Here is a 114,571-nt window from a genome sequence, read left to right as displayed (position 1 = left end):
GCGTTCGCATCATCGGCGAGATGTGGCATGCCGACACGAGCCGGGTCGTGGGCAGCGCGACCACCGGGTCGAGCGAGTCGGCGCTGCTGGCAGGCGCGTCGTTGCTGCGCGGCTGGCAAGAACGCACCGGGGATGCGCTGTCCAGCCCGAACCTCGTGATGGGCGCTGGCGCGCACGCCTGCTGGAAGAGGTTCTGCAAGCACTGGGGTGTTGAACCGCGCGTCGCTCCGGCCAGCACCGAGGGAACGACGCTCGGTCCCGAATCAGTCGAAAAACTCTGCGACGAAAGGACCATCGGTGTAGTTGGCATTCTGGGGTCCACTCTCGACGGACGCTATGAGCCGATCGCGGAGATCGCGGAGGAGTTGGACAGGATCGAGCAGCGGTCCGGGATCGACGTGCCCCTGCACGTCGACGCGGCCTCCGGCGGGTTCATCGCACCGTTCCTGGATCCCGAGCGTCTCTGGGACTTCAGCGTTCCGCGGGTGGTGTCGATCAACGCCTCGGGGCACAAGTCGGGAATGGTGCCGCCGGGCCTGGGGTGGCTGCTGTGGCGCGATCGGAGCAGGCGTCGTCCCGAACTGGGGATCCGGGTCAACTACCTGGGTGGCGACGACGCCCACTACGAGCTGACGTTCTCCAGGTCGGCGGCGCCCGTGGTGCTCCAGTACTACAACTTCGTGCGCTTCGGGTTCACCGGTTTCCGCGCTGTGCACGCGCGCTGCCGATCGCTGGCCCGCGAGCTGGCCAGCCGGCTTCGGGCCACGGGGCGGCTGCGGTTGCTCGGAGACGGTAGCGACCTACCGGTCGTCGCGGTTACCGCACAACCGCCGATCGGTCTGCGGGACCTGGCCAAGCACCTGGCCGAGCGCGGCTGGTCCGCGCCGGTCTACGCGCTGCCTCCGCACCTCGAGGACGTCGAGGTGATGCGAATCGTCGTACGCAACGACCTCACGTCCGTCGACGTGGACGACATCGCGACCGCTGTCGAGGAATTCATCGCCAGTGCGAACTGATCGGAAGAAGGAGATATTCATGCGTCCAGTCCGAATCGTCAGCAGGTTGACCGACCGCGAACCACCGCGCGATGGAACCGGCGTGCGCATCGCGCTGTTCCAGGGCGAGAACCCGTCCGGCACGACGGACGCGGTGACCGACAACTTGGCCAGGCTGGAGGAGGTGATCGCGCTGGCCGCCAGCTACGGCTGTCAGCTGTGCGCGTTCCCGGAATGCTTCAACACCGGCTACGCGCTCGACCGCGAGCAGTGCGAACAGCTCGCCGAACCGTGCGATGGACCGACCGTGCAGCTGGCGCGGAAGTTGTCCACCCGGTACGAGCTCGCGATCGTGCTGCCCTACGTCGAGCGGGCCGCCGACGGCGCGCTGCACGACTCGGTCGCGCTGGCCGTCGAAGGCGAGTTGCTGGCCAACTACCGCAAGACGCACCTCTACGGCGAGGCCGAGCGGGAGAACTTCACTCCGGGGCACGAATTCCCGCCGGTGGTCGAGGTGAACGGTCTCCCGGTCGGGCTGCTCAACTGCTACGAGTGCGAGTTCCCGCCCCTCTACCAGAGCCTGGTGGAGCGCGGAGCGCGGCTCATCGTCGGGCCGACCGCCGCCGACCGGCACTTCACGCTGCGCACCGGCGCTCCGACGCTGGTGGCCTACCCCGATGCCACCGAGCACATCATTCCCGCGATGGCAGCGGTGTGGCGGGTCTTCGTCGCCTACGTCAACCGGCGCGGCTGGGAGGTCTCGGATCGCGGGCAGTGGGAATACCGGGGGAACTCGGGAATCTGGGCCCCGGACGGCACGTCGGTGGTCAGCGCCGGACCGGAGGAGCGAGCCGTGGACTCGCTGCTGCTGGGTGACTGCCTGCCGAGCGCGGTGCCGCCGTTCAGCCCGGAAGGCGACCACTTGAGCGATTCCCGCATCCCCGTTTCCGAGGTGCTGCTACCGGCGGGCTGATTCAGGGGAGGTCTCAGTTCGGGATTGGTGTGGCGGAGCCGCACGGGGTGCTACCCGCACCGCACGCGGCTCCGCCACATCGCTGCAAGGCCCTTAGGGGTCCTTTCAGGATGCGGCGGAGCCGCTGTTTCAGGTGCGGGGCTCAGCTTGCGCCGCCGCGGGTTCTGACGCGTGGTGTGGCGAGGACAGCCGCGACGCCGCGTAGGCCGCTGCTCAAGGAGCGGATCCCGCAGCCACACGGCGCGTCAGGTTCCGCCACCCGCACCGCCACGCACACGGCAAACTGAAATGTCTCCTTAACCCCGAGCGTCGGCGGCCTCGGCCATCGGAACGAGGCGGACACCCGCGGAGGCGAACCGCTCGCGGATCGCCTCCGCGATCTCCACCGCGTTCGGCCGGTCGCCGTGCAGGCAGATCGTATCGGCGTCGACCTGCACGGGATTGCCGTCCGCGGAGCGCACCTCGCCGCGCAACACCGCCTCGGCCTGGTCCGCGCAGACTTGCGGCGACTTGGCCGCGGGGTCGGGCTCGATGATGATGTGGCCTTCATCGTTGTAGTCGAGATCGGCGAAGGCCTCGCGCACCACGGGAAAGCCGCGTTGGGCCAGGCGTTCGGACACCGGCCCGGCCAGCAGCACCACCCGCACGCCCGGAACCGCTGTCGCGAACGCTTCCACGACGGCCTCCGCGACCGCTTCGTCCTTGAACGTCAGGCCGTACAGCGCGCCGTGCGGCTTGACGTGGGCGAGCTGCTGGCCGCCGTGGGCGGCGATGGTCTGCAGGGCGCCGAACTGGTAGAGGCATGCCTGGGCGGCTTCGGACGGGCTCAGCGCCATGGCGCGCCTGCCGAAACCGGCGAGGTCGGGCAATCCCGGGTGCGCACCGATGGAGGTCTGCCCCTCGCGAGCCAGTTCAACCGACCGGGCCATCGTCGCCGGGTCGCCGGCGTGCCAGCCGCAGGCGATGTTCGCCGAGGTAACGAGGGGCAGCAGGCGGGCGTCATCACCGAGCCGCCAGCGCCCGAAGCTCTCCCCGGCATCAGCGTTGAGATCGACGAGAGTGCGCACGGATCACCTCCAGGTCGGGCGTCCACCGTAATTTTCGGTGTTGCCGTCCGCAGATCACTGAGCCTGCCTTCTCACCCAAAGGTGGTCGATTGGTGACCGACGCGCTGCGTCGAGCCGTCCAGCGGCGCATTCTCAACGGGCACTCGTCGGGGTATGCGGAGGTGCGCCGTGACCGCAATGGAGCTTCAGCTACCGCCCGCGCGGTATGAGTTCGGTGGTGACGAGTTCGTCTTCGTCGAGATCGACCGGGAGATGAGCCTGCAGGCCAATCTCAAGGCGATGGCGATCACCGGTGCGCTTCGCCGCGAGAACATCGATGGCGTCATCGACATCTGCCCCTCGAACGCCTCCTACCTGGTGCGGCTCGACCCGGACCGCTTGCACCCGGCCGATCTGGTCGAGGAGCTGCGCAGGCTGGAGCGCACGGCAGGCGTACTCGACAACGACGACGCCGTGCAGACGCGCATCGTCGACGTGCCGGTGCTCTTCGACGACCCGTGGACCCGCGAAACGCTCATGCGCTTCCGCGACCGGCACCAGGACCCCGAGGTCACCGACCTCGAATACGGCGCTCGCATCAACGGTTTCCCCGATGTGGGATCGATGATCGAGTCGATCACGGCGGCCCCGTTCCTCGTCACCATGCTCGGATTCGTACCGGGACTGCCGTTCTGCTACCAGATGGTCCCGCGCGAGAGGCAGATCGAAGTCCCCAAGTACGTGCGGCCGCGCACCGATACCCCGGAGCGCGCCTTCGGCTACGGGGGCGCCTTCGCCGTGGTCTACCCGGTGCGCGGTGCGGGCGGTTACCAGCTGTTCGGCATCGCCCCCGCGCCCGTGTTCGATCTCGCGCAGCGGTTGCCCGACTTCGCCGATGACATCGCGTTCCCGCGCCCGAGCGACATCCTGCGGTACCGGGCCATCGACCGCGATGAGTACGAGCGCACCCGCGAGGAGGTCGAGGCCGGTCGGTTCCGCTACCGCATCCGCGAGGCGGAACTGGTGCCCGGTGAGCTGCTGGCCGATCCGGATGCGGTCAACGCCCGGCTGTTGGAGGTGCTGTACCGGTGAACACGCTGAACGTGCGCAAGAGCGGGCTGTCCACGACCGTTCAGGACTCCGGGCGGGATGGCCAGTACGCCATCGGGATGCCGCCCTCCGGCGCCATGGACCAGTACTCGTTGGCCGTCGGGAACATGCTGGTGGGCAACCCGGACGGCGCCGCGGCGCTGGAAGCCACCTACATCGGGCCGGAACTGGAGTTCACCGACTCGCGCAGCGTGGCGGTGACCGGTGCCGACGTCGGCGTGACCGTCAACGACGAACCTGCGCAGACCTGGCAGACGCTGCGCCTGTCGGCCGGTGACGTGCTGGCCGTGCAGCAGGTGCGGGCTGGAGCCCGGCCCTACATCGCCATCAGCGGTGGGGTGGACGTGCCGCTGTACCTCGGATCGCGTTCGACCTACATGCTCACTGGTATCGGCGGTTTCGAGGGGCGCGCCCTGGCCGACGGCGATCGCGTCCCGCTCGGCGCACCGGAGTCCGCGGTTCCGCCCGCGGGAACCGAGGTCCCGGCGGAGCTGCGTCCGGAACTGCCGGATTCGACCGTGCTGCGCCTGGTCGTCGGGCTGTGCGCCTACCGGCTGACCGAGCGCGCGTTGGAATCGTTCCTGGACACCGAGTGGAAGGTGACCAAGGACGCCGACCGGGTCGGTTACCGGTTGCGCGGCGGGTCGCTGGAGTTCGTCGAACGCGAGCAGCCCTTCGGCGCGGGAAGCGATCAGGCCAACGTCGTCGACCTCGGGTATCCCGTCGGTTCCGTGCAGGTCCCGGGTGGTGACGAGCCGATCGTGCTGCTCAACGACGCGGTCACCGGCGGCGGTTACGCGACGATCGGCACGGTGATCTCGGTGGACCGGGACCGGATGGCGCAGGCCAGGACCGGCGGCAGCGTGCACTTCGAGCAGGTGGAGATCAACGCCGCGGTGGTGGCCCGGCAGGAACGGCGTGCACGTCTGGAGAAGGCGCGGGCGGCGGTCGCGACCGCCTGAGAACAGGGGGAGAGCACATGTCCACAGTGGATGCGCAGATGCCCGGTGTGTTCTACCGGCGCCCATCGCCCGACGCGGACCCCTTCATCGAACCGGGCAGTGTCGTGCAGGCCGGGCAGACCATCGGTCTCATCGAGGTGATGAAGACCTTCAACGAGGTCAAGGCCGAGAGGGACTGCCGCGTCGGCAGGATCCTGCTCGACGACGGCGACGAGGTCGACGTCGGCCAGACGATGTTCGAGGTCGATGAGGCATGACCGGACTGCAGCGGGTGCTCGTGGCCAACCGCGGCGAGATCGCCGTCCGGGTCATCCGAGCCTGTCACGTCGCCGGTCTCGAAGCCGTCGCGGTCTATTCCGACGCCGATGAGCACGCGCGCTGGGTGCGGATGGCCGACGACGCCGTGCACATCGGCCGCTCCGCCGCGCAGAAGTCCTATTTGGATTCGGACGCGCTGCTCAAAGCCGCGCGCACCGCCGAGGCCGACGCGGTGCACCCGGGCTACGGCTTCCTGTCCGAGAACGGTGCGTTCGCCAGGGCCATCGACGAGGCGGGCCTGGTCTTCATCGGGCCGCGCCCGTCGGTCTTGGAGCAGATGGGCGACAAGGCGGCCGCGCGCAGTGCCGCGACCGCGGCCGGCGTGCCGGTCGTCCCCGGTACGGACCCGATCGACAATCCCGAGGACGTGGCCCGACTGGCTCCGGAGATCGGGTTCCCGCTGCTGCTCAAGGCCTCCGCGGGCGGTGGCGGGCGCGGTATCCGGCCGGTTCGGGACGTCGACGAGCTGCTCGAGGTGCTGCCGACCGCGCAGGCGGAGGCGCGCTCGGCGTTCGGGGACCCGGCGATCTACCTCGAACGGGCGGTACCGCAGGCCCGCCACGTCGAGGTGCAAGTCCTCGCCGACGACCACGGCCACGCAGTGCACCTCTTCGAGCGGGACTGCTCCGTGCAGCGGCGCAGGCAGAAGCTCATCGAGGAGGCGCCCGCACCGGGTCTGCGCGAGGAGACCCGGAAGGCGCTCGCATCGGCGGCGGTGCGGCTGGCCGAGCACGTCGGCTACCGCGGCGCGGGAACCGTCGAGTTCCTCGTCGACGCTGAGGGCAACTTCTACTTCATCGAGATGAACGCGCGGATCCAGGTGGAGCACCCGATCACCGAGATGATCACCGGTGTCGATCTCGTCGCCGAGCAGCTGAGCATCGCCGCGGGGCGGCCGTTGAGCCTGGCGCAGGAGTCGATCGAGCGCCGGGGCGTCGCCGTGGAGCTGCGGATCAACGCCGAAGACCCGGAACGCGATTTTGCCCCGACACCCGGCGAGATCAGCGAGCTGCGACTGCCCGGCGGGCCGGGCGTGCGGGTGGACACCGGCATCACGCAGGGAGATCGGATCAGCCCGTTCTACGACTCGCTGATCACCAAGCTGATCTGCTGGGGAGACGACCGCGACCAGGCCTACGCCCGGGCTCGCCAGGCCCTCGCGGAGTTCCACGTCGAAGGCGTGGCCAGCACGACGGGACTGCACCGCCGCCTCGTCACCGACCCGGAGCTCACCGCGGGCCCGGTCCACAGCACGTGGCTGGAGCAACGCCTCGGCTGAGGGAGGTTCGACGGAAGCTACGTCGATGGCCGAGCGCGTCAGCTGGAGCGAACGGCGCGCCCGCTCACCTGGGCGATGAGGTGCTGGAGGAGTTCATCGACGGCCGCGGGGTGTTCGAGCGGCACCATGTGGCCGGCGTCGGGGATCATCTCCAGCCGGGCGCCCGGGATCGCTCGGGCGATCGATGCGCTGTGCTCCGGTGCGATGGTCAGGTCGTGCGCGGCTCCGACCACGAGCGTGGCCACCTTGCCCAGCACGGGCAGGGCCGCGCGCTTGTCGAGCGTCAGGAACTGGGGGACGAGCGCGACCAACGCGTGGACGGGATTCGACCGCGTCAGCTGCAGGACGAAGTCGACCAGCGACGGCGGCACGCGGGAGGCGAACGCGAAGCCCCGGGCCACGACGAGGGCGGCGCTGCGAAGCACCCGGCAGGAGACCCGGGTCAGCCGCAGCCGGTCGATGGCCGCCAGCACCAGGTTGGCCACCTCGGGCGGTAGCACCGCCCGCCCGTTGACCGGCGCGGCCGCGGTCGTCACCAGCCCGACGCCGACGACCCGGTCGCCGAAGAGCTCGGGGTGCTGCTCCGCGAGCGCCATGATCGTCATACCGCCCATCGAGTGGCCCACCAGCACTACCGGCCCCTCCGGGACGGCCTGGTCGAGAACTGCGGCCAGGTCGTCGGCCAGCTGATCCAGGTCGAGCCCGTGGGTGCCGCTCAGCGCGGACCGGCCGTGCCCCCGGTGGTCGTAGGCGACCACCCGGGCGTGACGGGCGAGCGAAGAGCGCTGGAAGTGCCAGACGTTGTGGTCCGCGAGATACCCGTGGCACAGCACGGCGGTCACCGGCGCTACCGGATCGCCGTCGACCTCGACGTGCAGCGGCACTCCGTCGGAAGCGGTCACGGGCACGGCACCGGGGGAGGTCGCCGCAGCGCTGTCCGGGGTGGCCGCTCGCGCTGCTGCCGGCGTGGTCAACGTGAGCGCGGAAGCTCCGGCGGCGGCCTTCAGGACGAGTCCGGCAACCGAACGGCGCACGCGCCGAGCCGTCGTCCGGATTCGCGTGCCAGCGGCCACCTGGGGAGCTCGCAGCGAAGTGGTCACCATCGGCGCAGGCCCTTCGGCCCGGTTCCGCTGGCGCGAATCGCAGGCCGCCTGACCGGCGGTGCCGACATGGCAGGTCGGCTGCGCGTCGGATACCGGCCTCGGGGGCGGCGGCCTGCGCTGGGGGAATCGGCCACGTGCGCCTTTCGTGTCGGGGAATCTCCGGCCACGCCCCGGGGCGGGCGGCTGCCTGGAGGGTGCACCGTGATCAAATCGTGATGCACCTCCACGAAACTAACCGGCAGTCACGAATCCTTCAAGGCGAGATCCGCCGAACGGATGAATTCCCTTCAGGTTGAGTGGGGAGCAACTCCGATATGTGACATTCCGGCCGTATGTTGATTTACACGGTGGCATCAGTGATGAGTGAAATAAAACGTCTGTCGGCTCGCGTAGCGATCGCACGTCGAGGAGCGCTCTGATGCCGATCGGGCTGCCGAGCTCAGCTGAAGGTGCGGCGGTAGGTCTGCGGGCTGACGCCGGTGGTGCGCTTGAATCGGTCTCGGAAGGTGGTGGGCGAGCCGAACCCGACCTGGCTGCCGATGCGTTCGACCGAGTGATCGGTGGTTTCCAGCAGGTGCTGCGCCTGGCGGATGCGCGCGCGGTGCAGCCACTGCAGCGGGGTGGTGCCGGTCTGATCGCGGAACCGCCTGATGAGGGTCCGGGTGCTGGTCCCGGACTGGGCCGAGATGTCGGCGAGCGCGAGGTCGCGGCTCAGGTTGTCGCGGAGCCAGGTGAGCAGCTGCTCCAGGTCGGATCCCCGCGGCGCGGGGGCGTGGTCGGCGACGATGAACTGCGCCTGTCCGCCCTCCCTCTCCAGCGGCATCACCGAGAGGCGGGCGGCATCGGCGGCCACGGCTGAACCGTAATCGCGGCGGATCATGTGCAGGCACAGGTCCAGGCCTGCGGCGGCGCCGGCCGAGGTGAGGAACTGGCCGTTGTCGACGTAGAGGACGTCCGGGTCGACGTCGAGGCTCGGATGGTGTGCGGCCAGCAGCTCGGCCGCGCGCCAGTGGGTCGTGACGCGGAGCCCGTCGAGGAGTCCGGTGGCGGCCAGCGGGAAGGTGCCCACGCAGAGCGAAGCGATCCGCGTTCCCCCGGTGGCGGCCGCCCGCAACGCGTCCCGCGCGGCGGGCGGGAGCGGGGCGGTGAGGTCGTTGACGCCCGGCACGACGATCGTGTCCGCGTGTTCGAGCGCTTTCAAGCCCCAGGGAGCGCGCAAGGTGAAGGTACCCGCGTCGATCTCGTCGCGTTCGGCGCAGATTCGGACCTGGTAGCCGGGCCGCCCGTCGGGCAGGCGGGTCCGGTTGAAGACCTCGATCGGGGTGGACAGGTCGAACGGGATCACCTGGTCCAACGCGAGAACGGCGACGGTGTGCATGGCCAGAACGTACCTCCTCGCCGCGCGGCGGATCCGCGCGGATTTCCGGATAAGCCCATGTCACAGCCTTTCAGCGGCGGTGGGAAGCGGTTGGCAATTTCTCGTTGGAAACTGTCGCTCGTGCCACTGGGCGATCGGAGCGACGGCCGGTTGACTACTTGGTGCCGACGAGGAACCGACCCCGAGGAGCCGCATGAACGTCCAGATCGTCCTGTTCGACGGCTTCGATCCGCTCGACGCCATAGCTCCCTACGAGGTGCTCCACGCCGGCGGCATGGCATCGGACGGCGCGGTGACCGCGGAGCTGGTCTCCGCCGAGGGCTCGCGCAGCGTGGTGAGCGGAACCGGTGGTCTGGAGCTGCGCGCCACCGCCGCCCTCGATCCGGAACGGACGGACATGATCCTGATTCCCGGCGCCTCCGGCCGCGTCGGCGAACCCGGCGAGGTCCCGGAGGAGGAAGCGGGCGCGAGCGAGTGGAAGCAGGACGAGCTCATCCCGGTTCTGCTGGGGCGCACGCTGACCACCGAGCTGCCCGCCCTCCTGAAGCAGGCGATGAACGACCCGGGCGTGACAGTCGCCGCCGTCTGCGGTGGCTCGCTCGTCCTGGCCATGGCCGGTCTGCTCGAGGAGCGCAACGCCACCACCCACCACATGGGTCTTGACCTGCTGGACGCCACGGGCGCCCGCGCGGTCCCGGCCCGTCTGGTCGACGACGGCGACCTGATCACCGGCGCCGGTGTCACCTCCGGGATCGATCTGGGGCTCTACTTGCTGGAGCGCGAGGTGGGGCCGCGCATCGCCCACGCGGTCGAGGAGCTGTTCGCCCACGAGCGGCGCGGCACGGTCTGGCGCGCCCGCGGACCGGTTCCCACCGTCCTCTGAAAGCCCGGCCCCTGCTCGCGGGCCGTACCGCACGCACAGTCAGGAACAACCAGCATGACCGTTGAAGGCACCTGGGATCTGTCCATCGCCACCCCCATCGGAAAGATGGAGGTCGTGGTCGAACTCCGCCGGAGCGAGGGCGTTCTGGCCGGAACCGCGCACGGCGCCGGTGAGGAGGTGCCGCTGAACGACGTCGTTCACGACGGCGACCGGCTCACCTGGACGCAGGCCATCACCAAGCCCATGCGGCTCGACCTCGCCTTCGACCTGACCGTCGACGGCGACGCGCTCCGGGGGAATCTCCAGGGCTGGCAAGCTGCCGGCCTCGAAGGTCACCGGCCGGCGCCAGGCCATCCTGGGGAGCCAGGCGTGACCGAGCTCTTCCTGTCCCTGCACGTCCTGGCCGCACTCCTGGCCGTCGGTCCCGTCACCGTCGCGGCGAGCATGTTCCCCGCGACGCTGCGCCGCGTCCTCGCCGAGCCGGATGATGACGCCGCACTGACGACCCTGCGGACGCTGCACCGCATCTGCCGCGTCTACGCGGGTATCGGCGTTGCCGTTCCCCTCTTCGGCTTCGCCACGGCGAGCAGCCTCGGCGTTCTCGGTGACGCATGGCTGATCACCTCGATCCTGCTGACCGCGGCGGCCGCAGGACTGCTGGCGCTGCTGATCCTGCCGGCCCAGGACCGCGCGCTGGCCGCGATGGGCGGCAGTTCGGACTCGACCCCGCCACCCCTGTCACCGGCTCGCCTGGCCGGGTTCACCGGCATCTTCAATCTGCTGTGGGCCACGGTGACCGTCCTGATGATCATCGGTCCCGGCTCCACCACAGGGGTGTGACCTTGCAGCGCGACGCTCCCGCCAGCCTGCGCATCGCGGCCCGCTTCGAACTCGTCTCGCTGATCGTGCTGCTGGCCAATCTGCTCACCGTCCACTTCGAACCCGTCTCGTCGCTGATGGGGCCCGCGCACGGCTTCGCCTACCTGTTCGTCGTGATCGCGACCTGGCGCCTCGGCACAGCCACGATCGCAGCCAAAGCCCTGGCCGTCGTTCCCGGCGTCGGCGGACTGCTCGCCGTGCGACAAGTCGAGCGCGCGGCTCGCGCCCAGTTGGAACGGGTCGCCCGTTCATGACCGCCCTTTCGCCAGAGGAGGGGATCGGTCGGGGCGCCCGCCTCGGCCGTACAGTTTTGGGAGATGTTTCAGTATGCGGCGGATCCGCATGCGGGTGTGGGACTCAGCTCCCGGCACCGCCACGCAAACCACAAACTGAAATGTCTCCGCAGGCGGAACTGTCATCGCTCCACGAGGAGTGGAACCGATCCGGGCCGGGGTGCGCGACGGGGTTCTGGATGGCCGGTGAATACTGCGGTTCGTGCGGACTCCAGTGGGGATGGCCCTGGGTGCGGTGGTGTGCGTGGTGCTCGCGAGCTGGGTGGCGATGACAGCAGTCGGCCCGGACTCGTCGGGGGCTCTCGTGACGCGATGCGGGACGGCGCTCCAGCGTTCCGCGGAACTGGAGCAGCTGCTCGGCGTGGATCTGCCAAGGGGCTTCCGGCAGGTTCTGCTGTCGGAAGAGGAGCACCGCGCGATCGTGGAGTGCGACGAGGCGCGCGCCCGCCAGCAGGCGCTGGCAGGCGCGCTCGTGCTCGGCGGAATGGTGCTGGGCGGCATGTCAATCCTGACCCGGAAACGACGTGCGACCGGCGTGCGGAGCACGGAGGAATGATCCGGAACGGGCAGCACGCGCGGCGGGTCGTTCGGTGCGCGGTGTCGCGGCGCCCGCCGAGAAGTTCCCGGACGAGCGCGCGTCGCTCGATCAGCGAATCCCGCATCACGCGCTGCGCCGACCCGCGCGTTCCCGGGGGCGGCGCGAGGGCCGCACTCACAGGTCCACGGTCAGCCTCGGCGTGGCGGCGCGCGAAACGCAGGAATACATGCGGCCTTCCGGGGCGCCGATGTCGTCCCGGTGTTCGGGTTCGCCGTCGAGGACGGTGAGTTCGCAGCTGCCGCAGACGCCCTCGCGACAGCCGGAGGGCAGCGCGTAGCCGGCGTGGTTGAGCGCGTCCAGCACGGTGTCCTCGGGGCCGACTCGCACGGTGCGACCGGTTCGGGCGCAGTCCACCTCGAAGGCGGTGTTCGGCGGGAAGGTTCGCGCCGCGGGCTGGAACCGCTCGACGCGCAGGCGCCCGGCGGGGAAGGCGGACTCGGCCGCGGAGATCATCGATCCCGGGCCGCAGCAGTAGATCAACGCGTCCGGGCCGAGCCCGGCGGCGAGCTCGGCGAAGTCCGGCCTGCCGCGCCGCTCGGTGTCGAACACTCGAACCCGCTCGCCGTGCTCGGCGCGCAACTCCTCGGCGAAGGGCATGCTCGGCAGCGATCTGCCCACGTGGACCAGCGTGGCCGGTACGCCGCGGTCGACGGCCTCGCGCAGCATCGGGCGCAGCGGGGTGATGCCGATCCCGCCCGCGAGGAACAGGTACTCGGGCGCGTGCTGGAGCGCGAAGTGGTTGCGGGGCAGCGAAACCTCGAGCCCGCGGCCGGGATCGAGGAACCGGTGCACGTACTCCGAGCCGCCCCTGCTGAGCCGGTCGTGGCGCACGGCCACGCGGTAGCGCTCGGGGTCGGCGGGGTCACCGCACAGCGAGTACTGCCGGGTGAGCCAGTTGGGCAGCGCGAGATCGACGTGCGCACCGGGTGCCCACGGAGCCAGCGGGCCGGAGGCCCCGCGCAGCAGAAGCGAGACCACGTCGTCGGTGACCCGGTCGATGCTCTCGATGATCGTGTGTTGCATTGCGACGCGGGGCCTTTCAGTACAGGTGTCGGTAGCCGTCTTCGAGCTTGCGCTGCAGGACTTCGGGGTCCACGTCGACGCCCATCTGCGCGACGGCCATCTCGCCCGCGGTGGGCACCTCCTCGGCGAGCGCCTGGCTCGCCTGGTCCCACAACCGGGAACGCAGCAGCGCACGTCCGCAGTGGAAGAAGACCTCCTCGACCTCGATGAGGATCGCCAGTTCGGGTGCCTTGGCCTCGGTCCGCATCCGGGCGAGCACGTCGGGTTCGTCGGTGACGTAGGCGCTTCCGTTGAGGCGCAACATCTCCCGCATCCCGGGGATCAGGAAGAGCAGGCCGGCTCCGTCGTTCTCGGCGAGGTTGGCGAACGAGTCGGCGAGCTTGTTGCCCGGACGGTCCGGCATCGCGACCGCGCGTTCGTCGAGGACCTTGACGAAACCGGGGTAGTCGCCGCGCGGCGAGCAGTCGGCACGCCCTCGGGCATCGGAGGTGGCCAGCGCTGCGAAGGGGGAATGCGCGATGAACCGGCGCGCGAACTCGTCGACGTGGTCGCCGACCTTGGCCTTGATCATTTCCTCCGGCTCGCCCAGCCGGGCGCGGATCTCCTCGATCGAGACGCGCCGCGGACGGACGCTGCTATCGCCTTTTGTGCTGGTCATGACACTATTATGAGCAAAGGTTCAGTTCTTGCCTACTCGCTTTTCGCCGACGACCAGGAGGCGTCATGACGCACGGGAAGCAGCCGCTCCAGCCGCGCAAACAACCCCGGCAGGTGCGCGCCGAACTCACCCGGCAGCGCATCCTCACCGCGGCTGCTCACGTTTTCACCGAGCACGGCTACGCCGCGGGCACCACGAACCGCATCGCCGAGCGCGCGGGCGTCTCCATCGGATCGCTGTACCAGTACTACCCGAACAAGGACGCGCTGCTGGCCGAACTGCTGGTCAGGCACCTCGACATCGGCATCGCAGCGACCGAGGAGCACCGCTGGAAGGATCGGTCCGAGCCGGCCGAAGAACTCATCCGCGGCTTCGTGCGCACGACCATCGAGAGCCACCTGCACGACGATCCGCGGCTGCTGCGGATCATGCTGGAGCAGGCGCCGCTGTTGCCGGAACTCCTGGAGAAGGTCAACCACCACGAACGCGTCCTGCTGGAGACCACGAAGGACCTGCTCGACCAGCACCCGGACATCCGCGTGACCGATACCGACACGGCGTCCCGCCTGGTGGTGAACACCGTCGAGCTGGTCGTGCACCGGCTCATCGCCGAACCGGACCCGGTCGACGCGACCAGGCTCGAGAACGAACTCGTAGCCATGCTCACCCGCTATCTGACGTGCTAGGGGGACATTTCAGCTCGGGGTGCGCGTGGCGGCGCACGTGGCGGGACCTCGGACGCCACCGGGTTGCGGGATCCGCGACTCGAGCGGCCACCTGCGCGGCGCCGCTGCTGTCCTCGCCCGACGACGTCTGAGAACCCGCGCAGCCGTGCCGACGGAGATCGGCATTCCGCTGGTCTGCTGCCGGAATTCTGGATCTTCCACCGCTCGGTGCTGCTGGTGCTGAGTAGGCTACCGGTCGTGGTGGTGCGCGCTGCGATTGTCGTCAAGCGCCCCACCATTCGCAGGAACGCTCGGCCCATTTGCCGGGGAACGGAGTGAAGGAGCGATCATGAGGCCCAGTGCCGCGAGCCGGCCGCTCGACGAGACGACGCGACGGAAGATCGAAGCAGTGTTCCGTGGCCTGGAGGACGGGTTCCACCGACAAGACGCGGAGGTCTTCGACGGCCACTTCGCGCAAGACGCCGTCCAGGTCACCGCAGCCGGCCAACGGCTGAGCGGCTGGGACGCGATCCACCGCTACCACGAGGAGCGGTTGGGGGGACATGCGCGCGGATTCCGCGTCCGCATGAACGTCGAGGAATGCGGATTGCTCGCGCCCGATGTCGCAGTGGCTCACACGCTGCAGGAAACGACCACCCCGGATGGCGACGTGCGGCGCAACTCCGGGACGTGGACGCTCGTCGAACGCGACGGCGCCTGGTGGGTGTGCGCCGTTCAGCAGACGAACGTCGTCGACCTGCCACCGGACTGGAACGCGCACGGCGAGAACGGCTGACGCGAGCTCCATCCGGCGGATGGCCAGCAAAACGGCCAATTCGCCCGTTCGCTCCGGGACGCAACGGCAACACCGTTCGCGGGCCGGATAGCGCGTGGCGCGGGTGTCGATTCGCGAGTGGGGATGGCCGAGTAGCGATCGGCCGAAGCCCTACAGCTGCGGCGCAGGCGCAGCGCGTGACCACGGCGGGGGAGTCGCGACGGGAGGACGCCGAGAGCTGCGCCACGTCGCGGAGATCGCGGTCTGCGTCGCGGGGGCGATCTCGGCTATCTCACCGGCGTCGGCATCCTCCGCGATGGCGGGCCAAGGCGGCGATGAATGGCAAGAGCAAGCTCGCCATGGGCCGCGATTGCGGTGGCGAGCGGCGATGACAGGGGTGTTCGTCCACCCGGTTCCTCGTGCGCTCGTGGTTCGTCACGATCGGGAGCCGCGATCGGCGCAGGGGTGCCGGGTCTCGGCGTGTGGCGGCGGTGGGGTTCTGCTCGGGAGCCGTTGGGCCCAGATGGCGAGGTCGAGTGCGACCGAGAACATGACGGCGGCGGTGATGAGCAGGACCGTCCAGGTGGCGATCATGGTGGCTCCAATGCTCGACCGGTGTTGGTGCTTCCAGCCTGGGAGGAAGGAACGTTCAGGTCCATCTTTGATTCATGCACGAAATCGTGTACCCATGACTTCATGATTGACCTTCGGCGACTTCAGGTGCTTCGCGCGGTGGAGCGCTGCGGAACGGTGACGGCGGCGGCGAGGAGCCTGCACCTGACCCCGTCGGCGGTGTCGCAGCAGGTGCGGCAGCTGGGCAAGGAACTCGGGGTGACGCTGCTGGAGCCGCAGGGCCGCCGGGTGCGGTTGAGCGCGGCCGCCAGATCCCTGCTGGCGCACGCCGACGCCATCGAGGAGCGGTGGCGCCGAGCCGAGGCCGAGCTGCACGACGTCGGGGCGGACGGGCCGTCCGGGACGTTGCGGCTCGCGGGGTTCCCGACCGCCGTGTGCACGCTGCTCAGCCCCGCGGCGGTCCGGCTGCGCACCGAGGCGCCCCGGTTGACCGTCCGGTTGCGCGAGGCCGATCCGCTGGAGAGCTTCGACCTGATATTCGCAGGCGAAGCTGATGTCGCGGTCGTCGAGGCGACCCGGGACGCCCCGCCGCTGACCGACACGCGATTCGATCAGCGAGCACTGCTGGACGACCCGTTCGACCTGGTGGTCTCGACCGACCACGAGCTGGGCGCGGAGCCGGAAGCGTCCCTGCCCGACCTGGCCGCCGAGACGTGGATCCTGGGAATGCCCGGTTCGCCGTGCCGGGAACACGTGCTCACCGCGTGTTCCCGGGCGGGCTTCACCCCGGAGGTCACCCATCAGGCGCAGGATTGGAGCCTGGTGGGCGCCCTGGTCGGTGATGGCCACGGCATCGCCCTCGTCCCGCGCTCCGTGCGGCTGCCCGGGCAGGAGGGCATCGTTCGCGTCCGGCTCGCCGAGGCGCCGCCAGCGCGCCGGTTCCTCACCCTCACCGCCCGCGGCGCCCGCGAACACCCCGCGGTCCGAGCAGCCCTGACCGTCCTCGACGATCTCGCCGGCGCGAACGCCGCGACGGAGTGAAAGGTCTTGTGCGCAGCGGAGATGCCCGGTCCGGCCGGGATCACGGATGACTGCTCGCCGTGCTCCGGCTCGGATGAGAATCCCTTCACTCGATCTTCAGCACGGGCTCACGATCCATGCCGATGCTGGTTCTCATCCGGTCGAAGTCGGTGAGCGAGAGGTGAGAACGATGCAGATTCGGCACGGCAAGCGGACGTGGATCGCGGCGGCAGCGGCGGTCGCGGTGGTGGGGTTCGGCGGCACCGGAGTGGTGCTGGCGGCCGAACCGAACGCGGTCCCGTCCGGTCCCGGACAACCTGGCGTGCGACCGGTCCCGGAACAGGCCGGGTTGCTTCCCGAGCAACCGGCGCGGAACTGCATCGACGATGTTGCCGACCGCGTGGACGACCGGCGCGACACCGGCGATGACGCCGACGATCGGTGCGACGACGACCCGGCCGGTGCCGACGATCGGTTCGACGACGACCGCAACGGCGCCGACGACGGGATCGACGACGACGGGATCGACGACCGGGATGGTGGCATCGAGACCGATGGCCGGGCCGGGATGGACGACGGTGCCGACGACGGCCAGGACGACTGAACCAGCGGGATCGATCCGCCAACCGAGCAAGGGTTCGGATCCTCACCCGCCGAGTCGAGCCCCGCGAGGCAGACGTGGTCGGGCGGCGCGCGGGAAGCGACCTGCGCGTGCCGATGCGCCGGTGCGGATCCCGGCATTCGGCTCATCGCGGCCGTCCGGCGGAAGTGCTCGACCGGACTGACGGGCGGAGGTCACCGGCAACCGGCGCCCAGGCAGTCGGCGTGCAGGAACGTCCTGCCGTCGAGCCGGATGACGTAGTCCTCGCGTTGGGCCGGGGTGCCCGCTGCGGTGACCACGCCGTGCACGGTCACCGCGGCGCCGTCCGGCGTCGAAGCCGTGCACTCGATGGCGAAATCGGAACCCGGGTGGGCTTTCTCGGCACCGCTGGTGCGGCACGCCGGGCGGTCTCGTAGCAGAACACCGCGCTGCGCCAGCTCCGTTCGAGCGCCCAGGGACACGGCGTTGCGGTACCCGGCGGCCGAGATCGCCTTGGCCGGGTCCGCGCAGCCGGTGAGCAGCAGGGAGACCACTGCCAGTGCGAGCGCCAGTCCGGTCCTCATCGCAGGCTCTCCGTCGCGGCTTCGATGGTCTCCACCACCGCGTCCGGGTACTCCCATGCCAACTGGTGCCGGCTGTCGGGCAGCAGGCGGTGGCGACCTCCCAGGAGCCGTGCCAGGCGGGTGTGGCATCTCGTCCACCGCACGGCCGCGTTCGCGCGCATTCCCCCGATGGCGGTGAGGATCCAGACGGGTACGGGAGGAAACGTCGTGCGTTGCCGGAGCACGGCCAGGTCGCGCAGCATCGGTTCGAAAGCGAGGTATTCCTGCCATGCCGCGGTGATCGCGGCAGGCGAGCGGAATCGGGCCCGTCCGGCCGCGCGCACCGCTGGTGGCAGCGGTCGGGACGTTTGCGCACGCGCACCGGCCGCCCAGATGGCCGGACCGAGCGGTGCGACGCAGGTGGTCGCGTGGCGGCCCAGCGCTTCTGCGGCCGCCAGCGGCCACCGGGGGTGTGGTGGAGCGCCACCGCAGCTCGGGTCCAGCAGCACGAGCGCGCGCAGCGAGCGCGGATGCCGTCGACCCATCGCCTCGGCGTGCAGGGCCGAGACCGAATGCGCGACCACCACCGCACCGCCGTGCCGGTCCGCGGCGGCACCCAGCCGGTCGGCCTCGGCACGCAGGCTGGGCAGTCCCGGTCGAGGTGTGGACCCGTCGAGGCCGGGGCGTTCCAGCCGATGCACCCGATGCGGCGCCCGCAACCCGGGCATGACCGGTTCCCAGTCGTAGGCGGCACCGGCCATTCCCGAGGTCAGCAGGATCGTGGTCGACTCAGGCATCGCGACCACCTGCGGATCGCGGACGGGCACCGGTGACGGCCAATGCGATCAGCCAGGTCGCGATCAGGGCGAGCTGCGCTCGCTGCACCACCCCGGCTCCCGTGCCCAGCCACAGCGCTGCCAGCGTCACCGCCGTTGCCACTCCGGTCGCCGAGCACCACGCCCACCCCCAGCGCGCGGGCGGTCCGATGCCGGCCCGGGCCAGCCCGCCCATGGCCACGAGCGCCCCCAACGCCGCAACGGAACTGGTGATCTCGTGCAACGCGTGGGTGGCGGGGAGCGCTCCGACGAGCTCGCGCACCGCGCATCCCGTGTCGACGAAGCTCGCGCACGCCATCGGGGTCAGCGCTCCGTCCAGCCCGGTGGCGACGCCGAAGACCAGCAGACCGCTCCACCCGACGACCCCGCTGCGGCTGTACCGGAACCCGGCCACGGCAGCTGCGGCTGCCAGCAACCCGGCGAGTCCGTCGCCCACGCGGAAGAGCGGGCTCCCCGGCTGGTCGCGGGCGGCGTATTCGCTGACGTAGCCGTTGAGCGCATCCAGATCCGGATTGATCCACGGTCCCAGCACCCAGAGGCTGTAGAGCGCAGCGGCGCACGCGCAGCATCCCGCGAGTACACGTGCCTCCCACCGGGCCGCAACCCGGGCGTCGGAGTCGGCGCGCATGAACCGTCCTAGGGTCTGTGTGGTCAACATCGATCGTCCACCGCGTGCCAGCGTAAGTGGAGGAGGTACGGATGGGTCGGGCAGCATCGGAGGGCCGGTCGCGGAGCGGGTGGTTGCCCGCGACCGAGCCGGGCTGGACAGCTCGAGTCCCGCGGATCGTGGTCGGGACGCTGGTGTGCATCGCGGCCCTGTGCGCCTTGGCCGCGGTCGGAGCGGCATTCCGAAGCGGAATGCAGCCGGTGCGCGAGTTCACCGACCTGGTGCTGTTCCCCGCTCCCGCAAACCTCGGATATGCGGCCTTCCTGCTGGTGCTGGCGGGTGCGCTGGGGCGCCGCAAGCGCATCGCCTACTGGATCCTGCTGCTGGTGCTGGCATTGCAACTCCTCCTGTCGGGGCTGGTGCTGCTGCTCGTCCTGGCGATCCCGTGGGAGCCGGGTGTCGTCGAGCAGGTGCTGCCGAGCAGGTTGCGGTGGGCACTGGGAGCCAACGTGGTGCTCACCACAGCCGTGCTGGTGGTTCTGGGGTTGGCCTCGCGCCAGTTCTACGGCCGGGTGCAGCGCGCCAGCGTGCCCAAGGCGCTGGGCACGTTCGCCGGGCTGGTCGCGGCGTCCATCGCGCTGGGCTACGGGTTGGTCACGGTGTTCTCGGGCTCGTTGCACGACCCCGCTGACAGGGTCAGCTGGACGGTCGAACGAGTGCTGGGAGGTGCGGTGACCCTGGACATCACCCGCACCGGGCAGGCTCCGGGCTGGGTGAACCTCGTGCTCGGCACGTTCGGAATGGCCACGCTGTTCGCCACGCTGGCGGTGCTGTTCCGGTCCCAGCGCACCGCCTCGGTGCTGCCCGCGGACGACGAGCGCCGGGTGCGGGCGCTGCTGGCCGAGCACGGCGAGGTCGACTCGTTGAGCTACTTCGCCACGCGGCGGGACAAGGCGGTGCTCTTCTCGACCAGTGGCAAGGCCGCCATCAGCTATCGCGTGGTCGCGGGCGTCTGCTTGGCCAGCGGTGACCCGCTGGGCGACCCCGAAGCGTGGGGACCGGCGATCGAGCGATGGCTGCGAATGTGCCGGGATTACACCTGGCGTCCGGCGGTGATCGGCGCGGGCGAACGCGGCGCCCGCGCCTACGCGCGGGCCGGGTTGAAGGTCCTCAGGTTGGGCGATGAGGCGGTTCTGGACCTGTCCACCTTCAGCCTGGAAGGCCGCGAGATGCGGCCGGTGCGCCAGGCTGTCAACCGGTTGCACCGCTCCGGATACCGGGTGCGGATCCGCAGGCAGGAGGAGATCTCGGCGGAGGAGATGGCCGAGGTGGCCAGCCGTGCTGCTCGGTGGCGGGGAAGCGACACCGAACGCGGCTTCTCGATGGCCCTGGGCCGGTGGGGCGATCCGGCCGATGGCGGATGCGTGCTGGTCGAAGCCGTGAACGCCGACGATGAAGTGTGCGCGATGCTCTCGTTCGTGCCGTGGGGGCGCACCGGCCTGTCCTTGGAAGCCATGCGCCGAGCGCCCGAGAGCGACAACGGGCTCACGGAGCTGATGATCAGCTCCCTGGCGCGTTCGGGAGGGCACGTGCGGGGAGCGACGCCCGCGGGCGTGCAGCGGGTCTCGCTGAACTTCGCGGTGTTCCGAGAGGTGTTCGAGGAGGGTGCCCGGTTGGGCGCGGGTCCGGTGCTGCGGTCCTGGCGCGGGATCCTGCTGTTCTTCTCGCGCTGGTGGCAGTTGGAGTCGCTGTACCGCTCGAACGCCAAGTACCAGCCCGAGTGGGTTCCTCGGTTCATCGGTTTCGGCGATCGACGCGATCTGGCCCGAGTCGGGTTCGCCTCGGCGGCGGCCGAGGGATTCGTCCCCCTGTTCGGTTCGAGCGGCACCGCCACCGCCGCCACGACCGCACGAGGTGAGGACCGGATGCCGGTGACCGAGCCGCTCGAGCAGGAGTCCCGTCAGCGATCGATCCCCGAGCAGATGCGGGTTCGCCTGGACACGCTGGCCAAGATCCGGGAGGCCGGGGGTGATCCGTACCCGGCGCAGGTCTCGCGCACCGATTCCTGCGCGGACATCGCCGACCGATATGCCGGGACCGCACCTGATGTCCGCACCGGCGAACGCACCGCGGTCACCGGCCGAGTCGTGCTGCTGCGCGACCACGGGCGGTTGTGCTTCGCCACCTTGCGCGATTGGTCCGGGCAGCTGCAGGCCATGTTCACCACCTCCGAAACGGGGACAGATCGGTGGCGGGCCTGGAAGGACGAAATCGACATCGGCGACCTGGTCTCGGTGCAGGGCGAGGTCATCACCACTCGTCACGGCGAGACCACCGTGTTGGCCGATGATTGGACCTTGGCCTCGAAATGCCTGCGTCCGCTGCCCGACAAGCACGCCGGTCTCACCGACCCGGAGACCCGAGCCCGAGCGCGCTCGGTGGATCTCATCGTCGGCACCGATTCCCGGGAGATGCTGCGAGCCCGCTCGGCCGGTTTGCAGGCGTTGCGCTCGACGCTGACCGACCACCAGTTCCTGGAAGTCGAGACGCCGATTCTTCAGCCGGTGCACGGTGGTGCCTCGGCGCAGCCGTTCCGGACTCACATCAACGCCTACGACATGCCGCTGTACTTGCGCATCGCCCCGGAGCTCTACCTGAAGCGGCTGTGCGTGGGCGGGGTGGAACGAGTCTTCGAGCTCGGGCGCACGTTCCGCAACGAGGGGGTCTCGGCCCGGCACAACCCGGAATTCACGATGCTGGAGGCCTATCAGGCCCACGCCGACTACACGGTGATGCGGCAGCTGTGCGAGCAGCTGGTGCAGGCCGCGGCCACTGCTGTGCACGGGGAGCCGGTGGCTCGGCGGCGGGAGACCGGCGATCACTTCGAGGAGATCGACCTGTCCGGCAGCTGGCCGGTGATCACCGTGCACGAGGCGTTGTCGTCGGCGTTGGGCGAGGAGATCACCCCGGAAACTCCGCCGGAGCACTTGCGGTCGCTGTGCGAGCGGACGGACGTCTCCTGCGATCCGGACTGGCCACGTGGCGCGTTCGTGGTCGAGCTCTACGAGCGCTTGGTCGAGCGCCACACGACGCGCCCGACCTTCTACACCGATTTCCCCGTCGATGTCTCTCCGCTGACCCGCCCGCACCGCCACGACCCGAGGCTCGCCGAACGCTGGGACCTGGTCGCTTTCGGCGTGGAGATCGGTACCGCCTACTCCGAACTCGTCGATCCGATCGAGCAGCGCCGCCGGTTGACCGAGCAGTCGTTGCAAGCGGCCGGTGGTGATCCGGAGGCGATGGAGTTGGACGAGGACTTCCTGCGCTCGTTGGAATTCGCCATGCCGCCCACCGGCGGGCTCGGGCTGGGAGTGGACCGCTTGCTGATGCTGCTCACCGGTCGGCCGATTCGGGACACGTTGCCGTTCCCACTGGCCCGTCCCGCACGCGGCACGTGACCGTTCGGGAACGACAGGTGGCCGGAGCCGCGCTCCGGCGGTGTGGTGCGGAGAAGCGGGCGTCTTAAGAGATGTTTCAGCGTCCTCGCGCGCTCGGTTCGCCTCCCGGGTGGCTGCGGGGGACGGGGCACATCCCCCGCAGCCGGGTGGCGATCGGCGGGCTCAGCGCAGGAACGCGCCGACCACGCCGGAATCGACCGGGACGTGCAGCCCGGTGGTGTGGGTCAGGTCGCCACCGGTGAGCGCGAAGACGCCCGCTGCGACGTGTTCACGGCGCCGACGACGTCGGTCGTCGCGACGATCTGCGGCAGCAGCTCGATCCCCAGGCCGCGTCCCAGCAGCCGCTCGTCGAACGCGCCCGCCGCTTCGTCGAATCCCTGCATGAGCGACGCGGAGGAGTCGTCCAGCGCGGCGCGGCCGGTCAGCATTCCGGCGACGTAACCGTTGGCCGAGACGACGTGGCTGGCGCGCGCGGCGACGCTCGGCCGGTTGCGCAGCAGCCACGGCAGCTTCGCGGTGCCGAAGAACGGATCCGCCGTGCGGACGCGCGGCCGGCGCACCCAGCCGCGCGTCCGGTCGAGGCAGCAACACCAGGTGCGGACTCGCCGCTCCTGGGCAGTCCTTCCACCGGGGCGTGCCCGTTGCGTCAGAGGATTTCCAGCGGGACCGGGCGGTTCGGCGCAGGGAACGCCCGGTCCAGTTCGGCGAGGTCGTGCTCGGACAGCTGCAGGGCCAGGGCCTGCAGGTTCTGGTCGATGTGCGCGGTGGTGGCCGCCTTGGGGATCGCGCACACGCCCTCGCGGGTCAGCACCCACGCGAGCGCGATCTGCGCCGAGGTGGCTGCGTGGCGTTCCGCGATGAGGTGCAGCACTGGCTGGTCCAGCAGCCGGCCCTGCTCGATCGGGGAGTACGCCATGACGGGGAGATCCCGCTGCTGGCACCACGGCAGCAGGTCGAGTTCGATGCCGCGCCTGGTGAGGTTGTAGAGAACCTGGTCGGTGGCGCTCCGCCGGCCGAGCTCGTGCTCGAACAGCTCCGCCATGTCCTCGGGTGCGAAGTTGCTGACTCCGAAGTGGCGAATCTTGCCGCTGTCCTGCAGCTCCGCGAAGGCGTCCAGGGTCTCGGCCAGGGGTGCGCTTCCCCGCCAGTGCAGCAGGTACAAGTCGAGGTGATCGGTGTTCAGGCGGCGCAGGCTTTCCTCGCACGCGCGGATCGTCGACCGCCGACTGGCGTTGCTGGGCAACACCTTGCTGACCAGGAACGCGTCGTCGCGCCGACCGCGGATCGCCTCGCCAACGACCTCTTCGGCACCGCCGCTGCCGTACATCTCGGCGGTGTCGATCAGCGCGAGGCCGCGGTCCATCCCGTGCCGCAGCGCCGCGACCTCGGCTGCCCGCTGCGCTCGCCGCTCTCCCATGCCCCAGGTGCCCTGGCCCAGGGCGGGCAATCGGCCACCGTCGGGAAGTTGGAGCTCTCGCATGCGTCCTTCCATTCCGGTTAGATCACGCCAGCCGGGCGGCGCCTTCGTGGAACGGCCTCGTGGCCGCCGTTCGATCGGGGCGAGGTCGCCCCTGAGATCGATTCCGGTGGCCCGAGGACTTTGTCGACGTCGAGGGTACTGCGCCAGGCCCGCGGCGAGCAGCAACGTCGCGAGGTTCCACGCGCAGGCGCCAAGCGCGCACTGCGCTCGCGCCCCGGCGCGATGTGAACGCGCGCCGAAGGAAACTCGGGGTGGCCGTGTTGCCGACCGCCGAGTGGGGCGGGGAGTTCGGCCCGAGGAGGCCCGCGAGCAGGTGCCCGGAGCCGAGCGCGGCGGCGACGGCCAGAACGCTCGCCGCCACTGAGCGCCCGGCGCCGGGCCGGCCGGAGGAGTTGTGACCGGTCGTGCCGTGCCTTCGCGGCCGCGGCGCGCTTGCGATCGCCCGCACTTCAGCGCTTCTTCGGAGGCAGCGGGAAGAACCCGCTGGTGCGAGCGACGTAGTCGGCGTAGCCGGGGCGGTTGCCCGCCAGGTGTCGCTCGGTGATGGGTTTGCCGCTGCCTCTGGCGAGCAGCCAGGTCATCAGCAGCGGGGACAGCACGGCCAGCGCACCCGGCAAGTGCTGCGCCGCGATCAGGTACAGGCCCCACCACACGCAGGCGTCGCCGAAGTAGTTCGGGTGCCGGGTGTAGCGCCACAGCCCGGTGTCGAGCACCTCGCCCGCGTTCGCCGGATCGGCCTTGAATCGGCGCAGCTGCTCGTCACCGATGGCTTCGAACGCGAAGCCCACGCACCAGACCGCGACACCGAGAACCCCCAGCACGCCGAAGGAATCGGGCTGGTGCTGGGCCGCCACGACCGGCAACGACACGAACCACATCACGGCCGCCTGCGTGAGGTACACGCGCGCGAACATGCGCAGTTGGGGCCGGGAGCGCGCGCGGGCGTACATCTCGCGGTAGCGGCGGTCCTCGCCGTGCGCGGAGTTGCGCAGGTGGATGTGCGCCGACAGGCGCAGCCCCCACACCGCCGTCAGCACCGTGACGACCAGAGCGCTGCCGATGCCGCGCGGCTCGGTCGCGAAGCCGGTCACCGCGATGACCGCGAAGCCCGCGCCCCAGGCGCTGTCGATCGTGTCGTAGCGTCCGCGCCACCGGGCGATGCCGAAGGTCAGCACGATCACCGCGAAAGCCGCGGCCAGTGCGAGCGCGACCGAGGAACCGATGCCCATCAGAACCGCTCCCTAAGGAGATATTTCAGTGTGTGGCTTGCGTCGCGGCTGTCCTCGCCGCACGACGCGTCAGACCCCGCGGCGGTGCGAGTCGAGTCCCGCATCGCATGCGGCTTCGCCGCACACCGCAAGGGCCCTGAACATGCCGCTGTTGCCGTCGGCGTCCGGGCGCACCGCGAGGAACTGCTGCACGCCCATCCGGTTCTCCTCGAAGGCCAAGGTGCCACCGGCGAGGTAGAGCCGCCAGATCCGCACGCCCTCCTCCCCGATCAGCGCGGCTGCCTCGGCCCTCCGGTCCTCCAGGGTGCGCGACCACGCGCTCACCGTGCGCGCGTAGTGCTCACGCATCGCGTGCACGTCGCGGATCTCGAACCCGGCACGCTCCAAGTGCTGCGAGGTCCTGCTGACCGGGACCATGCTCATATCGGGAGCGATGTAGGACTCGATGAACGGCCCGCCTCCCGGAGCGTTCTCGCCGCGGGACATCTGCTGCAGCAGCAACCTGCCGCGTGGCCGCAGGTTCCGGTGCAGCACGGCGACGTACTCCGGGTAGTTGCGCTCGCCGACGTGCTCGCCCATCTCGATGGTCGCGATCGCGTCGAACGGAGCGTCGTCGAGATCCCGGTAGTCCTGCATGCGGACCTCGACCGCGTGGGTGAGGCCTTCTTCCGCGACCCGCTGGCGCACGTGCGCGTGCTGCTCCCTGGACAAGGTGATCCCGGTCGCCCGCACGCCGTGGTGCCGCGCTGCGTGCAGCAGCAGCGAACCCCAGCCGCAGCCGACGTCGAGCAGCCGCATTCCGGGCCGCAGGCCGAGCTTGGCGCAGATGAGCTCGAGCTTGTCGTGTTGCGCCTGCTCCAAGCCTCCGTCCTCGCGCTGCCAGTAGCCGCACGAGTACGCCATGCTCGGGTCCAGCAGCAGCCGGTAGAAGTCGTTGCCCGCGTCGTAGTGGTGAGCGATGGCGCTGCGGTCCCGACGCTTGCTGTGCAGCGCGCCGCGCACCCGAACCTCGCCCTCGGGCCGCCGCGGCGGCGGACCGAACGCACCGGTGCGCAGCGCCAGCCCGAGCAGTCCGGGCAACTCGCGAGGGCCGGGGCGCAGCGCGTTCAACCGGTGCTCGCGAGCCAGCCGCCAGCAGCGCCGGAGCGCTTCGGCCAGGTCCCCGTCCACCTCGATGTCACCGCGCACGTACGCCCGGGCGAGCCCCAGCTCGCCGGGACTCCACAGGAGGTGGCGAAGGGCCTTCCGGCTCGTCAGCGACACGGTGGGGCCACCGGCCGGACCGGCCTCGCTGCCGTCCCACGCGCGGAGGCCGACCGGCAGCGGGACGTCGAGCAAGCGGTGGACGAACCGTTCGATCCGGGGCGCGACCCCGGGTCCAGAGATGCGCATGCCCGTTATTCGCAGCCGCCTGCGTCCCGGATTGGCCCACCGCCCGAGTGTGATGGCCATCACGTCACCAATCCTCCCGGGGGCGCGCTCCGAATAAGAGGTATGAACTACGCAGAGCCCTCGCTGCGCGTGCTGCCCGCCAGCACGCGCGAGACCGGGGCGGTCGTGCTCGTCCTGCACGGCGGCCGGGCCCAGAGCACCGATCCGGTGCGCCCGGCGCAGCTCGCCTACCGCCGAATGCTCCCGTTCGCGCGCGCCGCGCATCGCGCGGTCGCCGTCGAGGGCGCGGCGGTGTGGTTGTTGTGCAACCGGGTGCGCGGGTGGAACGAGCCGGCGCTGGACGCGGTCGTCGACGCGAGCTGGGCGCTGCGGGAGGTGGAGCGCCGCCACCCCGGCGCGGGTGTCGTGCTGGTCGGGCACTCCATGGGCGGCCGGGCGGCCCTGCGGCTGGCCGGTAGCGGTCCGGTGCGCGCGGTGTGCGCGCTCGCGCCGTGGACCGAGCCGCGGGACCCGGTCGCGCAACTGGCGGGGCGCCAGGTGCTGCTGCTGCACGGCGACCGCGACCGGGTCACCTCCGCGCCCGCATCTGCCGAGTACGCCCGCCGCGCTGCGCGAGCCGGGGCAGAGGTCGAACACGTGGTGCTGCCGGGGACCGGGCACGCGATGCTGCGCCACGCCGCCGAGTGGCACGCCCGCACGCGCGATTTCGTCACCGCGGGGGTCCGCCTGATCGCCGAGGAGAACGAGCACAGGAGCGCGCCGTGAACGACCCGACCGTCGCGGTGATCGGTGCTGGCGTGTCCGGCCTTACCGCCGCCTACCTGCTGCGCCGCAACCACCGGGTACTGCTGTTCGACGCGGACGACCGGCTCGGCGGACACGCGCACACCCACGACGTGCGCACCGCGGACGGTCGCGAGATCGGGGTGGACAGCGGTTTCATCGTGTACAACGAGCGCACTTACCCGAACCTGCTCCGCCTGTTCGCCGAGCTCGGGGTGTCCACGCAGGACACCGAGATGTCGATGAGCGTGAGCTGCGCGGGATGCGGGCTGGAATACGCCGGGGCCAAGCGGCTCGGCGGCCTGTTCGCGCAGCCCGGGAATCTGCTGCGACCCGCCTACTTGCGGATGCTCGCGCAGGTGCGCGCCTTCCACCGGCACGCCCGGGAGGTGCTCGAAACCGGCGAGGACGACCAGCTGACGCTGGGGGAGTTCCTCGCCCGCGGCGGGTACTCCCGGTACTTCGTGGAGCACTTCGCGTTGCCCCTTGTCTCCGCGGTCTGGTCCTCCGGTCCGCAGCTGAGCGCGCGCTACCCGGCGCGCTACCTTTTCGAGTTCCTCCACAACCACGGGATGCTCTCGGTGACCGGTTCGCCGCCGTGGCGCACCGTCGTCGGCGGTTCCCGGGAGTACGTGGAACGGGTCGGCAAGCAGTTGCACGTGGTCCGCGTGGGCACGCCGGTGCGCGCGGTGCACCGGCGTCCCGACGGCGTCGAGGTGCGCGACGGCACCGGCGCGGTGCACCGAGCGGACCGCGCGGTGATCGCCACGCACGCCGACGAAGCGCTGCGCCTGCTCGCCGAACCGACTCGCGCCGAGCGGGAGCTGCTCGGCAGCTTCGAGTACTCGCGCAACGAGGCGGTGCTGCACACCGACCCGGCGGCGCTGCCCCGCAGCGCGGGAGCGCGGGCCTCGTGGAACTACCGGAAACCGGCGTGCGCGTCCGGACCGGGCGCGGTGGCGGTCAGCTACGACATGAACCGGCTGATGCGGCTGGCCGAGCCCGAGGACTACGTGGTCACCCTCGGCCACGATCGCATCGACCCACGGCGCGTGCTCGCCACCACGACCTACGAGCACCCGATCTACACGGCGGAGTCGGTGGCCGCCCAGCGCCGCTTCGGCGAGCTCGGCGACGGCCGGGTGCGGTTCGCGGGCGCCTACCACGGCTGGGGTTTCCACGAGGACGGTTGCGCCTCGGGTGTTCGCGCGGCCGAGGCGTTCGGCGCGGGGTGGGGGTCGGCATGACCGCTCCAGCGCTGTACGACGTCGTGGTGACGCACACCCGGCACGTGGACGTCGTGCGCACCTTCCGGAACCGGCTCTACACCTGGCTGGTCGACCTCGATGAACTCCCCGAACTGCCCCCTTGGCTGCGTCTCTTCGCCCGGTTCGACGCGCGCGACCACCTCGGCGCCAAAGGCGAATCGCTGCGACGCGACCTGGACCGCTGGCTGGCCGCGCACGACCAGCCGACCGGTGGCAAGATCCTGATGCTCGCGCAGGCGAGGGTCCTCGGGCACGTGTTCAACCCGATCACCGTGTACTGGTGCCACCGGCCGGACGGGCGGCAGGCCTGCGTGGTCGTCGAGGTGCACAACACCTACGGCGAAGCGCACCGCTACCTGCTGCACCCGGATGCCGACGCGGAGGCCGCGACCGACAAGCAGCTCTATGTCTCCCCCTTCCTGCCCGAGCACGGGCGCTACCGGTTGCGATTGGCCGCGCCCGGCGAGCGGCTCGCGCTGCGTGTGGAACTGCACGGCGCCGAGGGCAAGCTGCTCACCGCCACGATGAGCGGCGAGCGCGTGCCGGCCACCCATCGCGAGCTGGTGCGCATGCTGCTGCGCAGGCCGCTCGTACCGCACCGGGTCTCCGCCCTGATCCGCGCGCACGGCATCGCGCTGTGGCTGCGCCGGGTCCCGATCGTCCCTCGTAAGAAGCACGAACGACAGGAGTCACCATGACCAGCGCCGAGATCGAGCCACGCCCGACCGGCGGTGCGGTGGCCCCCGGGGCGCCGCCGCCCTGGGAACAACTCGGCCCGGCCCCGCACGCGCCGGTGCGAGCAGCGCTGGCGGAGCGGCTGTTCCGGCACGCCGTGCGCGAATTGCCGGTGCGCATCGCGCTGGCCGGTGGCGAGCGGCTCGGCAGCGGCGGCACCGGATCGCCGCTGATGCGCATCGAACGGCCGAGCGAGTTCTTCAACCGGCTCGGGCACGCCGGCAAGATCGGCTTCGGCGAGTCCTACATGGCAGGCGACTGGACCAGCCCGGAACCGGCCGAACTGCTCACCCCGTTCGCGGCTCGGCTCGCCGAACTGGTGCCCGGGCCGCTGCAGGCGTTTCGGCGCTGGGTGGACGCGCACCAGCCGGAGAGCGACCGCAACACGACTGCCGGATCGCGCAACAACATTCACCGGCACTACGACCTGTCCAACGACGTCTTCGCGCGGTTCCTCGACGAAACGATGACGTACTCCGGGGCACCGCTGTTGCCGGGCGGCGACCTGCGCGAAGCCCAGGTGTCCAAACTGGACTCCGCGCTGGACCTGGCCGGCGTGCGCTCCGGGACGCGGCTGCTCGAGATCGGCACCGGATGGGGTTCCCTGTCCGTCCGGGCCGCGCAGCGCGGCGCAGCGGTTACGACCGTGACGCTGTCCGAGCAGCAGCGGGCGCTGGCCGCCGACCGGATCGCGGCCGCCGGCCTGAGCGACCGGGTCGACGTTCGGCTGTGCGACTACCGGGAAGTGCAAGGCCGCTACGACGCGATCGTGAGCATCGAGATGATCGAGGCGGTCGGCGCGCAGTACTGGCCCACCTACTTCCGCGCGCTCGACCGCTTGCTGGTCGACGGCGGGAGCGCGGCGATCCAGGCGATCACCATGCCGCACGACCGGTTGCGGGCCACCAAGGACTCCTACACGTGGATCCACAAGTACGTCTTTCCCGGCGGCCTGTTGCCCTCGGTGGAGTTGATCGAGGGCAACGTCCGCGCCAACACGGGGATGGTGCTGGCCGAACGGCGCGCGTTCGGGGCCGGATACGCCGAGACGCTGCGCCAGTGGCGGGAGCGGTTCACCGCCAACTGGGGCGAGATCGCCGCCCTCGGGTTCGGCGACCTGCTGCACCGGATGTGGGAGTTCTACCTGGCCTACAGTGAAGCTGGCTTCCGATCCGGATACCTCGACGTCTGGCAGTTCGGCATGCGCAAGACCGCGCGATCTTGATTTCCGCTCCGGGCGTCGCCCGCGACGCCCGGCCTGACGAAAGGATCCGGTGTGGAGGAGAACACCCGTTCCGAGGGAACGCAGCCAGAGCCGGAGCGGGCGTCGGACCCCCGCACGTTGCTGGTCGAGGTGGCCAAGGGGAGCGAAGCCGCTTTCGAGCAGCTGTACGAGGTGATCAGCAGGCCGGTGTTCGGGCTCGTGCAACGCGTCGTGCGCGATGCCGCGCAGTCCGAGGAGGTCACCCAGGAGGTGCTGGTCGAGGTCTGGCGCAACGCCACGAGCTACCGGCCGGAGAAGGGCGGCGTGCTGTCCTGGGTGCTCACCATGGCGCACCGGCGCGCCGTGGACCGGGTGCGCTCGGAGCAAGCCGCCCATGACCGCGATGCGAAGGTCGGCGCGCGCTCCGGTTCCCCTGCCTTCGACGAGGTGAGCGAGTCCGCGCTAGCGCACCTGGAACACCGGCAGGTGTGGCGCTGCCTGTCCACGCTGACCGAGCTCCAGCGCGAATCGGTGCTGTTGACCTATTACCGCGGCTACACCTACCGCGAAGCGGCCGGCTTGCTGGAGTCACCGACCGCCACCGTCAAGACCCGCCTCCGGGACGGGTTGATCCGCCTGCGTGACTGCTTGGGGACGAGCCGATGAGCACCGAGATGTCGACCCTCACCGGGGCCTACGCCGTGGACGCGCTCTCCGGATCGGAGCGGTCCGAGTTCGAGCGCCACCTGGAGTCGTGCGAGGAGTGCGCGCAGGAGGTGCACGAACTGCGCGAGACTGCCTCCCGCCTCGGCGTCGCCGCAGCGGCGGAACCGCCGGAAGGCCTCAAGCGCCGAGTGCTGCGCGAAATCGCCCAAACGCGCCAGGAACCCCCGATCGCCGAACCGGTGCCGATCGGCTCGCGCGCGTCCCGAGCGCGACGCGGGCTGGGCCCCCGGCTCGCGGTCGCCGCATCGGTCGTCGCGATCGCGGCGGCGGGCGCGTTCGGCGGCATGGCCTGGCAATCCCAGCGGGAACTGGACCAGGCCGAACAGCGGCTGGAGCAGGCCGGTGCGCGCGGCGCCGAGATGGCCGCGGTGCTGCAAGCCGAGGACGCCCGGATCGTCCACGGCGCGCAAGGCGGCGCCGAAGCGACTGCCATCGTGTCGCGGCGGCTCGACAGGGCGATGTTCATGAGCGAGCGGATGCCCGATGCGCCCACCGGTCACGCGCACCAGCTGTGGGCGATCGGGCCCGACGGCGCCAGTTCCATGGGCGTGATGGAAGACGAGCGGTCTCCGATCGTGCACCAATTGCCGCAGGAAGCCACCAAGCTCGGCGTGACCGTCGAACCGGCGGGCGGTTCCGAGCAACCCACGACCGATCCGGTCATGCTCCTGTCGTTGCCCGGCTGATCCCGAGTGAGGTACTTCCCGCCGATGAACGTCGCCGTCGCCCTGTTCACCCGCGACCTGCGGGTGCACGACAACCCCGTCCTGCACGCCGCCGCTGGCTCGGCATCCCGGGTGATCCCGCTGTTCGTCCTGGACGACAGCATCCTCCGAAGCCAGTTCACCTCGCCCAACCGCGCGGAGTTCCTGACGCGCAGCCTGCGGGACCTGGATCGCGGACTGCGGCAGCTCGGTGCCCCGCTGGTGGTCAGGCGCGGGGATCCGCTGGCGGTGCTGCGCCGCCTCGCGGCGGAGCAGCCGATCGACGAGGTCCACCTCGCGGCCGACGTCAGCGGCTACGCGCAGCGCAGGCAGGAAACGCTCGTCGACGGGCTCCCCGTCCGTGTGCACGTGCACGAGGGCAGCGTCAACGCCGTCCCGCCAGGAGCCGTGACGCCGACCGGGGGCAACGACCACTTCGCCGTGTTCGGCCCGTACCTGCGGCGCTGGCTGGCGGTGGAGCGGAGGCGCCCGCTGGCGGCACCGAAGCGACTGGAGGCGTCGACCGTCGCTCCCGGGTCGCTCCCGGAGCGGGAGGAGATCTGCTCGGGGGAGGTCGCCCCGGAGCTCGCGGTCGGCGGTGAGCGCGCCGGGCGCGAGCTGTTGGACCGATGGGTCGGCGAGCTGGTCGACGACTACCCGGAGGGGCACGACGACCTCGCGGGCGACCGAACCTCCCGCTTGTCCCCGCACCTGCACTTCGGCACGCTGTCGCCGGTGGAGGTCGTGCACCGGGCGGGTTCGCGCACCCGGGGCGCGCAGGAGTTCGTCCGACAGGTGGCGTGGCGGGACTTCCACCACCAGGTGCTGGCCGCGCGCCCGCGAACCGCTGGCGAGGACTACCGGCCGCGCGGCGACGCCTGGCGGGAGGAACCCGAGGAGCTGCGCCGCTGGCAGGAGGGCCGAACCGGGTACCCGATCGTCGACGCCGGCATGCGCCAGCTCCTGCGGGAGGGGTGGATGCACAACCGCGCCCGGATGATCACCGCGAGCTTCCTCGTGAAAACGCTGCACCACGACTGGCGCTCCGGCGCCCGGCACTTCCTGCGGCACCTCGTCGACGGGGACGTGGCGAACAACCAGATGAACTGGCAGTGGACCGCGGGGACCGGCACCGACACACGGCCGAACCGGGTGCTCAACCCGCTGCGGCAGGCCCAGCGGTACGACCCCGGCGGCGACTACGTCCGCCGGTACCTCCCCGAGCTCCGGTCCGTTCCCGGGGCGGCGGTGCACGAACCGTGGAAGCTCGCGGTCGACCACCGCCGCTCGTTGAACTACCCCGACCCGATGGTCGACCTGGACGAAGGGCGGAGCCGCTTTCTGGAAGCGCGGCTCGGCCAGCGGTGACCGGACCCGCGCGGGCACGGCGCTCGCACGGCAGGTCGACATGGCCATGTTCACAGCAGAGCGGATGCCCGGTGTTCTCACCGGACGGGCGCGCCAGCTCTGGGCGAGAGGCCCGGACGGGCCAGCTCCACGGGCATTGGACCGGCAACGACCCATCGCGCACCGCTTTGCCCCGAACGTCACCACGCTCGGGGTGACGAGCGGCGGTGCGTCACCGGTGAGAACGCGAGTCCGCGTCCGCGTCAGGCGCGCCAGTCGGGTTTGGCCTACGGTGATTTGATGCGCAGTCGATTCGACTGGAATCACCGAGAGGTTTGAATTCGTGTTGTGCCTGGTGACCGGCGCTACCGGCTATATCGGAGGCCGCCTGGTGCCTCGACTGCTCGCCGAGGGGAATCGCGTTCGATGCCTGGTGCGCACGCCGGAGAAGCTCGCTGACGTGCCGTGGCGCGACGAGGTCGAGGTGGTGCGAGGTGATCTGCTCGACGAGGGAGACGTGCTTTCCGCGTGCGAGGGCGTCGACGCGCTGTACTACCTGGTCCACTCGCTGAACGTCGACGATTTCGCACGGTTGGACCGCCGAGCGGCGCTGATCACCGCGCAGGCCGCGCGCGAGGCGGGCGTCGGCCGGATCGTCTACCTCGGCGGCGTGCACCCGTCCACGGGAAGGCTCTCCGAGCACCTCGGTTCGCGTGCCGAGGTCGGTGAGATCCTGTTGCGCAGCGGTGTGCCGACGGTCGTGCTGCAGGCAGCGGTGATCATCGGGTCCGGCTCGGCCAGCTTCGAGATGCTGCGCTACCTCACCGAACGGTTGCCGGTGATGGTCACACCCCGGTGGGTGCGCAACCGGGTTCAGCCGATCGCTGTGCGCGACGTGCTGCACTACCTCGTCGGCGTGCTCTCCTTGCCGATCTCGGTCAACCGCACGTTCGACATCGGCGGCCCGGAGGTGCTCACCTACGCCGAGATGATGCACGGGTACGCGGTCGTCGCCGGTCTCCCGCGGCGGCGGATGTTGCCTGTCCGCGTGCTGACCCCGTGGCTGAGCTCGCACTGGATCAACATCGTCACCCCCGTCCCCAAGAACATCGGGGCGCCGCTGATCGAATCGCTGGTGCACGACGCGGTCTGCTCCGAGCACGACATCGACGAGTTCGTGCCCCTCCCCGACGGTGGCAAGACCGGTTACCAGCGGGCGCTCCGGCTGGCGCTCCGCAAGATCGCGCAGGCGGAGGTCGAGACCCGCTGGTCCGACGCGTCGGTCGTCCCGGCCGACCCGCTGCCTTCGGACCCCGAGTGGTCCGGGGGCAGCACCTACGTCGACGACCGGTCCCACGACACCTCCCTGCCGCCCGAGCGCGTGTGGGAGGTGGTGCGCGGAATCGGCGGCGAGAACGGTTGGTACTCGTTCCCGCTCGCCTGGTCCGCGCGCGGGTGGATCGATCGCATGGCGGGCGGCGTCGGTCTGCGGCGGGGACGCCGGCACCCGCACGAGTTGCGCACCGGCGAGGCCCTGGACTGGTGGCGGGTGGAGACGCTGGACGAAGGTAGGTTGTTGCGGCTGCGGGCCGAGATAAAACTTCCCGGCCGGGCGTGGCTGGAGTTCGCGGTGACCTCCGAGGGGGCCTTCGGCACGCGGATCTACCAGCGCGCCGTGTTCATCCCGCGCGGCCTCGCGGGTCAGCTCTACTGGTGGGCCGTCACACCCTTCCACGGCTTGGTCTTCGAAGGGATGGTCCGCAACATCGTCCGGAGAGCCGAGCAGCTGGCGTCGGCCGACTCCGCGGGGGAGCGGGCGCCATAGATCGTCGCGAGCAGCGCGTCTTCCAGGCGGCCGGAAGCCGGCGTCACGAGCAAGGTTGGCATCTGCGGTGATCGAGGCTCCCGGCTCGTCCTGCCCCTCGGTGCGGTCGGACTCGGCCGCTCGGCTTCCCGGTTCGACGTGCCGGGTGTGCGCAGGCAGGCCGCGAAGTGCGTGCGGCAGCGCGGAGATCGGGGCGCTTGGCAAGAAGTGCTCGCTCCGCTGCTCAAGAGCATCGAGGCGAACTGCGAGCAGCGAGCCGAGGATGTTGGCGTACCTGCCGGTGACGGAGGCCACCGCGGTCCGCTGCGCTGGGCACGGCATCGTGGCGCAATCCGCTGGGCGATCGGCGGCCGGCGGCGCGAACCTGGTTCGGTGGGATCGCTCTGTTCGTGGTCGTTCTGGTGTGAGACGTGAGGTGGAGTGATGACGACATCGAGTTCGGCGAGGCCGGTGCTTCGCGAGGTCGCCGGGGCCCTGGTGTTCGCCGGTTGCGTGACCGCGGTGGCCGTCGTCGGTGCGCTGGCGGCGGGCTCGGCCGGTCAGGAGTACCAGGCGTTGCGCACGCCGCCCTGGGCGCCACCGGCCTGGCTGTTCGGCCCGGTGTGGTCCGTGCTCTACGCGATGATCGCCGCCTCCGGGTGGCTGGTGTGGCGTCGAGCGGGCTCGTTGCGCGCGGCCATTACCCCGCTCGGGGTCTACGCCGCGCAGCTGCTGCTGAACATGGCTTGGACGCCGTTGTTCTTCGGGGCTGCCCGCTACGGAACGGCCCTGGTCGAGATCGTCGTGCTGCTGGCGGCGATTCTGGTCACGATCGTGCTGTTCAGCCGGATCCATCGGGTCGCCGCGCTGCTGCTGGTGCCCTACGCGGGCTGGACGTCGTTCGCCACCGCGCTCAACGGATCCATCTGGTTGCTCAACGCGTGAGCCCGGCCCGGATCGGGTGCGACTCGGCGCTGCCGAGGCAAATCGGGCCGCACTGGGCGGGTTTCATCTGGCCAGCTAGGTTTTAGTTGCTCGAATGGGTCGAGCGGGTTCGCGCGAGCGTTGCCGGTCGGGAAGCGGCGGGTTTCGTGACCGTGCTCATCGCCGGGTGCGGTGACCTCGGGACGGAGGCCGGATTGCGGATGGCCGCCTCCGGCCATCGTGTCGTGGGATCGCGGCGGAATTCTGATCGCACCCGGCGATCGAGGAGTGGGCGATCGACCTGGCGGTAGGGCGGCCCGACATCCCCGCGGACACCGAAGTCGTGATCCGCATCCTCGCCCCCGGATATCGGAGCGAAGAGGTCGACCAGCGGACGTTCGCTCGAGCTGCGCGCTCGCTCTCCCGGGCCGCGCAGCCGGCGTGTGCTGTGTTGACGGCCATCTCGTTGGCCGACAGCTGCCGGTGACGGTCGCCGGCCTCCGGGTCGCGCGGTGTGCCGCGCCTTCCCGGCGCGGCACACCCATACTGCAGAGCGGCGACCTCTCGTGAATCTGCGCGACGAGCAGTCTTCACCGAGAAGCTTCGGCGAGCCCGATCATTTCACCGGCGACGTGGTTCTCGTGCGTTCATGCGGCGTGGGCGGTGGCAGCGGACTTCTTCTGCCAGGGTGCCAGGTCGTCGTGCAGTTGCGCGATCTTGACTTGTAGCGGCTCGATGGCGTCCCGACCAAGGGGGAGGTGCGTGGGCAGTTCGTCCTGGCAGGTGATCTCGTAGATCAGGGCCGCGCCCTTGGCTGGGTCGCCGAACTGGGTGTGATTGGCCTCGCCGGCCCAGTCCAGGGTGGTGTGCGCGGGGGTGCCGTCGTAGGCGCTGATGCGGTTCTCCGGCAGCGACAGCGAGGTCTGGTCGAGGAAGTCGGTGGCGGAACGCGCCGGGCTCGACGACCATGCTCTGCACGCCGAACGGCGCCATCTCCTGCGACAGGGCCTCGCTGATGCCGGCGACGGCGAACTTCGACGCGTTGTACATGCTCACGCCGGGCTCGCCCTCGTACCCCGCTCGCGAACCGATGTGCACCAGCTTTCCGCTGCCCTGGGCCCGCATGACCGGCAAGACGGCGCGAGTGACGTTGATCAGGCCAAACACGTTGAGGTTGAACAGTGATCTCCTCCAATGCGCCGAGCAGGCCCCGGTGGGCCGGCTCGGGACAGGCATTTCTCACGCCGCGAGCAGGGGCATTCCCCAGGAAAGGGCCACCTCAGCGGTTCTGCCTGTTCGACCAGCACTTCTCGGCGAAGGCGCTGTACCTGCGGCACATCATCGAGTGAGGGGACCGACGCGCAGCCGAGATCGCAGCGGCTGACGATCGGTTCGCCGCGTGGACGCGTAGCAACCTCGCCTATGCCGACGGGTACTTAGGCGTCGAGCTCGATGCCGAACCCACCTTCGGATGGCGGCTGCGCTCAGTCGCCGCCGCCGTAAGAGGTTACGACGGGGACCCTTGTGGTTGCGGGTCGTCTCGGAGTTCCCGCAGTGGGCGAACGGCGAGTTCTGACCGGTTCGAAGCCAGCGCTTGGCTGCGTTCGGTCTCCAGCACCGACACGGTGAAAGCGTTGCTGACGTCCGTCTCATCGGTGTTGTTGACGCTGCCCCGGCCGCGCCTTCTGCGGCAGCTCGCTGTCGTTGGGAGGAGTTTAGAGGACTGGTTGGCGCTGCTCGTGGTTGTTGTCTTGCTGGAGATTGTTGGTGCACGTCAGGCGGGCGCGGATCTGTCGGCCCTGTTCCCGCGTGGCTCCGGTCGTGTCGAACGGTGTGGCTATGACCAGGGCTGCGGCTCCCTGGGTCCAGGTTTGGTCGTCCGATCGGTCGATTTCGACGGGGATGCTGTTGCGCACGGAGGGCAGGTGGGCGCGGAGGGCGGGTTCGAAGCCGGGGCGCCAGTGCTGCCATGCGGTGGTTCCCTCGCCGTAAATGGCGACGGTTTCCGGGTCAACGAGGTTGACGACGTGGGCGACCGATCGTCCGAGTATGTCTCCGGCGTTGCGAAGGATTTGCTGCGCGGCCTGGTCACCCCGGTCTGCGGCGGCATGGATGGCGGAGATGCCCTCGTTTGCGGCTAGGACACCGTCACGCTGGGCTGCTGCGACAAGGGCGCGGTCGCCGATGATCGCTTCGAGACAGCCGTAGTTACCGCATACGCACTGTGGGCCGTTCGGATCGACTGGTGTGTGTCCGAGTTCGCCGGCGTCGCCGTGTGCGCCTCGATACACCACATCGCTGGCCACGATTGCTGCTCCGATCCCGGCGCCGATCGTGACGATCAGGAAGTCGCGGTGCTGACGTCCTCTGCCGTACAGGCAGTCCGCTGCGGCCAGTGCGTTCACGTCGTTGTCGACCAGCACGGGCAGTCCGAGGTTGGACCGCAGTCGTCGTCCGAGGGGCACTCCGCGCCAACCCAGGATGTCTGCGTTCACGATGCCTTCGGCGGGATCGTGGACCCCGCCGGGTACGCCGAGCCCGATGCCCAGCAACGAACTGCCGTTCCCGTCGAGCCCGTCGATCACTTCTCTGAGCACGTCGGTGAGGTTTCCGAGTGCGTCTGCGGATGAGGGGTCGAAATCGTGCACCGAAGTATCGCGCACGGTCCCGTCGAGCTCCACGTCAGAAATAGCTAGGCGGTCCGGGGCTATCTTGACTCCCAGCGCGCGCCGCGGTGAACCGGCCAAACCCAGTATCTGGGCAGGTCGGCCGCCGCGAGATGGGGCCGAGGCGCGTTCTTCGAGCAGCCCGTCGGAGATCAACTCCTTGGTCACCTGAGTCACCGTCGCTGCGCTCAGGTCCAGCCGCTGCGAGATGTCGGTTCGGCTCAACGAACCGGACGTCCCTGCCAGTGCAAGGATGGCCGCGCGGTGGTCGGCAGTCGACTGTGAGGCCACCAAGCAACCCCTTTCGTTATAAGTAAAGGAAGTCTCAGCCTAGGTATCAGCCCTGGGGGCGTCAACCTGAGGCGGCCCAGCGTCGGACGTGGGGTATGACCTGCTCCTTAGTGCTCGTGCGAGTGGATGAGCTCAGCTCAGGCGGGGTCGCCCTCACCCCTTGACGTGGCTGCCGCCACAACTTACCTTCCTTCGTACTTAAATTAACTACGAAAAAACTAGCCAGGAGTGCGGGCGCATGTTCGCCTCAGCGCCACCCTCGCGGCCTCCTGGCTGGCTACGCAACTGCTCGACGACCTTGAGCTGAGTTGTGGGGGTGCGCCGATAGTGGCCAGCTGCTCCCGCCGACCGTCCGGGTAGCCACCGGCGGTGCGCATGAAGATCGTTTGATCTCGCACTGCGGCGCCCGGCGAGATGTCGACCAAAGGAGATCGACGTGAAGTTGAGACGTGCCACTACTGTATCGATTATGATCTCGTCGCTGCTGGTCGCGACTGCGTGCAGTAGCGGTTCCCAGAGCTCTGAGACCTCGGGCAAGCTGGAAGGCCGTGGTCCGATCACTTTCGCCACTGGCAAGGATGACGGCTCGGGGCTGAATCAGAAGATCGTCGACAAGTGGAACAAGGCGCATCCGCAGGAGCCGGTCAGGCTGATCGAGCTCCCTGCCTCCGGCGACGAACAGCGCCAGCAGATGATCCAGAACGCGCAGACGAAATCGGACGCCTTCACAGTCCTGGATCTCGATCACGTGTGGCTGCCGGAGTTCGCCGCCAATCGCTGGATCTCACGCTTGCCCGAGGAGCAGCTCGACAGCTCGAGGTTCTTGCAGCCGAATCTGGAGAGCGCGAAATATCGTGGCCGCCTGTTCGCCGTTCCGCACAGTTCGGACGGTGCGATGCTGTACTACCGCAAGGACCTCCTGGCCAAGGCCGGTGCTACCCCGCCAAAGACGTGGGAGGGCATGCAGAAGGTCTGCGAGAAGGTCCTCTCGCTTCCTGAGGCAGCTGGAATGTCGTGCTACACAGGACAGTTCGAGAAGTACGAGGGTCTGGTCGCGAACTTTGCCGAGGCCGTGCACAGCGCAGGCGGTGAGATCGTGGGCAAGGACGGCAAAGCGCGGGTCAACACGCCACAGGCCGAGCGCGGGCTGGAATTCCTGGTTGACGGATTCCGTTCGGGGATGATCGCGCGCGAGTCCATCGCGTTCAAGGAAGCTGAGTCGCGCAAGGCATTCCAGGACGGAAAGGTCGTCTTCAGCCGCTGGTGGCCTGCGCAGTGGTCGAGCCTGAGCAAGACCGATGGTTCCTCGTCCGTGGCCGGAAAATTCGATGTAACCAGGCTGCCGGGACTGACGGGCCCTGGTGTGTCAGCCCTCGGCGGCCACAACCTGGCGATCTCCGCCTATGGCGAGAACAAGGCCACAGCAATGGACTTCATCAAGTTCCGTACCAGCGAGCAGCAGCAGAAGTTCGCACTAGACGTGGCAGCGCTCGCGCCCTCGCTCAATTCGGTCTACGACGATCCGGCCTTGCAGGCGAAGTACCCCTATCTGCCGGTGTTGAGGAACTCGATCGCCAGTGCTCAGCCGCGGCCCCGCGTCATCAACTACGGCGAAGTGACGCAAGCGATCCAGGACGAGGTCTACGGCGCGTTGTCGGGCGACAAGAGCTCTCATGAGGCGCTCGCCGACCTGCAGCAGCGTCTCGAACGGCTGATCAAGGCATGACGCAGGGTTTCATGAGCGCACGATCGCGAGGGATGTCATGACGACGACCGATACCGTTGCGCACCCCGCGGACGACCTGAAGCAGGCGCACAAGACCAGAAAAGCGGGCAAGAGAAGGAAGGGCCGGAACGCTGCGACCAAGAGGCTCGCAGGCGTGCTGGTTTCGCCGACACTGCTGGTCCTCGGCTTGGTGGTGCTGTACCCGCTGCTGTCGACGTTGCGGCAGTCCTTCTACACCGAAGGCGAGACGCTCGACGCAGACGGATTCGTCATCAAGGGCGAACAGTTCGTGGGCCTGGCCAACTACGCCGACGCAATCGTGGGCGCGGGCGCGGGACGGTTCTGGAACGCGATGTTCAACACCACGTTCTTCACCGTCACCACGGTTATCCTGGAGACGGTACTGGGCATGGCGATGGCGCTGGTCATGCACCGCGCATTCCGCGGACGAGGTCTCGTTCGTGCCAGCGTGCTGGTTCCGTGGGCGATCCCGACTGCCGTTTCCGGCCTGTTGTGGCGGTGGATCTTCGCCCCAGACGGCGTCGCCAACGGCCTGCTGGGGCAACAGGTCCTGTGGAGCACCGATGGTCCGCAGGCCCAGCTCGCGGTCATCATCGCCGAAGTGTGGAAGACCGCGCCGTTCGTCGGCCTGCTGACGCTCGCGGGCCTCCAAATGATCCCCCAAGAGCTGTACGAGGCGGCCAAGGTCGACGGGGCCACCGCGTGGCGGCGCTTCTGGAGCATCACGCTGCCACTGGTCAAACCGGCGTTGTTGGTGGCGGTGCTGTTCCGGTTGCTGGATGCGTTGCGGATGTTCGACCTTCCGTTCGTGCTGATCGGTCAGCAGAAGTACTCGGTGGAGACTCTGTCCATGTTGGCCTGGCAGGAGGCCACCAATGTCAACTACGGGCCCGCGGCCGCCTACGCCACGATCATGTTCGGATATGTCGCCCTGGTCGCCCTTGCTTTCGTCAAATTGCTCGGTGCGGACATCATCGGCGAAGCCCACACCCGGCGTCGAGGGAAGCGTAAAGCCCGTTCCAAATCGGGAAAGGCGGTGATGGCGTGATCACCCGCGCACCATCGGTCCGTGCCAAGTCGCAGGAACCCGCCTGGAAGCGCTGGTTGCCCAACTTCGGGATCGCCGCGATCGTGGTGTTCTGCCTGGCGCCGTTCTACTGGATGCTGGTCACCGCGTTCCGTCGCCCGTCGGATCAGTACGACCTCCACCTGATGCCGAGAGTCTGGTCGGTGGACAACTTCCTGGCGGTCTTCGCCCCGGGAACCGGGTTCGGCTTCGCGCTGCTCAACAGCCTCATCGTGGCCGGTGTAACCACCATCCTCACGCTGATCGTGGGGATCTCGGCGGCGTACGCCTTGGCGCGGCTGCACTTCCGCGGCAAGACGCTGGTGCTGGCGTTGATCATCGCTTGCAGCATGTTCCCCGGCATTTCCCTGGTGGTGCCGCTTCTCAAGCTGTTCACGGACATCGGCTGGATCAACACCTACCAGGCGATGATCACACCGACCTTGTCGTTCGCGCTGCCGCTGGCGGTGTGGAACCTGACGGCGTTCTTCCGGCAGATGCCGGTGGAGCTGGAACAGGCGGCCATGATCGATGGCTGCACGCCGGGGCAGGCGTTTCGGAAGGTGATCCTTCCGTTGGCCGCGCCGGGTGTCTTCACCACCGCGATCCTGACGTTCATCATGGCGTGGAACGAATTCATCATCGCGCTGTCGATGGTGAACAAGAAGGAAATGCAGACCGTGACCGTCGCGATCTCGAAGTTCACGGGATCGCAGGGATTCGAGCAGCCTTTCGGTACCCAGATGGCGGCCGGCGTCGTCGTCACCATCCCGCTCGTCATCGCTGTGCTGATCTTCCAACGCCGCATCGTCGCCGGGCTCACCGCCGGCGGCGTCAAGTAAGCCCAATGACCTCCTGAGGAGAACTTCGTCCGATGACTGACCAGTACTTGATCGATTCGTCCGTGTCGCGGCCGTGGTGGCGCGACGCGGTGATCTACCAGGTCTACATCCGCAGCTTCGCCGACGGAAACGGCGACGGAATGGGCGACATCGCCGGAATCCGGTCGAAGTTGCCGTACTTGCGCGATCTCGGTGTTGACGCCATCTGGATCAACCCCTGGTACCCGTCCCCACAGGCCGATGCTGGCTATGACGTCGCCGATTTCCGCGACATCGACTCACGCTTCGGCACGCTCGACGATGCCGACAAGCTCATCGACGAAGCCCACCGGCACGGGATCCGCGTCATCCCGGACCTCGTGCCCAACCACACCTCGGACCAGCACGAGTGGTTTCAAGCCGCCCTGGCCGCCGGTCCGGGCAGTCCCGAACGTGCGCGCTACCTCTTTCGCCCAGGGAAGGGGGCCAACGGTGAAAAGCCGCCCAACAACTGGAATTCGTGCTTCGGCGGTCCGGCCTGGACCCGGGTGACCGAAGCTGACGGCAGCCCTGGCGAGTGGTACTTGCACCTGTTCGCCCCGGAACAGCCCGACCTGAACTGGGCGCACCCCGAGGTGCGGGATGAGTTCGAATCGATCCTGCGCTTCTGGTTCGACCGCGGCATCGACGGCTTCCGCATCGACGTCGCCCACGGGCTGATCAAGGACACCGATCTTCCGGACGTCGTCGCACCGCAGGGCTCCGGATACGTCTATCCCGAGGGCGAGCACCCGCACTGGGACCGCGACGAGGTGCACGAGATCTACCGGAGCTGGCGGCGCATCGCCGATGAATACCCGGGCGACCGGAAGTTCGTGGCCGAAGCATGGGCTGATACTCCGCGGCGCCTGGCGAACTACGTCCGCACCGATGGCCTGCACACCGCGTTCAACTTCGATTTCCTCCAAGCTCCCTGGAACGCCGAGCAGCTGCGCAAGGTCATCGACACCACGACGTCGACACTGGCCGCTGTCGGAGCCCCGGCCACGTGGGTGCTGTCCAACCACGACGTCCCTCGGCACCCGAGCCGCTACGGGCGCCCGGCCGTCAACTGGGTCCCTGGCCAGCACTACACCGCCGATGGGGACACGGACCTGGAGCTGGGAACTCGCCGGGCCCGAGCCGCAGCGTTGCTGATGCTCTCGCTGCCCGGCGGCGCCTACATCTATCAGGGCGAGGAGCTGGGGCTCCCCGAGGTCGAGGACCTTCCCGAGGCGCTGCTGCAGGACCCGGTGTGGGAGCGCTCCGGACACACCGAACGCGGCCGGGACGGTTGTCGGGTGCCAGTGCCATGGTCGGGCGACAAGGCACCGTTCGGGTTCAGCCCAGCCGGAGCCCTGGCTGATCCGTGGCTGCCGCAACCAGAGGCATGGAAGGACCTGACCGCCGAAGCCCAGACCGGCGACCCCCGGTCGATGCTCGAGCTCTACCGCGCGGCCCTGCGCATCCGCCGCGAACACCCGGCCCTCGGTGAAGGTGACCTGACCTGGAACCACGGCGGTGACGGTGTCCTGTCGTTCACCCGCGCACCCGGCTTCGCCTGCGTCGTCAATCTTTCAGCAGAGCCCTACCCGCTGCCTGACCACGATCACGCCCTGCTGGCCAGCGACCAGCTGAGCAGTGACGTCCTCCTGCCGGATACCGCCGTCTGGCTGTCGCTGTGAACGCCACGCCCGAGGAAAGAGGAAGCTGATGGCAGGCATCACCTATGACAAAGCCACCCGGCAGTACCCGGGCGCCGAGCGGCCCGCCGTGGACAGTTTCGAGCTGGATGTGACGGACGGCGAGTTCCTGGTCCTGGTCGGACCTTCTGGGTGCGGGAAGTCCACCAGCCTGCGGATGCTGGCAGGGTTGGAAGACGTGGACTCCGGTGCGATCCACATCGGCGACCGCGACGTGACGAACCTGTCACCCAAAGACCGGGACATCGCGATGGTGTTCCAGAACTACGCCCTGTACCCGCACATGACCGTGGCCCAGAACATGGGCTTCGCGCTGAAAATGGCCGGCGTGCCGAAGAGGGAAATCAACGAGAGCGTCGCCAGCGCGGCTGAACTGCTCGACTTGGAGCCATATCTCGATCGCAAGCCCAGGGCGCTCTCTGGTGGCCAGCGCCAGCGAGTTGGCCATGGGCCGGGCCATCGTGCGCGAACCCCAGGTATTCCTCATGGACGAGCCACTGTCCAACCTGGATGCCAAGCTTCGCGTGTCGACACGATCCCAAATCGCCGCGCTGCAACGACGGCTCGGCGTGACGACCGTGTACGTCACCCACGACCAAGTCGAAGCCATGACCATGGGCGATCGCGTTGCCGTGCTCAACAACGGCGTACTCCAGCAGTGCGCCAGCCCGCGCGCACTCTACGAGCAGCCCGCGAACGCCTTCGTGGCCGGTTTCATCGGCTCGCCAGCGATGAACCTCGCCACCGGCGACCTCGTGGACGGGGGAGTGCGACTGGGCGGCACCGTCCTCCCACTACCACGATCCACCGCGAACGCAGCCAGCGCCGACGGTGCCTCCACGGTGACGCTCGGTTTCCGGCCGGAAGCACTCGACATCGTCAGCGCCGGTCAGGACAGCATGATCGGCACAGTCACGCTCGTCGAGGAACTCGGCTCCGATGCCTACGCCTACTGCACGCTTACCGGAGGCGATCCCTCCCGCGGTGAATTGGACGTCGTCGCCCGGGTCGACCCCCGCACCTGTCCGGCCGCAGGTGAACAGGTTCACCTGCGGCCTAGGCCGGACGCAATTCACGCGTTCTCGGTGTCCACCGGCGAACGTCTGACCAAGTAGCCAAAGCCAAAGCCGGTGCGGGCGAACCGAAGCCCGCACCGGCTTTCTTCGCACTAGCTGTTGTGGCGCACGACGGTGTTGACGTTCGCCGGCGGTGTTCAGGCCCCGTGTCGGGCCGGGCCCACAGCCGAGTCGCGGAACCGGCTTGGAAGCTCGATGCGTAGCCGGCGCGGTGCGCTTTCCCGTCGGGAGATCCTCCAGAGCCCGCTCGCGACCCGAGGGGCCCGACTCCCTGGGAGGCACGGTCTGCTTGGAAGAAGCTCAGGAGCAGACTGCTCCAGTTGCCGCGGAGCCGACCAGCTTCGAGTACTTCGCCAGCACGCCCGTGCGGTGCTCCGGGGTGCGCGGGGTCCAGCCGTTCCGGCGCTTTTCCAGCTCTTCCGGCGGAACGTCGAGGTCGAGGGTCTTGGCGGCCATGTCGAGCACGATCGGGTCGCCGTCCTGCACCAGCGCGATGGGGCCGCCGTCGGTCGCTTCCGGAGCGACGTGCCCGATGCACAGGCCGGTCGTGGCCCCGGAGAACCGGCCGTCGGTAACCAGAAGCACCTCTTTGCCCAGTCCCGCTCCTTTGATCATCCCGGTTACGGCGAGCATCTCCCGCATTCCTGGTCCACCGCGCGGGCCCTCGTACCGGATCACCACGACGTCGCCGGCGACGACGGTCCCGTCGGTGACGGCGTCGAGGGCGCCTTGCTCGCCGTCGAACACCCTGGCGCGCCCGCGGAATTCGGCGGCGTCGAAGCCTGCGGACTTGACCACGGCACCGTCCGGGGCCAGCGAGCCGCGCAGGATGGTGATTCCGCCCGTCGGATGGATGGGGTCGTTCATCGCGTGGATCACGGTCCCGTCGAGGTCCGGCGGGTCGATCTCGGCGAGGTTCTCCGCGACGGTGCGGCCTGTGCAGGTGAGGGCGTCGCCGTGCAGGAGGCCGGCGTCGAGCAGGGCCTTCATCACCACGGGCACCCCGCCGACCTGGTCGACCGTGCTCATCACGTGCGCACCGAAGGGCTTGACGTCGGCGAGGTGCGGGACGCGGTCGCCGATGCGATTGAAGTCGTCGAGCGTCAGCGGCACCTCCGCCTCGGCGGCGATCGCGAGCAGGTGCAGCACGGCGTTGGTCGACCCGCCGAACGCCAGGACGACGGCGATCGCGTTCTCGAACGCCTTCCGGGTCAGGATCTGCCGGGCGGTGATCCCCTTTTCCAGCAGCCCGATCACCGCCTCGCCTGAGGCGCGAGCGATGCCGTCGCGTCGCCGGTCGACGGCGGGTGGGCTGGCCGAGCCCGGCAGGGCCATCCCCAGCGCCTCGGCCGCGCTGGCCATCGTGTTCGCCGTGTACATGCCGGCGCACGCGCCCTCGCCTGGGCAGATGGCGTGCTCGATCTCGGTGAGTTCCTCGCGGGTGATCAGTCCGCGGGCGCAGGCCCCGACGGCCTCGAACGCATCGGCGATGTTGACCTCGCGGCCGTCGATGTGCCCGGGCAGAATCGTCCCGGCGTAGACGAAGACCCCGGCCAGGTCGAGTCGGGCGGCGGCCATCAGCATGCCGGGCAGGGACTTGTCGCAGCCGGCGAGCAGGACGGTGCCGTCGAGCCGCTCGGCTTCGACGACGGTCTCCACCGAGTCGGCGATGATGTCGCGGCTGACCAGGGAGTAGTGCATACCGACGTGGCCCATGGAGATGCCGTCGGAGACCGAGATCGTGCCGAACTCCATGGGGTAGCCGCCCGCGTGGTGCACGCCCTCCTTCGCCGCCTGCGCCAAGCGCTGCAGGGACAGGTTGCAGGGGGTGATCTCGTTCCAGCTCGACGCGATGCCGATCTGCGGCTTGGCCAGGTCCGCATCGCGCATCCCGACGGCGCGGAGCATGCCGCGCGCAGCCGTGCGCTCGATGCCGTCGGTGACCTGGCGCGAGCGACGCTCGAGATTGGACATTATGCCTCCTCGGCAGGGAGAGGACGGACGACAAGGCTCACGATGGCAGTCCCCAGGCGCGGCGGGCACGCCCCCTCGCCGAGTTTCGCACCCGAGCGCCGGTCGAGCTCTTGGAACGGATCCTGGAGCCCGAGCGGAGACCGCACATCGGGCCGCGCTGACCACCAAGGTGGCAGCCCTGACCCGCGGTCTGGTGAGCGCAGGTCAGGGCGCGCACGCTACGTGCCGTAGGCGAGCAGGGTCTCGACGACCTGTTGCTGGACGGCCTGGCGCCCGGCACGCCACATCCCGACGGCGTCGGCGCCCTCAACGAGGTCGGGCAGGGCTGCCGCTGCCGCATCGAGGTAGGCGCGGCGAAGCTCGGCGTTCACATTGATCTTCGCAACACCGAGCTTGATCGCCTTCCGCACCTCCTCGGCGGGCAATCCGCTCGCCCCGTGCAGGACGAGCGGCACCGATACCGCTTGCCGAATTTCCGCCAGCCGCTCCAGATCGAGCCGGGCGTCGGGCGAGAAACCGTGGACATTGCCCACCGCAACGGCAAGTGCGTCGACCCCGGTGCGATCGACGAACTCGGCCGCTTGCTGGGGATCGGTCATCGCGCCCGTGCGAACACCGGTCGAGACGTCTTCATCGCCACCGACGGCGCCGAGCTCTCCCTCCACCCACACACCCCGGTCGTGAGCGATGCGGACCGCGTCCGCAGTTCCCGCCACGTTCTGCTCGAACGGGTCGTGCGAGCCGTCGTACATCACCGAGCTGTAGCCGGCCTCGACGCACCATCGCAGTTCGTCGAGATCGCGGCAGTGATCGAGGTGCACTCCGACCTCGGTGCGGGCGTGCTCGGCGGCGGTCAGCGCCAGCACCGCCAGCAGCCGTCGGTTCGCGTGACGGAAGTGGCTGGACCCGGCGAGCAGGAGAACCGGTAGTTCGGTCTGCTCGCCGGCGGCGACGACGGCCTCCACCTGTTCCAGGTTGTACGTGGCGAAAGCGCCGACGGCGCGACCGTCGACCGACGCGTTGCTGATGACGGCTGTGCCCTGGCTGAGCATGATCCTCGCTTTCGAGTGATGCGGTCGGGTGGGGTCATTCCTCGCGGAGGGCGCTGGTGTAGGTCGCAGCGGGATCGTTCGCGCCGTCGTCCTGCAAGGTGATGCGCGCCTGCTCGATCGCGCCGGTGAGGTGGAACGGACGCGGCAGGTCATCGCTGACCGGAGAACCGACATCGACCCCGCACCGCAGACCACCGGTGATCGCGTGGATACCCCGGCGGCTCGGCTGAGGCTCGTTCAGCGGTTCGGGTGGGGAGCGATCACGGTGATGACGCTGGAATCGTCGGAGGCGTCCTTGCCTTGAGCCGAGCCCAGGAGGAAGAGCTGCTCGGCTGCGGCAGCGACCGGAGCGGCCAGTCCCGTTGCGCGGGCGGCCGTGTTGACGATCGCCATGTCCTTGACGAAGATGTCGAGCCGACTGCGGACCTCGGTGTCGTTGTCGTAGGCGCGGATGGCTCGGGGGCCGCGGTCGCCGAGCATGAACGACTCCGCAGCGCCGGCCATCAAGGTCTCCAGGGCTGCCTGCTGGTCCAAGCCCAAAGCGTCGGCCAGTGCCAGCGCCTCAGCTGCGGCCGCGATGTGCACACCGCACAGCAGCTGGTTGACCGTCTTCATGGCCTGGCCGGCACCAGGCTCGGGCCCGATCCTGGTCAGCGTGCTCGCCAGTTCATCGAGAACCGGTTTGCTGAGCTGCCACGCTTCATCGGTCGCGCCGACGGTGATCAGCAGGTCGCCCTCGCCAGCTCGAGCCGGGCCGCCTGACACGGGCGCGTCGACGAGGTGCAGGTTTTGCTCCGCGAGGCGTGCGGCGACCGTCCGGACGGCGTCGACACCGATGGTCGAGGTGAGCACGACGGCCGCTCCGGGGGGTAGCACGTCCGCGACTCCGTCGGAGCCCCACAGCACCTGCTCGAGCTGGGCGCTGTCCCTCACCGCGACGATGACGGTGCTGGCGCCGCTCGCGGCCTCACGTGCGGAGCCGTACGGGGCGGCACCGTGTTCAGCGACGAGTTCGCGCCGGGCGGGATCGATGTCGTAGGCGTTCACGGTTCGGTGGCCGAGGGCCAACCGCGTGGCCATCGGCAGCCCCATTGCTCCGAGGCCCAGGACGGCGACGGTCGGGTTCTCGCTCATGGTGTTCTCCTCTGAATTGGTGGCTATCAGCGGGAAAGGGTCTCGACGACATCCGCGAGCGCTTCGGGACCGCCGACGTTGCCTGCGAAAACGACGTAGGGGACGCCCTTGACGGGCCCGCCCATCGGCTCCCACAGCGAGACGATTCCGGGCAGCATCGGGCCGCGGACGAAAGCGCGCTCAATGCCCAGCCCGTGCGCGGCGACGTCGGACGAGGTGATCCCGCCCTTGGCCACCACGAATCGCGGGGTGATGCTCTCGATCACCCGGTGGACCAGCTCGACGACGGCGGCGCTGACCGTGCGTGCGATGGCGAGGGAGTCGCGCGCGTCCGAGCCGGTGACCAGCGTCCGTGCGGTGCGGATGACGACGTTGCCGTGGGACAGCGCTGCGAGCGTGGTCCGCGCGAGTTCGCTGAGATGGTCTTCCCGGCGGCCGTCGCGCACCTGGTCGATGTCGATCTCCAACTCGACCGGGGCATGCCGCTCGCGCAGCGCGTCGAGCTGCCGCGTGGTGGACGAGACGTGCGACCCGACGACTACGAGTCCGCCCCGGGTGGCGGTGCGGGTCTCACCGTTGAGGGCGTTGAGCTCGGTCGCTCGCAGCGGCTGGCGGGGATCCTGTCCGATCAGCGCTCGGACGAAAGGAGGGCCGACCCGGTGGAGGAAACGCCGGCCCGCAGCTCTGGCCTCGTGGAGAGCGAGGACGAGTTGCCGCATGTCGGACTCGTCGACGATGTCGACGACGATCGGTTGCGCAGATGCGGCCTGCAGCAGGGTGGCGACGACGGACTCGCGGTCCGTTCGCAGCGTCGCCAGGTCGATCGTGAGGACCTCGGAGGCGGATGTCTCTCCGCCGGTCTTCTCCTCGACCCAGCTGCGCAGGTCTGAACTGCGATAGCCGAACGTCGCGTCCTGGGCGAACTCGGTGTCGCCGACCGGGGTGAACCCGTTGGCCGCGGAACCCGCGTAGTGGACCCCATCGACGGTGATTCGCCCGGCGTCCGGGAAGGCCGGAACGAGGATCACGCCGTCCACCGGAACGCCGGTGTGACGGTGGACCTGTTGGGCGAGCACCCGCGGTTCGAGCGGGAAGTGGCCGCGCAAGGTGGAGTCCGACCGCGAGACGAACTCGATCGTGCAGCCGACCCCCTCGGCGGCCTGGTAGGCGTTCGCTGCGACCTCGGCGTTCCGGCGTTCAGCTTCGGTGGGGTCCAACGAGCGTGAATTGGTCAGCACGTAGACGGCAGGTCGTCCCTGCTGCAGGCCCCAAGTCAACGCCTCGACGCTCCAACTGGTGAGGACCGGCAGGTCCGCGACCGATTGCGTGCCGGTGGGGTCGTCGTCCAGGACGACGAAGACGTGGTCCGGCGAGAGCCCTGCCGAGATGTCAGCGGAGTTCACCAGGGCTGCTGGCGGGGACTGGGCGACCAACTCTTCGAGCGAGCTCGGCAACAGTCTCTCCTTTGAGATCAGAGGTCTGATATCTGACGGAAGGTAGCATGGTGCCACCGGGAGCGGAAGTGATGCGCTGCCCGGCCGTTGTGGGAAGCGGATACTCTGTACGCCGGAAGCAGCCGGTGATGGGAGGCGGTCGTGGGGCGCACGAGTCTCGTCGAGGCGATCGCGTCGCGGCTCCTCGACGCCATCGCAGCTGGGGAGTTCGAGACAGATCGCCCGCTGCCGGGGCAGGCCGAGTTGGCCAAGCAGATGGACGTCAGCAGGCTCACCGTGCGCGAGGCGGTGAAGAACCTCGCTCAGCGAGGGATTCTCCGGGTGGAGCACGGTACCGGCACCTTCGTCAATCCGCGCACGAGCTGGGCGGACCTCGAGGCGCTGTCCCGCCTGACCGACGGCGATGGGCTCTTCCGTTCGCAGGCGCTCCTCGAAGTGCGGCGGATGCTCGAGACCGGCGCGGCCGAACTGTGCGCTGAGCGGTCCACTCCCGCACTGCTGCAGCAGCTCGACGACTCGCTGGTGGATATGCAACGTGCCGCCGACTCGCAAGAAGTCGACGCGTTCGTAGCTGCCGACATCGCATTCCACGACGCGATCTTGCAAGGGACCGGAAATCCGTTCGTTGCCGCCATCTTCGATCCCATGCGGCGCCAGCTCGAGCGGTCACGCACCGAAACGTCGAGCGTTCCCGAGATCCGGGAGCACGCCCTGCGCCACCACCGCGCCATTCGCGCAGCCATCGCCTCGGGCGATCGCCGCGCAGCCCGCGCAGCCATGGACGAGCACATGCAGCAGACCCTCGACGATCTCGAATCGTTCGTCGCCGGTACAACTCCGGCGAGGCAAGCTGATGAGTCCAACAGGGCGGCCAGCTGACCCGTCGCGGGCATCTCAAGGTCCGTAGCGCCTGTCACACGTCCAGCTCGGGTGTGGTCGCTGCGCGCGGAATACGGTGACCGCGTCACCTTCGTCATCCGCCGCTGCCGGGCCACCCCAACTCCGGGGGCGCCGCTCGGGTCGTGGAAGCCGCAGCTCAGCAAGCGAGGTGGCGAAGGAACGGTTGCAGCGTGCGGAGACTGACGAGGAGAACCTGAACCGGCTCTACGAGAAGTTTCGATTGGAGCTCAAATACAAACCACACGCGAGGATCGTGGAAGCCACGATCCTCGCGTGTGGTTAGCGTGCGTGTCGGAGGGGCGAGTTGCGCACTAACCACACGGCTCCGGCTGCCTGAGGCGAGCTGACCTCGCGTGCCGCGGGTGTCCCGAGTTGTCCCGACGCGCGGGTGTCGGGACAGTGCGGCGGGACATCGGCTGCAGGGCTAGTGACCAGCAATTTTGTGGGTTTCGTGGTCGGTGGGGCGCTGTTGGTTGTCTCGTCCTGCCCCGATCTGGTCACGGGTGCTGGTTGAGGGCTGCCGATCGTCCGGGACGTGCTGGTCTGTCCCGGACGATCGGCTGTTGATCGTGCGCGCTGTCTCCTGCGGCACGAGGCGTCTGACGTTGCTAAACCTGGACGGTCGTGGTTTCGGTGATGTCGAGGACGTTGGGCCCGACGTGCAGGACGTACTCGCCGGGTTCGAGGTGCCAGCCCTCGTCCCAGTGCGCGAGGTCGCGCTTCTGAACGGGAATCTCCACGCGCACCGACTCGCCGGCTTCGGCTCGGACGGTGGTAAAGCCGACTAGCCAGCGCACAGGGCGATCGATCGTGGAGCCGGGGCGGGAGGCGTAGACCTGCACGACGTGCTTGCCCGCGCGGGTTCCGGTGTTGCGCGCTGTCAGAGCGACCGTGGCAACGCCCGCGGTGAAGTCAGTGCTGGTCACCTCCGCGATTTCCCAGGTGGTGTAGCCGAGCCCGTAGCCGAACGGGTAAGCGGGCTCGGTTCCCGCGCGCAGCCATGCGCGGTAGCCGATGTGGATGCCCTCGTCGTAGCTGACGACGCCGTCGGTGGGGGAGACGTCGAGCACAGGTACGCCCTCCAGCGTGGCGGGCCAGGTGGTGGGCAGTCGGCCGCCGGGCTCGCGGGCGCCGGTGAGGACATCGCCGACGCCGGCCCCGTACTCCTGGCCGCCGAAGTAGTTGAGCATGATGGCAGCGGCGTCCTCCCGCCACGGCAGCAGGACTGGTGATCCGGAGTTGACCAGCACGATCGTGCGCGAGTTGGCCGCGAGCACGGCCCGCACCAGGTCGTCCTGGCGTCCCGGCAGCGCCAGGTCGGTGCGGTCGTAGCCCTCGGACTCGACCCGCGAGTTGGTGCCCACCACGACCACGGCGACCTCGGCCTCGGCAGCCGCCCGGGCGGCCCGCGCGATGAGCTCCTCGGCGTCGACCTCGGCCGGTTCGGTCCCGATGGTGATGCTCATGGCGTTGCCGAGCTCGTCGGACATGTGCTGCGGGGTGAACTCGACGCGGATCCGCACGGCGCGCGCGGCCTCGAGCTGGACCGGGACTGACACCGCGGGCGGGGACAGGAACGCCGCGCCCAAGTCGTCGCCGACGGCCTGGGAGGTCTGCTCGGTGAACAGCTCGTCGTCGACGAGGATGCGGCCGGTGCCCACCGAGGCGAACCCGATCCGTTGCGGGCCGGATTCAGCCGGCGTGTAGTCGGTTTCGAATACCACGCTGGTCATCTCGCCGATCGGCGCGTCGCCGCCGAAGTAGACCAGGCCGCTGGCCAACCGATCCTCGGAGAACAGCACGGCTCCGCCCGCGTCCAGCATCTCGACGCGGGCGCCGGGACCTCCGGTGGCGGGATTGCGCATCGCGTCGCGGTCCAGCTCGGCCAGGCCCTCCTGCACGATCGCGCCCAGCGAGTAGGACACCTCGGCGTTCGGGAACGCCGACCGGATGCCCTCCAGCGGCGAGACGACCCGCTCGGGCAGCACCGTGGCGCTGCCGCCGCCCTGGGTGCGCGCGTGCAGGGCGTTGTGGCCGATCACCGCCAGCCGGGACGGATCGGCCAGTGGCAGGACGCCGTCGTTCGCCAGCAGCACCGAGCCCTCGACGGCGGCCTCCCGGGCGAACGCCACGTCGTCATGGCGCGCCGGTCGCTCGCGCACGGGTTCGAAGCCCTCCAGCGCCCCCACGCGCGCGGCGAGCAGCAGGATGCGGCGCACCTTGCGGTCGATCACCGCTTCGTCGATCTCGCCGCGGCGCACGGCCTCGACCAGCGCGTTCCCCCAGGGTCCGTCCGGCCCGGGCATCACCAGGTCCTGCGCGTGCTCGGCGCTCTCCAGGCTGCGCACCGCGGTCCAGTCACTGATCACCACGCCGTCGAAGCCCCACTCGTCGTTCAGCGGCGTTTCCAGCAGCGGGTTCTCCGTGGCCGTGACGCCGTTGATCGAGTTGTAGGCGCTCATCACCAGCCACGCCCGCTCGTGCACGACCGCGTCTTCGAAGGCCCGCAAGTAGATCTCGCGGAGCGCGCGGTCGCTCACCCGCACGTCGACGGTGAACCGGTCGGTCTCGAAGTCGTTGGCCACGTAGTGCTTGGGCGTGGCTCCGACGCCGTTGTCCTGGAGACCGCGCACGTAGGCGGCGGCCAGGTGAGCGGTGAGGAGCGGGTCCTCGCTGAACGCCTCGAAGTGCCTGCCGCCGAGCGGGGATCGCTGCAGGTTGATCGTCGGACCCAGCACCACGTCGACGCCCTTGCGGCGCGCCTCCGCGGCGGCGACGGCGCCGTAGCGGGCAGCGATGCCGGTGTCCCAGGACGACGACAACGAGGTCGCGGAGGGTAGGTTCAGCGACGGCGAGCGCTCGTCCCACACCTCCCCGCGGACCCCGCTGGGGCCGTCCGAGACCAGCATCCGGCGCAGGCCGATCTTCTCGATCGGCCAGGTCGTCCAGAAGTTCCGCCCCGTCAGCACCCGGACCTTGTCCTCCAGGTTCAGCTCGTCGAGCAGCCCGTTCACCCGGGACAGCTCGTGCTCGTCGGTGGCAGTCATGCAGCGTCTCCCATCTGAGAAGTCAGCTCGTCGCACGGATGTTGGCGACGTACTCCTCGACCCTGGTCAGCAGTTCGGCGTCGTGCGGTCCCCATTCCGGGCGGGGAGTTCCGGGCCCGGCATAGGGCTCGTCGCGGTAGTGGCGCTGGTAGGCGGCCAGCTTCTCCTCGAGCTCGCGACGGATCTCGGCGTAGGCCGGGTCGTCGGCGAGGTTGTTGAGCTCGGCCGGGTCGTCGCGGAGGTCGTAGAGCTCCCACTCGGGCTCGAACACCCGCTCTGAGGCTCCGGGCACGCCCAAACCCGCGCCGTAGTAGTAGATGAGCTTGTGCTCGGCGGTCCGGATTCCGTAGTGCGCCGGTGCGTTGTGGATCGGGTCGTCGTGCTCCCAGTACCGGTAGTAGGCGGCGTCCGGCCAGTCCTCGACCCGCTCGCCGCGCAGCAGCGGCAGGAAGCTGCGGCCCTGCGAGGTCGGCAGCGCTTCGGCGGCCTCGACGCCGCAGGCCTCCAGGAAGGTCGCGGCGAAGTCGGCGTTGGTGATGATCGAGTCGCACCGGCTGCCGGCCTCGATCTGCTCGGGCCAGCGGATCAGCATCGGCATCTGCAGCGACTGGTCGAACATCAACCGCTTGTCGAACCAGCCGTGATCGCCCAGGAAGAAACCCTGGTCGGAGGTGTAGATGACGAGGGTGTTGTCGGTGAGTCCGCGCTCGTCGAGGCGGTCGAGCAGTCGTCCGACGTTGTCGTCGATCGACTGGATGCACTGCAGGTAATCGCGCATGTAGATCTGATACTTCCAGCGCATCCGCGCCTCGCGGTTCGCCGGCCCGCGTAGCCGTTCGGGGACCTCGGTTTTGAGGTCTTCGGCGCCCATGTCGTCGGCGATCGTCATGTGCACCCCGCGCACCGCCTTGCTTCGGGTGGCGTGGTCGTCGAAGAAGGTTTCCGGCTCCGGGATGTTCCCGTCGGCGTAGAGATGCCGGTGTTTCTCGTCGGGAACCCACGGCCGGTGCGGGGCCTTGTGGTGGACCATCATGCAGAACGGCTCGTCCTCGTCCCGCTCGTCGATCCAGTCGATGGCCAGATCGGTGACGATGTCGGTGGCGTATCCCGAGACCTCCGCCGAGCCGTTCTCGTCGATCATCTCCGGATCGACGTAGTCACCCTGGCCCGGGAAGATCTTCCAGGAGTCGAAACCGCGCGGCAGCGAAGCGCCGCCCTCGCCGAGGTGCCACTTGCCGAACATCGCCGTGGCGTAACCGCTCCCGCGCAGCGCGTCGATGAACGTCGGGACTCGGTAATCCATCTCGGTCCAGATCGACGAGACGCCGTTGACGTGGCTGTAGGTGCCCGTGAGGATCGTCGCGCGCGACGGGCTGCAGATCGCGTTGGTGCAGTACACCGCGTCCATCCGCGCGCCCTCGTCGGCGATCCGGTCCAGGTTCGGGGTCCGGTTGACCCGGCTCCCGTAGGCCGAGATCGCATGCGCCGCGTGGTCGTCGGACATGATGAAGATTACGTTCGTGCGTGCCACCATTCCTGCCTTCTGATGTTCGATGCCGTCGGAACGGCCGTATGTCAGGGGAAGTCCGGTTCGGGTTCGAGCACGAGGTGCTCGCGCGGACCGCCGTTGACCTCCTGCATCAGCAGCCGCGCGCTCTCCGCTCCGGCCTTCTGCAGCGGAAGCCGGGAGTAGACGAGGTTCGGCCAGATGCTCGGAGAGGGTGTCCCACCGGCCAGCGCCCCGACGAAGATGCCTCGCTCGCGGACCGGGCGAGCCGACATCACCGCTTCGACGTCGGCGCCCCAGGAGCACAGGACCGCGATATCCTCCGCGGGCACGCGCATGCCCGTGATTGCGCTGCCAACCCGCTGGGCGACCCCCCGTGCGTGATCGCCGGAGCGCGCGGGATCTGCCTCGAACTCCCGCAGCATGTCGTCGGTCAGACCCGTGGAGACCACGCTCAGGGACAACGAGGGATGCTCGGCCAACGCCCGCAGCACGGCCTGTTCGCGCTGCCGGTCGGCGCGCGAGGAGACCTCGGGCTGCACGTGCAGCACCAGGCGGAACCCGCGGCCGGCAATGTGTTCGATCATCTGCCACGCTCCGAGCGCGTAGTCGAAGTCCACTGTGGAAAAGGCGATCGTGTCCCCGGGCGGCCCGCAGTCCAACGCGACCAGGGGTAGTCCTTCCTCGTCGGCCGCCGTCACGAAGGGTGCCGGAACCGACTCGTCGTCGTGCCCCACGAACACCAGCCCGTCGAGGCGCCCGCTGCGGTAGTCCTCGAGATAGGCGCCGCCGAACGGGTCTGCCAGGATCGCGAGGTGTGTGCGCTGCGCGGCCAGAGCGGCGCTGGCGCCCTGCACGATCGCGGCGAAGCGGGGATTGGTCAGCGGCTTGGTCACCAGCATTCCGACGCTGCGACTGGTCCGCGAGCGCAGCGACTGGGCCACGCTGTTGGGGATGTAGCCCAGCTCCTTCGCGATCCGTCGCACCCGCGCGCGGGTATCGGCGGCGAGAGCGACGTTCGACGAGTCGTTGAGGGCGTAGGAGACCGTCGAGACCGAAACCCCGGCGCGCTCGGCGACGTTCTTGAGCGTGGGTCGCATCAGGCCTCCTCGGTGCGCCGGGCAGCCCGACGGGCCTCGAGCTCGGCGCCGTTGGAGAGCACCCGCCCGCGGTTGAGCGGGAACAGCACCAGGACGGTGGCCGCGGCGGCGAAGAGGGCTCCGGGCACCAGCGTGGACAGCGCGTAGATCCCGTCGACGGTCGTCTCGGACTGAGCGTTCTGCCCGGACTGGAACCCGACGAAGGCGAGCGCGTAACCGCCGAGACCGCCGGAGACGGCCTGGCCGACCTTGCGGGCCCAGGTGTTGATCGCGTAGACCGAGCCGTCGTCGCGCTCGCCGCTGCGAACTTCCTCGGCGTCGATCACGTCAGCGATCACCGCCCAGACGAGCAGGTTGTAGAACCCGATGCCGAAACCGCCCAGCAGGTTCAGCGCGATGTACATCCACGGGTCTGTGATCTGCAGCGCGTACAGCAGGAGATAGACAGCTGCGGCGCCGAACAGGGCCGTGATCAGTACTTCCTTCTTGCCGTACCTCGAGGCGACGCGGACCGCGATCGGCGCCAGCAGCAGCCCGGGCACGTACATCGCCAGCTGCGCGGGGCCCGACATCCCGCCATCGTTGAAGTGGTAGAGCCACAGGTAGGCGGCCATCGTCGAGACGAACAAGCTGGCCAGCATGATGACGATGTTCGCGACGACGACCACCAGCAGCGGCCGACTGCTGGCGAGCACCCGGAGCAGCCGGGCGAAGCTGCGCCGTTCGGTTGGCTCGGGTGCGGTGACCCGCTCCCGCACTCCGGCGAAGCACAGCAGGTAGGACGCGGCGGCCAGGACCGCGAACACCACCGCGGTCCCGAAGAACTGCGCGGGCATCGCCCGCGACTCGCCGTCGATCGTCGCGTAGATGAACAGCGGTGGTACGAGGGAGACGATCAACCCGGCACCGTTGGCGCCGAACCCGCGGAACACCGACAGCGATGCGCGGTGCTCGGGGTCATCGCTGATGACCGACACCATCGATCCGTAGGAGATGTTGGTCGTCGTGTAGCAGATCGACCCCCACAGCAGGTAGGTGATCACGGCGTAGCCGAGCTTTGCTGGGTAGGCCCACTCAGAGATGAACGGCGCGTACATCAGCGCGCTCGCCACGGCCACCGGAATTGCCATCCGACCGATCCACGGGCGGAAGCGGCCACCGCGCCCGGGCGCGTGCCGGTCGAGGAAACGCCCCCACCCGACGTCGGTGAACGCGTCGAGCAGCCGGGCGACGAGGAAGATGGTGCCCACGTGCGCGGCGTGGAGCCCGGCGACGTTGGTGTAGTACACGGTCAGGTAAGCCGAGGCGAAGATGAAGGTGAAGTCGTTGCCGAGATCGCCGAACATGTAGCCGAGGCGATCGCGCCACCCGAAGGCGCGCACCGGTGCGCTCTCCCGAGCGCTGCGCACGTTGGTCATCGTCGAAGCCCTCTCCGTTGAGTCAGCTCCCAAGAACGTAGGTCACTCAAACGTTTGAATCCAGATTTCAAACGTTTGAACACGCTTGCCGGTGCTCTCGCTCGTGCGCGGTTACGCAGGATGTGTGGCCGTACGCGCAACGTGTGCGGGGATGTTTCGCCCGTTCTCGGACGCGCGGATGATCGTCGAGGGCATCATCTACCGGTATCGGTGCGGGATCGCGTGGCGTGACCTGCCTCGGGAGTTCGGGCCGTGGCAGACCGTGTGGCGGTGGCATCGGAACCTCGCCGGCGACGGCACCTGGGATCAGATCCACCAGAGGCTGCTGGCCGCCGCCGACCGGGACGGGAAGATCGGCAGGGCGACGTAGACGAGGTCGACTGCAGCGACCAGCCCATGTTCTACGGCACCGTCCGGGCCCGAATCGCGCACCAAGCTCACGCCGCGGGCGAACTCAACGTCATGTCCACCACGTTCGATGCTGATGCCGGGACGGTATGGCATACGCACGATTCCGACCAGGTTCTTATCCTGATCAACGGCGCGGGGTCCTATGAAGACGGCGAAGGCGTTCACCCACTGCGCACGGGTGACGTCGTAACCATCCCGGGTGGCGGCAGACATCGGCACCTCGCTAGTGACGGATGCTCCATGACGCATCTGTCAATTACCGCGCACTGAGGCCATCACATCTGCTCAGCAGGCACCACGAGGTAGCCGCCATTGAGCTGCGGTTGCGAGCGTGTCGCGTGCGGTGTCGATCAGTGTGGTGCGCGGGTTGTGCACTGGCGGGAGATGACGGTGCCCCGGCCATGCGTGGGTACAGCTCGGTTTCGTGCACACCGGGCAGAGGCCGCAGCCGAAGCGCTCGGGCTGAAGGTCGACTGCGTGCCAAGCCGCCGCGCGGGAGTTAGCAGAGCCGGAATTCGGAGCGCGCCCCCGTCGATTCGCGCACCGGGCTTCCCATCGGCAACCGCGTCCCGCTGACGGGCTGCGCAAGTCCGTGGCCGACACGCTCACGCGAAGTCGCACCGAGACTCCCGAAGCCGCCACGTGAGTCGATGTGGACGCCACCGCTCTGCTCGAGATGCGGGCTTCGCTTGGCGAGCGGGGGAAGGTCCTGGGCATTCTGGCGATGGTCGCCACGTTCGTCGTTGCCGGCCTGGTCGTCGGTGAGGCCTGTCGCTGGCGTTGACCTGGTGTAGCAGTGGGTCGTATGGCTTCGTGCGGCGAGGTACGTGTCGTGGGTGCGGATTGGTGAACTCGTCGTCGAACCACGCCCGGCGCGGCGCCTGCACCAGCGACACCGCGCTACTGCCAGGGGGCGTTGCTGGTGAAGTGCCGACGGCTGTCGCCGCTGATCAGGCCCTCCCCGAATGTGACGACCGGGAGCGACGGCAAACCGATGGCCGGAGCGACCATGGTGTTGGAGTCGCTTTGCCGCGAGCTTGGGTTCAGGTGTCGCCGCGGAGGGAGAGGTCGAAGGAATAGCGCGAGGCTCGGTAGACGTGGGCGCCGTACTCGACGACCTTGCCCGCTTGGTCGTAGGTGGTGCGTTCCATGGTCAGCAGTGCTGCGCCGGTCGGTTCGTCGAGCAGGTCCGCCTCGGCTTCGGCGGCGACTCGGGCACCGATCGTCTGCTGCGCTGCGTGGAGTTGCACCCCGGCTGCGCGCAGCAGCTGGTAGAGGCCGTGTTCTTCGAGGAGTTCGTCGGTCGGTTCGATCAGCCCTGCAGGCAGGTAGTTCTGCAGCTGCGCGATCGGTTCGCCCCGAGCGGAGCGGACTCGCTTCAGGTGAAGCGCCTTGTCCCGCTCGGAGATCCCGAGGATGTGCGCGATCTCGGCGGACGGCGTGATCACCTCGTTGACCAGGACTCTGGTGCTCGGCTGCTGGTCGATCCGGGAGAGGTCGTCGAACAGGCTGCTCAGCTCGAGGGACCGCTTGACCCGGTTGAATACCACCTGGGTGCCCGCTCCGCGCTTGCGCACCACCAGGCCCTTGTCGACCAGGGAACCGATCGCCTGCCGGATCGTCGGCCGGGACAGGCCGAGCTGGGTGGCCAGGTCGACCTCGTTGTCCAGGCGCGCGCCGACGGGCAGCGCACCGGAGTCGATGGCTTCCTCGATCTGGCTGGCCACCTGGTAGTAGAGCGGCACCGGTGTGCGGTGGTCGACGGAGATCTGGGTGGCCGGGTCCCAGGGGGATCCTGCGGATCGGTGGTGCTTTGTCGTGGTCACGACCATACGGTATCAAGACCAACCAACCTTTTAAGGTAAGTATGTCAGGACAAAGTATTGACATCCATTCGCTCGGCGCAGTAGACAAGGGGTAACCCGGTGCTCCGGCCGTTCACCTCGGCCGACGCTCTCCATGGAGGTCTCCGCTATGAGTAATCAGTTCGACGTCATCACGATGGGCCGGATCGGGGTGGACATCTACCCGCTGCAGACCGGGGTGCCCTTGCCGCAGGTCGAATCGTTCGGCAAGTACCTCGGCGGCACCGCGACCAATGTGGCGGTCGCGGCCGCGCGGCTCGGACATCGCAGCGCCGTGATCAGCCGCACCGGCGCCGACCCCTTCGGCGAGTACGTTCACCAGGCGTTGCGAGGATTCGAGGTCGATGACCGGTGGGTCAGCGATGTCGAGCAGTACCCGACACCGGTGACCTTCTGCGAGCTGTTCCCGCCGGACGACTTCCCGCTCTACTTCTATCGCCGGCCGAAGGCACCGGATCTGGAGATCCATCCCGACGAACTGGACTACGACTCCATCGCCGCGGCGCGCATCTTCTGGATGACCGGCACCGGTCTGGCAGAGGAGCCCAGCCGGTCGGCGACGCTTGCCGCGCTGCGGCGCCGGGCCAAGCGCGGCACCACGGTGTTCGACTTGGACTGGCGGCCGATGTTCTGGCCGGACCACGAAGAGGCTCGCAGCTGGTACCGCGAGGCATTGCCGCACGTCACCGTCGCGGTCGGCAACCTCGACGAGGTCGAGCGCGCGGTTGGCAGCCGCGATCCGGAGAAGGCCGCGGAGCTGCTGCTGGAGGCGGGCGTCGAGCTCGCCGTCATCAAGCAAGGTCCGAAGGGCGTTCTCGCCCGGACTCGCGATGCCGAAGTCGTGGCGCCACCGGTGCCGGTCGATGTGGTCAACGGGTTGGGTGCGGGCGATGCGTTCGGCGGCGCGCTGTGCCACGGCCTGCTCAACGGTTGGGAACTGGAGCGGACCATGCGGTTCGCGAATGCGGCCGGAGCTCTGGTCGCCTCCCGGCTGGCGTGCTCATCGGCGATGCCCTACGAGCACGAAGTCGAGTCGGGACTCGCTTCCGCCGAGTCCTGAACGCGCCCGAGCTGCCTGAGAGTGAGAACAGTGACTGACTTGAGCATCACCGAACTGACCCGAGTGCGCGCGACGCGCCCCGAGGCGATCGCGGAAGCCGCTGCGGTGCGAACGCGGCGTCCCCTGCTCGGCGAATCCGGCCGCATGATGATCGTGGCTGCCGACCATCCTGCCCGCGGTGCGCTGGGCGCCGGCGGTAACCCGCTGGCGATGGCCAATCGCGCGGACCTGCTGGAGCGGCTATGCATCGCGCTGCAGCGTCCGGGGGTGGACGGTGTGCTCGGCACCGCCGACATCCTCGAGGACCTGCTGCTGCTCGGAGCGCTGGAGAACAAGGTCGTCGTCGGGTCGATGAACCGCGGCGGTCTGGCCGGCGCGTCCTTCGAGCTCGATGACCGGTTCACCGGACATCGCGCGGTGGACCTGGAGCGGTTGCGCTTCGACTCCGGCAAGCTGCTGCTGCGCCTGGACACGAACGATCCGGGTTCGCTGAACACCATGTGCGGTGCGGCGAACGCGGTCAACGACCTCGCCGACCGGGGGCTGATGGCGATGGTCGAGCCGTTCATCTCGCACCGCGTGAACGGCAAGGTGCGCAACGACCTCTCCGCGGACGCGGTGGCCCGCTCCATCGCGATCGCGTCCGGACTCGGTGGAACCTCGGCCTACACCTGGCTGAAAGTGCCGGTCGTCGACGACATGGACAACATCGGTCAAGCACTGGAAGCCAGCACGTTGCCCGCCGTCCTACTTGGCGGCGAGGTGTCGACCGACGCAGCGGCAACCCACGCGCGCTGGCACAAGGCTCTGCAACTGCCGAACGTGCGTGGTCTGGTCGTCGGACGGACATTGCTGTACCCGCACGACGACGATGTGGCAGGCGCCGTCGATACCGCCGTCGAGCTGCTGTGACCGCAACGGCGGACCGCGGTACCCCGATCCAGATCTTGGAGGACGAGCGTTGACCGAGAAGAGCTTCTACTACCCGGCGGGGAGCACCGCGCGTGATCGGTACTGCACGTACGTCGACCCCGAACAGGCGGGTTGGGGTTATTCCTCGTTGCGAGTGCTCGAACTCGCCGAGGGCGAGGAGCACCAGATGTCCACTGCGGACAGCGAGTGGATCGTGCTACCGCTTTCCGGTAGCTGCGCGGTGGAATGCGACGACGAGACATTCGAACTGGCCGGGCGCAAGAGCGTTTTCGAAGGAGTGACCGACTTCGCCTACGTGCCCAGGGACGCACAAGTGCGGATCAGCAGTGACACCGGAGGCCGGTTCGCGCTGACCGGCGCCCGCTGCGAGAACCGGCTGCCCGCCCGCTACGGCCCGGACTCCGGCGTGCCGGTCGAGCTGCGCGGGGCCGGACAGATGAGCAGGCAGGTCAACAACTTCGGCGCCGCGCACGTCTTCGAGGCCGACCGGCTCATCGCCGTCGAAGTGCTCACCCCGTCCGGCAACTGGTCGTCGTTCCCGCCGCACAAGCACGACGAGGACCGCGAGGGCGAGGCCGAGCTCGAGGAGATCTACTACTTCGAGATCGGCGACGGTGGCGGCAATCCCGGCGTGGGCTACCAGCGCGTCTACCCGTCCGGCCCGGACAGCGACACCGACGTCCTCGCCGAGGTGCGCAGCGGCGACGTCGTGCTCATCCCGGACGGCTGGCACGGCCCGTCGATGGCCGTTCCCGGTTACGACATGTACTACCTCAACGTCATGGCCGGTCCCTCGCCGGACCGCGCCTGGCTGATCTGCGACGACCCGGCGCACGCATGGGTGCGCGGCACGTGGGAGCAGCAGCCGGTGGACCCGCGGCTGCCGCTGTACCGCGCGCCGCAGGAGAGCACGGAGGGACGATGACCACCCACAGGCTGACCGTGGCGCAGGCGCTGCTGCGCTTCCTGGCCAACCAGCACACCGAGCGCGACGGGGAGCGCCAGCGGCTGATCGCCGGTTGCTGGGGCATCTTCGGGCACGGCAACGTGGCCGGCGTCGGGCAGGCGCTGCTGGAGTCCGGCGAGCAGATGCCCTACCTGCAGGGCCGCAACGAGCAGTCGATGGTCCACGCGGCCGTCGGCTACGCCCGCCAGCGCAACCGGATGTCGACCTACGCGTGCGCCACCTCGATCGGCCCGGGCGCGACCAACCTGGTCACCGGCGCCGCCCTGGCCACCATCAACCACCTGCCGGTCCTGCTGCTGCCCGGCGACGTGTTCGCGACGCGGCCCGCCGACCCGGTGCTGCAGCAGCTGGAGGTTCCGCACGCCAAGGACATCTCCGTCAACGACTGCCTGCGTCCCGTGTCGCGCTACTTCGACCGCATCTGGCGGCCCGAGGCGCTGATGCCCTCCGCGCTGGAGGCCATGCGGGTGCTCACCGACCCGGTGGAGACCGGTGCGGTGACCCTGGCGCTGCCGCAGGACGTGCAGGCGGAGGCCTTCGACTGGCCGGAGGACTTCTTCGCCGAGCGCGTCTGGCGGGTGCACCGTCCGGGCGCCGACCCGCGCTCGGTGGCCGAGGCCGCCGAGGCGATCCGCGACGCGCAGCGGCCGCTGATCATCGCGGGCGGGGGAGTGCACCACAGCGGTGCCGAGCGGGAACTCGCCGAACTGGCCGAGCGCACCGGCATCCCGGTCGCCGAGACGCAAGCGGGGCGGGGATCGTTGCACCACGACCACCCGTGCGCGCTGGGCTCCATCGGGCACACCGGCACCGAGGTCTCCGACGAGCTGGCTCGGCAGGCCGACCTCGTGATCGGCGTCGGCACCCGGTACTCGGACTTCACCACCGCCTCGCGCACCCTGTTCGCCAACCCGCAGGTGCGCTTCGTCAACGCCAACATCGCCTCGATCGACGCGCACAAGCAGGCCGCGATCCCGGTGATCGGCGATGCCCGGAGCACCCTGCACCAGCTCGCCGAGACCCTCGAGGGGCACCGGGTCGCGGAGTCCTACGTCGGTGAGCACCGGGAGGGCGCGCGCCGCTGGGCCGAGATCATCGACCGAACCACCCGCGCGGCTAGCGGGCAGGAGCGGCCCGGGCAGGCCGAGGTGCTGGGCGCGCTCGACGAGGTGCTCGACGACCGCGACGTGGTGGTCAACGCCGCCGGGTCGATGCCCGAGGACCTCAACAAGCTCTGGCGCGCCAAGGATCCCAAGCAGTACCACGTCGAGTACGGCTACTCCTGCATGGGATACGAGATCCCGGCGGCCATCGGCGCCCGGCTCGCCGACCCCTCGCGCGAGGTGTTCGCGCTGGTCGGCGACGGGACCTACCTGATGATGCCCACCGAGCTGGTCACCGCCGTGCAGGAGGGCATCAAGATCAACCTCGTGCTGGTGCAGAACCACGGCTACGCCTCGATCGGCGGGCTGTCGGACAAGGTCGGCGGCGAACGCTTCGGCACCGCCTACCGCTACCGGGACGACGACGGCACCTTCACCGGCGAACCGCTACCGGTGGACCTGGCCGCCAACGCCGAGAGCCTGGGCATGCGGACGCTGCGCGCGAACACCGGCGACGAGCTGCGCACCGCGTTGCGCGAAGCCCACCAGGACCCGCGGCCCACCGCCGTTTACGTCGAGACCGATCCGGCCAAGACGCAGCTGCCACCCGAGGCGTGGTGGGACGTGCCGGTCGCCGAGGTCTCCACCCGGGAGAGCACCCAGCAGGCGCGCAAGGGCTACGAGGATCAGGCCGCGGCTCGCCGGAACCACCTTTGACGAAACACGAGGGAACTCACGTGAACGACATCCAGCACTTCATCAACGGCGCGCCCGCCGACGGCACCTCCGGTCGGTTCGGCTCGGTCACCAACCCGGCCAACGGCACGGCTACCGCGCGCGTCCCGCTCGCCTCGGTGTCCGAGGTGGACACCGCGGTTTCGGCCGCATCCAAGGCTTTCCAGTCCTGGGGAACCGCGTCGCTGGCCAGGCGCACCCAGGTGTTGTTCAACTACCGCGAGCTGGTCAACGCCCGCCGCGACGAGATCGCCGAGCTGATCACCGCCGAGCACGGAAAGGTGCATTCCGACGCGCTCGGCGAGGTCGCTCGCGGGCTGGAGGTCGTCGAGGTGGCCTGCGGCATCCCGCAACTGCTCAAGGGCGAGACCTCCACCCAGGTCTCCACCCGGGTCGACGTCGAGTCGATCCGCCAACCGGTGGGCGTGGTCGCGGGCATCACCCCGTTCAACTTCCCGGCCATGGTGCCGATGTGGATGTTCCCGATCGCCCTGGCCTGCGGGAACACCTTCGTGCTCAAGCCCAGCGAAAAGGACCCCTCGGCCACCCTGCGGCTGGTCGAGCTCGCCCACGAGGCCGGCGTTCCCGAGGGCGTGCTCAACCTGGTGCACGGCGACAAGACCGCGGTCGACCGGCTCTTGGAGCACCCGGAGGTCGACGCGGTCAGCTTCGTCGGATCGACTCCGATCGCCAAGCACGTGCACGACACCGCGAGCGCGACCGGCAAGCGGGTGCAGGCGCTGGGCGGGGCGAAGAACCACATGCTGGTGCTGCCCGACGCCGACCTCGACCAGGCCGCCGACGCCGCGGTCTCGGCCGCGTACGGCTCGGCAGGGGAACGCTGCATGGCGGTCTCGGTGGTGGTGGCCGTGGATCCGATCGGTGATGAACTGGTCGGCAAGATCGCAGAACGGGCCCGCAACCTGACCATCGGCCCGGGCAACGACCCGGCCTCGGAGATGGGGCCGCTGATCACTTCCGAACACCGGGACAAGGTCTCCTCCTACGTACCCAGGGCTCGCGAGCAGGGCGCCGAAGTCGTCGTGGATGGCACCGACCTGGTCGTGGAAGGCCACGAGGACGGTTTCTTCACGGGCGTGAGCCTGGTCGACAAGGTCTCCCCGGAGATGGACGTCTACGCCGACGAGATCTTCGGCCCGGTGCTGGCCGTGGTGCGCGCGGAGAGCTACGAGGAGGCCATCGGGCTGATCAACAGCTCCCGCTGGGGCAACGGAACCGCGATCTTCACCCGCGACGGCGGCGCGGCGCGCCGGTTCCAGCTGGAGGTCCAGGCCGGGATGGTCGGGGTGAACGTGCCGATCCCGGTGCCGGTGGGGTACCACTCCTTCGGCGGATGGAAGGACTCGCTGTTCGGCGACAACCACATCTACGGCAACGACGGCGTGCACTTCTACACCCGGGGCAAGGTCATCACCACCCGCTGGCCCGACCCCAGCGACGGCGGCGTGGACCTGGGCTTCCCCAGCAACACCTGATCCCACCTCGCACCCGGCCTCACCGCGGCGGGGCGGTGCTGCCTCGGATCACGAGTCGGGGGTCGAGCACCACCTCGCGCGGTGCCTTCGCGGTGTCCTCCAGGCGGCCAACGGCCAGGTGGACCGAGTGTTCGGCCATGCGGTCGGCGTCCTGCCGGATCGTGGTGAGGTCCACCGGGGCCAGGTGGGAGACGTGGCTGTCGTCGTACCCGACGACGGAGATCTCGTCGGGTACGGCGACACCCGCGCGCGCGAGCGTGCGCATCAGACCGACGGCGCACCGGTCGTTGCCCGCCAGCACGGCGGTCGGCCGTGCCGGGTCCTCGAGCAGGCACCTGCCCGCCGCCACGCCCGCGTCCTCCGTGTGCGCTCCGGGCAGGACCCGCGCGTGCTCGCCGAGGCCGTGCGCGGCCATCGTTCGGAAGTAGGCTTCGCGGCGCTCGGCCGACCCGGGACCATCGCCGCCGTCGACGTGCAGGATCTCGCGGTGCCCCAGCTCGACGAGATGCTCCACGGCCTGCCGGACACCCGCCTCGTCGGCCGTGCTGACGCTGTCCACCCGGGCCTCCGGCGCGCGCCGGCTGACCAGCGTGACCACTGCGCGGCGGCCCAGCGCGTCCAGGTCGGCGGCTTCGGAGCGCGGTCCGAGCAGGAGCAGCGCCTCGCAGCGGTGGCTCAGCAGCGCCTCCACCGCGCGCCGCTCGTCGCGCGAGGGCGCGGTCGCCGACAGCAGCACCTCGTAGCCCAGCCGCTCGGCCTCCGGGTAGATGGCCTCCACCAGGTCGGCCTGGAAGGGCTGGTGCACGGTGAGCATCACGCCGAGCGTGCGGCTGCGCCTGCTGGCGAGCATCCGGGCCGCGGTGTCGGGCCGGTAGCCGAGCCGGTCGGCGGCCAGCAGCACCCGCTCCCGCGTGCTCTCGCCCGCGCCGGGCTGGTTGCGGAACACCAGTGAGACCAGGGCCCGGGAGACCCCGGCCGCCTGCGCCACATCGGCCATCGTCGGCCTGCGTCCGGCAGCGCCGTCCTGGCGCGCGGATTCGTCGATCATCCTGTTGATCCTGCCTCATCGGTGCTGCGGATAAGTTTGGTAGAACGTCTTGACATATTCATGTGACGCCCAACATAGTGTTCGGGACTAGAGCGCGCTAGTCGCGCTTACCAGTAAACCTCTCGCCGCCGCCGGCGATCGAGACGTACCGGTGGGCCGCCGTGATCGGCAGGCCGAAACCGCAGGAGGATTCGATGACGACGACGTCCGATGCCACCCCCCGGACCGTGGCGGGCAATCTCTGCCTGGGCTCAGCGCCGGATTCCTGGGGCGTGTGGTTCCCGGAGGACGAGCACCAGGTCCCCTACACCCGCTTCCTCGACGAGCTGGTCGAGGCCGGCTACCGCTGGCTTGAGCTGGGCCCGCCCGGATACCTGCCGCTCGACCCGCAACGGCTGGCCGACGAAGTCGGCTCGCGCGGCCTGCAGGTCTCCGGCGGAACCACCTTCGGCGCGTTGCACCGCCCGGAGGAGTGGGAGCGGATGGTCACCGAGGTCCGCAAGGTCGCCGAGCTGACCGCGGCGGTCGGCGCGCACCACCTGGTGTTCATCCCGCCGATGTACCGAGACGAGAAGACCGGCGAGTTCAGCGAGCCACCGGAGCTCACCGCCGAGCAGTGGCGCGGGCTGGGTGGCGCGGCCAACGAGCTGGGCAAGATCCTGCTGGAGGACTACGACGTCCGGCTGTGCCTGCACCCGCACGCCGACAGCCACATCCAGACGCAACCGGAGATCGAGCGGTTCCTCAACGAATCCGACTCCCGCTACGCCAACCTGTGCTTGGACACCGGGCACGTGGCCTACGGCGGCGGCGACAACGTCGACCTGATCCGCCGCTTCGCCGAGCGCATGGGCTACGTGCACATCAAGCAGATGGACGCCGACGTGCTCGCGCAGGTCTCGGCCGAGCAGCTGTCCTTCGGCGAGGCCGTCAAGCGCGGCGTGTGCGTCGAACCGCCCGCCGGTGTGCCCAATCCGGTCGACATCGTTCGTGAGCTGTCCGCTCTGGACGCCGAACTGTTCGTGATCGTGGAGCACGACCTCTACCCCTGCGCGCCCGATGTGCCGCTGCCCATCGCGGTGCGCACGCGCGAGTACCTCGCCGAGCGCGGTCTGAGCGGAACGCGCCGCCCGCAGGACCGGTGACCCACCACCCCTGGGGATCAGCGCCACGCCCGCCAGCGCGCGGGCGCTCCAACGAAGGAGACCGTTCCGATGTCCGAAGTGCACAGTGAAGTGCCCGCTCCCGCCGCCGAACCCAGATCCGGGGCGCACAACCGCCGTCTGCGGGTAATCACCATCGTGTCGACCTTCGGCGGTCTGCTGTTCGGCTACGACACCGGCGTCATCAACGGCGCCCTGCCGTACATGCAGACCGACCTGGGCCTCACGCCCCTGACCGAAGGGCTGGTCACCAGCTCCCTGCTGTTCGGCGCCGCGATCGGCGCGTTCGCGGGCGGCAGGCTGGCCGACGCGCGCGGCCGGCGGCGCACCATCCTCTGGCTCGCGGGGATCTTCCTCGTCGGCGCGCTGGGCTGCACCTTCGCCCCCAGCGCGGCGTTCATGGTCGGCGCCCGCTTCGTGCTCGGCCTGGCCGTCGGCGGCGCCTCGGTGACGGTGCCGACATACCTCGCCGAGGTCTCGCCTGCCGAGAGGCGGGGCAGGCTGGTCACCCAGAACGAGCTGATGATCGTCAGCGGCCAGCTGGCGGCGTTCACCTTCAACGCCGCGATCGCGGGGGCGCTCGGCGACTCCGCGCACGTCTGGCGCTACATGCTGGTCATCGCCTCGTTGCCCGCGGTGGTGCTGTGGTTCGGCATGCTGGTCATGCCGGAGAGCCCGCGCTGGCTGGCCTCTCGCGGGCGGCTCGGCGAGGCGCTGGAGGTGCTGCGGCAGGTGCGCACCGCCCAGCGCGCCGAGTCGGAGCTCGACGAGGTGCAGCGGCTGGCCGAGGAGGACCAGCGCCAGCAGTCCGGCGGCTGGGCTGATCTGAAGGTGCCGTGGATCCGCCGATTGCTGCTGGTGGGCTTCGGCATCGCCGTCGTGCAGCAGATCAGCGGCGTCAACACGATCATGTACTACGGCACGCAGATCCTGAAGACCTCCGGTTTCTCCGCCAACGGCGCCATCGTCGCCAACATCGCCAACGGCGTGATCTCGGTGCTGGCCACCTTCGTCGGGATCTACCTGCTGGGCAGGGTCAACCGCAGACCCATGCTGCTGGCCGGCCAGATCGGCACCGCCTCGGCGCTGCTGCTGGTGGCTCTGGTGTCGATGACCGTGCCAGAAGGACTCGCCCGAGGCGTGCTGGTGCTCGCGCTGACGGTGACCTTCCTGGCGTTCCAGCAGGGCGCGACCTCACCTGTGACCTGGCTGATGCTCTCGGAGATATTCCCGTTGAAGATGCGCGGTTTCGCCTTCGGTCTGGCCAGCCTCGTCCTGTGGGCGACGAACTTCGCCGTGGGCCTGAGCTTCCCGATCCTGGAGGCCTCGCTGGGTCTGGCCAACACCTTCCTGGTCTTCGTCGCGGTCGGTGTGCTGGCGATCGCGTTCGTGGCCAAGTTCGTGCCGGAAACCAGGGGCAAATCCCTGGAAAACCTGGAGACCGAGCTCCGCGTCCGGTACTCCTGATCGTTTCGACCATCCACTGAGGACCGAATCTCATGAAGATCGCAATTGATCCGCACATGTTCCGCACGCTCCCGATCCGGGAGATGGTGCGCACGGTCGCCGACATCGGCTACGAGTACATCGAGTTGTCCCCGCGCGACGACTTCATGCCGTTCTTCCTCCACCCCCGGGCGGACGACGACCGGGTCGCCGAGCTCAAGTCCGCGCTGGAGGAGACCGGGGTGCGGCTGGCCAGCGTGCTGCCGCTGTACCGCTGGTCGGGTCCGGACGAGACCGAGCGGCAGGCCGCGGTGCGGTACTGGAAGCGGATGATCGAGGTCACCGCCGAGCTCGGCTGCACCCAGATGAACTCCGAGTTCAACGGCCGACCAGAGCGCCCCGCCGAGAGCGAGGCGGCGTTCTGGCGGTCGATGGAGGAGCTGCTGCCGGTGTTCGAGCGCGAGGGCATCGCGCTGAACCTGGAGGCACACCCGGACGACTTCTGCGAGGTCAACACCCCAGCGGTCGATCTCGTCCGGGCGATCAACAAGCCGTGGGTGAACTACCTGTACTGCGCGCCGCACACGTTCCACCTCTCCGGGGAGGAGGCCGGCGCGGACATCCCCGCAATGCTGCAGTACGCCGGGGACAAGCTGGCCCACGTGCACATCGCCGACACGTTCGACCACAAGGCTTCGTCCGGACTCCGCTACATCCTCAACCCGCCCGGCACGCCCGCCCGCATCCACCAGCACCTGGACATCGGCCAGGGCGAGGTGGACTGGGACGCGCTGTTCGGCACGCTGCGCGAGACGGGTTTCGACGGCATCGTCACCGCCTGCGTGTTCGCCTGGGAGGACCGGGCCGTGGAGTCCTCGAAGTTCATGCTCGATCGGATCACCGAAGAGCTCAAGCCCTAACAGCTAGGAAGGATTTTCCGTGGAGCACAAGGAACTCCGGGTCGGCCTGATCGGTGCCGGCCGGATGGGCGCGGACCACGCGCTGCGCCTCGACCAGCGGATCAGCGGCGTGCGCCTGGCGGCGGTCGCCGACCCCGACCTGGACCGGGCGAAACAGGTCGCCGACGGCACCGCTGCCCGGGCGGTGGCCGACCCGTTCGAGATCATCGGTGACTCCGGGGTGGACGCCCTGGTGATCGCCTCGCCAGGTGAGGTGCACGAGCCGCTCCTGCTGGCCGCGATCGACAATGACGTGCCGGTGTTGTGCGAGAAGCCGCTGACGCCGGACGCGAAGTCCTCGCTGCGCGTGGTCGAGGCCGAGGAGGCGCGGGGCAAGCGCCTGGTGCAGGTCGGGTTCATGCGCCGATTCGACGTCGAGTACGCCGAGCTCAAGCGGCTGCTGGACACCGGTGACTTGGGCGCACCGCTGATGCTGCACTGCGTGCACCGCAACGCCGCCACACCACCGGGTTTCACCAGCGAGATGATGATCTACGACTCGGTGGTCCACGAGTTCGACACCGCGCGCTGGCTGCTCGACAGCGAGATCTCGGCCGTGACGGTGCGCGCGCCGCGGTCGAGCTCGGCGGCCCCCGCGGGTTTGTTGGACCCGCAGATCGTGACCATCGAGACCGCGCGCGGTGCGGTGGTCGACGTGGAGATCTTCGTCAACTGCGGTTTCGGGTACCAGGTGCGCTGCGAAGCGGTGGGGGAGCAGGGCACCGCGCTGGTCGGTGGTGACAGCGGGCCGGTCATCCACCGGAGCGGACAGTGGAGCGGCGTGGTCACCGCCGACTTCCGCGAACGCTTCGGTGCTGCGTTCGACCACGAGTTCCAGCGCTGGGCCGATGCCGCCCACCAGGGCGAGGTGGACAGCGCGGCCGCAGACGTGTGGGACGGCTACGCCGCTGCCGCGGCGTGCGAGGCCGGGGTGCACGCGCAGGTCAGCGGCGAGCGGACCGAAGTGGAACTGGCGGAACGGCCGGACTTCTACGCAGGCGGCTGAGCGCTCGGTGTGGGTTGCTCCGCGGGTTCGACCGGGGCTCGGGTCCCCAATCTGCAGGCGACGCCGCGAATCGCCGCGAGTGCCGCGAACCGCCCCGCTCGCGCGTCCGCGCCGGGCGCGCGAGCGGGGCCGCCCGTGGCGGACCGAATCTGGTATGTCAGAACAAAGTGCGTTCTTGGAGAGTTCGGAGGCCTCATGCCGCTAGTCCGGATCGACGTGATCGAAGGCCACGATCCCGACCGGCTGCGCCGGATCGCGGATGCCATCCACCGGGCCATCGTGGCCGAATTCGGGATCCCCGAGCGCGACCGCTTCCAGGTGATCACCGAGAGGAGCTTCGGGCACATCATCGCCGAGGACGCAGGTCTAGGCTTCGAGCGCAGCGCCGACGTTGTCGTCATCCAGATATTCACGCAGCGCGGCCGCACGGCGCAGGACAAGCGAGATCTCTACTCCACCATCGCCGAGGAGCTCGGCGGTCTCGGCATCGCAGGGGAGGACGTCTTCATCGGCTACGTGGAGAACGGGCCGGAGGACTGGTCTTTCGGATACGGCCGCTCGCAATACCTGACCGGCGAGCTTTCGGTGCCGGGGTCCACGGCAGATTGATGAGCCCTGACGACCCGGTTCTTGCCGTCCGAAGGTGACTGAAGCGGAAGCTCTTTTCCGTTTCGTCCGAGTTCGGTGGGTGCTGCTCTGGTGACGTGTACTCGTTCGACTCGTCACCGGTGCCGCTTGCCGTGTTCTCCCGGCGTCGCTCGAGTGCTTGGTTGAGGAGTTCGACCGAGAGCAGCAGCGCCAGGGGTGGGCAGGCGGCGACGGCGATGGAGACGGCGGTCAGCTCGGCTGCGGAGGCGATGTTGGCGCACAGCAACAGCCCGATCCCGAGGGTGAATGACAGCCATCCAGGTTATCTACTTCCACCCTGCATCGGAGTCACCACACCCGCCCCCCGACCAGCCTGAGCGAGGTCGTGGTGCCGAACAGGGTGGCCAGGATCGCAACCACGTCGATTGTCCCGCTCGCGGGTCCGTCGACGTGGTTGCCCAGCAGCGTCCGGAACAGCTAGCTCGGCCATCAGTTCCTGCTGTTCATTGCTAATGAGTCCGTCGGCGGCACGCTCTCCCGCCGAGTGTGCTCGGCGTATCGGGACCGCCCACTTTCACCGCCCTTCAATAGCCCTCGCGGTTGTCGCGAGGATTGTCACTGTGGGAGGCCGGTGGTGTTGCCGCTGATCGTTGCGAGTTCGTTGGTGATGTCGATCGAGCCGTTGCGGATCTTGCGCAGGTGTGCGCGCAGTTCGTCGTGGTGTTGCCAGGTTTGTTCGTGGGCGATGGGCTGACATCGGTTGGGCGCTGGGATTCGTGGTCGGTGAGTTTGGGGTGCCAGTAGGTGAGGAACGGCCGGAGGACGTCGTTGATGAGTCGGTCAGTAACGGTTCCGAAGCCGGGCGTGTGGGAGTGGAAGCGCGTGCTGCCGCAGGGTGGATCTCGCCGCGCGTTTGCCGGGTGACGAGAAGCAGGTGATACAGGGAGGTGAGTGCTTCGCGGAGGGATCCTTGAGTTGCGGGTAGCTCACGGGTTGCGATACGGCTGGTGAGTTCGTTCTGGACCTTGTAGCCGCCGCGTTGTTCTTTCTCGTCGTGCGTCAAGATCGAACTCCCCTTCGTCGGTGAGTTCAGCGGCACCTGGGAACCGCAGCATGCCGAGAGCGAAGCAGCCTGGGAGCTCTACGTCGAGCTCGTCACCCGGATCTCCGTGGTGGAACTCGATCGCGGTGAAGGCTCGGCGAGAGAGGCACTGAGCAGCCTCTACACCCTGCTCGGCAGCACCCGCGAAAATCCTCCGCAAGTACGGGCCGGCGATCGCTTCGCGCCGCGCATCAGGGGAGGTGAACTTCGGGACCTTGGCCATCGCGGTGCTCAACGGCACCCTGAGACCCCTGCTTACCCGCTGGCATCCCGCTTGCGCTCCTGGGAATCCCAATGCCCTGAAGGCGCTGATCCCATCTCGCACGAAAATGCCTGGAACACATCGAGGACTTCAGAGCAGACCTCGACGAGGCGCGGGCGAGCTTGATCCAGCTCGCAGACGTCCTCGCAGAGGTCGCCGGTGCAGTCCCGCTGACAACAGGCCGACCGCAAGATCACCTGCTCAAGAAACCAGCCCAAAACGACCGGGGGGGGGGGTGAGTCGAATGCGACCCACTCCTAACCCGCGCACAAGGGTAAAGCCCTGTAGGGGCGTCCCGGTTTCACATGGGCCCGACGCCGTGGCCTGCGAGTAACGCTGGTGACGCCCGCCTCGAGGGAGGCTGTCCGCCTGCTCAGCTGTATCTGAGTCCGCAAACTTCCTGAGTCTCCACGTGCCGGCGCGGCTCGTAGTCTGCGTGTGCTAGCCGGATCGGCCTGCTAGCCAGCGGTCGCGGTCCGCGTCAGTGAGCGCTTGCTCTTCTTTGATCCGCTCCAGCAACTGTTCGGCATCGTGGATAGCGAGACGCAGACCAGATCTCACGAGTGCGCGGGCCTCGCCGGTGCTAGCACCAAGATGAGTATCGTGCAGAGCCTTCATGCGGCGGATGTGCAAGAACAGGGCATCCTGTGATTCCATGTGGCCCTCCCAGTTTCGAATTGCAGTATGCCCAACGGCCACCTGACGGGGGAGGGGCGTTAGTCCCGGCTGCCAATGCTTCTGGTCCGTGGCTTTTGGATCTTCCCTGAGAGGCAGCCATTCTGTGTCCTCTGGTCTGTGCGCCATGGGGAGGTAGGGCAGTTCTGCCACTGCGAGCATGGCGCCTTGGAGCACGCGAGCCAGCGCGATCACGCGGTGTCCATCTCGTGCTATGCCGAGGCTGCGGGCGATGAAGGATCCGAGCAGGTGTGGTGCGCGGGGCTCCGCCCGGGTTGTGATCAGTAGGATGACGGCCCGGACCCGCCGCTGTCCGCCGTGCGAGCCGAGGACATTGCCATAGATACCGTGGCGGCCCGTCGCGGGGTCGGGCTACAGCTGGCGCGTTCTCGATCATGGAGTGCCTGTTTGCCATTTAAGTGAATCGTCTTCGGCGAGCAGGGCTTCCGGCCGAACTTTTCCGGCCGCAGAAGCTCGAGCTAGGGCCTGTGGTCTCCGCGGTTTGCACGTTTACGCATGTGGCATCGCACGTGCTTTCGAGCGTGTTCGGCCCCTTCGGCCCATGCGGCAGTCCCGGCTGAGCCGCCGCCCGTCACTCATTCGAGTGGCAGGCGGCTGCACACGGGGAGTGCCGCGCCTCTAATTGGGGTGTGGGTGTCGACCGGTAGTGAGGGGACGCGGAGCACAGGAACCGAAAGCAATGAGTCCGGTTGGTCAACCACTGCTGCTGGTGGGGCCGAGACTGCCCGCCGTGGCGGGGAGGCCACACAGACGGAGGAAGGGTCCAAGGGGCGGACCACGATCGCTGCGACGGTGGTGCAGCAGATCGCGCGTATCGCCACCGAAGAAATCTCGGGGCTTTATGCCATCGGCGGCGGCATGGATCGCGCGTTCGGCGCGATCCGGGAGCGGATTCCCGGCGCGAGTGCCGCGCAGACCTCCGGGGTGGCCGTGGAGGTCTGCGAGAAGCAGGCGGCCATCAATCTGGTGATCGTGGTGGAGTACGGCGCCGCACTGGTGGATCTCGCGCAAGCGGTACGCCGAAACCTCATCACCGCGGTGGAGCGCATGACCGGCTTGGAGGTGGTCGAGGTCAACATCGCGGTCAACGACATCCACCTGCCCGACGACGAAGAGCAACACCCGGCTACGCCGACCCGTGCCGAGTAGCCTTCGGAGGCGGCGACCATGCGGCGCTGGCAACGGTGGCAGGACTGGTCGAGCTGAAGACCTGTAGCTCAGCGAGACGGCTGGCCTCCGCGCCGGTAGGCAGACGAAGTCGCGATGCACTGCACGGTTGCTCCGAAACGACGGCGCGAGATGCGTACGCCCATAGCTGGGGGTGCTGGACTCGACCAGTACGTGTCGTCGTGATGCATCAGCGACCTCCCCGCGCGTGTTCGTGGCGGGCGGGCAAACCCGAGGTTGCCCGCCCGTCCCCCATGCCTGGGGAGCCCCCGACGGCTCACCAGGCGCCCGTGTCGCTGTTATCGCAGTTCAGCGAGCCGTGTGACGTATATGATTGGACTCTGCGGTAGCTACGTCAAGGTTTTCTTATCGGAAAAGTGGTGCGAACCGAGGTCGGTCGATCACTTACGGTTTACCGACGTCAGATGTCTCCCCTGGCGGCGCTCGGCTTGAGCCCCTCCCGCAGGCCGGGCGCCGCACAGAAATCGCCCCGCATCCGACCGGCGAACCCGAAGGACACGAGGGCGATTGGCTGGACCCGACCGCAAGCGCATCAGCCGGGCAGCGAGAAGGCTAACGGGCGGACGACCGCGAGTCCAGCGGATAAGCCGGTGACTTGACAGAACCCTGCAGTAGTCGGGTCAACCATCCGGGCAGATGCGGTTCGAGGGCGCGCAGGGAGCCGAGCGCGCCGATCCGTGCGCGATGTTGGAGAAGCGCAGTGCGCAGAACGTGTCACTGCGATGACGCGCAGTCGGCTGCTGACGCCTCCGATCAGCATCCGACCAGCATCGGGCCGGGTGGGCCAGAGGCGATGAGCAACACCGGGGGCACGACCGGAGGCGTGACGGGTGGAGCAGACCGCGGGGGCGAGCGAGGCGCTATGGACCAGGCTTGCCAGCGCGATCACGCGACGTCCGTCTCCTGCTGTATCGAGAATGCGGGCGACGAAGGGGCCGAGCAGACGCGGTGCGGTGATGCAGGCGCTGTGCGCCGGCCAGCGCCCAAGGTCTTCGCTGGTCGTGACCAGCAGGACGATGGCCACGACCACGCCGCCGTCGGATGCGCGGGCAAGGGTTGCAGCCGCGAGGGGCGGGCGGTGTTCTCGACGGTCGTCGGACACTTGCCTCCCGGAGTTGAGATTGTCAGTGCAGTTCGAGTTGTTGGACGACGTGGGTTACCGCGGCGCGATCGTGGTCGGGCAGGCCGCGCAGTGGGCGGGTCAGGTTGGGGTGGCCGAGGAGGCCGAGGGTTTCGGCGATCGCGGAGACCACGCGGAGGCTGCCGTGGCGGGCGAACAGTTCCCAGAGCGGTTGCAGCCGTTCTGATTCCGCGGTGGCGGCGGTCGCATCACCGGTGCTGGCCGCCCGGGTGATCGCCAGCGCGGGTTCGGGCAGGGTTCCGGCCACGACCGAGTACCAGGCGTGGCAGCCGGCGTTGAGACCGGTGGCGGCGAGCGGATCCCCGCTGACGCCGATCGTCACCGACGCGGGCAGCAGGGCGCGGAGCGCGGAGACGCGTTCCGCGGCCGCGCCGGGGTCCGCCGGCACTCCTGGGATCTTGACCGAGGCGACGTTGGGCAGCTCGGCGATGCGGGTGTAGAGGTCGTCGGTGAAGGTGAAGTGGGTGGTGCCGGGGTTGTCGTAGACCACCAGCGGGACCGACAGCTCAGCGGTGACGTCGGCGTAGAGTCCGAACACCTCGTCCGCGGTCAGCGCTTGGTAGGACACCGGTGCGAGCAGCACGCCGGATGCGCCCGCGTCCTGTGCGTCCTGGGCGAGTTCGAGGACGTCGCGGGTGCGCAGCGCGCCGATGCCGACGATCACCGGGGTGGCCGCGGCGTGCTCGACGGCCAGCCGCGCCGCGCGCGCTCGCTCCGCTCGGTCGAGGTAGGGGTACGAACCGGTGGAGCCGAGCGCGGTGATCGAGTCGACGCGCGCCGCGGCGAGCCGCTGGACGAGGCCGGCGAAGGACTCCTCGTCGATGCCGTGGTCGGTGACGGGGGTGAGCGGGAACGCGCTGAGTCCGGTGAACATGGGTCCTCCCGAGGGTCAGGCCGGCAGTGCGGTGTCGAGCGCTGTGCGGATGTCGGCGATGAGGTCGTCGGGTTCTTCCAGCCCGACCGCGAGCCGCAGGTGTCCGTAGCGCTGGAACGGTTCGGGGTAGTGTTCGTCGCCGCCGCGTGTGCCGGGGGCGACGTGCACGATCAAGGTCTCGTCGTGTCCGAGTGAGACCGCGGAGGTGATCACGCGTCGACGGCCACCGGCACGCTCCGGTAGCCATTCAGACGCATCGTGCCGACGCTCGACAGAAAGCACGGATCTTCGAGGGCCACCGCATCACCGCGGGTCAGATGCGTGCTGAGCAGACGCTCCACCGCATCAACCGCGCCGTGAGCGAGCACGAGCCCGCGCGGACCGGACCCGACGTCAGGAGCCATCTCGGAGTCGGCCCACTCCGCCAGGCGCTCGCTGACCGGAGGATGCCCGTAGACCGCCGGCACGTACCCGGGCCCGAAGGCGGCTCGTGGATCGGGCAGCAGGTCAACGGCTGGGTTCCCATCGGCCAAGTTGACCAGCCCACTCTCCGCGTTGCGCCCCTCACCGTCCAACGAGGGCAGACCGAGCACGACGGTCCCACCACGACGCCGCGTCTCAACCAGACCCGCCGAAGCCAGCTGCGCATAGGCCGCCGCAACCGTGTTGCGATTGACCCCCAACACAGCAGCGAGCCCGCGGATCGGCGGCAGGGCCGTGCCCTCCGACAGGCTGCCGGAATCGATCAACCCGCGGATCGACTCCACGATCTCCGCAGCACTGGACCCGCCGATCGCCTCAGTACGCTCTCTCCACGCCACCCGAACGACGCTAAATGTCCTAGGACATAAAAAGTATGGTGAGTGATGTGCAACACTGCCCTGCTGAAGTCGATCACTGTGAGGTGGCCGCCTCGGCAGGTCAAACCTTGGAACTTCACGTCCCCATAGCAGTCCGAGCGCAGGAGTCCGTCCCAGGTGCCCGCTATGATGTGGCGGCGACGGCGGTGAGGCCCGCCGTCCTGCCAATGATGTGGCAGGAGAACCGCAGCTCGGCTGCCAACGGTCCCTACCAGTGATCGATGCCTACTGGTAGGGGCGTGCGGATGTCGTTCGAGTTTTCTGTCCGACGCGTGGATGCCGATGTCGACCGTGGTGTGTTCAAACAGCGGCGCGAGTTGCCTGAGCACCCTGCGGCCGTGCTGGTCTCCATTTCGTGTGGCGGCATGCTGGGGGCGCTGGCCCGTCATGGGCTGAATGTGGTAATCCCGCACGGACCCGACGGGATGCCCTGGAACACGCTGAGCATCAATGCCAGTGCCGCGCCAACCTGCTGCTGACCGACACCCGCGCCAATGCCCATGCCGGCGACGAGCCCGTGGACGAATTGTGACCAAGAGTGCCAATGTCCGCGGTGGTCGTTCGCGTAGAGGAGTTACAGTGTGCGCTATACGCACGCGGTTGACGTGGAGGGAGATTCGTGGCGGGGGACTCGGGCGGTCGTGCGGGCAGCGGTTACTTCGTGCAGTCGGTGGCGCGGGCGTTGTCGGTGCTGCGGACGTTCACGGCTGAGCGTCGTGCGCAGTCGCTCTCCGATGTCGCGCGGGAGACGGGCTTGGACCGGGCGACGACTCGCCGGTTGTTGCTGACCCTGGTCGATCTCGGCTACGTCGCGGTGGACGGGAACTCGTTCTCGCTGACACCGCGTGTGCTCGAGTTCGGCTACGCCTACCTGTCGGCGATGAGCCTGCCCGAGCTCGCGCATCCGCACTTGCAGGCCTTGGCAGGCGAGCTCAACGAGACAGCTGCGCTGGCCGAGCTCGATGGGGACGAGGTCGTCTACCTGGCTCTGGTGCCGAGCCGGCGGCTGGCCGCGGTGAAGATCAATATTGGTACGCGGTTCGACGCGTACGCCACTTCGATGGGGCGCGTGTTGCTGGCGGGGTTGCCTGAGGTCGAGTTGGAGGCGCGGCTCGAGCGGTTGCAGTTGCCGCGTCGCACCGAGCGCACCGTCCGAGATGTCGCGGCCTTGCGAGCGGAGATCGCGCGGGTGCGTGAGCAGGGGTGGGCCTTGGTGGACTCGGAGTTGGAGGAGGGATTGCGCGGCGCGGCGGTGCCGGTGCGCGACCGCGCCGGTCGCGTTGTCGCAGCGGCGAACGTCTCGGTGCATGCCGATCGCACCACCCCGGCGTTGGTCGAGCGCGAGTACATCCCGGTGGTCTTGCGCACCGCGAAGCTCATCGAGGCTGATCTCATCGCCGGGGTGGGGCAGCGCGATACTACTGGCCAGCCGGATCGTTAAGGCTGATCCAGCACTTGCCAGGAGTGTCGACTACGGCGGCGAACGCCTCGGCTGCGGCTTCCAGTGGGTAGCGGGCTTGCAGGACCCTGTGCGGTTCGACCGATTTCTTCTCCAGGGCTGCGATCGTGTCGGCGAAGTCGTGCGGGTGGTCGTAGATCAGTGATCCGCTGAGCGAGAGCTGGCGGGACACCACCGCATGCGTGGAGATGTCCAGCGGCCCAGCGTTCATGCCGACCAGCGTCGCTTTACCGCCTGGGACCAGAGTGCCGAGTGCGGTCTCCAGGGCTCCGGTTGCTCCTGAGGTCTCAAAGATGTGGTCGAACGGCTCGCCGTCGGTAGCGGGCACGGCACCCAACACGAGAGCCAACTCCCTGCGGCCGGTGTGTGGCTCGCGCACGTGCGGAGTGATGCCTTCTGCGAGCAGTGACTGGCACACGAACAAGCCTTGTGAGCCGGTTCCGACCACGAGGCAGCGTTGTCCGCTGCGCACTCCGGATCGACGCACGGCTGCGCGGGCCACGGTCAACGGCTCCACGCACACGAGATCGCAGATGTTCACGTGGTCGGCGGCCGGGTGGGTGAATATGGCCGGAACAGCAACGTATTCGGCCAGGAGTCCGGGGCTGGTCAACCCGACGGCGTCGCGCGAGGGGCACCCGGACGTGAAGCCGTCGCCGCATGCCTCGCAGGTGAAGCAGCAGTAGTTCGGTTCGATAGCCACCTGCTGACCGACCTCGCGATCCACTGTCCGGGAGCCGACAGCGACGATCTCACCGACTCCCTCATGTCCGAGTACCCACGGCATGTTCGGCACGGGCCTGCTCCCGCGGACCACGGCGCTATCCGTGCCGCACAAACCCACCGCGGTCACGCGGACGAGGACCTCGTCCGGTCCGCAGTGCGGCTCGGGAATGTCGATGATCTCGATCGTCTCCGGTGCAATCAGCGCTGCAGCCTTCACAACAACCTCCTGTGCGCTATACGCGCAATTGTGCGCATAGCGACCATAGCCGTCGCCGTGAGGCCGCTCAAGGGTGGCGTACGCGCCTTGTTCGTTCACAGTTCGTCATCGGCATGGTGTCTCCGACCGGAGTACTGGGAGTACCGACGCCACCTGAGGGCGGTTTCGTGGCTGAGATGGGCTGAGGGGTTGACCCCGCACGAACCCGGCCTCACGATAGCGTGCAATCAGCGCACGAACGTGCGCAAAGCGCACACGGAGGTGTCCAATGGCGGATGCGCTCACACAGTCAGAAGGAGCCAAGCCCGCGCGATCGGCAGCCGGGAGCTTCGTCGGAGCGGTCGTGGAATGGTACGACTTCCTGCTCTACGGAATCGTCGCCGCAGTCGTGTTCGACAGCGCGTTCTTCCCCGAGATCAGCCCCATGGCCGGGACCTTGGCCGCGTTCGCCACCTTTGGCGTCGGCTTCATCTTCCGCCCTCTGGGAGGGCTGTTCTTCGGTCACTTCGGCGACAAGATCGGGCGCAAGACGATGCTGGTGTGGACGGTGTCGATCATGGGCCTGTCCACGGCGTTGATCGGTCTGCTGCCTACGCACGCCAGCATTGGCTGGTGGGCGCCGGTGCTGCTGGTCGTGCTGCGCGCGATCCAGGGCTTCGCGGTCGGTGGTGAATGGGGTGGTGCAGCCCTGATGGCCGTTGAGAACGCACCTCCCAGGCTCAAAGCGCTCTTCAGCAGCGGGGTGCAGGTCGGTTACTCGGTCGGCCTGCTGTTGGCCACCGGCACCGCGGGTCTGATGCAAGCGGTCACCAGTCCGGCGGCGTTCCAGTCGTGGGGCTGGCGGGTTCCCTTCCTGCTCAGCGTCGTGTTCGTGGCCATCGCGCTATGGATCCGTTCCGGTGTACCGGAAAGCCGCGTGTTCAAGCAGGAAGTTCCTCAGTCGGCGTCCAAGCGCAGCAAGCTGCCGATCCTCGAGGCACTGCGCCGTCACCCGACGGCGTTCTTCCAGATCATCGGATTGCGGCTCGGCGAGCTGCTGACGATGTACATCGTCACGACCTTCGCGCTGGCCTACGCCACCAAACAGTTCGGCTTCAGCTCGGGCTTCATGCTGTCGGTCGCGCTGATGGTCGGCGGCATCGGCATCGTGACGATTCCGCTGTTCGCTTGGCTGTCCGACCGCTATGGCCGCAAGCCCGTCTTCATCGCCGGCGCGGTGATCGGTGTGCTGGGCGCGGTGCCCTACTTCCTGTCCATGCAGTCGGGCTCGAAGGTGCTGCTGGTCGTCGCCTCGGTCGTGGTCGTCAATCTCGCCCACGACATGATCGTCAGCGTGCAGCAGCCCCTGCTCACCGAACTGTTCGGCGCGGAATACCGCTACAGCGGCGCCGGCCTCGGCTACCAGGTCGCAGCCGCGATCGGCGGTGGGTTCACCCCGGCTATCGCCACAACGCTGGTCCTCCTCGGCGGAGGAACCTGGTACTGGGTCGCCGCATACCTGACCATCGGCTGCCTCGTCTCCGCCCTGGTCGCTCTCACGCTGAAGCCCGAAACCGAACGCATCGCTCCTAAGCCGGAACCCGCACGCGCATGAGCGAGATGGTCGTGCGGGACGAGCTCCCGCACGACCTCTCGGAGGACCCGCTGCAGGTCGATTGGGATGAGGACGTTTTCGGTTGTCGGCCCTGACGTTGATCGAGTGATCAGCATGCTCGGGCTGCCGTGCCACCGCTGAGGGGAGTCTCTGATGCAAGCTCCGGTGCCGGACGTCGAGTTCTAAATGTGGTGCCCGGAGAGGTTGGTCAATCGGGTGACTGGTGGTGTGCCTCCGATGGCGGAGCGGGGCGGCGGTGATTGTAGAAGTGCATCCAGGCTGGCAGGGCGGCGTTGCGCTGCTGGGTTGATTCGTAGAGGCGGGCGTAGGCCCAGCCATCGGCCAGGGTGCGGTGGGATCGTTCGATTTTGCCGTTGGTTCGGGGCCGGTAGGGCCGGGCGCGTTTGGGTGTGAGCCCGAGTTCGTGGGGCCGCCGGAGGGCCTCCTCATCCGTTGCCGACCGGGCTGCAGGGCTTCGCGCCACCGGCACTGGATGGCGCAGCGTGACATGAGAGGTTCATGTGACCACACAGAGCAGGCTTCCGGGATTCCGGGACGAGTCCCCGGCCGAGCGGCGAGCGATCGTTGCCAAGTGATCGGCGTGCTGGGGTTCCGCTGGGGTGGCGACCAACTTCACGATCAATAGCGCTGACGTGTTGGCGCCGACGGCCACCGAGGAGCCGTCAGTGATCGCGGCCCCCAGCAACGCAGCACGGCTTGCTCGTGCACGCGGTGGTTTCCGCACCTCGCGCTCTCAGCCGATATGTGCAAGCGCAGGTGCAGATCCTGGACGTGGCAGACCCCGAGGTGCCCGACTGTTGGTCTTGAATGGCCCACCATGATCGCCACCGGCGAGGCCGGCGGGGTCACCGCGGAGGGGACCCGGCACATCCACCCCTTCCCCGGGGGGCTCCAGTACCTACCGATCTGCGACGTCGATCCGGTCACAGTTCACCTCATCACCCTGCGCATCCGCGTCCACCGCACCACCGAACCCGGTCGACATAGCAGAATGCTGCGAGTCACCTCGACGAGAACTTGGGTCGGTGGCCAGGAGGTCATGGCGACACCTCGGAACGATCATCGCCGCGGCCTCCTGGGGTACTTGCGCATCGGAGCACTAACGACGTTCTATGTGGCCGCGGTGTCAGTGCTGGGTGCGCGGGCGTGTTTTGCGGACGCGGACGGCGTCGAGGTGTGTGTGCAGGAACTCCGAGGCCGCGGAGAGGTCGCCGGATTCGAGCAGGTCGAGCAGTCGGAGGTGTTCCTCTGCCTGGTGGACGATGCGTTGGCGTTCGGCCTGGTGGCGGTACTCGACGAGTCGGCGGATGCGGTTGACGCGGCGGAGTGATTCGAGCAGGTAGGCGTTGCCGGCGCAGCTGACGACCATTTCGTGGAACTCGGCGTTGACGCGGAAGAGCTCGCCGCGGGGGAGCAGGAGCGCGTCGCCGCGCAGCAGTTGTTCCTGCTGCTTGCGGTGCACGGCAAAGGCGTCCTCGTCGATGGTGAAGCCCGGTTCCAGCAGCGCGGCGGGTTCGACGATCATGCGGAACCGATAGCTCTGATCGTGAGCCTCGGCGGTGGTCAGCACCTGCTCGAACTGCCATCCCCGCCCGGGCCGTCGCCGGACGAGGTCCTCGCGTTCCATCCTGGCGAGCACGCGCTCGGCCTGCCGGGTGGTGAGCCCGTAGCCCCGGCAGATCTCCGCGGTCGTGAAGTCCGCTGCCAACCGCCCGGTCAGGTGGTCGTCGCCGATGCTGAAATAGGCACCCTCCTCGACGTCGTCAACTCCGGAGAGCTCGACGCGCCGGAACTCGCCAGCTGCACGCGCCAGGAAGTAGCCGCGGTTGGGCTCGCGCTCGAGCAGGCCCAGCTCGGCGAGGTAGGCGAGCGCTTTGCGCACCGGCGAGCGGGAGATGCCCAGCGAGTCGGCCACCCACTGCTCGCGCACGTGCGCGCCGCGGTCGAGCTCGGAACACCTCAGCAGGTGGACAACCTGCATCGCGATCGTCGGGGCCATCGTCTCCTCGCTGTGTCGTCCGCTTCGGACATGCTAGCCGCGCCGCTGGTGCGCGAGCGGACGGCGGCGCGGCCAGCATCGTCACGCGCGGGCCCGCCGCCGCAGCAGCAGGGCGACCACCACCGCCACCGCGAGGACCGCGTAGAGGGCGACCGCGATCGGACTGCCCAGCAGCACGCCCGGGTCGCCTTGGCCGAGCGCCATGGCGCGGCGCAGCTCGCGCTCGGCGAGCGGACCGAGGATCACGCCGATCAGAACCGGTGCCAGCGGCACCCCGTTTCGCCGCAGCAGGAAGCTCAACAGGCCGACCGCGTAGACCAGGACCACGTCGGAGATCGCCAATTTCGCGGCGTAGGCGCCGAGCGTGGCGAAGACCGCGATGGCCGCGTACAGGTAGTGCTGCGGGATCCGCAGCAGCTTCGCCCATAAGGGCGCGAACGGCAGGTTGAGCACCAGCAGCAGCACGTTGCCGATGAACAGGCTCGCCAGCAGCGCCCACACCAGCTCGCCCTCGTCGGCGAACAGCAGCGGCCCGGGTTGCATCCCGTACTGCTGGAAGGCGCCGAGCATCACCGCCGTGGTAGCCGAGGTGGGCAGGCCAAGCCCGAGCAGCGGCACGAGCGAGACCGCGGTGGTCGAGTTGTTCGCCGCCTCCGGGGCGGCAACTCCTTCGATGGCGCCCTTGCCGAACCGGGAACCGCCGCGCCGCGCGGCCAACCTGCGCTCCAGTCCGAGCGAGAGGAACGTCGGGATCTCCGAACCGCCTGCAGGGATCGCGCCGAAGGGCAAGCCGATGCCGGTGCCCCGCAACCACGGAAGCAGAGCGCTGCGCAGGTCCGGGAGGCCCAGCCACGGCTTGCCCGATTCGACGTCCTGCAGTCTGCGGGAACCGCGGGCGCGCGCGGCGACGTGCAGCACCTCGCCGACGGCGAGCATGCCGACGGTCACCACGACCACGCTGATGCCGTCCAGCAGGGCGTCCCAGCCCAAGGTGTAGCGGTCGACGCCGGTTTGCTGGTCGATCCCGACCACGCCCAGGGCGAGGCCGAGACCGAGCGCGATCAGCCCCCGCACCGCCGAGTCGGCGACCACGGCGGCGGTGGCCACGAACGCGAACACGGCCAGCGCGAAGTACTCGGCCGGGCCGAACCGCAACGCGAAATCGACCAGGAACGGCGCGAAGAGCACCACGGCGACGCAGGCGATACTGCCGCCGACGAAGGATCCGATCGCCGCGGCCGCCAGCGCCTGCGGTGCCCGGCCGTTGCGGGCCATGAGGAAGCCCTCGAAGGCGGTGGCCATCGACGACGACTGCCCCGGGGTGTTGAGCAGGATCGCGGTGGTGGATCCGCCGAACTGGCCCCCGAAGTAGACCCCGGCCAGCATGATGAACGCCCCGGTGGGCTCGAGCTTGAACGTCAGCGGCACCAGCATCGCCACCGCCATCGAGCTGCCGAGGCCGGGCAGGACTCCGACCGCGGTGCCCAGGACGACGCCGACAAGGCACAGCAGCAGGTTCAACGGGGTCAGCGCGTCGGCGAACCCGGACAGGAGCAGGTCCCAAGCCTCCATCAGCCCACCTCCAGCAGCGCTCCGACCGGCAGGGCGATGCCCAGCCCGGCGGAGAAGGCGAACTGGACCGTGCAGGAGACCACCGCGGCCACCCCGAGGTCGAACAGGCCGCGCCTGCCGCCGAGCGCTCGCGCAACGCCCCAGAACAGCGCGATCCCGGCAGGGATCCAGCCCACCAGGGTCAACAGCACGACGTGGGCCACGAGCGTCGTCACGACGGTTCCGAACGCGCGCCAGTCATCCTCGGGCTCGCCGGAACCGGGTTCCGCTTCGGCCTCGCGTTGGAACGGCAGCGAGCCGCCGAGAACGATGAGGGCGGTTCCAACGCCGATCGGGAACCACTGCGGGCCGAGATACCCGACGTTGAGGGGTAGCGGTAACCGGAACCCGCCGACGACCAGCAGACAGCCGACTGCGATGACCAGGGCGGGCAGCACCCAGTGCTCGACACCGCGCCTCGCCGTTGATGAGTTCGAGGTCATGACAGTCCCAATCTCGTGGTGATGCGGCGGATGTTCTCGGTGTCGTCGCGCAGGAAGCGCTCGAACTCGGACCCGGTCTGGAAGGCGTCCAACCAGTTGTTGTTGGCCAGGGCGTCTTGCCACTGCGGTGTTTTCACCAGGTCCGCCACGTATTCCTGCATCTGCCGCTTGCGTTCGGCCGCCAGCCCGGGTGCGGCTACCAGTCCGCGCCAGTTCGACATGGAGATGTCGATTCCCCGCTCGCGCAGCGTCGGCGCGCCGGGAAGGTCCTCCGAGCGCTCGGGAGCGGCGACCGCCAGGGCGCGCAGCTCACCCGTTTCGACCTGATCGCTGATCTCGTTGGTGTTGGCGAAACCGACGTCGAGGTGGCCTCCCAGCAGCGAGGCGACCATCTCACCGCCGCCCGAGTGCGCGATGTAGTTGAGCCCGGTCGGGCCGACACCGGCAGCACCGGCGAGGGAGCCCGCGAGCAGGTGGTCGAGGCTGCCGATCGAGCCCCCGCCCACCGCGAGCGCCCCCGGATCCGATCGCCAGATGCGCATCAGGTCGGCGATCGTGCGCAGTGGGGAATCCGCGGGAACGACGATGGCGTCGAAGTCCTCGGTGATCTTGGCGATGGGCGTGGTGTCGCGCACCTTCGCTGGTGAACCGTTGATCTCGACGGCGCCGAGCATGGTGGTGCCCGTGAGCATCAGCGTGTTGGTGTCCCCGGGCTGATTGACCACGCGCGCCAGCCCGATGGTTCCGCCGGCTCCTTCGATGTTGAGCACTTCGCTGGTGCCGGTCAGCTGGTTGGTCTCGGCTGCGTTCTGCAGTTCGCGGGCCGTGGTGTCCCAGCCGCCGCCTGGCGCTGCCGGGGCGATGATGCGCAGCTTGTCCCGCACGCCCGCGCTCGGTCGGGCCGCCTCGTAGGCCTCGCCGACACCGGCGCCGATCAGCGCGAGGCCGGCCACGGCGGCGCATGCGCGCGTGAGCACGGCGCGGGCGGTCATCGGTGGGCCTCCGCCAGCCGTCTTGTGGGGTGTCGGTGACAACGATCGTCGTTGATCGGCATGTGCGCTCCTTCTCAGATTGTCCTACTTCGCGAAGAGATACAATATGGTTGACGCGGGTGCGCGTCAACGGCTTGCGGAGACGGGCGCGTATGCCTCGTGTGCAGAAGTGCGGGAAGGGACAAACAGCTCATGGATTTCACGTCATCCCAGGTAGCGGCGGCTGAACTCACCGTTGGCGGGCGGGAATACTGGTACGTGCCGCTTGCCGGGCTGCTGCCGCCGGGCGAGCTGGGTGTGCTCCCGTACGTCACGCGGATCCTGCTGGAGAACGTGGCTCGGAGAGCGCCAGAGGAGCTGCCCGCCGCGCTCCGGCATGTGCGCGGGGGAGCTGCTTGCGAGATCCCGGTCCACCCGAACCGGATCATGCTGCACGACACGACGTGCTTGCCCGCGCTGGCCGACTTCGCGGGAATGCGCGACGCCGTGGCCGAGCTAGGCGGGGATCCCGCGGCTGTCGGGCCGTCGATCCCGGTGGACCTCACCGTCGATCACTCGGTGATCGTCGAGGAGTACGGGACCCCGCAGGCGCTGGAGAACAACCTGCGCATCGACTTCCGGCGCAACCGGGAGCGCTACGAGTTCATCAAGTGGGCCCAGGCGAGCCTGCCCAACTTCCGGGTGGTGCCCCCGTCCACCGGGATCATCCACCAGGTCAACATGGAGTCGCTGGCGAACGTGGTCTGGGACGACGACGGCGTGCTGCACCCAGACGTGCTGGTGGCCACCGACAGCCACACGCCGATGATCAACGCGCTCGGCGTGCTCGGTTGGGGCGTCGGCGGATTGCAGGCGCAGGCGGCGATGCTCGGCGAGCCGGTCGTGATCCGGTTCCCCGAGGTGCTCGGCGTCCGGCTGGAGGGCCGGTTGCGCAGCGGTGTGACGGCGACCGATCTGGCGCTCACCATCACCGAGGCGCTGCGCGCGCACGGCGTTGTGGACAAGTTCGTCGAGTTCACCGGCCCCGGGGTCGGCGCCCTGAGCTGGGCGGCCCGCGCCGCGGTGTCGAACATGGCACCCGAGTACGGAGCCACCTGCGCATTCTTCCCCTTCGACGACGAGACCACGCGCTATCTGGAGCTGACGGCACGATCCGAGCAGCACCGCCAGCTCGTCGCGGCCTATCTGCGTGCGCAAGGGCTCTACCGCGACGACACGGCGCCGGAACCGCGCTACGACGACGTGCTCGTGCTCGATCTGAGCGCTGTCGAACCGAGTCTGGCCGGACCGCGGTTGCCGCACCAGCGCGTACCGCTGTCCGGGGTTCCGGAGTCGTTCCTGGCAGAGTCGGATGGTGGGCCCGCTGAGTCCGACGCGTTCGGCGAACCCGTGCCCGCGGGTGCGGTTGCGCTCGCTTCGATCACGAGCTGCACGAACACCGCCAACCCCGACCTCATGGTGTGCGCCGGGCTGCTCGCACGACGCGCGGTGGAGCGCGGGCTCGACGTCAAACCGTGGGTGAAGACGTCGCTTTCGCCCGGCTCTCGCGTGGTCGCCGAATACCTGGAGCGGGCAGGCTTGCTGGAACCGCTGAGCGCCATCGGGTTTGACATCGCCGGATTCGGCTGCATGACCTGCATCGGCAATTCCGGGGCGCTGCACCCGGGTATCGCGGAACTCGTCGAGCGCGGCTTCGAGCCCGCTGCGGTGGTGTCGGGCAACCGCAACTTCGGCGGTCGCATCAACCCGCAGATCTCGCTGGGGTATTTGGCGTCGCCTCCGCTGGTCGTCGCCTACGCGCTGGCCGGCACCGTCCTCCACGACTTCGACGCCCCGCTGGGACGCGGTGCTGACGGCGAACCGGTTCTGCTGAGCGAGGTCTGGCCGAGCGACGACGAAGTCGCCCGAGTGGTGGCCGAATCGGTGTCGCCCGAGATGTTCGACCGCAACACCGCCAACCTGCGCCACGGCACCGAGCACTGGCAGGAGCTACCGGTCAGTGGGGGAGTGCGCTTCGAGTGGGACCCGGAGTCGACCTACATCCGCCGCCCGACCTACCTGGTCGGCCTGTCCGCGGCGCCCGAGAAGCCGTCGGGCATCACCGGCGCGCGGGTGCTGCTGCGGCTGGGCGACGACGTCACCACCGACCACATCTCCCCGGCCGGAGCTATCCCGCGGGACAGCGCTGCGGGTGTCTACTTGCGCGAACGCGGCGTCGAATCGGCCGACCTCAACCAGTACTCGACCAGGCGCAGCAACCACGAGGTGATGTTGCGCGGGGCGTTCACCAACCCGACCCTGCGCAACGAGCTCATCGACGGCGAGCAGCGCGGGGCGCTGGCCCGCACCGCCGACGGTTCGTGCGTGCTGCCGGTCCACGAAGCCGCTGCGACCTACCAGGACGCGGGCATCCCACTGGTCGTGGTCGCCGGGCGAAACTACGGCGCCGGTTCCAGCCGGGACTGGGCCGCCAAGGCGCAGGCGCTGCTGGGCGTGCGGGCGGTCATTGCCGAGAGCTTCGAACGCATCCACCGCTCGAACCTCATCGGCATGGGAGTCCTGCCGCTGCGCCTGCCCGACCGGCTGACGACGGCGGCGCTCGAACTCACCGGTCGCGAGGAACTGGATCTCTCCGGACTCGACGACCTGGGCGTCGGCACCAACCCCGTACACCTCGACCTGCGAAGGGCCGACGGCAGCACCGAGCGCATCGAGCTCGAGCTGCGGCTGGACACCCGCAACGAGGTGTCCTACCTGGAGCACGGCGGAACGCTGCCGTACGTCGTGCGCGGCGTAATCGGCTGAGTCGCCGGATCGGCACTGCTGACGTGCAGACGTCTTCTATCCCGGCGGGGTAGACGTTGTGGCCGTCGCGGATGATGAGTACTTTTCTCCTTCCACGATTCTTCGCGCTTCATTCGGTCTCGCCGAAGTCGCCGGTGCGAGTCACGCGTCTGCGTCCAGTACAGCTGCGGTGTCCTCGGCATGGTCGGGACAGCCCGCCATGTGCTGGGAACAGTTGTGCAAGTTTCGCCGACGACACCGAGGGGCAGGTGTGCCCCTTGCATCGCGGATCTGACGTGAGTTCCCGGGGGCCGGCGTGATTCTCGTCGGCCCTCATCACTCGCGACCGTGCCGAAAAGGCGGTCAAGACGCTGTGCGATGGTCTGGGCCCTGAAGAACCGCGTGCTCTTCCTCATCAAGGACGCCATTCCTCAAGTCGCTGAGGCGCGGGACGCCAGCCGGTTCACGTTCCGATCATGTCGTCGAAAGCCGTCAGAGATTCATGCAGGTCGGGCCTTGTCTTCGAACTCCTTCAGGTAGTCGTACCGACGCGCGTGCCATTCACGGCATCAACTTGGGACCGTGTGAGCGGGTCGTGGCGGAGCAGGAGCTTGGTGGTGTCTGCGGTGCAGATGTGCAACGTGCCCTGGCATCGGTGCGCGTCGTGACCCGTCAGCGGGGAGTTCGGCAGATCGACATCTTCGGGCCTTCGTGCGGCCTTCTCGCTCAGTTTGTCCTGATCAGCTGGAATGACCTACCACAACAGGTGGTTAAGACTTGAACTGGCTTACTCTGATGACCAGACGACCGCGGATCTGTCCTTCCACGATCCGCTCCGCCAGCTGAGGAACTTCGTCCAGGTCTCGGTAGCTCGTGGTGGAGGCCAATTTCGCCAGAGGAAGGTCACTGGCAAGGCGTTGCCAGGCGAGCTCCCGCAGCGGCAGCGGGCATTGCACGGCGTCGATGCCCAGCAGCTGCACCCCGCGGATGATGAACGGCATGACCGAGAGCGGTAATTCGGATCCGCCGACATGGCCGCAGGCCGCCACCGGGCAACCGTAGTGGGTCTGCTTGATCGCGGTGGCGAGGGTGGTGCCGCCGACCGTGTCCACCACTGCGATCCAGCGCCGTGAATCGAGTGGCCGACCGGAGTCTTCCGCCAGTTCGCTCCGATCGATGAAGTCGGTCGCCCCGAGTTCTCTCAGGTACTCCTGCGTTTCGGGTCGGCCGGTCGAGGCGGTGACGCGGTAGCCGAGTTCGGCGAGGATGGCCACGGCCAGACTGCCAACTCCGCCCGCAGCACCGGTGACCAGCACAGCACCATCCCGATCAGGGGTCAGCCCGCCCTTTTCCAGGGCGAGCACGCACAACATCGCCGTCAGTCCGGCGGTGCCGATCGCCATGGTCTGGTCCAACTCCAGAGACGCGGGCTTGCGCACCAGCCACTGGCTCGGCACGCGCTGACGCTCGGCGTAGCCGCCGGGGTGGGTCTCGGACAGGCCGAATCCGGTCACCACCACTTCGTCGCCCGTGCGCCACTGCGATGATCGCGAGGATTCCACCGTGCCTGCCAGATCGACGCCGCAGACCATGGGGAATCGGCGCACGATCTTGCCTCGGCCCAGAACCGCGAGACCGTCCTTGTAGTTGAGCGTCGAGTACCGCACAGCGATCGTGACGTCCCCTTCGGGGAGGTCCGCGTCGGTAAGCTGTTGAAAGCGGGCGGGTCCGTCCCCCGCCTGAACCAGGGCCTTGTGACTGGCCATGTCGTCTCGTCTCCACTTGGTAGCGGGGTGCCGCCTTGTTGTTGGGGGAGCAAAGGCGGCACCCCGGATGTCTTCGGCCCGTCCGCAGGGGGCGGATGCGCGCGTTACGTTCCAGAACGAATCGTCAGCCGCCTGCCGCGACGGCGTCCGTGCTGGAACCCCGCAGCTGATCTTCCAAGGTGGTCGACCACACCGGCCGGAGATCCCTGTCGACCAGCGCCGCCCGCACGCCCTCGACGAAGTCCGGCGTAGCGGTGATGCGGCGCGCGGCGACCAGTTCGGCATCGAGGCAGGACGCGAGATCGCTTTCCCGCGCCCGGCTGATCAGTTCGAAGGTGACGTGCAAGCTCTGCGGGCATGCCCTTTCCAAGGTCCTGAACTGCTCCGACGCCCACGCCTCGTCGCACTGCTCCAGCCGGTCCAACACGTTGGCCAGGCTCGGTGCGCCGAAGCACCAGTCGATGAGAGCGCGCCGCTGCGCGAGCTCACCGGACTCGGGCGCTCCCGGCGTGCAGAACTGCCGGAGCACGACGTCCACGCTCTCCGACCTGCGGCCCCGCAGTGCCGGGACGATCTCGGCGATATCGCGCGAGGTCGTCAGATGGGTGGCCAAGCCCGTGTGAACGGCGTCGGCCGGACCGATCCGCTTCCCGGTCAGACCCAGGTACATCCCCAAGCTCCCAGGAAGCCGAGACAGGAAGTAGCTCGCTCCGACGTCCGGGAAGAACCCGATCGACGTCTCCGGCATCGCCAGCTGCGCGTTCTCGGTCACGACGCGGAAGTTCCCGTGAACCGACAGCCCCAGACCGCCACCCATGCAGATCCCGTCGATCAGCGAAACGAGCGGGAGGGGATAGGTGGCCAGCGCGTGGTTGAGCTCGTACTCGGTGGCGAAGAAGGACTCGCTGCGCTGCTGCTCGCCGTCCAACGTGTTCTGCCGGACGGCGCGGATATCGCCACCCGCGCAGAACGCCTTCGAGCTGCTGCTGTCGATGACCACGGCGCTGAGCGGTCGTTCCCGCCATGCTTCGAGCACCTCGCCGAGTCGCTGCACCATCGGTGTGGTCAGAGCGTTGAGGGCGGTTGGCCGGTTCAAGGTCACCCGTCCGACACCGCCCGCCAGCTCGGTTCGGATTGGGTCTTGCGGCTCAGCCATGGGCCGGCATCGAGAAGTCGGTGGTGATGCGCTCGTCCGAGGGCCATCGGGTGGTGGCGACCTTGTAGCGGGTGTAGAAGCGCACGCCCTCGGGTCCGTGCACGTGGTGGTCGCCGAACAAGGACCGCTTCCACCCGCCGAAGGAGTGGAACGCCATAGGAACGGGAATCGGCACGTTCACGCCGACCATGCCCGCCTTCACGTGCGACATGAAGGTCCGCGCGGTGTTGCCGTCCCGGGTGAAGATGGCGGTGCCGTTGCCGAACTCGTGCTCGTTGACCAAGGTCAGCGCTTCCTCGAAGGACTCGGCGCGCACGATGCCCAGGACCGGCCCGAAGATCTCCTCGAGGTAGATGCGCATCTCCGGCGAGACGTGGTCGAAGAGCGTCGCGCCCAGGAAGAAACCGGTTTCGGGGACGTCCGCCTGACGGCCGTCGACCACCAGCTCAGCTCCCTCCTTCACACCCGTTTCGACGTAGTCGGCGACCTTGTCCCGGTGGGCGGCGGTGACGAGCGGACCCATCTCCACGCCTTCGGTCGATCCCGGGCCCACCTTCAGCTCGGCAATCGCCTTCACCAGGCGCTCGCGCAGCTGGTTCGCGGTGTCCGCGCCCACCGGCACCGCCACGGAGATGGCCATGCAGCGTTCGCCCGCTGACCCGTAGGCTGCTCCCATCAGAGCGGACACGGCCTTGTCGAGGTCGGCGTCCGGCATGATGATCATGTGGTTCTTCGCGCCGCCGAGGGCTTGGACGCGCTTGCCGTTGGCCGAAGCGGTGTTGTGGATGTACTCCGCGATCGGAGTGGAGCCCACGAAGCTGACCGCTTCGATGCGCGGGTCGGTGAGCAAGGAATCGACGGCGACCTTGTCCCCGTGCAGCACGTTGAACACACCGTCGGGCAAACCCGCTTCCTTGAGCAGCTTGGCCAGCTCGACGCTGAGCGTGGGGTCCTTCTCGGAGGGCTTCATCACGAAGGTGTTGCCGCAGGCGAGCGCGACCGGGAACAACCACATGGGAACCATGGCGGGGAAGTTGAACGGCGAGATGCCCGCGACGACGCCGAGCGGCTGGCGCAGCGAAACGCTGTCGATGTTGCGGCCGACGTTCTCGGAGAAGTCGCCCTTGAGCGCCTGGGGGATGCCGCAGGCGTACTCGACCACCTCCAGCCCGCGCGTGATCTCGCCCTGCGCGTCGCTGAACACCTTGCCGTGCTCGGCGACGATGATCCTGGCAAGCCGGTCGCGGTGGGTTTCCAGCAGGTCCCGGAAGCGGAACAGCACCCGGGCGCGGACGTGCGGAGGGGTGCTCGCCCAGGCGGGGAACGCGGCGTGGGCTGACGCGATGGCTGCAGCCGCGTCGTCGGTGTCGGCGAAGGCCACCCGGCCCGTCACCTTCCCGGTGGCGGGGTTGTGCACATCTCCGCGTTCGGCGGAGCTCCCAGCGGTGCTCGCACCCTGGATCCAGTGATCGATGTCGACGACGTGCTCGTCGAGGTCCTTCGATGCTTTGCTCGTGGTACTCATGATGGTCACCTTCGATCAGTCGTAGATCTGGGCGTAGAGTTCCGCGATCTCCTCGACCGCGGGGACTCGCGGGTTGTTGGCCGGAGACCCGGAGGCAACGGCCTGCTCGGCCATCACCGGGATGAGGCGGTGCCAGGTGGATTCGTCGATCCCGTACGTGGCAGGCGTGGGAACCGCAAGGTCGCGGCACAGGTTCTGCAGCTCGTCCACGAGAGCGGCTGCGGCCGCCTCGTCGGGTGTTGACTCCGAAGCGACACCGTAGGCACGGGCGCAGTCGGCGTAGCGCGCGGGCGCGTGGTTCGCGGAGAACTCGGTCACGGCCGGGAAGAGCATCGCGTTCGACAGGCCGTGCGCGACGTGGAAGTGGGCGCCGAGCGGACGGCTCATGCCGTGCACGAGTGCGACGCTCGAGTTGGAGAACGCGATCCCCGCTTGAGTGGCGGCCAGCATCATGGCCGCGCGGGCCTGCGTGTCCGAGCCGTCCGCGTAGACCCGCCGCAGATACTCGGCGATCGTGGAGATGGAGGTGAGGCACAACGCGTCTGAGAACGGGTTGGCCCTCTTGCTCACGTAGGCCTCGACGGCGTGCGTCAAGGCATCCACGCCGGTGTCGGCCGACAGCCGGGCGGGCATCGAAAGCGTCAGCTCGTAGTCGATGACGGCGGCAACCGGCAGGAATGCCGGCCCGGGGCAGAGCATCTTCTCGTCCGACGCGCTGTCGGTGATCACGGTGAACTGGGTGGCCTCCGAGCCGCTGCCCGCCGTGGTGGGCACGGCTATGATCGGCAGCGCTGGGCCGGTGTTGCGCACCGGCGCCTTGTACTGGGACATCTCGCCGCCCTGCACTCCCAGCAGCGCCAGCGCCTTGGAAGTGTCCATGGGACTGCCGCCGCCCAGGCCGACCACGGCGTCGCAGTCTCCCTCCTTCAGCACCTCGAGCCCTGCCGTCAGCGAATCGGTGGTCGGGTCCGGCACGGTGCCGGAGAACAGCCTCGGCGAGAGCCCTGCGTTCTCGAGGGACTTCAGCACGCGCTCCGCGGTGCCGTTCGACAGCAGGAAGCCGTCGGTCACCACCAAGGGGCGCCCGATGCCCAAGCCCGCCACGAGCTCGCCGATCTGATCGATGGCACCGCCGCCGATCCGCAGTTCGCGCGGCTGCATGATTGCGCTGGTCACGGGGTCTCCTCAGCGGTCGGTGTAATCGGCTTCGCGCTTGTTGATGAACGCGTCCATGCCCTCGCTCTGCCCCTCGGTCGCGAAGGCGGCGTGGAACATCCGCCGCTCGAACCGAAGGCCCTCGGCGAGCGTGCTCTCGAAAGCGCGGTTGACGCTCTCCTTGGCCAGGAGGACCGCGGGCCGCGAGTACCCCGCGATCTCCTTCGCGGCCGCGACTGCTTCGTTGACGAGTTCCTCGTCGGGGACCACTCTCGCCACGAGACCGATTCGCTCGGCCTCAGCAGCGTCGACCACGCGTCCCGTCAACACCATGTCCATGGCCTTCGACTTCCCGACCGCGCGTGCGAGCCGCTGAGTTCCGCCGGCGCCCGGCAGAACGCCGATCGTGATCTCGGGTTGGCCGAACTTCGCGCTCTCCGCGGCGATGATCATGTCGCACATCATGGCCAGCTCCGCCCCGCCGCCGAGCGCGTAACCGCTCACCGCGGCGATGATCGGCTTGCGCACGGTGGACGCTCGTTCCCAGGAGCTGGTGATGAAGTCCTCGAGGTATACGTCCACGAAGTTCTTCGGTTGCATCTCCTTGATGTCGGCACCTGCGGCGAAGGCCTTCGCGCTCCCGGTGATCACCACGGCCGCGACGGTGTCGTCCTGATCGGTCGCGTCCAGGACCTCGGTCAGCTCCCGCGTGAGCGCGTCGCACAAGGCGTTCAGCGCCTTCGGGCGGTTGAGGCTGACGAGGACGACGCTGTCGCGCCGCTCGGCGAGGATGTGCTCGGTTGCCTTGGCGACCTGGATGGGGTCTCGGTTGTCGACGTCCATTTCTGAACTGCTCCTTGAGTAGGTGGTGTCGGCGTTCTCAGCTACGACCGCTGTCCGGGCCGTCCGAACCGACGAGAATCACGCTGTTGCCGAAGACTTCCTGACCGCGGCCCATCTCGGCGTGGGTGCGGGGCACGTCCTGGAATGGGAGGATTCGGCCGACGGCGGGGTCGATCTCGCCCTTCCGGACCAGATCGTTGTAGGCCCGGGCTTGCGCGTCGTTCGTCCCGTGTGAACCTTGCAGCCGCTTCTGGCGCGTCCAGTGGTAGCGCAGGTCGACCATGGCGTCGAAACCCGTGGTGCCCGCGCAGATCACGACCATCCCACCGGGCTGGCACAAGAAGATGCTGGTGGGAATGGTCGATGCCCCCGGGTGCTCGAAGACGATCGCCGGATCCTCGCGCTCGCCCGCGATCTCCCGGAGCTTCTTGCCGAAGGCCTTGGCGCTCTTCGCCCACTCCTTCTGGCCGTCGGCGTCGTCCACCCTTGGCGGGACGCCCCAGTGGTCGAACTCGCGGCGGTCGAGGTAGCCGACCGCGCCGAACCTCTTCGCGTACTCGCCGCGCTCGGCGTCGGAGACGACCGCGACCGCACGCCCACCCGCGGCCTTGACCAGTTGGATGGCCTGCGTTCCCAGGCCGCCGGATCCGCCCCAGACGAGGACGAGATCACCTTCCTGCAAGGTGTTTCCGGACCAGCCGTGCAGCATCCGGTAGGCCGTGGTGCCGACCAGCGTGGGCGCGGCCGCTTCCGCCCAGCTGAGGTGTTCGGCCTTGGGGAGCAGCTGGTGCGACTGCACGCGCGCGAATTGACCGAACGATCCGTAGTTCGTGTCGTAGCCCCAGATGCGCGCCGACGGCGCGATCATCGGATCACGTCCGGCGGCGACCCAAGGATCATCGGGGTCCCACACCCCGGGGTGGACGACTACGTGGTCGCCGATCGCCCAGTCGATCACGGCCTCGCCGACCGCGTACACGATCCCGGAAGCGTCTGACCCGCCGACGTGGAAGTCCTCGGGCTCGCCGCGCTTCTGGCGCACTGCCACTTGATCCACGGGATATCCCCGCGCAGCCCAGACGTTGTTGTAGTTGACACCGGCGGCCATGACGGCGACGAGCACCTCGTCCGGGCCGATCTCCGGAGTGGGGACGACTTCGCGCTGGAACGCGGAAACCGGGTCCCCGTATCGGCCGGGTCGCACCACTTGCGCGTGCATCTCCGGCGGGACCACCCCGAGCGGGGGAAGTTCGCCAATAGCAGCGATTTCGGCTCCGGCGGTGGCCACGGTCCTGCGGGCTTCGGGTCGGGTCACGACAGCTCCCTTGCTTCTACGTTTCGGTGATTATTGAAACGTAGCTTCTATCGAACTGCAAGGCCGTCGTCGAAGTGAGCGCGAGCACACCCGGCGGTCNTGCGACCTCGTGGTCGCGGCCTGCTGATGAACTCGGGTCCTACGCTTCGCCCGACTCCGCTTCTGCGGCAAGGCGATCCAGCAGGTCTGGGGTGTAGAACTCGATCACGTCGCGGTGGAGCGTGTAGAAGTAGTGCCGCCCCTTCTTGCGAACCGACACCAGTCCTGCATGGTTGAGGATCTTGACGTGGTACGAGATCGTCGACTTGCCCACGGGCAGCTCGTGCTCGAGCGATGTGCACGGGTACTCGCTCTGGCTGGCCATCCGTCTGATCATGTCCAGCCGTGTTTGATCTCCGAGGGCTTTCATGACCTGCACGTAGCTCTCCTGGAGAGATTTCACCGGAGTGGGAGCCTGCTGCGGCTCGCTTGCCTTGGCCATGGCTTGACCTCGCGCTCTCTTGCTGCTGACGAATCGCGTGCTACGATTCTAGCATCATCGAAACGATCCCATCCGATCGAACTGTCGCGTGGGACCGCGATCATGGGGCCAAGCGCGCACGTCGGTTGTCCCGTGAACGGCCGCTGCCGGACCGGCCAGCGGTACTCCACCCGGTTGTGCCCCGTACGTCCACTCACCACCCGGTGCGTCGCCCAAAGAGCGAGGATGCATGCGCGAACCGGAACCGCCGAGTCGTACCGTTGCCTCGTGGGGCAGCCCGCCAGGCTTTGCGGTGCTGCTACGCGGAGTTCATTCCCCCGAAGTCGTAGGCCAGCAGGCGACCAGCCGTGTCCTGAACCAGCGTTCCCGCGTGGTCGCTGGTGAACTTTTCGAGGTGCAGTCCCACCGACACCATCATTCCGTCGATCACTGCCATCACGGTGTCGATGAGCTGATCGAGCGGGAGTTGTGGATTGAAGACCCCGGAATCGACGCCATCTTTGATGGCCTTCTTGATCTCGACCCGCCATGCCTCGTAGATCCGTTCAATCATGGGTGGCAATTCAGGGTGCCTGGTCGATGAAGCGCACGTCTCCATCCAGGCTTGGCACCACGCGCGATTGGCGATGGAGCCGCGCAGAAGTGCTTGGGTTCGTTCTGCCGGGTCAGCTGATCCCGCCCCGAGGGAGGTGAACTCTTCTGCCCGCCTCCAGCTGGCCGCTGCGAGCGTTTCCAGAACCAAGTTGTCGCGCGTGTCGAAGTAGTGCTGGATGGTGCCAATCGATACGCCTGCGAGCTTGGCGACATCTCGCAAGCGCAAGGCGTCGAAACCCTGTTCCGCGATCAATCGTTCAGTCGCGGCCATGATCTGATCCCGCCGGAGCAGCACGGCTCGTGAGCGGTCGAGTCCCTCTTCTGAATCACCGGACTCCGGCGCGGGATATGCGGCGGCTGTCATGCGCCCATGCTAGGCGAACGACTGGAAAAGTCGATCCTGGCGGAGCGTTGTTCACAACATAATAATGACTTATTATTACCGCCCTTGACCTCGATGAGGAGACGATATGGAGCTGACCACCCAGACTGCGGCGCCCTCGCGGACGCAGGCATTGGCGGCGCTGTTCTCCCCGCGATCGATCGCGATCGTGGGGGCGAGCGCTGACCGCGAGAAGTACGGCAACTGGCTCGCCGAACGCGCCGTGGCCGGGCCGCGACCTGCCTTCCTCATCAACGCCCGGAATTCCGAGGTGAACGGCCAACCGACGTTCCAGCGCCTGGGCCACGTGAACGACGACGTGGATCTGGCGGTGCTGGCGGTGCCTGCCGCCGCCTTCGAATCCGCGGTCGATGACGCGCTCGCCGCCGGGGTTCGGGCGATCGTCGGGATCACGTCCGGGCTCGGGGAGTCCGGGGTGGATGGCCGGCACCTGCAGGAATCGATCGCCGAGCGGGTGCGCGCCGCGGGCGCGGTCATGCTGGGGCCGAACTGCTTGGGCGTGCTCGACACGACGACGGGGCTCGACGCCACGGTGAACTCGTTCGTCCCCGGTCCGGTCGCCCTTCTCTCGCAGAGCGGCAACGTCGCCATCGACGTGGGACAGCAGCTCGCGCAGCACGGGCTCGGGATCTCGCGCTTCGCCAGCCTTGGGAACCAGGCCGACCTCGACGCCGCCGACCTGATCGACGCGTGCGTCGAGCACGAGCAGACCGAGGCCATCGCGGTCTACACCGAAGGGGTCAAGGATGGCAGGCGGTTCACGGAGTCCCTGGCCAGAGCCGAGAGCGCAGGCAAGCCGGTCGTGCTTCTGGCGGCCGGGCGCAGCCAGGCATCGGCGCGCGGTGCAGCCTCGCACACCGGATCCATGGTCAGCTCGCAAACCGTGATCCAGGCGGCGTGCAACGCTGCGGGCGCGGAGCTCGTCGCGAGTCCTTACGAGTTGGCAAACCTCATGCAAGCCCTCGTCACGACCAATTTGCCAACAGGTGGCCGCGTCGCGGTGTTCGCCGACGGTGGCGGGCACGCGGCCTTGGCCAGCGACGCGCTCGATCAGGCCGGCCTCTCCGTCGATCCGTTCAGCGACGAGACCCATCACCGCATCGGCGCGCTGCTGCCCAACAGCGGCGGAACGGTCAACCCCATCGACACCGCTGGAGCAGGCGAGAAGGACCCGACCGTGTTCGTGCGGGTCGTCGAGGCGCTCGGGCAGGCAAACGACGTGGACGCCACCTTGCTTACCGGCTACCTCGGGGGTTACGGGGAGTACTCGGTCGAGCTGGCGGCCAACGAGGTCGAAGCGGCCCGCGACCTGGCCGCCGCGGTGCACCGCGATCAGCGATGCCTGGTCGCGCAGCTGATGTTCGACCAGTCGCCGGCAGCCGATGCGCTGCGTAGCGGCGGTATCGCGGTCTACCGCCACGTCGAAGACGCCGCATGGGTCCTGCGCAGGCTGGCCGCTCGGCAGGAGCGAAAGCTCACCGGCGTCCCGCCCCAGGTCGCCAGCGAACCCCAGCTGGAGCGCGGCGACTACTGGGGCGCCCGACGAGCGCTGGCCGAAGCTGGGATTCCGTTCGTGCGAGCCCACCGGGTTGAAACTGAGGCTGAACTCGTCGAACGTGCGCGCGACCTTCGCTACCCGCTCGTGCTCAAGGCTCTCGGAGATGATCACAAGAGCGACCGGGGTGGGGTGATGCTTAACCTCCGCACGGAGGAACAGCTGGTCACCGCGTGGGCCGATCTTCAGGCGCGCTTGGCGCCGCCGGCGGTATCGATGGAGGAGATGGCGGACCTCTCCGCCGCCGTGGAGCTCATCGTCGGTGTCCGGCGAGACCCGACCTTCGGCCCGCTGGTGCTGGTCGGCATCGGCGGAATCTTCACCGAGCTCCTGCACGACACCGTCAGCGCACTCGGCCCGATCAGTACAGCGCAGGCCCTCGACATGTTCCAGCGCCTACGCGGCGCATGCCTGCTCGACGGGTACCGCGGCAAGCCGAGCGTCAACGTGGCCGCCGCAGCGACGCTCGTCGCGCAGTTGTCCGAGTTCGCCGCCGCGCACCCCGAGATCGGTGAAATCGAGTGCAACCCGGTCGCCGTCACACCGCACACCGCGGTCGCACTCGACGCCCGCATCATCCTCAGCTAAGCGCTCTCGCGCTTGAGAGCGCACGTTCGTGGACCGGGCGATCGAGTTCGCTCGCGCCTCGTCGTCCGGTCGGACATCCGCACCTCGACACAGAATCGAGCCAGAAATGGGCGACGACGTAGTTCAGTACGAAATCGATGGCGCGATCGCCAAGATCACGCTGAACCGACCTGACAAGCTCAACGCCATGAACGCACAGGTCATCGGTGAACTCGGGCGTCGAGTCCGAGAGGCCGGTGACGACGACTCGGTCAAGGTCGTCCTCATCACCGGGGCCGGGCGCGCCTTCTCCGCCGGTTTCGACATCAACGACGAAATCGAGGACGGTACGGAGACTCCGAACGAGTGGCGGCCCGTGCTCCAGAGGGACATCAACATGACGATGTCGATCTGGGAATGCCCGAAGCCGACCATCGCGGTCGTCAACGGGCACTGCCTCGCCGGGGGGTGCGAGATCGCAATGGCTTGCGACCTGGTCGTGGCCTCCGAGGACGCCAAGTTCGGCGAACCGGAGATCCAGTACGGTTCGGGACCGGTCACCTTGTTGATGCCGTTCATCCTCAACCAGCGCAGAACGCGCGAGCTGCTGTTCACCGGTGACACCATCGACGCCCAGGAGGCGTTGGACGCTGGGCTGATCAACAAGGTCGTAGCGACCGGTGATCTGGAGACGACGGCCAAGGAGCTGGCGCTGCGGATCGCCCCGACTCCGATCGAGGTTCTGCGTCTCACCAAGCAGACGCTCAACCGCGCCTACGAGGCCATGGGACTGCGGCAAGCCGTCAACTCCAACCTCGAAATCGGCTCGCTCATCAACGGGGCGAATACGCCCGAACAGCAAGAGTTCGATGCCATTGCCAGGGAAAAGGGGCTCAAAGCGGCCCTCGCCTGGCGCAACGAGCGGTACGGCGGCCAGCCGACCGAGTAGGAACGCTTCAGTCAGCGCAAGTCGAAATTCGCAACTAGATCTGGAACGCACCGCCCGGCGCGCTCAGCACCGGGCGTTGCATAGCGCCTTTGCAGAATTCCTCCCTAGACATCCGCCCTCAACGGCGAGGAGCAAACGTGTCCGAAAACCAAGCGCGTGGAAAACTCGACACGCCTCTGCAGCAAAAACATCTCGCCATGATCGCTCTCGGTGGAACCATGGGCGCCGGGCTGTTCATCGGCTCGGGAGCGATCATCAGCGAAGTCGGCCCCGCCGCGATCGTCACTTACATGCTCACGGGTGTTCTGATCCTTCTGGTCATGCGCATGCTCGGCGAGATGGCCGTGGCGAACCCTAAGACCGGATCCTTCACGGAATACGCGCGCGATGCTATGGGGAACTGGGCCGGGTTTTTCACCGCGTGGATCTACTGGTATTATCAGATGATCGTCGTCGGATTCGAAGCCGTAGTCGGCGCAGAACTCCTGCAGCGATGGATACACGGTGTACCTGCGTGGGTCATTTCGGTGGTTCTCCTCCTCGCGCTGACGCTGATCAATCTCGCATCGGTCGGCAACTTCGGAAAGTTCGAGTACTGGTTCGCCGGCATCAAAATCGCCGCGGTGGCGCTGTTCGTACTCGTCGCGGCGCTGTTCGTCATCGGAATCTGGCCGAACTCCACCGTCGACTTCTCCAACCTCACCGAGCACGGCGGTTTCGCACCCAAGGGTCTGCTTCCCCTGTTCGCCGGGGTCGTCGTGGTCATCTTCTCGATGGTCGGTGCCGAAGTCGTCACCGTGGCAGCCGCGGAGTCCAAGGAGCCGGGGCTGGCGATCAAGCGCGCCGTCAACGCCGTGATCTTCCGGGTGCTCTTCTTCTTCGTGGCCTCGAGCTTTCTGATCGTCACCATCATCCCCTGGGACTCCATCGCCGAGGAGCAGTCGCCCTTCCTGCTCGCATTGCAGGCCATGAGCATCCCGTACGTCGCCGACATCCTGAACGCCGTCATCCTCATCTCGGTCTTGTCGTGCCTCAACATCGGGCTCTACTCGACCTCCCGCATGCTGTTCACGCTCGGCGCCCGCGGTGACTGCCCGAAGTGGATGACCAAGACCAACAGCCGCGGCGTGCCGGTCTGGGGAGTTCTCTCCTGCACCGTCATCGGGTACGCGTGCGTCGCGGTCGGGTACTTCTTCCCCGACACGGTATTTCTGTTCCTCGTCAACGCTTCGGGCGCCATGATCCTGTTCGTATACCTCATGATCTGCGTATCTCAGATCATCCTGCGCAGGCGCCGCCAATCCGCCCTCGGCTCCGACGGAAACCAGCTGCAGTTCAGGATGTGGCTCTTCCCTTACCTCTCCATCGCCATCACGGCAATCATCGTGGCGATCCTGGTCAGCATGTTGTTCGATCCCACCTCTCGCGCTTCTTTGCTGCAGGGTTTGGCCGTGGTGACCATCGTGCTCGTCGCTTTCGCCGTGAAGTCCAGCTACCTGCGTCGGCTCCACTCGGGTGCCGAAATCGACGGCCGATCCACCGCGGGCCGCGAACGAGAGCGGCATTCGGTAGCGCCCAAGGACTGAGTTGAATCGCACCGCTCCCGGATGAATTTCGCAACTGGGCATAAGGTCACTCACGATTTGACAGATCGGATCCGTGGTGGGCCAGTGTGACGATACGGTACCACTGCTCGTCTCGCGTGAATTTTCGCGTATCGAGCGGGACGAGCCTGCGGAGTTGGCCCGTATTCCCTCGGGTTTTCGCCGTGAAACGCCCAACTATTCTAGGTGCCACCAGATTCAGGAAAAGGGCGTTCGAAGGTGGTGTATGAACTGGCCTGGTCGTCGGTTCGCTCATGGCTGCGGCAAGCCGACGGCCAGGCCGGGGCAGGTTAGGTCGAAACGAGAACCCGTGCTGGCCCCCTGGACGTGCGCGCAGTGCGATCTCGGTGTCGTCGCAAGGCGGTACGGGCCTAGTCCTGGCGTCGGTGCGCGGGAGAACTCGCGTTGGGCGCCCCACCTCTAGCAGGGGAGGTGCGGACCGAGGCTTGCGGGGAGGAGACGGTCCGGCCGCGCTGCTTGCGGTGCGCGCGCAACAGGTTCAGGCTGCGCGGTACCACCTGGATCAACCAGCAAGATGTTGATCACTCGAACATCGCGAGGCCGGTCAGCTGTGCTCCCCGCGGAATGCGGGGCGGGTGTGCTGCGCCGTCGCTGCTCCGGGCCTCCCGGGCGTGGGCGGAGGTTCCAATTCGCGGTATCCGGGTGGCCCACTCGAGGGTCGGCAGTTGATCAGGGGCGAGGAAGGGCAGCATGGAGCGGAAGCAAGTCGAGTACTTCCTCGCCGTCGCGGCGCACGGGAGCTTCACCAGTGCCGCGAATTCCTTGCGAGTGGCGCAGCCGTCGCTGTCCTACGCCATTCGCGCGTTGGAGAAGGAGCTGGGCACACCGCTCTTCCGTCGCCTCGGCCGGGGGGTTGCGCTGACCTCCACCGGAGAGGCGTTGCTGGCCCCTGCCCGCGAGGTCCTCCGCGACTTCTCGAAGCTGCAGGCCGAGGCGAGGCGCGTGACGGAGCTGGTGTCCGGCCGGCTGGACATCGTTGCGGTCACCACGCTGACGATCGACCCGCTGGCAGCCTTCGTGGGCGAGTTCCGCAATCGCTATCCCGGCGTCGAGCTCAGCATCAGCGACCCGGAGAACGCTGCCGCCGTCGTCGACCTGGTGCGCCGCGGTGATCGCGAGCTGGGGCTGACCGAGCGGGGCGTCCCCGCGGACGGCGTGGAGACCTTCGGCCTTCCGGAGCAAGAGGTGTTCGCCGTGCTCCCGCCCAAGACCGAGCAGTCGGAGTCGGTGCCAGTGCGCGGGCTCGCCGGCCTGGACATCGTCACGACGCCGCAGGGAACCACCAGCCGCAGCTTCGTGGACGGGGTGCTCGCCAGCGCGGGGGCGACCTTGCGCATCGCGGTGGAGGTCACCCACCGCGCCGCCATTGTCCCCTTGGTCCTCGCCGGAGCGGGAGCGACGCTGATGCCGGGTCGTCTCGCTCGTGACGCCGCTGCTCTGGGTGCCGTCATCGCCCCGCTCGATCCGCCGGTGACGCGGCACGGGGTCTTGGTCTTCCCGTGCGGGCCGCTGTCACCGGCGGCCCAGGCCTTCGTCGATCTCGTGGCGCACAGCTGCGAGTCGGAGGACGCGGCTCCCGGTGCCTCGGTGCAGGCTTGAGCGTCACGAGCGAGAGAATATCTCTATCGCTTCCCCTTGAAATTCATCTAGGTCGACTCCGCCCAACGCGTTGATCGACGAACATCTCCGTGGCAGCCTGTGAAGACAGTCACAACCAATCGGATCCGTGAATGCGCACTGCGCGATCAGCAGTGCGACGCCGCGAGAATGATCATGTCGAGTTCATTCGGCGGCTGATCCATCGAGAGAATCTGAATGCGGGCTCCGGCGATGAAACCGCAACGTTGGCCAGGATGTTCCGATAGGTCAGAATGTTCTGGCGAACTTGTCCGGTCGCCGTTGATCTGGAGCTCGCCGGCCGAGGCGGTCTGGTTCTCCGCGCCTCCTACCTGGTGAGTAATCATTTGCTATGAGTATTTCAAGAAGCACACCCACGACCGGTAGATCCGTTTTCGCGATCTCGATCGCGCTTTCCGCTCTGGTCGTGCTGTGGGGCGCGGTGTCACCGGCGAGTTTTGACGCCGTGACCACTCGGCTCTTCAACTTGATCGTGGCGGACCTGAGCTGGTTCTTCATGATCGCGGCGAACCTCTTCCTGGTGTTCGTCATCTACCTGGGTCTGAGCCGGTACGGAAGAATCAAGCTGGGCAAGAAGGACGACAAACCGGACTTCGGCCGTCCGTCCTGGTTCGCGATGATGTTCCAGGCCGGAATGGGTCCGGCCATCATCTTCTGGGGCCTGGCCGAGCCGCTGTCGCACTACGTCAACGTACCGTTCGGCCTGGCCGCGCCCCGCTCGGACGAGGCGGCCGGGGTGGCCATCCAGTACTCCTTTTTCCACTGGGCGCTGCACCCGTGGGCGATCTACGCGGTCGCCGGTCTTGCGGTGGCCTACTTCAGCCACCGCAAGGGAGAACGGGGACTGCTCAGCGCCATCTTCCGTCCGTTTCTCGGGGACAAGGTGGACGGCCCGCTGGGCAAGACCATCGACACCCTGGCCGTGCTCGCGGTGGTGTTCGGCATCGCGGTTGCCTTGGGCCAGGCCGGGTTGCAGATAACCGCGGGCCTCGGTGAGACGTTCGGCGTACCCAACACGGTGTTCGTGCAGCTAGTCGTGCTGGGCCTGACCACGCTGGCGTTCATGGCCTCGGCGACGACGAAGATCGAACACGGCATCAAGTGGCTGTCCAACATCAGCATGCTGATCGCGCCGCTGCTGCTGGTGTTCTACTTCCTCGTCGGGCCGACCGCGACGCAGCTCAACGTCCTGACCGAGGGCACCGGGAACTACCTGGCCAACCTGTTGCCGATGAGCTTCCGGCTGGACGCGTTCGACTTCAACACCGAGTGGATGGGCAGCTGGACGGTCTTCTACTGGTCTTGGTGGATCGCCTGGGCGCCGTACGTGGGGCTGTTCATGGCGCGCATCTCGCGCGGTCGCACGATTCGCGAGTTCGTCGCGGCGACCGTGCTGGTGCCCAGCGTGGTCAGCATGATCTGGATCGCGGTGTTCGGCGGTGCCGCGCTGCAGCTGGCTCGCAGCGGGATGGCCGGGGACATCGCGCGGACCGTCGAGCAGAGCCCTGCGGCCGGGATGTTCGTGTTCATCCAGGAGTACCCGCTGCCCCTGGCCCTGTCGATCATCACGCTGATCGTGCTGTGGGTGTTCTTCGTCGCCGGAGCCGACGCGGGCACCGTCGTGCTGGGCGAGCTGTCCACCGGCGGGCAGCCGAACCCCAAGACCTGGGTGCGGCTGCTGTGGGGCTTGCTGTTGGCCGGGGTCGCGGCCGTGCTGCTGGTCTCAGGTGGTCTCGGCGGGTTGCAGAAGGCCTCGGTGCTCACCGGTACCCCCTTCGCGATCATCCTGGTCGCCATCTGCGTCTCCTTCTACAAGACCCTCCGCAAAGAACACGGCCCCTCCGCGGAGGAGCCCCGGTCCGATTCGGAGCAACGCGGTTCTGAACAGGACCCCGGTGCGACTTCGGCGCCGCTGCGCGGAGGTGGGAAGCACGCGGAGCTGCCCCGCGATGGATCCGGTCCTGCTGCGGCTGGTGCGACGGATCGCTCCGACGGGCTCGCGTGAACCTGCCGCGGCCGCTGTTGCGAGCCAGGAAGCTCCGTTGTCCTGACGGTCGATCTCGAGCGCGTCCAGCACCGCCCCGAGCCCTTCGCTCCGAGCCGGCAGGTTGGACGACGGGGATCAACTGTTCGGCGTGCCTCGGCTGAAGAGCTGATCCCCGGTGGCCCGCCGTGAGGCTCTCCCCGCTGCCCCCCCCAACTCGAAAGGGACGACATGACAACGAGGTTCGAGAAGCGACCTCCGAGGCGGGGCTTGCACGTCCTCGCTCCGGCCCCCCTCCGCGTGCTGCGCTAAGACCATGTGGGTGGACCAATCTCAGCGGCCTCGGCGTTGGCCGCGCCAGCTGTACGAGACCGGCGGGGAACCCGATCCTCGCTTCACGCTGGCCAACGAACGGACCTTTCTCGCCTGGCTGAGGACGGCCCTGTCGTTGATGGCAGCCGGTGTTGCTGTCCAAGCTCTCCACGAGCAGCCGGTGAGCGGTGTTCTGTGGACCTCGCTGGCGATCAGCTTGATCGGCACGGGAGTGCTCTGCAGCGCAACTGCGTTCAGACGCTGGTACGCGACCGAACGGGCGTTGCGCGTGGGTGCGCCACTGCCCGCGCCCAGGCTGGGGCCCGTCCTCGGCTACGGCCTCGCCTTCTTCGGGCTCACCGCTGGCTTGTTGCTCTTCACCGGCGAAGCGTGACACGTGCACGACGAACCGTGGGATCCTGGCCTGCAGCTCGAGCGCACTTCCCTCGCGTGGCTGCGCACCGCGCTCGCCTTCCTGGCCGGTATCGGCATCGGCATGAGGATCCTGGCGAACCAGGGATCCTGGATCTCGGTTCTGGTCGCGGTGGGATTCCTCCCGCTAGCGGCATTCCTCACCTGGCGCGCGTGGCGCCGCCACCAGCGCAGCGAGCACGACCTGCGATCCGAGAACCCGCTCCCGGATGGGATTCTTCCCGCTGGTTTCGCCGTGTTCGCCTGCGCCGCCGGGTGCGCAGCCCTCGGCTACGCCGTGTTCGCGGCCTGACCTCGATCGCCCGCTCGCCCGGTTCGCCTGGAGGAGCGTGCACGCGGGTCCCGCTCGCGTTCGACCGAAGTTGGCGCGGGACCGCAGATATAGCGCGCTTCTATGGGCGCAATTCACAATCGGTTTGGGTCCTTCGCGTTCTGTGGCTATTTTCGCCGACGCCCGCGTGGCACACTCGGTCGCACCTAATCGTGAGCGCGTCGACGATATTCCCGAAGCAACGCGCATTCGGTACTCGCGCCGGCCACCTGCGAATTGAGAAAGCGCACTCGCAAGATCTGTTCCTGGGCGCCGGGCGGTGAAATCTTCGACCGAATTGGCAGATCGGCCGCGAGTCCAGCATCCGGCGGCCTGGACGAGCGCCAAGAGGCCGAGCACGTCCATCGCGAACCCCGCAGCGCAGCCGACGCGCTGATTCCGCGGTCGGATCGGCGGATCGCTGCCCGAGCCAACCACAGCAGTCGAGGAGAATTCCATGACCACCGATTCGTACGACTACGTCATCGTGGGCGGAGGTTCCGCCGGGTGTTCGCTGGCCAACCGGCTCAGCGCCGATCCTTCCACCAAGGTCCTCGTTCTCGAAGCGGGCCGTCCGGACTGGGTGTGGGACATGTTCATCCACATGCCCGCAGCCCTCACCATGGTCATCGGCAACCGGTTCTACGATTGGAAGTACGAGTCCGAGCCGGAGCCCTACATGGGGGGACGCCGCGTCTACCACGGCCGCGGCAAGGTGCTGGGCGGTTCGAGCTCGATCAACGGAATGATCTTCCAGCGCGGCAACCCGCTCGACCTCGAACGCTGGGCGTCCGACCCGGGAATGGAGACGTGGGACTACGCGCACTGCCTCCCGTACTTCAAGCGGATGGAGACCTGCACCGCCGGCGGCGACGACTGGCGGGGGAGCGACGGACCGCTGTGGCTGGAGCGCGGCAAGGGGGAGAACCCCCTCTTCGGCGCGTTCCTGCAGGCCGCGCAGCAAGCCGGGTACCCGCTCACCGACGACGTGAATGGCTACCGCCAGGAGGGTTTCGCCCACTTCGACGCCCTGATCCGCAACGGCCGCCGGTGGTCTGCTGCACGGGCCTACCTGCACCCGGTGAAGGACCGGCCGAACCTGACGGTCAAGTGCCTCTCGCAGGTGAACCGGGTGCTGTTCTCGGGCAAGCGGGCCGTGGGCGTCGAGTACAGCCGGCTCGGCACGACGCACCAGGCCCGGGGCGGAGAGGTGATCCTGTCCGGCGGGGCGATCAACACGCCGCAACTGCTGCAGCTGTCGGGCATCGGCAACCCGGACGAGCTCGAACCGCTCGGCGTGCGGATGGTGTACGAGCTCCCGGGCGTCGGTGAGAACCTCCAGGACCACCTCGAGGTCTACGTCCAGCACGCGTGCAAGCAGCCGGTCTCGTTCAACCCCGCCCTCAAGCTGAGGAACCGCCCGCAGATCGGCTTGCGGTGGATGCTCAACGGGTCCGGGCCGGCGGCGACCAACCACTTCGAGGTCGGCGGGTTCGTGCGCGGGAACGACGAGGTCGACTACCCGAACCTGATGTTCCACTTCCTGCCGATCGCGGTGCGCTACGACGGCACGCCCGTGAACGCCGAGCACGGCTACCAGGTGCACATCGGACCGATGTACTCCGACATCCGCGGCACCGTGAAGATCAAGTCGACGAATCCGAAGCAGCATCCGGCGCTGCGGTTCAACTACCTGTCCACGAAGAACGATCGCAAGGAGTGGGTGGAAGCGGTCCAGGTGGCGCGGGACATCCTGCGGCAGCCGGCGTTCGCCGAGTTCGACGGTGGCGAGCTGTCCCCGGGCCCGGAGACCGACGACGAGGAGTCGATCCTGTCCTGGGTCGCGAGGGACGCGGAGACCGCGTACCACCCGTCCTGCAGCGCGCGCATGGGCGTTGACGAGATGTCGGTGGTGGACCCGAAGTCGATGAAGGTGCACGGTGTCGAAGGACTGCGCGTGGTCGACTCCTCGGCGATGCCCTACCTGACGAACGGCAATATCTACGCGCCCGTGATGATGCTCGCCGAGAAGGCGGCCGACCTGATCCTAGGCAACACCCCTCTCGAGCCAGCCGAGGTCGACTTCTACCAGCACCGCAACTCTGCCGGTGCTCTCTGGGACGAGTAGGCCGAACGCCATCGAGCCGTAGCACGGCAGTCCAGCAGGAGGGAACTCCCGAAACTATGACGACCGCTCGGTCGGCCGAACAGCAGCGGGGGAGGGCGTCTCACGGCTCCGATCGGCCGGGGAGGATAGCTCGCGCCGCCATTGCGGTGATCGGTGAGGAGGGCGTCGATGCGCTCACCCACCGAAAGGTCGCCGCGATGGCAGGAGTGCCGCTGGGCGCGACGACGTACTACTTCGCCAGCCTCGACGACTTGGCCACGGTTGCGATCGAAGAAGCGGCGCGGTGCAGCGTGCGGAACCTGCAGGAGTGGGCGCGGAACCTCGCCGCCGATGCGGACCTGGCAGTCGCGCTCGCGGACCTCGTGATCGCGTCGATCAACGAGCAGCGCGAGAGCACGATCGCCGAGTACCAGCTCTACGCGGCCGCGCTGAACCGCCCGGGCCTCCGCAGAGCCGCGGCTGAGTGGGACGAGGCCCTGACCGAGCTGTTCATCGCCCGTACCGAACCGTTGACCGGCCGCATGATCGCCACGTTGATCTGCGGACTGCTGATGCAGGCGGTTCTGGACGACGAAGCACCGAGCCGTGACGAGCTCGTGCCCTTGTGCCGACGCGCGCTCGACGGGCGGTGAGCGCGGAAGCGAGGCGGGGCCGGAGGGATTTCCGGGCCCGCCTCGCTCGCACGTCGCTTCGACGCCAGGCGGAGTCCGGTATATCTCCCGGGTTGGAGCGCCCGCGGTCAGGGGGTCCGAGCGCAGCGGAACCCCGCGTTGCCGGTGGTGGTGTCCGGGGTGAGTCCTTGGCGGGCTGAGACGCGGTAGCGGCGGCAGTAGGACTCGTGGCAGAGGTAGGAGCCGCCGCGGGCGGTGCGGTGCGTACCTCGCCGCGGTCCTCGCGGATTCGTCCGGCGGTCCCGGGTGTGGAACGTGGGGTGGAACCAGTCGGCGCACCACTCCCAGACGTTGCCCGTGGTGTTGTGCAGACCGAACCCGTTGGGCGGAAACTCCGTGACGGAACAGGTGCCGAGCCACCCGTCCGCGCAGTCGTTGCGCTGCGGAAACGCACCTTGCCAGACGTTCATCAGGTGCTCGCCCCCGGGCTGCAGCTCATCGCCCCACGGGAAGGCGCACCCGCTTAGACCGCCCCGCGCGGCGTACTCCCATTCGGCTTCGGTCGGCAGGCGCAGTCCCGCCCAGGCGCAATACGCCTGGGCGTCGGCCCACGAAACGTGGACAACGGGATGGTCCTGGCGGTCGAACAGATCGGAGTGCGAGCCTTCGGGGTGCTGCCAGTCGGCTCCCTCGACCTGGCGCCACCACGGGGTTGCGGCGACTCCTCGAGTCGGCGGGAAGTCGTCCGGCAGCAGGCCGGCGAAGACGAACGACCAGCCCCACCGCTCCGCTTCGGTGCGGTAGCCGGTGGCGGAGACGAAATCGGCGAACTCCCGGTTGGATACTGCACTGCGGCTGATCCAGAACGGGTCAAGCCGCACGGCCCGAACGGGGCCTTCACCGTCTTCGGCGTAGGCCTGTGCATCCTCGGTGCCCATCAGGAATTCGCCGCCGCCCAGGAGCACCATGCCGCGGGTGTCCCCCACGGTGCCGGGTGCTGCGGCCGCGTGGTTGCTCGGCCTGCCCGCGGACGGCGCGCAGCAGCTTGTTTTGTCAGTCATGGAACGCCTTTTGAATCGTGAGGTCGCTTGTAGCGGCGTCGTAGACTGCGTCTGTCCACTCACGACGACCTTGGCTGGTCTGGCTTACGTCCTGCCGATCAGGCCGTCGCCGGTGGCGGGCGCCCCGTGCGAGGCGGGGCGCCCGCGGCGAGGCCGAGACCACCGGCGCGGGGATTCACTCGTGGGCGGTGCGGAAGGCCTCCTGAGCGTCCGCGTCGGAGCACTGGTCGTCGTCGAGATCGACCC

General features: G+C 68.5%; 101 protein-coding genes and 2 pseudogenes (1 of these 103 cut by a window edge). 57 read left to right on the top strand and 46 right to left on the bottom strand.

The features are described from left to right. Together gad and ABD289_RS20705 are read left to right on the top strand one after the other, a co-directional pair. Positions 1–1,016: the 3' portion of a glutamate decarboxylase gene (gene gad / locus ABD289_RS20710; RefSeq protein WP_344135450.1), read on the top strand. The gene continues 268 nt to the left of window position 1, outside the view; only the last 1,016 of its 1,284 coding nucleotides appear in the window; its start codon lies off the left edge, out of view; it ends in the stop codon at positions 1,014–1,016. 19 nt (positions 1,017–1,035) lie between these two features. Beyond that, the gene (locus tag ABD289_RS20705; RefSeq protein WP_344135447.1) at positions 1,036–1,968 is read left to right on the top strand and encodes a nitrilase-related carbon-nitrogen hydrolase; all 933 of its coding nucleotides are present in this window, start codon (positions 1,036–1,038) and stop codon (positions 1,966–1,968) included. Between the two features lie 296 nt (positions 1,969–2,264). Here the strand turns inward: ABD289_RS20705 and ABD289_RS20700 are convergent, their stop codons facing one another. After that, positions 2,265–3,035 carry a LamB/YcsF family protein gene (locus tag ABD289_RS20700; protein WP_344135444.1) on the bottom strand — a complete coding sequence of 257 codons (771 nt, stop codon included), beginning with the start codon at positions 3,033–3,035 and terminating at the stop codon, positions 2,265–2,267. A gap of 177 nt (positions 3,036–3,212) precedes the next feature. On the opposite strand from ABD289_RS20700, the gene ABD289_RS20695 reads away from it, so the two are divergent. Genes ABD289_RS20695 through ABD289_RS20680 form a run of 4 tightly spaced genes read left to right on the top strand, consistent with a single transcriptional unit; the run spans position 3,213 to position 6,683 of the window. Then, complete coding sequence (locus ABD289_RS20695) at positions 3,213–4,106, top strand: 5-oxoprolinase subunit B family protein (protein WP_344135561.1); 894 nt, start codon at positions 3,213–3,215, stop codon at positions 4,104–4,106. After that, entirely contained in the window at positions 4,103–5,086 is a 984-nt protein-coding gene (locus tag ABD289_RS20690) for a 5-oxoprolinase subunit C family protein (RefSeq protein ID WP_344135441.1), read from the top strand. The genes ABD289_RS20695 and ABD289_RS20690 overlap by 4 nt, the downstream gene beginning before the upstream one ends. Before the next feature lie 17 nt (positions 5,087–5,103). Next, positions 5,104–5,343, top strand: coding sequence for an acetyl-CoA carboxylase (locus ABD289_RS20685; protein WP_344135438.1), 240 nt, complete (start codon positions 5,104–5,106; stop codon positions 5,341–5,343). Beyond that, positions 5,340–6,683 (top strand): acetyl-CoA carboxylase biotin carboxylase subunit, encoded by a 1,344-nt coding sequence (locus ABD289_RS20680; RefSeq protein WP_344135435.1) that lies wholly within the window; start codon positions 5,340–5,342, stop codon positions 6,681–6,683. The genes ABD289_RS20685 and ABD289_RS20680 overlap by 4 nt, the downstream gene beginning before the upstream one ends. 38 nt (positions 6,684–6,721) lie before the next feature. Here ABD289_RS20680 and ABD289_RS20675 read toward each other — a convergent pair whose 3' ends face one another. Together ABD289_RS20675 and ABD289_RS20670 are read right to left on the bottom strand one after the other, a co-directional pair. Continuing rightward, positions 6,722–7,717, bottom strand: a complete 996-nt coding sequence (locus ABD289_RS20675; RefSeq protein WP_344135432.1) for an alpha/beta fold hydrolase — start codon at positions 7,715–7,717, stop codon at positions 6,722–6,724. A gap of 508 nt (positions 7,718–8,225) precedes the next feature. Beyond that, on the bottom strand, positions 8,226–9,164 hold the full coding sequence (locus tag ABD289_RS20670; RefSeq protein ID WP_344135429.1) for a GlxA family transcriptional regulator: 939 nt from the start codon (positions 9,162–9,164) through the stop codon (positions 8,226–8,228). A 193-nt stretch (positions 9,165–9,357) separates the two neighbouring features. Between ABD289_RS20670 and ABD289_RS20665 the strand changes: the two genes are divergently transcribed. The 4 genes from ABD289_RS20665 (at position 9,358) to ABD289_RS20650 (ending at position 11,775) form a co-directional block, all read left to right on the top strand. Further along, positions 9,358–10,047 (top strand): DJ-1/PfpI family protein, encoded by a 690-nt coding sequence (locus ABD289_RS20665; protein WP_344135426.1) that lies wholly within the window; start codon positions 9,358–9,360, stop codon positions 10,045–10,047. Positions 10,048–10,416: 369 nt separating this feature from the next. After that, on the top strand, positions 10,417–10,887 hold the full coding sequence (locus tag ABD289_RS20660; RefSeq protein ID WP_344135558.1) for a hypothetical protein: 471 nt from the start codon (positions 10,417–10,419) through the stop codon (positions 10,885–10,887). Then, positions 10,884–11,180 carry a DUF3817 domain-containing protein gene (locus ABD289_RS20655; protein ID WP_344135424.1) on the top strand — a complete coding sequence of 99 codons (297 nt, stop codon included), beginning with the start codon at positions 10,884–10,886 and terminating at the stop codon, positions 11,178–11,180. The genes ABD289_RS20660 and ABD289_RS20655 overlap by 4 nt, the downstream gene beginning before the upstream one ends. A gap of 241 nt (positions 11,181–11,421) precedes the next feature. Beyond that, entirely contained in the window at positions 11,422–11,775 is a 354-nt protein-coding gene (locus tag ABD289_RS20650) for a hypothetical protein (protein WP_344135421.1), read from the top strand. A gap of 156 nt (positions 11,776–11,931) precedes the next feature. Here the strand turns inward: ABD289_RS20650 and ABD289_RS20645 are convergent, their stop codons facing one another. Both ABD289_RS20645 and ABD289_RS20640 read right to left on the bottom strand, forming a co-directional pair. Next, a complete protein-coding gene (locus ABD289_RS20645; protein WP_344135418.1) occupies positions 11,932–12,840 on the bottom strand; it encodes a PDR/VanB family oxidoreductase in 909 nt (302 codons plus the stop codon). A 16-nt stretch (positions 12,841–12,856) separates the two neighbouring features. Further along, positions 12,857–13,498 (bottom strand): MSMEG_1061 family FMN-dependent PPOX-type flavoprotein, encoded by a 642-nt coding sequence (locus ABD289_RS20640; RefSeq protein WP_344135415.1) that lies wholly within the window; start codon positions 13,496–13,498, stop codon positions 12,857–12,859. A gap of 65 nt (positions 13,499–13,563) precedes the next feature. On the opposite strand from ABD289_RS20640, the gene ABD289_RS20635 reads away from it, so the two are divergent. The 4 genes from ABD289_RS20635 (at position 13,564) to ABD289_RS20620 (ending at position 17,135) form a co-directional block, all read left to right on the top strand. Then, a complete protein-coding gene (locus ABD289_RS20635; RefSeq protein ID WP_344135412.1) occupies positions 13,564–14,184 on the top strand; it encodes a TetR/AcrR family transcriptional regulator in 621 nt (206 codons plus the stop codon). A 328-nt stretch (positions 14,185–14,512) separates the two neighbouring features. After that, the gene (locus ABD289_RS20630; RefSeq protein ID WP_344135409.1) at positions 14,513–14,959 is read left to right on the top strand and encodes an SgcJ/EcaC family oxidoreductase; all 447 of its coding nucleotides are present in this window, start codon (positions 14,513–14,515) and stop codon (positions 14,957–14,959) included. A gap of 675 nt (positions 14,960–15,634) precedes the next feature. After that, positions 15,635–16,552, top strand: a complete 918-nt coding sequence (locus ABD289_RS20625) for a LysR family transcriptional regulator (RefSeq protein WP_344135406.1) — start codon at positions 15,635–15,637, stop codon at positions 16,550–16,552. Between the two features lie 169 nt (positions 16,553–16,721). Further along, complete coding sequence (locus ABD289_RS20620; protein WP_344135403.1) at positions 16,722–17,135, top strand: ATPase; 414 nt, start codon at positions 16,722–16,724, stop codon at positions 17,133–17,135. 191 nt (positions 17,136–17,326) lie between these two features. Here the strand turns inward: ABD289_RS20620 and ABD289_RS20615 are convergent, their stop codons facing one another. The 3 genes from ABD289_RS20615 to ABD289_RS20605 are packed head-to-tail and all read right to left on the bottom strand — an operon-like array spanning position 17,327 to position 19,168. Then, the gene (locus ABD289_RS20615) at positions 17,327–17,695 is read right to left on the bottom strand and encodes a hypothetical protein (RefSeq protein WP_344135400.1); all 369 of its coding nucleotides are present in this window, start codon (positions 17,693–17,695) and stop codon (positions 17,327–17,329) included. Then, positions 17,692–18,471 carry an alpha/beta fold hydrolase gene (locus ABD289_RS20610; protein WP_344135395.1) on the bottom strand — a complete coding sequence of 260 codons (780 nt, stop codon included), beginning with the start codon at positions 18,469–18,471 and terminating at the stop codon, positions 17,692–17,694. The genes ABD289_RS20615 and ABD289_RS20610 overlap by 4 nt, the downstream gene beginning before the upstream one ends. Next, entirely contained in the window at positions 18,464–19,168 is a 705-nt protein-coding gene (locus tag ABD289_RS20605) for a DUF998 domain-containing protein (RefSeq protein WP_344135392.1), read from the bottom strand. The genes ABD289_RS20610 and ABD289_RS20605 overlap by 8 nt, the downstream gene beginning before the upstream one ends. 41 nt (positions 19,169–19,209) lie before the next feature. On the opposite strand from ABD289_RS20605, the gene lysX reads away from it, so the two are divergent. Beyond that, a complete protein-coding gene (gene lysX / locus ABD289_RS20600; RefSeq protein ID WP_344135389.1) occupies positions 19,210–22,575 on the top strand; it encodes a bifunctional lysylphosphatidylglycerol synthetase/lysine--tRNA ligase LysX in 3,366 nt (1,121 codons plus the stop codon). Between the two features lie 224 nt (positions 22,576–22,799). Here the strand turns inward: lysX and ABD289_RS20595 are convergent, their stop codons facing one another. The 4 genes from ABD289_RS20595 to ABD289_RS20580 all read right to left on the bottom strand — a co-directional run bounded on the left by ABD289_RS20595 (position 22,800) and on the right by ABD289_RS20580 (position 26,676). Beyond that, positions 22,800–23,135: an FGGY family carbohydrate kinase gene (locus ABD289_RS20595; protein WP_344135386.1), complete on the bottom strand. Its 336-nt coding sequence runs from the start codon at positions 23,133–23,135 to the stop codon at positions 22,800–22,802. Between the two features lie 86 nt (positions 23,136–23,221). Next, positions 23,222–24,055 carry an aldo/keto reductase gene (locus tag ABD289_RS20590; RefSeq protein ID WP_344135383.1) on the bottom strand — a complete coding sequence of 278 codons (834 nt, stop codon included), beginning with the start codon at positions 24,053–24,055 and terminating at the stop codon, positions 23,222–23,224. A 449-nt stretch (positions 24,056–24,504) separates the two neighbouring features. Next, the gene (locus tag ABD289_RS20585) at positions 24,505–25,284 is read right to left on the bottom strand and encodes a DUF1295 domain-containing protein (protein ID WP_344135380.1); all 780 of its coding nucleotides are present in this window, start codon (positions 25,282–25,284) and stop codon (positions 24,505–24,507) included. A gap of 69 nt (positions 25,285–25,353) precedes the next feature. Further along, a complete protein-coding gene (locus ABD289_RS20580) occupies positions 25,354–26,676 on the bottom strand; it encodes a class I SAM-dependent methyltransferase (protein ID WP_344135378.1) in 1,323 nt (440 codons plus the stop codon). 102 nt (positions 26,677–26,778) lie between these two features. Between ABD289_RS20580 and ABD289_RS20575 the strand changes: the two genes are divergently transcribed. The 9 genes from ABD289_RS20575 (at position 26,779) to ABD289_RS20535 (ending at position 36,192) form a co-directional block, all read left to right on the top strand. Then, complete coding sequence (locus tag ABD289_RS20575; RefSeq protein ID WP_344135375.1) at positions 26,779–27,441, top strand: dienelactone hydrolase family protein; 663 nt, start codon at positions 26,779–26,781, stop codon at positions 27,439–27,441. Then, positions 27,438–28,706 carry an NAD(P)/FAD-dependent oxidoreductase gene (locus tag ABD289_RS20570; protein WP_344135373.1) on the top strand — a complete coding sequence of 423 codons (1,269 nt, stop codon included), beginning with the start codon at positions 27,438–27,440 and terminating at the stop codon, positions 28,704–28,706. Before ABD289_RS20575 ends, ABD289_RS20570 begins: the two co-directional genes overlap by 4 nt. Beyond that, entirely contained in the window at positions 28,703–29,425 is a 723-nt protein-coding gene (locus ABD289_RS20565; protein WP_344135370.1) for a DUF1365 domain-containing protein, read from the top strand. Before ABD289_RS20570 ends, ABD289_RS20565 begins: the two co-directional genes overlap by 4 nt. After that, a complete protein-coding gene (locus ABD289_RS20560; protein ID WP_344135367.1) occupies positions 29,422–30,687 on the top strand; it encodes a class I SAM-dependent methyltransferase in 1,266 nt (421 codons plus the stop codon). The genes ABD289_RS20565 and ABD289_RS20560 overlap by 4 nt, the downstream gene beginning before the upstream one ends. Positions 30,688–30,738: 51 nt before the next feature. Continuing rightward, positions 30,739–31,332, top strand: a complete 594-nt coding sequence (gene sigK, locus ABD289_RS20555; protein WP_344135364.1) for an ECF RNA polymerase sigma factor SigK — start codon at positions 30,739–30,741, stop codon at positions 31,330–31,332. Then, positions 31,329–32,078 carry an anti-sigma factor gene (locus tag ABD289_RS20550; RefSeq protein WP_344135361.1) on the top strand — a complete coding sequence of 250 codons (750 nt, stop codon included), beginning with the start codon at positions 31,329–31,331 and terminating at the stop codon, positions 32,076–32,078. Before sigK ends, ABD289_RS20550 begins: the two co-directional genes overlap by 4 nt. Positions 32,079–32,102: 24 nt before the next feature. Continuing rightward, on the top strand, positions 32,103–33,464 hold the full coding sequence (locus ABD289_RS20545) for a cryptochrome/photolyase family protein (RefSeq protein ID WP_344135358.1): 1,362 nt from the start codon (positions 32,103–32,105) through the stop codon (positions 33,462–33,464). A 322-nt stretch (positions 33,465–33,786) separates the two neighbouring features. Then, on the top strand, positions 33,787–35,268 hold the full coding sequence (locus ABD289_RS20540; RefSeq protein ID WP_344135355.1) for an SDR family oxidoreductase: 1,482 nt from the start codon (positions 33,787–33,789) through the stop codon (positions 35,266–35,268). A 423-nt stretch (positions 35,269–35,691) separates the two neighbouring features. After that, positions 35,692–36,192, top strand: coding sequence for a TspO/MBR family protein (locus ABD289_RS20535; protein WP_344135352.1), 501 nt, complete (start codon positions 35,692–35,694; stop codon positions 36,190–36,192). 600 nt (positions 36,193–36,792) lie between these two features. Here the strand turns inward: ABD289_RS20535 and ABD289_RS20530 are convergent. Both ABD289_RS20530 and ABD289_RS20525 read right to left on the bottom strand, forming a co-directional pair. Next, complete coding sequence (locus ABD289_RS20530) at positions 36,793–37,407, bottom strand: SDR family NAD(P)-dependent oxidoreductase (protein WP_344135349.1); 615 nt, start codon at positions 37,405–37,407, stop codon at positions 36,793–36,795. A gap of 479 nt (positions 37,408–37,886) precedes the next feature. Then, a complete protein-coding gene (locus ABD289_RS20525) occupies positions 37,887–39,128 on the bottom strand; it encodes an ROK family protein (protein WP_344135346.1) in 1,242 nt (413 codons plus the stop codon). 469 nt (positions 39,129–39,597) lie between these two features. On the opposite strand from ABD289_RS20525, the gene ABD289_RS20520 reads away from it, so the two are divergent. The 5 genes and pseudogenes from ABD289_RS20520 to ABD289_RS20500 all read left to right on the top strand — a co-directional run bounded on the left by ABD289_RS20520 (position 39,598) and on the right by ABD289_RS20500 (position 45,619). Continuing rightward, a complete protein-coding gene (locus tag ABD289_RS20520) occupies positions 39,598–40,854 on the top strand; it encodes an ABC transporter substrate-binding protein (protein ID WP_344135343.1) in 1,257 nt (418 codons plus the stop codon). A gap of 37 nt (positions 40,855–40,891) precedes the next feature. Beyond that, positions 40,892–41,923 carry a carbohydrate ABC transporter permease gene (locus ABD289_RS20515; RefSeq protein WP_344135340.1) on the top strand — a complete coding sequence of 344 codons (1,032 nt, stop codon included), beginning with the start codon at positions 40,892–40,894 and terminating at the stop codon, positions 41,921–41,923. Next, on the top strand, positions 41,920–42,783 hold the full coding sequence (locus ABD289_RS20510) for a carbohydrate ABC transporter permease (RefSeq protein ID WP_344135337.1): 864 nt from the start codon (positions 41,920–41,922) through the stop codon (positions 42,781–42,783). The genes ABD289_RS20515 and ABD289_RS20510 overlap by 4 nt, the downstream gene beginning before the upstream one ends. 32 nt (positions 42,784–42,815) lie before the next feature. Continuing rightward, positions 42,816–44,486, top strand: a complete 1,671-nt coding sequence (locus ABD289_RS20505; RefSeq protein WP_344135334.1) for a glycoside hydrolase family 13 protein — start codon at positions 42,816–42,818, stop codon at positions 44,484–44,486. A gap of 28 nt (positions 44,487–44,514) precedes the next feature. Then, positions 44,515–45,619: pseudogene (locus ABD289_RS20500) on the top strand (ABC transporter ATP-binding protein). A gap of 261 nt (positions 45,620–45,880) precedes the next feature. Here the strand turns inward: ABD289_RS20500 and ilvD are convergent. The 4 genes from ilvD to ABD289_RS20480 all read right to left on the bottom strand — a co-directional run bounded on the left by ilvD (position 45,881) and on the right by ABD289_RS20480 (position 51,194). Further along, a complete protein-coding gene (gene ilvD, locus ABD289_RS20495; protein ID WP_344135331.1) occupies positions 45,881–47,554 on the bottom strand; it encodes a dihydroxy-acid dehydratase in 1,674 nt (557 codons plus the stop codon). Positions 47,555–47,772: 218 nt separating this feature from the next. Continuing rightward, positions 47,773–48,759 (bottom strand): class II fructose-bisphosphate aldolase, encoded by a 987-nt coding sequence (locus tag ABD289_RS20490; protein WP_344135328.1) that lies wholly within the window; start codon positions 48,757–48,759, stop codon positions 47,773–47,775. 84 nt (positions 48,760–48,843) lie between these two features. Continuing rightward, positions 48,844–49,740, bottom strand: a complete 897-nt coding sequence (locus tag ABD289_RS20485) for an NAD(P)-dependent oxidoreductase (RefSeq protein WP_344135325.1) — start codon at positions 49,738–49,740, stop codon at positions 48,844–48,846. Positions 49,741–49,766: 26 nt separating this feature from the next. Beyond that, positions 49,767–51,194 (bottom strand): four-carbon acid sugar kinase family protein, encoded by a 1,428-nt coding sequence (locus ABD289_RS20480; RefSeq protein ID WP_344135322.1) that lies wholly within the window; start codon positions 51,192–51,194, stop codon positions 49,767–49,769. Between the two features lie 141 nt (positions 51,195–51,335). Here ABD289_RS20480 and ABD289_RS20475 point away from each other — a divergent pair, with 141 nt between their 5' ends. Continuing rightward, positions 51,336–52,073 (top strand): FadR/GntR family transcriptional regulator, encoded by a 738-nt coding sequence (locus ABD289_RS20475; RefSeq protein ID WP_344135319.1) that lies wholly within the window; start codon positions 51,336–51,338, stop codon positions 52,071–52,073. Positions 52,074–52,702: 629 nt separating this feature from the next. Here the strand turns inward: ABD289_RS20475 and ABD289_RS20470 are convergent. The 4 genes from ABD289_RS20470 to ABD289_RS20455 are packed head-to-tail and all read right to left on the bottom strand — an operon-like array spanning position 52,703 to position 59,166. Beyond that, entirely contained in the window at positions 52,703–55,141 is a 2,439-nt protein-coding gene (locus ABD289_RS20470) for a glycoside hydrolase family 3 protein (RefSeq protein ID WP_344135316.1), read from the bottom strand. A gap of 22 nt (positions 55,142–55,163) precedes the next feature. Next, positions 55,164–56,675 carry a sulfatase family protein gene (locus ABD289_RS20465; RefSeq protein WP_344135313.1) on the bottom strand — a complete coding sequence of 504 codons (1,512 nt, stop codon included), beginning with the start codon at positions 56,673–56,675 and terminating at the stop codon, positions 55,164–55,166. Between the two features lie 41 nt (positions 56,676–56,716). Further along, positions 56,717–57,748, bottom strand: a complete 1,032-nt coding sequence (locus tag ABD289_RS20460; protein ID WP_344135310.1) for a LacI family DNA-binding transcriptional regulator — start codon at positions 57,746–57,748, stop codon at positions 56,717–56,719. Then, positions 57,748–59,166 (bottom strand): MFS transporter, encoded by a 1,419-nt coding sequence (locus ABD289_RS20455; protein WP_344135307.1) that lies wholly within the window; start codon positions 59,164–59,166, stop codon positions 57,748–57,750. Before ABD289_RS20455 ends, ABD289_RS20460 begins: the two co-directional genes overlap by 1 nt. Before the next feature lie 151 nt (positions 59,167–59,317). Between ABD289_RS20455 and ABD289_RS25400 the strand changes: the two genes are divergently transcribed. Both ABD289_RS25400 and ABD289_RS25395 read left to right on the top strand, forming a co-directional pair. Next, the gene (locus tag ABD289_RS25400; RefSeq protein ID WP_425564751.1) at positions 59,318–59,536 is read left to right on the top strand and encodes a transposase; all 219 of its coding nucleotides are present in this window, start codon (positions 59,318–59,320) and stop codon (positions 59,534–59,536) included. A gap of 26 nt (positions 59,537–59,562) precedes the next feature. Continuing rightward, on the top strand, positions 59,563–59,847 hold the full coding sequence (locus tag ABD289_RS25395) for a cupin domain-containing protein (RefSeq protein WP_425564750.1): 285 nt from the start codon (positions 59,563–59,565) through the stop codon (positions 59,845–59,847). Between the two features lie 773 nt (positions 59,848–60,620). On the opposite strand, the gene ABD289_RS20445 is transcribed toward ABD289_RS25395, so the two are convergent. Continuing rightward, positions 60,621–61,403: a GntR family transcriptional regulator gene (locus tag ABD289_RS20445; protein WP_344135301.1), complete on the bottom strand. Its 783-nt coding sequence runs from the start codon at positions 61,401–61,403 to the stop codon at positions 60,621–60,623. A 148-nt stretch (positions 61,404–61,551) separates the two neighbouring features. Here ABD289_RS20445 and iolC point away from each other — a divergent pair, with 148 nt between their 5' ends. The 5 genes from iolC to ABD289_RS20420 are packed head-to-tail and all read left to right on the top strand — an operon-like array spanning position 61,552 to position 67,736. After that, positions 61,552–62,502, top strand: a complete 951-nt coding sequence (iolC, locus tag ABD289_RS20440) for a 5-dehydro-2-deoxygluconokinase (RefSeq protein WP_344135298.1) — start codon at positions 61,552–61,554, stop codon at positions 62,500–62,502. A 30-nt stretch (positions 62,503–62,532) separates the two neighbouring features. After that, positions 62,533–63,414 (top strand): Cgl0159 family (beta/alpha)8-fold protein, encoded by an 882-nt coding sequence (locus tag ABD289_RS20435; RefSeq protein ID WP_344135295.1) that lies wholly within the window; start codon positions 62,533–62,535, stop codon positions 63,412–63,414. A gap of 49 nt (positions 63,415–63,463) precedes the next feature. After that, positions 63,464–64,360, top strand: a complete 897-nt coding sequence (gene iolB / locus ABD289_RS20430) for a 5-deoxy-glucuronate isomerase (RefSeq protein ID WP_344135292.1) — start codon at positions 63,464–63,466, stop codon at positions 64,358–64,360. Then, positions 64,357–66,222 carry a 3D-(3,5/4)-trihydroxycyclohexane-1,2-dione acylhydrolase (decyclizing) gene (iolD, locus tag ABD289_RS20425; RefSeq protein ID WP_344135289.1) on the top strand — a complete coding sequence of 622 codons (1,866 nt, stop codon included), beginning with the start codon at positions 64,357–64,359 and terminating at the stop codon, positions 66,220–66,222. The genes iolB and iolD overlap by 4 nt, the downstream gene beginning before the upstream one ends. 20 nt (positions 66,223–66,242) lie before the next feature. Continuing rightward, a complete protein-coding gene (locus tag ABD289_RS20420) occupies positions 66,243–67,736 on the top strand; it encodes a CoA-acylating methylmalonate-semialdehyde dehydrogenase (protein ID WP_344135286.1) in 1,494 nt (497 codons plus the stop codon). A 19-nt stretch (positions 67,737–67,755) separates the two neighbouring features. On the opposite strand, the gene ABD289_RS20415 is transcribed toward ABD289_RS20420, so the two are convergent. Next, positions 67,756–68,784, bottom strand: coding sequence for a LacI family DNA-binding transcriptional regulator (locus ABD289_RS20415; protein ID WP_344135280.1), 1,029 nt, complete (start codon positions 68,782–68,784; stop codon positions 67,756–67,758). A 194-nt stretch (positions 68,785–68,978) separates the two neighbouring features. Between ABD289_RS20415 and ABD289_RS20410 the strand changes: the two genes are divergently transcribed. From ABD289_RS20410 to ABD289_RS20390, 5 genes are all read left to right on the top strand, one after another. After that, positions 68,979–69,929: a TIM barrel protein gene (locus tag ABD289_RS20410; RefSeq protein WP_344135277.1), complete on the top strand. Its 951-nt coding sequence runs from the start codon at positions 68,979–68,981 to the stop codon at positions 69,927–69,929. Between the two features lie 69 nt (positions 69,930–69,998). Next, positions 69,999–71,414: a sugar porter family MFS transporter gene (locus tag ABD289_RS20405; protein ID WP_344135274.1), complete on the top strand. Its 1,416-nt coding sequence runs from the start codon at positions 69,999–70,001 to the stop codon at positions 71,412–71,414. A gap of 32 nt (positions 71,415–71,446) precedes the next feature. Next, positions 71,447–72,313: a sugar phosphate isomerase/epimerase family protein gene (locus ABD289_RS20400; protein WP_344135271.1), complete on the top strand. Its 867-nt coding sequence runs from the start codon at positions 71,447–71,449 to the stop codon at positions 72,311–72,313. A gap of 19 nt (positions 72,314–72,332) precedes the next feature. Then, on the top strand, positions 72,333–73,358 hold the full coding sequence (locus ABD289_RS20395) for a Gfo/Idh/MocA family protein (protein ID WP_344135268.1): 1,026 nt from the start codon (positions 72,333–72,335) through the stop codon (positions 73,356–73,358). A gap of 195 nt (positions 73,359–73,553) precedes the next feature. Then, the gene (locus ABD289_RS20390; RefSeq protein WP_344135265.1) at positions 73,554–73,967 is read left to right on the top strand and encodes a tautomerase family protein; all 414 of its coding nucleotides are present in this window, start codon (positions 73,554–73,556) and stop codon (positions 73,965–73,967) included. A gap of 327 nt (positions 73,968–74,294) precedes the next feature. Here the strand turns inward: ABD289_RS20390 and ABD289_RS20385 are convergent, their stop codons facing one another. The 3 genes from ABD289_RS20385 to ABD289_RS20375 all read right to left on the bottom strand — a co-directional run bounded on the left by ABD289_RS20385 (position 74,295) and on the right by ABD289_RS20375 (position 75,967). Continuing rightward, positions 74,295–74,408, bottom strand: coding sequence for a hypothetical protein (locus ABD289_RS20385; RefSeq protein ID WP_425564752.1), 114 nt, complete (start codon positions 74,406–74,408; stop codon positions 74,295–74,297). A gap of 524 nt (positions 74,409–74,932) precedes the next feature. After that, positions 74,933–75,283, bottom strand: coding sequence for a hypothetical protein (locus tag ABD289_RS20380; protein WP_344135262.1), 351 nt, complete (start codon positions 75,281–75,283; stop codon positions 74,933–74,935). A gap of 468 nt (positions 75,284–75,751) precedes the next feature. Beyond that, positions 75,752–75,967, bottom strand: coding sequence for a hypothetical protein (locus tag ABD289_RS20375; RefSeq protein WP_344135259.1), 216 nt, complete (start codon positions 75,965–75,967; stop codon positions 75,752–75,754). Between the two features lie 672 nt (positions 75,968–76,639). On the opposite strand from ABD289_RS20375, the gene ABD289_RS20370 reads away from it, so the two are divergent. After that, a complete protein-coding gene (locus ABD289_RS20370; protein ID WP_344135256.1) occupies positions 76,640–77,155 on the top strand; it encodes an Asp23/Gls24 family envelope stress response protein in 516 nt (171 codons plus the stop codon). 1,163 nt (positions 77,156–78,318) lie between these two features. Here ABD289_RS20370 and ABD289_RS20365 read toward each other — a convergent pair. The 3 genes from ABD289_RS20365 to ABD289_RS20355 are packed head-to-tail and all read right to left on the bottom strand — an operon-like array spanning position 78,319 to position 80,030. Beyond that, positions 78,319–79,209 (bottom strand): dihydrodipicolinate synthase family protein, encoded by an 891-nt coding sequence (locus ABD289_RS20365; RefSeq protein WP_344135253.1) that lies wholly within the window; start codon positions 79,207–79,209, stop codon positions 78,319–78,321. A 15-nt stretch (positions 79,210–79,224) separates the two neighbouring features. Next, on the bottom strand, positions 79,225–79,383 hold the full coding sequence (locus ABD289_RS20360) for a hypothetical protein (RefSeq protein WP_344135250.1): 159 nt from the start codon (positions 79,381–79,383) through the stop codon (positions 79,225–79,227). Positions 79,384–79,418: 35 nt separating this feature from the next. Then, positions 79,419–80,030 carry a GntR family transcriptional regulator gene (locus ABD289_RS20355; RefSeq protein ID WP_344135247.1) on the bottom strand — a complete coding sequence of 204 codons (612 nt, stop codon included), beginning with the start codon at positions 80,028–80,030 and terminating at the stop codon, positions 79,419–79,421. Between the two features lie 284 nt (positions 80,031–80,314). On the opposite strand from ABD289_RS20355, the gene ABD289_RS20350 reads away from it, so the two are divergent. Both ABD289_RS20350 and ABD289_RS20345 read left to right on the top strand, forming a co-directional pair. After that, a complete protein-coding gene (locus ABD289_RS20350) occupies positions 80,315–80,548 on the top strand; it encodes a FluC/FEX family fluoride channel (protein WP_344135244.1) in 234 nt (77 codons plus the stop codon). Positions 80,549–80,688: 140 nt separating this feature from the next. Continuing rightward, positions 80,689–81,510, top strand: coding sequence for an IclR family transcriptional regulator domain-containing protein (locus ABD289_RS20345; RefSeq protein WP_344135241.1), 822 nt, complete (start codon positions 80,689–80,691; stop codon positions 81,508–81,510). On the opposite strand, the gene ABD289_RS20340 is transcribed toward ABD289_RS20345, so the two are convergent. Then, complete coding sequence (locus ABD289_RS20340) at positions 81,488–82,570, bottom strand: zinc-dependent alcohol dehydrogenase (protein ID WP_344135238.1); 1,083 nt, start codon at positions 82,568–82,570, stop codon at positions 81,488–81,490. The genes ABD289_RS20345 and ABD289_RS20340 overlap by 23 nt on opposite strands. A 169-nt stretch (positions 82,571–82,739) precedes the next feature. Between ABD289_RS20340 and shiA the strand changes: the two genes are divergently transcribed. Then, positions 82,740–84,065 (top strand): shikimate transporter, encoded by a 1,326-nt coding sequence (shiA, locus tag ABD289_RS20335; protein WP_344135235.1) that lies wholly within the window; start codon positions 82,740–82,742, stop codon positions 84,063–84,065. A gap of 182 nt (positions 84,066–84,247) precedes the next feature. Here the strand turns inward: shiA and ABD289_RS20330 are convergent. Further along, positions 84,248–84,489 (bottom strand): annotated as a pseudogene (locus ABD289_RS20330) (integrase core domain-containing protein); the annotation flags it as partial. Between the two features lie 196 nt (positions 84,490–84,685). Between ABD289_RS20330 and ABD289_RS20325 the strand changes: the two are divergent. Then, positions 84,686–84,907, top strand: coding sequence for a hypothetical protein (locus tag ABD289_RS20325; RefSeq protein ID WP_344135232.1), 222 nt, complete (start codon positions 84,686–84,688; stop codon positions 84,905–84,907). A 305-nt stretch (positions 84,908–85,212) separates the two neighbouring features. Here ABD289_RS20325 and ABD289_RS20320 read toward each other — a convergent pair whose 3' ends face one another. The 4 genes from ABD289_RS20320 to ABD289_RS20305 all read right to left on the bottom strand — a co-directional run bounded on the left by ABD289_RS20320 (position 85,213) and on the right by ABD289_RS20305 (position 89,131). Continuing rightward, positions 85,213–86,085: a GntR family transcriptional regulator gene (locus ABD289_RS20320; RefSeq protein ID WP_344135229.1), complete on the bottom strand. Its 873-nt coding sequence runs from the start codon at positions 86,083–86,085 to the stop codon at positions 85,213–85,215. Positions 86,086–86,166: 81 nt separating this feature from the next. Further along, positions 86,167–87,657, bottom strand: a complete 1,491-nt coding sequence (locus ABD289_RS20315) for a tripartite tricarboxylate transporter permease (RefSeq protein ID WP_344135226.1) — start codon at positions 87,655–87,657, stop codon at positions 86,167–86,169. Beyond that, entirely contained in the window at positions 87,657–88,139 is a 483-nt protein-coding gene (locus ABD289_RS20310) for a tripartite tricarboxylate transporter TctB family protein (RefSeq protein ID WP_344135223.1), read from the bottom strand. The genes ABD289_RS20315 and ABD289_RS20310 overlap by 1 nt, the downstream gene beginning before the upstream one ends. Continuing rightward, complete coding sequence (locus ABD289_RS20305; protein ID WP_344135220.1) at positions 88,136–89,131, bottom strand: Bug family tripartite tricarboxylate transporter substrate binding protein; 996 nt, start codon at positions 89,129–89,131, stop codon at positions 88,136–88,138. The genes ABD289_RS20310 and ABD289_RS20305 overlap by 4 nt, the downstream gene beginning before the upstream one ends. 192 nt (positions 89,132–89,323) lie before the next feature. Between ABD289_RS20305 and acnA the strand changes: the two genes are divergently transcribed. Further along, on the top strand, positions 89,324–91,936 hold the full coding sequence (gene acnA, locus ABD289_RS20300) for an aconitate hydratase AcnA (protein WP_344135217.1): 2,613 nt from the start codon (positions 89,324–89,326) through the stop codon (positions 91,934–91,936). Between the two features lie 749 nt (positions 91,937–92,685). Here the strand turns inward: acnA and ABD289_RS20295 are convergent. From ABD289_RS20295 to ABD289_RS20260, 8 genes are all read right to left on the bottom strand, one after another. Further along, positions 92,686–93,681: an MDR family oxidoreductase gene (locus ABD289_RS20295; RefSeq protein WP_344135214.1), complete on the bottom strand. Its 996-nt coding sequence runs from the start codon at positions 93,679–93,681 to the stop codon at positions 92,686–92,688. A gap of 124 nt (positions 93,682–93,805) precedes the next feature. Next, positions 93,806–94,837, bottom strand: a complete 1,032-nt coding sequence (locus ABD289_RS20290; RefSeq protein ID WP_344135211.1) for an enoyl-CoA hydratase/isomerase family protein — start codon at positions 94,835–94,837, stop codon at positions 93,806–93,808. Continuing rightward, the gene (locus tag ABD289_RS20285; protein WP_344135208.1) at positions 94,830–96,362 is read right to left on the bottom strand and encodes a CoA-acylating methylmalonate-semialdehyde dehydrogenase; all 1,533 of its coding nucleotides are present in this window, start codon (positions 96,360–96,362) and stop codon (positions 94,830–94,832) included. Before ABD289_RS20285 ends, ABD289_RS20290 begins: the two co-directional genes overlap by 8 nt. 15 nt (positions 96,363–96,377) lie before the next feature. Beyond that, a complete protein-coding gene (locus tag ABD289_RS20280) occupies positions 96,378–97,538 on the bottom strand; it encodes an iron-containing alcohol dehydrogenase (RefSeq protein WP_344135205.1) in 1,161 nt (386 codons plus the stop codon). Positions 97,539–97,547: 9 nt separating this feature from the next. Then, positions 97,548–98,360, bottom strand: a complete 813-nt coding sequence (locus tag ABD289_RS20275) for an enoyl-CoA hydratase (RefSeq protein ID WP_344135202.1) — start codon at positions 98,358–98,360, stop codon at positions 97,548–97,550. A gap of 37 nt (positions 98,361–98,397) precedes the next feature. Further along, positions 98,398–99,675 carry a crotonyl-CoA carboxylase/reductase gene (gene ccrA / locus ABD289_RS20270; protein ID WP_344135199.1) on the bottom strand — a complete coding sequence of 426 codons (1,278 nt, stop codon included), beginning with the start codon at positions 99,673–99,675 and terminating at the stop codon, positions 98,398–98,400. A gap of 139 nt (positions 99,676–99,814) precedes the next feature. Continuing rightward, positions 99,815–100,084: an ArsR/SmtB family transcription factor gene (locus ABD289_RS20265; protein WP_344135552.1), complete on the bottom strand. Its 270-nt coding sequence runs from the start codon at positions 100,082–100,084 to the stop codon at positions 99,815–99,817. Between the two features lie 370 nt (positions 100,085–100,454). Further along, positions 100,455–101,114, bottom strand: a complete 660-nt coding sequence (locus ABD289_RS20260; protein ID WP_344135196.1) for a TetR/AcrR family transcriptional regulator — start codon at positions 101,112–101,114, stop codon at positions 100,455–100,457. Positions 101,115–101,220: 106 nt separating this feature from the next. Between ABD289_RS20260 and ABD289_RS20255 the strand changes: the two genes are divergently transcribed. The 4 genes from ABD289_RS20255 (at position 101,221) to ABD289_RS20240 (ending at position 107,448) form a co-directional block, all read left to right on the top strand. Next, positions 101,221–103,296 carry an acetate--CoA ligase family protein gene (locus ABD289_RS20255; protein ID WP_344135193.1) on the top strand — a complete coding sequence of 692 codons (2,076 nt, stop codon included), beginning with the start codon at positions 101,221–101,223 and terminating at the stop codon, positions 103,294–103,296. A 28-nt stretch (positions 103,297–103,324) separates the two neighbouring features. Next, positions 103,325–104,224 carry an enoyl-CoA hydratase/isomerase family protein gene (locus ABD289_RS20250; protein ID WP_344135190.1) on the top strand — a complete coding sequence of 300 codons (900 nt, stop codon included), beginning with the start codon at positions 103,325–103,327 and terminating at the stop codon, positions 104,222–104,224. A 137-nt stretch (positions 104,225–104,361) separates the two neighbouring features. Further along, positions 104,362–105,810, top strand: coding sequence for an amino acid permease (locus tag ABD289_RS20245; protein WP_344135187.1), 1,449 nt, complete (start codon positions 104,362–104,364; stop codon positions 105,808–105,810). 729 nt (positions 105,811–106,539) lie between these two features. Continuing rightward, a complete protein-coding gene (locus ABD289_RS20240; protein ID WP_344135184.1) occupies positions 106,540–107,448 on the top strand; it encodes a LysR family transcriptional regulator in 909 nt (302 codons plus the stop codon). 146 nt (positions 107,449–107,594) lie between these two features. On the opposite strand, the gene ABD289_RS20235 is transcribed toward ABD289_RS20240, so the two are convergent. After that, positions 107,595–107,813, bottom strand: a complete 219-nt coding sequence (locus tag ABD289_RS20235; RefSeq protein ID WP_344135181.1) for a hypothetical protein — start codon at positions 107,811–107,813, stop codon at positions 107,595–107,597. A 5-nt stretch (positions 107,814–107,818) separates the two neighbouring features. On the opposite strand from ABD289_RS20235, the gene ABD289_RS20230 reads away from it, so the two are divergent. The 5 genes from ABD289_RS20230 (at position 107,819) to ABD289_RS20210 (ending at position 113,285) form a co-directional block, all read left to right on the top strand. Further along, positions 107,819–109,492: a BCCT family transporter gene (locus ABD289_RS20230; protein WP_344135178.1), complete on the top strand. Its 1,674-nt coding sequence runs from the start codon at positions 107,819–107,821 to the stop codon at positions 109,490–109,492. 295 nt (positions 109,493–109,787) lie between these two features. Further along, positions 109,788–110,177, top strand: a complete 390-nt coding sequence (locus ABD289_RS20225; protein WP_344135175.1) for a YidH family protein — start codon at positions 109,788–109,790, stop codon at positions 110,175–110,177. Positions 110,178–110,180: 3 nt separating this feature from the next. Continuing rightward, the gene (locus tag ABD289_RS20220; RefSeq protein WP_344135172.1) at positions 110,181–110,507 is read left to right on the top strand and encodes a YidH family protein; all 327 of its coding nucleotides are present in this window, start codon (positions 110,181–110,183) and stop codon (positions 110,505–110,507) included. A 475-nt stretch (positions 110,508–110,982) separates the two neighbouring features. Continuing rightward, entirely contained in the window at positions 110,983–112,653 is a 1,671-nt protein-coding gene (gene betA / locus ABD289_RS20215) for a choline dehydrogenase (protein ID WP_344135169.1), read from the top strand. Between the two features lie 56 nt (positions 112,654–112,709). After that, positions 112,710–113,285 carry a TetR/AcrR family transcriptional regulator gene (locus ABD289_RS20210; protein WP_344135166.1) on the top strand — a complete coding sequence of 192 codons (576 nt, stop codon included), beginning with the start codon at positions 112,710–112,712 and terminating at the stop codon, positions 113,283–113,285. Positions 113,286–113,392: 107 nt separating this feature from the next. On the opposite strand, the gene ABD289_RS20205 is transcribed toward ABD289_RS20210, so the two are convergent. Further along, positions 113,393–114,325 (bottom strand): formylglycine-generating enzyme family protein, encoded by a 933-nt coding sequence (locus ABD289_RS20205; RefSeq protein WP_486374882.1) that lies wholly within the window; start codon positions 114,323–114,325, stop codon positions 113,393–113,395. Positions 114,326–114,571 lie beyond the last annotated feature (246 nt).

The organism is Saccharopolyspora halophila, assembly GCF_039531955.1.
Classification (GTDB): domain Bacteria; phylum Actinomycetota; class Actinomycetes; order Mycobacteriales; family Pseudonocardiaceae; genus Saccharopolyspora; species Saccharopolyspora halophila.
The sequence above is the reverse complement of the archived record's forward strand: the minus strand, read 5'-3'. Positions and strand labels throughout refer to the sequence as shown.

Excerpts from the sequence above, each read along its gene's own strand:
- ABD289_RS20410 (WP_344135277.1), top strand. The coding sequence starts at position 68,979 with ATGACGACGACGTCCGATGCCACCCCCCGGACCGTGGCGGGCAATCTC.
- ABD289_RS20205 (WP_486374882.1), bottom strand. The coding sequence starts at position 114,325 with ATGACTGACAAAACAAGCTGCTGCGCGCCGTCCGCGGGCAGGCCGAGC.
- ABD289_RS20610 (WP_344135395.1), bottom strand. The coding sequence starts at position 18,471 with ATGCCTGAGTCGACCACGATCCTGCTGACCTCGGGAATGGCCGGTGCC.
- ABD289_RS20455 (WP_344135307.1), bottom strand. The coding sequence starts at position 59,166 with ATGACCAACGTGCGCAGCGCTCGGGAGAGCGCACCGGTGCGCGCCTTC.
- ABD289_RS20530 (WP_344135349.1), bottom strand. The coding sequence starts at position 37,407 with ATGCCTGTCCCGAGCCGGCCCACCGGGGCCTGCTCGGCGCATTGGAGG.
- ABD289_RS20305 (WP_344135220.1), bottom strand. The coding sequence starts at position 89,131 with ATGACCGCCCGCGCCGTGCTCACGCGCGCATGCGCCGCCGTGGCCGGC.
- ABD289_RS20605 (WP_344135392.1), bottom strand. The coding sequence starts at position 19,168 with ATGTTGACCACACAGACCCTAGGACGGTTCATGCGCGCCGACTCCGAC.
- ABD289_RS20560 (WP_344135367.1), top strand. The coding sequence starts at position 29,422 with ATGACCAGCGCCGAGATCGAGCCACGCCCGACCGGCGGTGCGGTGGCC.
- ABD289_RS20645 (WP_344135418.1), bottom strand. The coding sequence starts at position 12,840 with ATGCAACACACGATCATCGAGAGCATCGACCGGGTCACCGACGACGTG.
- ABD289_RS20235 (WP_344135181.1), bottom strand. The coding sequence starts at position 107,813 with ATGATTACTCACCAGGTAGGAGGCGCGGAGAACCAGACCGCCTCGGCC.
- ABD289_RS20390 (WP_344135265.1), top strand. The coding sequence starts at position 73,554 with ATGCCGCTAGTCCGGATCGACGTGATCGAAGGCCACGATCCCGACCGG.
- ABD289_RS20535 (WP_344135352.1), top strand. The coding sequence starts at position 35,692 with ATGACGACATCGAGTTCGGCGAGGCCGGTGCTTCGCGAGGTCGCCGGG.
- ABD289_RS20490 (WP_344135328.1), bottom strand. The coding sequence starts at position 48,759 with ATGACCTGCCGCGTCCGTTCCACCTCACCGGCGCGATCGAGCAGGCGC.
- ABD289_RS20465 (WP_344135313.1), bottom strand. The coding sequence starts at position 56,675 with ATGGTGGCACGCACGAACGTAATCTTCATCATGTCCGACGACCACGCG.
- ABD289_RS20240 (WP_344135184.1), top strand. The coding sequence starts at position 106,540 with ATGGAGCGGAAGCAAGTCGAGTACTTCCTCGCCGTCGCGGCGCACGGG.
- ilvD (WP_344135331.1), bottom strand. The coding sequence starts at position 47,554 with ATGTCCAATCTCGAGCGTCGCTCGCGCCAGGTCACCGACGGCATCGAG.
- ABD289_RS20515 (WP_344135340.1), top strand. The coding sequence starts at position 40,892 with ATGACGACGACCGATACCGTTGCGCACCCCGCGGACGACCTGAAGCAG.
- ABD289_RS20585 (WP_344135380.1), bottom strand. The coding sequence starts at position 25,284 with ATGGGCATCGGTTCCTCGGTCGCGCTCGCACTGGCCGCGGCTTTCGCG.
- ABD289_RS20485 (WP_344135325.1), bottom strand. The coding sequence starts at position 49,740 with ATGAGCGAGAACCCGACCGTCGCCGTCCTGGGCCTCGGAGCAATGGGG.
- ABD289_RS20665 (WP_344135426.1), top strand. The coding sequence starts at position 9,358 with ATGAACGTCCAGATCGTCCTGTTCGACGGCTTCGATCCGCTCGACGCC.
- ABD289_RS20670 (WP_344135429.1), bottom strand. The coding sequence starts at position 9,164 with ATGCACACCGTCGCCGTTCTCGCGTTGGACCAGGTGATCCCGTTCGAC.
- ABD289_RS20230 (WP_344135178.1), top strand. The coding sequence starts at position 107,819 with ATGAGTATTTCAAGAAGCACACCCACGACCGGTAGATCCGTTTTCGCG.
- iolD (WP_344135289.1), top strand. The coding sequence starts at position 64,357 with ATGACCACCCACAGGCTGACCGTGGCGCAGGCGCTGCTGCGCTTCCTG.
- shiA (WP_344135235.1), top strand. The coding sequence starts at position 82,740 with ATGGCGGATGCGCTCACACAGTCAGAAGGAGCCAAGCCCGCGCGATCG.
- ABD289_RS20290 (WP_344135211.1), bottom strand. The coding sequence starts at position 94,837 with ATGGCTGAGCCGCAAGACCCAATCCGAACCGAGCTGGCGGGCGGTGTC.
- ABD289_RS20310 (WP_344135223.1), bottom strand. The coding sequence starts at position 88,139 with ATGACCTCGAACTCATCAACGGCGAGGCGCGGTGTCGAGCACTGGGTG.
- ABD289_RS20580 (WP_344135378.1), bottom strand. The coding sequence starts at position 26,676 with ATGCGCATCTCTGGACCCGGGGTCGCGCCCCGGATCGAACGGTTCGTC.
- ABD289_RS20640 (WP_344135415.1), bottom strand. The coding sequence starts at position 13,498 with ATGACCAGCACAAAAGGCGATAGCAGCGTCCGTCCGCGGCGCGTCTCG.
- ABD289_RS20320 (WP_344135229.1), bottom strand. The coding sequence starts at position 86,085 with ATGGCCCCGACGATCGCGATGCAGGTTGTCCACCTGCTGAGGTGTTCC.
- ABD289_RS20375 (WP_344135259.1), bottom strand. The coding sequence starts at position 75,967 with ATGGAATCACAGGATGCCCTGTTCTTGCACATCCGCCGCATGAAGGCT.
- ABD289_RS20520 (WP_344135343.1), top strand. The coding sequence starts at position 39,598 with ATGATCTCGTCGCTGCTGGTCGCGACTGCGTGCAGTAGCGGTTCCCAG.
- ABD289_RS20685 (WP_344135438.1), top strand. The coding sequence starts at position 5,104 with ATGTCCACAGTGGATGCGCAGATGCCCGGTGTGTTCTACCGGCGCCCA.
- lysX (WP_344135389.1), top strand. The coding sequence starts at position 19,210 with ATGGGTCGGGCAGCATCGGAGGGCCGGTCGCGGAGCGGGTGGTTGCCC.
- ABD289_RS20415 (WP_344135280.1), bottom strand. The coding sequence starts at position 68,784 with ATGATCGACGAATCCGCGCGCCAGGACGGCGCTGCCGGACGCAGGCCG.
- ABD289_RS20470 (WP_344135316.1), bottom strand. The coding sequence starts at position 55,141 with ATGACTGCCACCGACGAGCACGAGCTGTCCCGGGTGAACGGGCTGCTC.
- ABD289_RS20590 (WP_344135383.1), bottom strand. The coding sequence starts at position 24,055 with ATGCGAGAGCTCCAACTTCCCGACGGTGGCCGATTGCCCGCCCTGGGC.
- ABD289_RS20680 (WP_344135435.1), top strand. The coding sequence starts at position 5,340 with ATGACCGGACTGCAGCGGGTGCTCGTGGCCAACCGCGGCGAGATCGCC.
- ABD289_RS20705 (WP_344135447.1), top strand. The coding sequence starts at position 1,036 with ATGCGTCCAGTCCGAATCGTCAGCAGGTTGACCGACCGCGAACCACCG.
- ABD289_RS20225 (WP_344135175.1), top strand. The coding sequence starts at position 109,788 with ATGTGGGTGGACCAATCTCAGCGGCCTCGGCGTTGGCCGCGCCAGCTG.
- ABD289_RS25400 (WP_425564751.1), top strand. The coding sequence starts at position 59,318 with ATGTTTCGCCCGTTCTCGGACGCGCGGATGATCGTCGAGGGCATCATC.
- ABD289_RS20350 (WP_344135244.1), top strand. The coding sequence starts at position 80,315 with ATGTCGTTCGAGTTTTCTGTCCGACGCGTGGATGCCGATGTCGACCGT.
- betA (WP_344135169.1), top strand. The coding sequence starts at position 110,983 with ATGACCACCGATTCGTACGACTACGTCATCGTGGGCGGAGGTTCCGCC.
- ABD289_RS20260 (WP_344135196.1), bottom strand. The coding sequence starts at position 101,114 with ATGACAGCCGCCGCATATCCCGCGCCGGAGTCCGGTGATTCAGAAGAG.
- ABD289_RS20265 (WP_344135552.1), bottom strand. The coding sequence starts at position 100,084 with ATGAAAGCCCTCGGAGATCAAACACGGCTGGACATGATCAGACGGATG.
- ABD289_RS20630 (WP_344135409.1), top strand. The coding sequence starts at position 14,513 with ATGAGGCCCAGTGCCGCGAGCCGGCCGCTCGACGAGACGACGCGACGG.
- ABD289_RS25395 (WP_425564750.1), top strand. The coding sequence starts at position 59,563 with ATGTTCTACGGCACCGTCCGGGCCCGAATCGCGCACCAAGCTCACGCC.
- ABD289_RS20620 (WP_344135403.1), top strand. The coding sequence starts at position 16,722 with ATGCAGATTCGGCACGGCAAGCGGACGTGGATCGCGGCGGCAGCGGCG.
- ABD289_RS20405 (WP_344135274.1), top strand. The coding sequence starts at position 69,999 with ATGTCCGAAGTGCACAGTGAAGTGCCCGCTCCCGCCGCCGAACCCAGA.
- ABD289_RS20275 (WP_344135202.1), bottom strand. The coding sequence starts at position 98,360 with ATGGACGTCGACAACCGAGACCCCATCCAGGTCGCCAAGGCAACCGAG.
- ABD289_RS20315 (WP_344135226.1), bottom strand. The coding sequence starts at position 87,657 with ATGGAGGCTTGGGACCTGCTCCTGTCCGGGTTCGCCGACGCGCTGACC.
- ABD289_RS20295 (WP_344135214.1), bottom strand. The coding sequence starts at position 93,681 with ATGGCCAGTCACAAGGCCCTGGTTCAGGCGGGGGACGGACCCGCCCGC.
- ABD289_RS20255 (WP_344135193.1), top strand. The coding sequence starts at position 101,221 with ATGGAGCTGACCACCCAGACTGCGGCGCCCTCGCGGACGCAGGCATTG.
- ABD289_RS20505 (WP_344135334.1), top strand. The coding sequence starts at position 42,816 with ATGACTGACCAGTACTTGATCGATTCGTCCGTGTCGCGGCCGTGGTGG.
- ABD289_RS20635 (WP_344135412.1), top strand. The coding sequence starts at position 13,564 with ATGACGCACGGGAAGCAGCCGCTCCAGCCGCGCAAACAACCCCGGCAG.
- ABD289_RS20545 (WP_344135358.1), top strand. The coding sequence starts at position 32,103 with ATGAACGTCGCCGTCGCCCTGTTCACCCGCGACCTGCGGGTGCACGAC.
- ABD289_RS20565 (WP_344135370.1), top strand. The coding sequence starts at position 28,703 with ATGACCGCTCCAGCGCTGTACGACGTCGTGGTGACGCACACCCGGCAC.
- ABD289_RS20400 (WP_344135271.1), top strand. The coding sequence starts at position 71,447 with ATGAAGATCGCAATTGATCCGCACATGTTCCGCACGCTCCCGATCCGG.
- acnA (WP_344135217.1), top strand. The coding sequence starts at position 89,324 with ATGGATTTCACGTCATCCCAGGTAGCGGCGGCTGAACTCACCGTTGGC.
- ABD289_RS20210 (WP_344135166.1), top strand. The coding sequence starts at position 112,710 with ATGACGACCGCTCGGTCGGCCGAACAGCAGCGGGGGAGGGCGTCTCAC.
- ABD289_RS20615 (WP_344135400.1), bottom strand. The coding sequence starts at position 17,695 with ATGAGGACCGGACTGGCGCTCGCACTGGCAGTGGTCTCCCTGCTGCTC.
- ABD289_RS20695 (WP_344135561.1), top strand. The coding sequence starts at position 3,213 with ATGGAGCTTCAGCTACCGCCCGCGCGGTATGAGTTCGGTGGTGACGAG.
- ABD289_RS20625 (WP_344135406.1), top strand. The coding sequence starts at position 15,635 with ATGATTGACCTTCGGCGACTTCAGGTGCTTCGCGCGGTGGAGCGCTGC.
- ABD289_RS20575 (WP_344135375.1), top strand. The coding sequence starts at position 26,779 with ATGAACTACGCAGAGCCCTCGCTGCGCGTGCTGCCCGCCAGCACGCGC.
- ABD289_RS20550 (WP_344135361.1), top strand. The coding sequence starts at position 31,329 with ATGAGCACCGAGATGTCGACCCTCACCGGGGCCTACGCCGTGGACGCG.
- iolC (WP_344135298.1), top strand. The coding sequence starts at position 61,552 with ATGAGTAATCAGTTCGACGTCATCACGATGGGCCGGATCGGGGTGGAC.
- ABD289_RS20460 (WP_344135310.1), bottom strand. The coding sequence starts at position 57,748 with ATGCGACCCACGCTCAAGAACGTCGCCGAGCGCGCCGGGGTTTCGGTC.
- ABD289_RS20285 (WP_344135208.1), bottom strand. The coding sequence starts at position 96,362 with ATGAGTACCACGAGCAAAGCATCGAAGGACCTCGACGAGCACGTCGTC.
- ABD289_RS20365 (WP_344135253.1), bottom strand. The coding sequence starts at position 79,209 with ATGTTCACCGGACTCAGCGCGTTCCCGCTCACCCCCGTCACCGACCAC.